Source organism: Reyranella sp. (genome assembly GCF_030651995.1).
GTDB lineage: Bacteria > Pseudomonadota > Alphaproteobacteria > Reyranellales > Reyranellaceae > Reyranella.
Map to the genome: position 1 here is coordinate 1 of NZ_JAUSBN010000026.1, position 114,483 is coordinate 114,483.

At 66.6% G+C, this 114,483-nt stretch carries 99 protein-coding genes and 2 pseudogenes; 35 read left to right on the top strand and 66 right to left on the bottom strand.

Annotated elements, in window-relative coordinates; all coding sequences use genetic code 11:
* Nucleotides 1–240 (top strand): annotated as a pseudogene (locus Q7V45_RS07105) (fructose-bisphosphate aldolase); the annotation flags it as partial.
* Nucleotides 241–300: 60 nt separating this feature from the next.
* Here the strand turns inward: Q7V45_RS07105 and Q7V45_RS07110 are convergent.
* Nucleotides 301–2,727, bottom strand: coding sequence for a hypothetical protein (locus Q7V45_RS07110; RefSeq protein WP_304849220.1), 2,427 nt, complete (start codon nt 2,725–2,727; stop codon nt 301–303).
* A 566-nt stretch (nt 2,728–3,293) separates the two neighbouring features.
* Between Q7V45_RS07110 and Q7V45_RS07115 the strand changes: the two genes are divergently transcribed.
* On the top strand, nt 3,294–3,701 hold the full coding sequence (locus Q7V45_RS07115; RefSeq protein ID WP_304849223.1) for an ester cyclase: 408 nt from the start codon (nt 3,294–3,296) through the stop codon (nt 3,699–3,701).
* A 21-nt stretch (nt 3,702–3,722) separates the two neighbouring features.
* Here the strand turns inward: Q7V45_RS07115 and Q7V45_RS07120 are convergent, their stop codons facing one another.
* Complete coding sequence (locus Q7V45_RS07120) at nt 3,723–4,757, bottom strand: hypothetical protein (protein WP_304849226.1); 1,035 nt, start codon at nt 4,755–4,757, stop codon at nt 3,723–3,725.
* A gap of 128 nt (nt 4,758–4,885) precedes the next feature.
* On the opposite strand from Q7V45_RS07120, the gene thiE reads away from it, so the two are divergent.
* Nucleotides 4,886–5,530: a thiamine phosphate synthase gene (gene thiE, locus Q7V45_RS07125; protein WP_304849229.1), complete on the top strand. Its 645-nt coding sequence runs from the start codon at nt 4,886–4,888 to the stop codon at nt 5,528–5,530.
* On the opposite strand, the gene epmA is transcribed toward thiE, so the two are convergent.
* On the bottom strand, nt 5,510–6,505 hold the full coding sequence (gene epmA, locus Q7V45_RS07130) for an EF-P lysine aminoacylase EpmA (RefSeq protein WP_304849233.1): 996 nt from the start codon (nt 6,503–6,505) through the stop codon (nt 5,510–5,512). The genes thiE and epmA overlap by 21 nt on opposite strands.
* 44 nt (nt 6,506–6,549) lie before the next feature.
* Between epmA and Q7V45_RS07135 the strand changes: the two genes are divergently transcribed.
* The 6 genes from Q7V45_RS07135 to Q7V45_RS07160 all read left to right on the top strand — a co-directional run bounded on the left by Q7V45_RS07135 (nt 6,550) and on the right by Q7V45_RS07160 (nt 12,242).
* Nucleotides 6,550–6,906, top strand: coding sequence for an MmcQ/YjbR family DNA-binding protein (locus tag Q7V45_RS07135; RefSeq protein ID WP_304849236.1), 357 nt, complete (start codon nt 6,550–6,552; stop codon nt 6,904–6,906).
* A 138-nt stretch (nt 6,907–7,044) separates the two neighbouring features.
* A complete protein-coding gene (gene efp / locus Q7V45_RS07140; RefSeq protein ID WP_304849239.1) occupies nt 7,045–7,614 on the top strand; it encodes an elongation factor P in 570 nt (189 codons plus the stop codon).
* A 72-nt stretch (nt 7,615–7,686) separates the two neighbouring features.
* A complete protein-coding gene (locus Q7V45_RS07145) occupies nt 7,687–8,535 on the top strand; it encodes an inositol monophosphatase family protein (RefSeq protein ID WP_304849511.1) in 849 nt (282 codons plus the stop codon).
* Between the two features lie 150 nt (nt 8,536–8,685).
* A complete protein-coding gene (locus Q7V45_RS07150) occupies nt 8,686–9,720 on the top strand; it encodes an OmpA family protein (RefSeq protein ID WP_304849242.1) in 1,035 nt (344 codons plus the stop codon).
* A 33-nt stretch (nt 9,721–9,753) separates the two neighbouring features.
* The gene (locus Q7V45_RS07155) at nt 9,754–10,902 is read left to right on the top strand and encodes a flagellar motor protein MotA (protein ID WP_304849245.1); all 1,149 of its coding nucleotides are present in this window, start codon (nt 9,754–9,756) and stop codon (nt 10,900–10,902) included.
* A 5-nt stretch (nt 10,903–10,907) separates the two neighbouring features.
* Nucleotides 10,908–12,242 (top strand): peptidoglycan -binding protein, encoded by a 1,335-nt coding sequence (locus Q7V45_RS07160; RefSeq protein WP_304849248.1) that lies wholly within the window; start codon nt 10,908–10,910, stop codon nt 12,240–12,242.
* A gap of 14 nt (nt 12,243–12,256) precedes the next feature.
* Here the strand turns inward: Q7V45_RS07160 and Q7V45_RS07165 are convergent, their stop codons facing one another.
* The gene (locus tag Q7V45_RS07165) at nt 12,257–12,685 is read right to left on the bottom strand and encodes a DUF1489 family protein (protein ID WP_304849251.1); all 429 of its coding nucleotides are present in this window, start codon (nt 12,683–12,685) and stop codon (nt 12,257–12,259) included.
* A gap of 160 nt (nt 12,686–12,845) precedes the next feature.
* On the opposite strand from Q7V45_RS07165, the gene Q7V45_RS07170 reads away from it, so the two are divergent.
* Nucleotides 12,846–17,816: an alpha-2-macroglobulin gene (locus Q7V45_RS07170; RefSeq protein WP_304849253.1), complete on the top strand. Its 4,971-nt coding sequence runs from the start codon at nt 12,846–12,848 to the stop codon at nt 17,814–17,816.
* A gap of 5 nt (nt 17,817–17,821) precedes the next feature.
* The gene (pbpC, locus tag Q7V45_RS07175; protein WP_304849256.1) at nt 17,822–19,858 is read left to right on the top strand and encodes a penicillin-binding protein 1C; all 2,037 of its coding nucleotides are present in this window, start codon (nt 17,822–17,824) and stop codon (nt 19,856–19,858) included.
* A 258-nt stretch (nt 19,859–20,116) separates the two neighbouring features.
* Here pbpC and Q7V45_RS07180 read toward each other — a convergent pair whose 3' ends face one another.
* The 3 genes from Q7V45_RS07180 to Q7V45_RS07190 form a co-directional block, all read right to left on the bottom strand.
* A complete protein-coding gene (locus Q7V45_RS07180; RefSeq protein ID WP_304849259.1) occupies nt 20,117–21,022 on the bottom strand; it encodes a hydroxymethylglutaryl-CoA lyase in 906 nt (301 codons plus the stop codon).
* A gap of 67 nt (nt 21,023–21,089) precedes the next feature.
* Complete coding sequence (locus Q7V45_RS07185) at nt 21,090–22,094, bottom strand: cupin domain-containing protein (RefSeq protein WP_304849262.1); 1,005 nt, start codon at nt 22,092–22,094, stop codon at nt 21,090–21,092.
* Nucleotides 22,095–22,167: 73 nt separating this feature from the next.
* Nucleotides 22,168–23,478: an aspartate aminotransferase family protein gene (locus Q7V45_RS07190; protein ID WP_304849265.1), complete on the bottom strand. Its 1,311-nt coding sequence runs from the start codon at nt 23,476–23,478 to the stop codon at nt 22,168–22,170.
* Between the two features lie 154 nt (nt 23,479–23,632).
* Here Q7V45_RS07190 and Q7V45_RS07195 point away from each other — a divergent pair, with 154 nt between their 5' ends.
* The 4 genes from Q7V45_RS07195 (at nt 23,633) to Q7V45_RS07210 (ending at nt 27,647) form a co-directional block, all read left to right on the top strand.
* Nucleotides 23,633–24,391 (top strand): GntR family transcriptional regulator, encoded by a 759-nt coding sequence (locus tag Q7V45_RS07195; RefSeq protein WP_304849268.1) that lies wholly within the window; start codon nt 23,633–23,635, stop codon nt 24,389–24,391.
* 16 nt (nt 24,392–24,407) lie between these two features.
* On the top strand, nt 24,408–25,337 hold the full coding sequence (locus tag Q7V45_RS07200) for an aminotransferase class IV (protein WP_304849270.1): 930 nt from the start codon (nt 24,408–24,410) through the stop codon (nt 25,335–25,337).
* Between the two features lie 141 nt (nt 25,338–25,478).
* Nucleotides 25,479–26,354, top strand: coding sequence for a DUF2189 domain-containing protein (locus Q7V45_RS07205; RefSeq protein WP_304849272.1), 876 nt, complete (start codon nt 25,479–25,481; stop codon nt 26,352–26,354).
* A gap of 18 nt (nt 26,355–26,372) precedes the next feature.
* Nucleotides 26,373–27,647 carry a solute carrier family 23 protein gene (locus Q7V45_RS07210; RefSeq protein ID WP_304849275.1) on the top strand — a complete coding sequence of 425 codons (1,275 nt, stop codon included), beginning with the start codon at nt 26,373–26,375 and terminating at the stop codon, nt 27,645–27,647.
* A gap of 160 nt (nt 27,648–27,807) precedes the next feature.
* Here Q7V45_RS07210 and Q7V45_RS07215 read toward each other — a convergent pair whose 3' ends face one another.
* The 9 genes from Q7V45_RS07215 to dapA form a co-directional block, all read right to left on the bottom strand.
* On the bottom strand, nt 27,808–28,167 hold the full coding sequence (locus Q7V45_RS07215; protein WP_304849278.1) for a lipocalin-like domain-containing protein: 360 nt from the start codon (nt 28,165–28,167) through the stop codon (nt 27,808–27,810).
* The gene (locus Q7V45_RS07220; protein WP_304849281.1) at nt 28,164–30,170 is read right to left on the bottom strand and encodes an acetyl/propionyl/methylcrotonyl-CoA carboxylase subunit alpha; all 2,007 of its coding nucleotides are present in this window, start codon (nt 30,168–30,170) and stop codon (nt 28,164–28,166) included. The genes Q7V45_RS07215 and Q7V45_RS07220 overlap by 4 nt, the downstream gene beginning before the upstream one ends.
* Complete coding sequence (locus Q7V45_RS07225; RefSeq protein ID WP_304849284.1) at nt 30,170–30,952, bottom strand: enoyl-CoA hydratase/isomerase family protein; 783 nt, start codon at nt 30,950–30,952, stop codon at nt 30,170–30,172. The genes Q7V45_RS07220 and Q7V45_RS07225 overlap by 1 nt, the downstream gene beginning before the upstream one ends.
* Before the next feature lie 7 nt (nt 30,953–30,959).
* The gene (locus Q7V45_RS07230; protein ID WP_370692561.1) at nt 30,960–32,567 is read right to left on the bottom strand and encodes a carboxyl transferase domain-containing protein; all 1,608 of its coding nucleotides are present in this window, start codon (nt 32,565–32,567) and stop codon (nt 30,960–30,962) included.
* A gap of 46 nt (nt 32,568–32,613) precedes the next feature.
* Nucleotides 32,614–33,696 carry a TRAP transporter substrate-binding protein gene (locus tag Q7V45_RS07235; protein WP_304849287.1) on the bottom strand — a complete coding sequence of 361 codons (1,083 nt, stop codon included), beginning with the start codon at nt 33,694–33,696 and terminating at the stop codon, nt 32,614–32,616.
* Nucleotides 33,697–33,805: 109 nt separating this feature from the next.
* Nucleotides 33,806–34,942, bottom strand: a complete 1,137-nt coding sequence (locus Q7V45_RS07240) for an acyl-CoA dehydrogenase family protein (RefSeq protein WP_304849290.1) — start codon at nt 34,940–34,942, stop codon at nt 33,806–33,808.
* Between the two features lie 2 nt (nt 34,943–34,944).
* Entirely contained in the window at nt 34,945–35,616 is a 672-nt protein-coding gene (locus Q7V45_RS07245) for an SDR family oxidoreductase (protein WP_304849293.1), read from the bottom strand.
* Between the two features lie 31 nt (nt 35,617–35,647).
* On the bottom strand, nt 35,648–36,121 hold the full coding sequence (gene smpB / locus Q7V45_RS07250; RefSeq protein WP_304849296.1) for an SsrA-binding protein SmpB: 474 nt from the start codon (nt 36,119–36,121) through the stop codon (nt 35,648–35,650).
* Between the two features lie 31 nt (nt 36,122–36,152).
* Nucleotides 36,153–37,031: a 4-hydroxy-tetrahydrodipicolinate synthase gene (gene dapA / locus Q7V45_RS07255; RefSeq protein ID WP_304849299.1), complete on the bottom strand. Its 879-nt coding sequence runs from the start codon at nt 37,029–37,031 to the stop codon at nt 36,153–36,155.
* A 111-nt stretch (nt 37,032–37,142) separates the two neighbouring features.
* On the opposite strand from dapA, the gene Q7V45_RS07260 reads away from it, so the two are divergent.
* Nucleotides 37,143–39,236: a lytic transglycosylase domain-containing protein gene (locus tag Q7V45_RS07260; RefSeq protein ID WP_304849302.1), complete on the top strand. Its 2,094-nt coding sequence runs from the start codon at nt 37,143–37,145 to the stop codon at nt 39,234–39,236.
* Nucleotides 39,237–39,314: 78 nt separating this feature from the next.
* Nucleotides 39,315–39,761, top strand: a complete 447-nt coding sequence (trxC, locus tag Q7V45_RS07265) for a thioredoxin TrxC (protein WP_304849305.1) — start codon at nt 39,315–39,317, stop codon at nt 39,759–39,761.
* Between the two features lie 2 nt (nt 39,762–39,763).
* Here trxC and Q7V45_RS07270 read toward each other — a convergent pair whose 3' ends face one another.
* The 7 genes from Q7V45_RS07270 to Q7V45_RS07300 all read right to left on the bottom strand — a co-directional run bounded on the left by Q7V45_RS07270 (nt 39,764) and on the right by Q7V45_RS07300 (nt 44,972).
* Nucleotides 39,764–40,348, bottom strand: a complete 585-nt coding sequence (locus Q7V45_RS07270) for a hypothetical protein (protein WP_304849308.1) — start codon at nt 40,346–40,348, stop codon at nt 39,764–39,766.
* Between the two features lie 4 nt (nt 40,349–40,352).
* On the bottom strand, nt 40,353–42,032 hold the full coding sequence (locus tag Q7V45_RS07275; RefSeq protein WP_304849310.1) for an SWIM zinc finger domain-containing protein: 1,680 nt from the start codon (nt 42,030–42,032) through the stop codon (nt 40,353–40,355).
* Nucleotides 42,029–42,418, bottom strand: coding sequence for a hypothetical protein (locus Q7V45_RS07280; RefSeq protein ID WP_304849314.1), 390 nt, complete (start codon nt 42,416–42,418; stop codon nt 42,029–42,031). The genes Q7V45_RS07275 and Q7V45_RS07280 overlap by 4 nt, the downstream gene beginning before the upstream one ends.
* A gap of 89 nt (nt 42,419–42,507) precedes the next feature.
* The gene (locus Q7V45_RS07285; RefSeq protein WP_304849317.1) at nt 42,508–42,894 is read right to left on the bottom strand and encodes a DUF302 domain-containing protein; all 387 of its coding nucleotides are present in this window, start codon (nt 42,892–42,894) and stop codon (nt 42,508–42,510) included.
* A 13-nt stretch (nt 42,895–42,907) separates the two neighbouring features.
* Nucleotides 42,908–44,230 (bottom strand): NAD(P)/FAD-dependent oxidoreductase, encoded by a 1,323-nt coding sequence (locus tag Q7V45_RS07290; RefSeq protein WP_304849320.1) that lies wholly within the window; start codon nt 44,228–44,230, stop codon nt 42,908–42,910.
* Nucleotides 44,231–44,381: 151 nt separating this feature from the next.
* Entirely contained in the window at nt 44,382–44,585 is a 204-nt protein-coding gene (locus Q7V45_RS07295; RefSeq protein ID WP_304849323.1) for a DUF2892 domain-containing protein, read from the bottom strand.
* 18 nt (nt 44,586–44,603) lie between these two features.
* Nucleotides 44,604–44,972: an ArsR/SmtB family transcription factor gene (locus tag Q7V45_RS07300; RefSeq protein WP_370692562.1), complete on the bottom strand. Its 369-nt coding sequence runs from the start codon at nt 44,970–44,972 to the stop codon at nt 44,604–44,606.
* A 13-nt stretch (nt 44,973–44,985) separates the two neighbouring features.
* On the opposite strand from Q7V45_RS07300, the gene Q7V45_RS07305 reads away from it, so the two are divergent.
* The gene (locus tag Q7V45_RS07305) at nt 44,986–45,954 is read left to right on the top strand and encodes an efflux RND transporter periplasmic adaptor subunit (RefSeq protein WP_304849325.1); all 969 of its coding nucleotides are present in this window, start codon (nt 44,986–44,988) and stop codon (nt 45,952–45,954) included.
* Nucleotides 45,951–49,181, top strand: a complete 3,231-nt coding sequence (locus Q7V45_RS07310; protein WP_304849328.1) for an efflux RND transporter permease subunit — start codon at nt 45,951–45,953, stop codon at nt 49,179–49,181. Before Q7V45_RS07305 ends, Q7V45_RS07310 begins: the two co-directional genes overlap by 4 nt.
* 30 nt (nt 49,182–49,211) lie before the next feature.
* Here Q7V45_RS07310 and Q7V45_RS07315 read toward each other — a convergent pair whose 3' ends face one another.
* Nucleotides 49,212–50,174, bottom strand: a complete 963-nt coding sequence (locus tag Q7V45_RS07315) for an aldo/keto reductase (protein ID WP_304849330.1) — start codon at nt 50,172–50,174, stop codon at nt 49,212–49,214.
* A 47-nt stretch (nt 50,175–50,221) separates the two neighbouring features.
* Nucleotides 50,222–50,509 (bottom strand): monooxygenase, encoded by a 288-nt coding sequence (locus Q7V45_RS07320; protein WP_304849331.1) that lies wholly within the window; start codon nt 50,507–50,509, stop codon nt 50,222–50,224.
* 67 nt (nt 50,510–50,576) lie between these two features.
* On the opposite strand from Q7V45_RS07320, the gene Q7V45_RS07325 reads away from it, so the two are divergent.
* Genes Q7V45_RS07325 through Q7V45_RS07335 form a run of 3 tightly spaced genes read left to right on the top strand, consistent with a single transcriptional unit; the run spans nt 50,577 to nt 53,322 of the window.
* Nucleotides 50,577–51,266, top strand: coding sequence for a haloacid dehalogenase type II (locus tag Q7V45_RS07325; protein WP_304849334.1), 690 nt, complete (start codon nt 50,577–50,579; stop codon nt 51,264–51,266).
* Nucleotides 51,263–52,273, top strand: a complete 1,011-nt coding sequence (locus Q7V45_RS07330; RefSeq protein WP_304849337.1) for a threonine/serine dehydratase — start codon at nt 51,263–51,265, stop codon at nt 52,271–52,273. The genes Q7V45_RS07325 and Q7V45_RS07330 overlap by 4 nt, the downstream gene beginning before the upstream one ends.
* Entirely contained in the window at nt 52,270–53,322 is a 1,053-nt protein-coding gene (locus Q7V45_RS07335; RefSeq protein WP_304849340.1) for an adenylate/guanylate cyclase domain-containing protein, read from the top strand. The genes Q7V45_RS07330 and Q7V45_RS07335 overlap by 4 nt, the downstream gene beginning before the upstream one ends.
* Before the next feature lie 51 nt (nt 53,323–53,373).
* Here Q7V45_RS07335 and Q7V45_RS07340 read toward each other — a convergent pair whose 3' ends face one another.
* The 8 genes from Q7V45_RS07340 to Q7V45_RS07375 all read right to left on the bottom strand — a co-directional run bounded on the left by Q7V45_RS07340 (nt 53,374) and on the right by Q7V45_RS07375 (nt 62,367).
* Nucleotides 53,374–54,345 (bottom strand): branched-chain amino acid ABC transporter permease, encoded by a 972-nt coding sequence (locus tag Q7V45_RS07340; protein WP_304849344.1) that lies wholly within the window; start codon nt 54,343–54,345, stop codon nt 53,374–53,376.
* Nucleotides 54,342–55,214 carry a branched-chain amino acid ABC transporter permease gene (locus Q7V45_RS07345; protein WP_304849348.1) on the bottom strand — a complete coding sequence of 291 codons (873 nt, stop codon included), beginning with the start codon at nt 55,212–55,214 and terminating at the stop codon, nt 54,342–54,344. The genes Q7V45_RS07340 and Q7V45_RS07345 overlap by 4 nt, the downstream gene beginning before the upstream one ends.
* A gap of 8 nt (nt 55,215–55,222) precedes the next feature.
* Nucleotides 55,223–55,927: an ABC transporter ATP-binding protein gene (locus tag Q7V45_RS07350; RefSeq protein WP_304849352.1), complete on the bottom strand. Its 705-nt coding sequence runs from the start codon at nt 55,925–55,927 to the stop codon at nt 55,223–55,225.
* 14 nt (nt 55,928–55,941) lie between these two features.
* Nucleotides 55,942–56,715: an ABC transporter ATP-binding protein gene (locus Q7V45_RS07355; RefSeq protein ID WP_304849355.1), complete on the bottom strand. Its 774-nt coding sequence runs from the start codon at nt 56,713–56,715 to the stop codon at nt 55,942–55,944.
* A gap of 29 nt (nt 56,716–56,744) precedes the next feature.
* Nucleotides 56,745–58,058, bottom strand: a complete 1,314-nt coding sequence (locus tag Q7V45_RS07360) for an ABC transporter substrate-binding protein (RefSeq protein WP_304849357.1) — start codon at nt 58,056–58,058, stop codon at nt 56,745–56,747.
* A gap of 86 nt (nt 58,059–58,144) precedes the next feature.
* A complete protein-coding gene (locus tag Q7V45_RS07365; protein WP_304849360.1) occupies nt 58,145–60,097 on the bottom strand; it encodes an alkyl/aryl-sulfatase in 1,953 nt (650 codons plus the stop codon).
* A gap of 5 nt (nt 60,098–60,102) precedes the next feature.
* On the bottom strand, nt 60,103–61,080 hold the full coding sequence (locus tag Q7V45_RS07370) for a tripartite tricarboxylate transporter substrate binding protein (RefSeq protein WP_304849363.1): 978 nt from the start codon (nt 61,078–61,080) through the stop codon (nt 60,103–60,105).
* Between the two features lie 93 nt (nt 61,081–61,173).
* Nucleotides 61,174–62,367, bottom strand: a complete 1,194-nt coding sequence (locus Q7V45_RS07375; protein WP_304849367.1) for an MFS transporter — start codon at nt 62,365–62,367, stop codon at nt 61,174–61,176.
* Between the two features lie 149 nt (nt 62,368–62,516).
* Between Q7V45_RS07375 and Q7V45_RS07380 the strand changes: the two genes are divergently transcribed.
* The 7 genes from Q7V45_RS07380 (at nt 62,517) to Q7V45_RS07410 (ending at nt 70,259) form a co-directional block, all read left to right on the top strand.
* On the top strand, nt 62,517–63,245 hold the full coding sequence (locus Q7V45_RS07380; RefSeq protein WP_304849370.1) for a helix-turn-helix domain-containing protein: 729 nt from the start codon (nt 62,517–62,519) through the stop codon (nt 63,243–63,245).
* 182 nt (nt 63,246–63,427) lie between these two features.
* Nucleotides 63,428–63,679, top strand: coding sequence for a helix-turn-helix domain-containing protein (locus Q7V45_RS07385; RefSeq protein WP_304849373.1), 252 nt, complete (start codon nt 63,428–63,430; stop codon nt 63,677–63,679).
* A complete protein-coding gene (locus Q7V45_RS07390) occupies nt 63,679–65,019 on the top strand; it encodes a type II toxin-antitoxin system HipA family toxin (RefSeq protein ID WP_304849376.1) in 1,341 nt (446 codons plus the stop codon). The genes Q7V45_RS07385 and Q7V45_RS07390 overlap by 1 nt, the downstream gene beginning before the upstream one ends.
* Nucleotides 65,020–65,333: 314 nt before the next feature.
* Nucleotides 65,334–67,148, top strand: coding sequence for an FAD-dependent oxidoreductase (locus Q7V45_RS07395; protein ID WP_370692564.1), 1,815 nt, complete (start codon nt 65,334–65,336; stop codon nt 67,146–67,148).
* Nucleotides 67,133–68,977: a 2-oxoacid:acceptor oxidoreductase subunit alpha gene (locus tag Q7V45_RS07400; RefSeq protein ID WP_304849382.1), complete on the top strand. Its 1,845-nt coding sequence runs from the start codon at nt 67,133–67,135 to the stop codon at nt 68,975–68,977. The genes Q7V45_RS07395 and Q7V45_RS07400 overlap by 16 nt, the downstream gene beginning before the upstream one ends.
* The gene (locus Q7V45_RS07405; RefSeq protein ID WP_304849385.1) at nt 68,974–70,029 is read left to right on the top strand and encodes a 2-oxoacid:ferredoxin oxidoreductase subunit beta; all 1,056 of its coding nucleotides are present in this window, start codon (nt 68,974–68,976) and stop codon (nt 70,027–70,029) included. The genes Q7V45_RS07400 and Q7V45_RS07405 overlap by 4 nt, the downstream gene beginning before the upstream one ends.
* A gap of 20 nt (nt 70,030–70,049) precedes the next feature.
* A complete protein-coding gene (locus Q7V45_RS07410) occupies nt 70,050–70,259 on the top strand; it encodes a hypothetical protein (protein WP_304849389.1) in 210 nt (69 codons plus the stop codon).
* Here Q7V45_RS07410 and Q7V45_RS07415 read toward each other — a convergent pair.
* Nucleotides 70,256–70,741: a cupin domain-containing protein gene (locus tag Q7V45_RS07415; RefSeq protein ID WP_304849392.1), complete on the bottom strand. Its 486-nt coding sequence runs from the start codon at nt 70,739–70,741 to the stop codon at nt 70,256–70,258. The two genes, Q7V45_RS07410 and Q7V45_RS07415, sit on opposite strands and share 4 nt — an antisense overlap.
* Nucleotides 70,738–71,403, bottom strand: a complete 666-nt coding sequence (locus tag Q7V45_RS07420; RefSeq protein ID WP_304849395.1) for a helix-turn-helix domain-containing protein — start codon at nt 71,401–71,403, stop codon at nt 70,738–70,740. Before Q7V45_RS07420 ends, Q7V45_RS07415 begins: the two co-directional genes overlap by 4 nt.
* 83 nt (nt 71,404–71,486) lie before the next feature.
* Here Q7V45_RS07420 and Q7V45_RS07425 point away from each other — a divergent pair, with 83 nt between their 5' ends.
* The gene (locus Q7V45_RS07425) at nt 71,487–72,416 is read left to right on the top strand and encodes a hypothetical protein (RefSeq protein WP_304849398.1); all 930 of its coding nucleotides are present in this window, start codon (nt 71,487–71,489) and stop codon (nt 72,414–72,416) included.
* Here the strand turns inward: Q7V45_RS07425 and Q7V45_RS07430 are convergent.
* Nucleotides 72,399–74,114, bottom strand: coding sequence for an ABC transporter ATP-binding protein/permease (locus tag Q7V45_RS07430; RefSeq protein WP_304849402.1), 1,716 nt, complete (start codon nt 74,112–74,114; stop codon nt 72,399–72,401). The two genes, Q7V45_RS07425 and Q7V45_RS07430, sit on opposite strands and share 18 nt — an antisense overlap.
* A gap of 81 nt (nt 74,115–74,195) precedes the next feature.
* On the opposite strand from Q7V45_RS07430, the gene Q7V45_RS07435 reads away from it, so the two are divergent.
* Nucleotides 74,196–75,488, top strand: a complete 1,293-nt coding sequence (locus Q7V45_RS07435) for an RsmB/NOP family class I SAM-dependent RNA methyltransferase (protein ID WP_304849405.1) — start codon at nt 74,196–74,198, stop codon at nt 75,486–75,488.
* Between the two features lie 317 nt (nt 75,489–75,805).
* Here Q7V45_RS07435 and Q7V45_RS07440 read toward each other — a convergent pair whose 3' ends face one another.
* The 15 genes from Q7V45_RS07440 to Q7V45_RS07510 form a co-directional block, all read right to left on the bottom strand.
* Nucleotides 75,806–77,347, bottom strand: coding sequence for an amidohydrolase family protein (locus Q7V45_RS07440; RefSeq protein ID WP_304849408.1), 1,542 nt, complete (start codon nt 77,345–77,347; stop codon nt 75,806–75,808).
* A 30-nt stretch (nt 77,348–77,377) separates the two neighbouring features.
* Nucleotides 77,378–78,205, bottom strand: coding sequence for an ABC transporter ATP-binding protein (locus Q7V45_RS07445; protein ID WP_304849411.1), 828 nt, complete (start codon nt 78,203–78,205; stop codon nt 77,378–77,380).
* The gene (locus tag Q7V45_RS07450; RefSeq protein ID WP_304849414.1) at nt 78,195–79,127 is read right to left on the bottom strand and encodes an ABC transporter permease; all 933 of its coding nucleotides are present in this window, start codon (nt 79,125–79,127) and stop codon (nt 78,195–78,197) included. The genes Q7V45_RS07445 and Q7V45_RS07450 overlap by 11 nt, the downstream gene beginning before the upstream one ends.
* Entirely contained in the window at nt 79,127–80,209 is a 1,083-nt protein-coding gene (locus Q7V45_RS07455; protein ID WP_304849417.1) for an ABC transporter substrate-binding protein, read from the bottom strand. Before Q7V45_RS07455 ends, Q7V45_RS07450 begins: the two co-directional genes overlap by 1 nt.
* 260 nt (nt 80,210–80,469) lie before the next feature.
* Nucleotides 80,470–81,369, bottom strand: a complete 900-nt coding sequence (locus Q7V45_RS07460) for a DMT family transporter (protein ID WP_304849420.1) — start codon at nt 81,367–81,369, stop codon at nt 80,470–80,472.
* A gap of 107 nt (nt 81,370–81,476) precedes the next feature.
* Nucleotides 81,477–82,628 (bottom strand): FUSC family protein, encoded by a 1,152-nt coding sequence (locus Q7V45_RS07465; protein ID WP_304849423.1) that lies wholly within the window; start codon nt 82,626–82,628, stop codon nt 81,477–81,479.
* Nucleotides 82,625–83,734, bottom strand: coding sequence for an HlyD family secretion protein (locus Q7V45_RS07470; protein WP_304849426.1), 1,110 nt, complete (start codon nt 83,732–83,734; stop codon nt 82,625–82,627). The genes Q7V45_RS07465 and Q7V45_RS07470 overlap by 4 nt, the downstream gene beginning before the upstream one ends.
* Before the next feature lie 28 nt (nt 83,735–83,762).
* Nucleotides 83,763–85,937, bottom strand: coding sequence for a hybrid sensor histidine kinase/response regulator (locus Q7V45_RS07475; RefSeq protein ID WP_304849429.1), 2,175 nt, complete (start codon nt 85,935–85,937; stop codon nt 83,763–83,765).
* Between the two features lie 6 nt (nt 85,938–85,943).
* The gene (locus Q7V45_RS07480; RefSeq protein ID WP_304849432.1) at nt 85,944–86,303 is read right to left on the bottom strand and encodes a response regulator; all 360 of its coding nucleotides are present in this window, start codon (nt 86,301–86,303) and stop codon (nt 85,944–85,946) included.
* A 9-nt stretch (nt 86,304–86,312) separates the two neighbouring features.
* Nucleotides 86,313–87,449 (bottom strand): NADH:flavin oxidoreductase/NADH oxidase, encoded by a 1,137-nt coding sequence (locus Q7V45_RS07485; protein WP_304849435.1) that lies wholly within the window; start codon nt 87,447–87,449, stop codon nt 86,313–86,315.
* A gap of 16 nt (nt 87,450–87,465) precedes the next feature.
* The gene (gene nudC / locus Q7V45_RS07490; RefSeq protein WP_304849439.1) at nt 87,466–88,395 is read right to left on the bottom strand and encodes an NAD(+) diphosphatase; all 930 of its coding nucleotides are present in this window, start codon (nt 88,393–88,395) and stop codon (nt 87,466–87,468) included.
* A gap of 43 nt (nt 88,396–88,438) precedes the next feature.
* Nucleotides 88,439–91,366: an FAD-binding and (Fe-S)-binding domain-containing protein gene (locus Q7V45_RS07495; protein WP_304849442.1), complete on the bottom strand. Its 2,928-nt coding sequence runs from the start codon at nt 91,364–91,366 to the stop codon at nt 88,439–88,441.
* Nucleotides 91,367–91,460: 94 nt separating this feature from the next.
* Nucleotides 91,461–91,802: an endonuclease domain-containing protein gene (locus Q7V45_RS07500; protein ID WP_304849445.1), complete on the bottom strand. Its 342-nt coding sequence runs from the start codon at nt 91,800–91,802 to the stop codon at nt 91,461–91,463.
* Nucleotides 91,803–91,915: 113 nt separating this feature from the next.
* Nucleotides 91,916–92,926, bottom strand: a complete 1,011-nt coding sequence (locus Q7V45_RS07505) for a tripartite tricarboxylate transporter substrate binding protein (protein WP_304849448.1) — start codon at nt 92,924–92,926, stop codon at nt 91,916–91,918.
* Nucleotides 92,923–93,621 (bottom strand): GntR family transcriptional regulator, encoded by a 699-nt coding sequence (locus Q7V45_RS07510; protein WP_304849451.1) that lies wholly within the window; start codon nt 93,619–93,621, stop codon nt 92,923–92,925. Before Q7V45_RS07510 ends, Q7V45_RS07505 begins: the two co-directional genes overlap by 4 nt.
* Before the next feature lie 61 nt (nt 93,622–93,682).
* On the opposite strand from Q7V45_RS07510, the gene Q7V45_RS07515 reads away from it, so the two are divergent.
* Nucleotides 93,683–94,879 (top strand): alanine--glyoxylate aminotransferase family protein, encoded by a 1,197-nt coding sequence (locus Q7V45_RS07515; RefSeq protein WP_304849454.1) that lies wholly within the window; start codon nt 93,683–93,685, stop codon nt 94,877–94,879.
* A gap of 61 nt (nt 94,880–94,940) precedes the next feature.
* On the opposite strand, the gene Q7V45_RS07520 is transcribed toward Q7V45_RS07515, so the two are convergent.
* The 5 genes from Q7V45_RS07520 to Q7V45_RS07540 are packed head-to-tail and all read right to left on the bottom strand — an operon-like array spanning nt 94,941 to nt 101,317.
* The gene (locus tag Q7V45_RS07520; RefSeq protein WP_304849457.1) at nt 94,941–96,443 is read right to left on the bottom strand and encodes an acyl-CoA carboxylase subunit beta; all 1,503 of its coding nucleotides are present in this window, start codon (nt 96,441–96,443) and stop codon (nt 94,941–94,943) included.
* A gap of 23 nt (nt 96,444–96,466) precedes the next feature.
* Entirely contained in the window at nt 96,467–97,456 is a 990-nt protein-coding gene (locus Q7V45_RS07525; RefSeq protein ID WP_304849461.1) for a tripartite tricarboxylate transporter substrate binding protein, read from the bottom strand.
* Between the two features lie 53 nt (nt 97,457–97,509).
* Nucleotides 97,510–99,093, bottom strand: a complete 1,584-nt coding sequence (locus Q7V45_RS07530) for an acyl-CoA carboxylase subunit beta (protein ID WP_304849464.1) — start codon at nt 99,091–99,093, stop codon at nt 97,510–97,512.
* An 8-nt stretch (nt 99,094–99,101) separates the two neighbouring features.
* The gene (locus Q7V45_RS07535; protein ID WP_304849467.1) at nt 99,102–100,688 is read right to left on the bottom strand and encodes an AMP-binding protein; all 1,587 of its coding nucleotides are present in this window, start codon (nt 100,686–100,688) and stop codon (nt 99,102–99,104) included.
* Entirely contained in the window at nt 100,685–101,317 is a 633-nt protein-coding gene (locus Q7V45_RS07540; RefSeq protein ID WP_304849470.1) for a TetR/AcrR family transcriptional regulator, read from the bottom strand. Before Q7V45_RS07540 ends, Q7V45_RS07535 begins: the two co-directional genes overlap by 4 nt.
* A 73-nt stretch (nt 101,318–101,390) precedes the next feature.
* Here Q7V45_RS07540 and Q7V45_RS07545 point away from each other — a divergent pair, with 73 nt between their 5' ends.
* A complete protein-coding gene (locus Q7V45_RS07545) occupies nt 101,391–102,389 on the top strand; it encodes a tripartite tricarboxylate transporter substrate binding protein (protein WP_304849474.1) in 999 nt (332 codons plus the stop codon).
* A gap of 7 nt (nt 102,390–102,396) precedes the next feature.
* A complete protein-coding gene (locus Q7V45_RS07550) occupies nt 102,397–102,621 on the top strand; it encodes an acetyl-CoA carboxylase biotin carboxyl carrier protein subunit (RefSeq protein ID WP_304849477.1) in 225 nt (74 codons plus the stop codon).
* A gap of 12 nt (nt 102,622–102,633) precedes the next feature.
* Here Q7V45_RS07550 and Q7V45_RS07555 read toward each other — a convergent pair whose 3' ends face one another.
* The 7 genes from Q7V45_RS07555 to Q7V45_RS07585 form a co-directional block, all read right to left on the bottom strand.
* Entirely contained in the window at nt 102,634–103,641 is a 1,008-nt protein-coding gene (locus tag Q7V45_RS07555; RefSeq protein ID WP_304849480.1) for an ABC transporter ATP-binding protein, read from the bottom strand.
* Entirely contained in the window at nt 103,638–104,651 is a 1,014-nt protein-coding gene (locus tag Q7V45_RS07560) for an ABC transporter ATP-binding protein (RefSeq protein WP_304849484.1), read from the bottom strand. The genes Q7V45_RS07555 and Q7V45_RS07560 overlap by 4 nt, the downstream gene beginning before the upstream one ends.
* Nucleotides 104,648–105,523 carry an ABC transporter permease gene (locus Q7V45_RS07565; RefSeq protein ID WP_370692563.1) on the bottom strand — a complete coding sequence of 292 codons (876 nt, stop codon included), beginning with the start codon at nt 105,521–105,523 and terminating at the stop codon, nt 104,648–104,650. The genes Q7V45_RS07560 and Q7V45_RS07565 overlap by 4 nt, the downstream gene beginning before the upstream one ends.
* Nucleotide 105,524: 1 nt before the next feature.
* On the bottom strand, nt 105,525–106,466 hold the full coding sequence (locus Q7V45_RS07570) for an ABC transporter permease (RefSeq protein ID WP_304849487.1): 942 nt from the start codon (nt 106,464–106,466) through the stop codon (nt 105,525–105,527).
* 67 nt (nt 106,467–106,533) lie between these two features.
* Nucleotides 106,534–108,114: an ABC transporter substrate-binding protein gene (locus Q7V45_RS07575; protein WP_304849490.1), complete on the bottom strand. Its 1,581-nt coding sequence runs from the start codon at nt 108,112–108,114 to the stop codon at nt 106,534–106,536.
* A gap of 67 nt (nt 108,115–108,181) precedes the next feature.
* Nucleotides 108,182–109,654 carry a M81 family metallopeptidase gene (locus Q7V45_RS07580; RefSeq protein ID WP_304849493.1) on the bottom strand — a complete coding sequence of 491 codons (1,473 nt, stop codon included), beginning with the start codon at nt 109,652–109,654 and terminating at the stop codon, nt 108,182–108,184.
* 7 nt (nt 109,655–109,661) lie between these two features.
* Entirely contained in the window at nt 109,662–110,555 is an 894-nt protein-coding gene (locus Q7V45_RS07585; protein ID WP_304849496.1) for a polysaccharide deacetylase family protein, read from the bottom strand.
* A gap of 100 nt (nt 110,556–110,655) precedes the next feature.
* On the opposite strand from Q7V45_RS07585, the gene Q7V45_RS07590 reads away from it, so the two are divergent.
* Nucleotides 110,656–110,880, top strand: coding sequence for a hypothetical protein (locus Q7V45_RS07590; RefSeq protein WP_304849499.1), 225 nt, complete (start codon nt 110,656–110,658; stop codon nt 110,878–110,880).
* A 17-nt stretch (nt 110,881–110,897) separates the two neighbouring features.
* Here Q7V45_RS07590 and Q7V45_RS27020 read toward each other — a convergent pair.
* From Q7V45_RS27020 to Q7V45_RS07605, 3 genes and pseudogenes are all read right to left on the bottom strand, one after another.
* Nucleotides 110,898–111,248, bottom strand: a pseudogene (locus tag Q7V45_RS27020) (NAD(P)-dependent oxidoreductase); the annotation flags it as partial.
* Between the two features lie 152 nt (nt 111,249–111,400).
* Entirely contained in the window at nt 111,401–113,455 is a 2,055-nt protein-coding gene (locus tag Q7V45_RS07600; RefSeq protein WP_304849505.1) for a TRAP transporter permease, read from the bottom strand.
* 154 nt (nt 113,456–113,609) lie between these two features.
* Entirely contained in the window at nt 113,610–114,323 is a 714-nt protein-coding gene (locus Q7V45_RS07605; RefSeq protein WP_304849508.1) for a TAXI family TRAP transporter solute-binding subunit, read from the bottom strand.
* Nucleotides 114,324–114,483 lie beyond the last annotated feature (160 nt).

A 114,483-nucleotide genomic window follows, 5' to 3' on the forward strand; every position in this document is an offset into this window, starting at 1 on the left:
GTCTCGACCATGGCGGCCCGCATCAAGCACGTCATGCAGGCGACCTTCAACGGCCGCCGCATCGTCGTCTTCTCGGGCGGCGAGGCGAAGGACCTCGAGGGCCTGTACACCGAAATCCGCAGCCTGCGCGACGGCGGCGCCGCCGGCTCGATCATCGGCCGCAACACCTTCCAGCGCCCGCGCGCCGACGCACTCGACATGCTCGACAAGATCATCGCGATCTATCAGGGCAAAATGTAAGAGCGGTTCACGAGCCGATCTTCAAAGGGCGCTGGGCAACCAGCGCCCCGTTCTATGGGACTACTCCGCGCGAGCCGGCGAATCTTGCCGCCCAGGCAGGCGCAGCAGGAGCAGCGCCGCGACCAGGAGCAGCGCGTAACAGACGCCGCCGACCCGGATCGTGACGTCGATCGAGAAGCCGATGCTGCACGCCACCGCAAGGCCGGCCGCCAGGACGCCCGCCGCACCGTTCACGCCCCACAGCCAGGCTGTCGGCCGGGCATCTATCCGCGTCACCAGGCGCATGCCCGCCGGGAAGCCGATTCCCATCAGCAGGCCGGCCGGCAAGATCACGGCCACGCAGGCAAGGGCGCGCACCGCCAGTGAGCTGGCGCCCACTGACGAGTGAATAAGAGCCGGCAGCCACGTCGGGAGCAGCAGCAGGTAGGCCGCCAGCAGGCCGAGCCAGATCATGAAGTGCCGGTCTCGGGTGAGCGCCAACCGGTCCGACAGCAGACTGCCCAGGCCGCTCGAGAGGATGATGCTGAACAGGCCGATGCTCAGAGCGTAGACCGGGTGGCCGAGCAGGACGGAAAGTCGCTGGATGAGGCCGATTTCGGCGAACATGAAGCCAAGGCCGATCAGCAGGAAATAGAGGCTGCCGATCGTGGCAAGCCGCCGGTCGACACGGTGAACCGACGAACGGGCCGGCAGCAGCACGACGAAGACGACGACGATTGCCGACAGGATGATGACCAGGAAGAGCGTGCCGACGGCGATCAGGTTACCGCTCCAGCCCGAGCCCGTAACGACCTTGCCGGTCCGCCATTCCTTCAAGATCTGAAAGATGTCGCTTGGGTGCGTGAACCGCAGCTGGTTGAAGAAGAATGGCCGTGCGTCCGTTGGCGGCGACACGTCGAGGAAGTGACGTTCGGAGCGCCGGTTGAGATCTGCAATATCCCGTGCCGCCATGATATCGGCGATCACCGGATCGGTCGGCGGCTGTTGAGGTCTCGCGATGACCGTGAAGCGCAGCGTCTCGACGGCGGCGTCGAGGGCCTGCAGATCGGCCGCCGAGAAAGGCACCCGCGAAATGATCGTCGTGGCGAGATTGCCGACGCCGGCGATGTAGATATGGTCGGTGGGCCGCGCAGCGTTCAGCTCCATCAGAGAGGCCACCGCCAGGCTCGTCACACGTCCCAGCTCGACGGTGGCGTTTGCCGAATGCCAGCGCGAGACCGTGAACAGACCATCGGGATTCAGCGCCGACAGAAAGGCTTTCCAGCCTTCGACGGTATACAGCCCGTTCTCCGAGAGCGAGAACGCGCCTGCGCCCGTCGCTGCCCAGGTGTCGATCATGCTCATCTCGATCAGGTCGAACTTCTCAGTGGTGCGCATGAACCAGCTGCGGCCATCGTCGACCACGAAGCGAATCCCAGGAAGGTCGGCGAGGCCCGCGTAGGCACGCAGCTTCGCCGGATCGGTCAGCAGGTCGATGAAGATCGGATTGAGTTCGATGCCGGTTATGTCTCGGAAGCCGAACGTGTACGCCGACAGCAGGTCCCGCCCGCCGCCGACGCCGACGATGGCGGCCCGGCCCTTGTGACGGGCATAGTAGGCCAGGTTGGTGATGTCGTACTTCAGGAATTCGCCGCCGCCCGCAGTGGGCGAGAACCGGGGCATGGTCGTGCCTGCCATTCCGTCGATCAGGAGAGCGCGCTGAGCGAGCTTTTCGCCCGCCGGCATGATCGGCGATGGCCCCCAAAGGCCGGGCTCAGACTCGGATGAATGCTTGACGGTGATGCGCGAGAACGAATTCCACTTGGAATAGTAGTTGCTGTTCAGCAGGTCGAGCTGGGCGAACTTGACGGCAATGGGCTGGAAGCCGAGGTCCACAGCGGCGTTTGCGCCGGCCAGGACCGCAAGGCACACGGCCACCGTTCCGGGCTTGCGGAAGAGGCGCCACTGAAAGGGCGAACCGGGCGCGACGCCAGCCGATCTCGCACGGCCGAAGCTCCAGCCCGCCGCAGCGACGAGCGCCGCGACTGCGAACATGGCCGATGGAGTGTCGATCCAGGTGAGCAGGGCGAGTACCGCGAGGCAGCCGGTCGCCGCCCCCAGCAGATCCACGCCGTAGGTGAGGCCGATCGCATAGCCTCCGCGCGTCAAGGCGAGCGACACCGCGATGCCACCCAGGGTGAAGGGCGCAGCCAGCAGGAGGATCGCCTTCAGCCATACGATTATTGCCGTAGCCCACAGCACCGTGGGCAGTGGAGAGGCGAGCTGCACGACGAAGCACAGCGCGATCGAGAGAGCGAAGGCCGTGCAGGTCCGCGAGAGATAGGCGCCGGCATTGTCCGGGGTGACGTGGCCGAACCTGAAGTAGACGATCAGCGCCCCGGCGGTGAGACCCAGCATGGCCATGCTGATCGAGAAGAAGGCCATGTAGTAAAGAGAAACGACCGAAAGGATGCGGGTCTGGATGATCTGGATCATCAGGACCGACATGCAAAGAAGAAAAACCCCAAACAGGAATGCCACGCCGTTCGACGACCGACCTATGTTCAAGTCTTCTCTCCCACCACCCCAAGCAACCTTCCGTTAAGTTAATTGTCATATCCACTGCAACAAAATAAACTGCAAATGCCGTCGCGTACCCCGAGCTGGCAGAGCGGCCGCGGCCATACCTGAATGCTCGCGAGGACCGGCAGCATTTGCTGGAGCCGGTGCGAGGCGTCGTTGAGCCTTCATGACCCGGCCTGATCGATCCCGCACAGGACCGCGTCGAAACGGTCCTCGACCGCCGTGTGTGCAGCTACGGGCCTTCTCCAGCAACGCCTTGGCGTCAATCGCCTTGAAGACTCCGCGTCGTGTCTCGATGACCCGTGGCCGATGCGGGTTGGAAGACCTGCTGACCTGGGGTTGGTCAGCGGACGACCCAACGACTTGCACGGTGGCCTCTTCTTTGGTGGGGTAAGCCAGACGTCGCAGGAGTTTGGCGGATGCATCCCGAGTTGCCCCAGGAAGTCGTAGTCGATCTGACACCCGCTCGCTTGAGTGCGCAGAAGAATGTCGTGCGCGTGTTCTATAAGGACCTGTGGGACAAGTCAGACCTGACGCTCGTTCCGCAGATATTCCACCCCGACTTCACCTTTCGCGGCTCGCTCGGTCCCGTGCTGGTGGGCCACCGTCAATTCAGCGACTATGTGAGCTGGCTGACGAACACGCTCGAGGACTACACCTCCGACATCCTCGAACTGATCGAAGAAGGACAACGGGTCTCCGGCAAGCTGCGCTTCCACGGCGTCCACCGCCGGACGCTGTTCGGCGAATCGCCGACGAACAGGCGGGTCTGGTGGTACGGCGCGCCCATCTTCACCTTCGATGGCCCGCTCGTGCGCGACCTGTGGGTGCTCGGCGACATCCATGGCCTGCGCTCGCGCCTCGGTCCGGCGGGGTCGGAGCGGCTGAGCTTCGACTAGCGACCGGCGCCAGCCCGAAACCTAGAGCAGGCCGTTGTCTCGGACATATTTTGCGACCTCGCGCGCGATCAGTTCGTTGGCGGCCTGGTTCGGATGCCCGTCGCCCACGATGTAGAGGTTGGTGCCCTTGTCGCGCTCGCGCTGGAAGGCCTCGGTGAGGTCGAGCAGCCTTGTGTCGCCGATGACGCGCTGCAGCCCCGGGGGTGCCGAGTAGTAGTTCGTCGGCAGATAGACCACCAACAGCTTGGCCCCGAACGCGGATGCCGACCGTTCCATCTCACGCAGGAGGAAGGCCAGCGCCTCCTCCTTCTTCTCCTCGCTCGGCAGGCTGTAGGTCGCCCGGGCGTATTCGATCCGTCCGCGGATCACGTCGATGCCATGGTCCAGCCAGCCGATCGGATCGATGAAGTCACCCGCCAGGTGCCGCTGGAACCGGCGCACGCCGTTGCTCTCCGGACGTCCGATGCGCGGCTCCCCCGCCTCGTTCCAGCTGACGTGCGAGGCGTTGAAGCAGAACGGGTAATAGGATGGGAGACACGGCATGAGGTTGCGCTCGAAGTGGTGCGCAATGATCCCGTACACGACGAGCTTCGGTGCGAGATCGCGGTTGCGCCGCAGGGTCTGCAGCGACTGGGTGGTGCCGTAGGCCGCCATCGCGAAGTTGGAGACGCCGGCCTCGAGCTCGCGCGAGAGCCGGCGGGCCCAGGTCTCCTCGTTGGCCAGCGCGTAGCCCCAGGTGAAGGAATCGCCGAGCACCATGACGTCGATCTTCTCGGGGCTGCGCTGCCCCGGCCCATCGACCCGCGCACCGCGATCGTCGGTATAGATGTCGAAGGCGAAGGTCTTCCGGTCGGCCACCGCAGGATAGATGCGCCGCGCGTGGGAGCTGGGATTGGCCCGTGCGCCGATCTCGGGATCGAAGACCAGGAGCAGGTCGCCTTCCGCCAGCAGCGGGATACGCGGAACGGTCAGGTAGCTGGCGATGGCGATCCCGGCGAGGAGGCTGACGGCGGTCGACACCAGTACGAGGGCGACAGTTTTCCCGATTTTGCTCATGAGTCCTGGCGAGAAGGCTTCGGCCAGTTAGCCCCGGCCGCCCCCCGAAGACAATGGCGGCATTTTCGCCATCAGGCCTCGACGGGGGCCCGGCTTCCGCATACACCACGGGCAAAATCAGGCAGCCCGTGACCCGTCTTTATCTGATCTCCCCGGCCCGCATCGAGCATCCCTCGATCTTCGCCGATGAACTGCGCGCCGCTCTGGACGGCGGCGACGTCGCGGCCTTCCAGCTGCGGCTTAAGGATGTCCCAGACAAGGCGATTGCGCAGGCCGCCGACACGCTGCGGCCGATCTGCCAGCAGCGCGGCGTCGCCTTCATCCTGAACGACCGCCCCGACCTCGCCGTGAAGCTCGACTGCGACGGCGTCCATGTCGGCCAGGACGACATGCCCTGCGCCGAGGCGCGCCGGATCGTCGGGCCCGACCGCCAGATCGGCGTCACCTGCAAGGCCTCGCGCCATCTCGCGATGGAAGCGGCCGAGGCCGGCGCCGACTACGTGGCCTTCGGCGCGTTCTTTTCCTCGACGACCAAGCAGATCACGACACCGGCCGAGGTCGAGATCGTCGAATGGTGGAGCAGCCTGATGGAAGTGCCCTGCGTGGCGATCGGCGGCATCACCGTCGAGAACTGCAGGCCCCTGATCGAGGCGGGTGCCGATTTCCTGGCCGTGGCCGGAGGCGTTTGGGACTACAAGGAGGGCGCCGAAGCGGCGGTCCGCGCCTTCAACGAACTCTTCGCGGCGCACGGTTCAGCGGACGGGCAGCCATAGCACTTCCTCGATGTGCGAGGCGCCGCTCGCCAGCATGACCAGCCGATCGAAGCCGAGCGCGATGCCGGAGCAGTCCGGCAGGCCGTGGTCGAGTGCCGCCAGGAAATCGTCGTCGACCGGCCAGCGTACGCCGTAAAGTTCCTCCTTCAGGTCCATGTCCGCCACCAGGCGCTCGCGCTGGATGTCTGGATCGATCAGCTCGCCGAAGGCGTTGGCAAGCTCGACGCCGCAGACATAGAGCTCGAAACGCTCGGCCACTCTGGGATCGCCGGGCTTGGCGCGGGCGAGTGCCGCCATCGAGATCGGATATTCGCAGAGGATGGTCGGCCGGCCCATCCCGAGCCGCGGCTCGATCTTGTCGAACATGATGCGGAAGAACACGTCCTCCCAGCTGTCGCCGGCATGCATGGCAATGCCCGAGGCGCCCGACAGCGCCTCGGCATTGCCGAGGGTCGCGAACAGATCGACGCCGGCATGCCGAACGAAGGCCTCCGCCACGGTGAGTCGCTCCGGTTCGGCCGTGGGATCGCATACTTGATCGGCCCAGCGCAGCACTTCGACCCCGGTCGAGGCGAGCAGCGCCTTGCAGTCGGCCATGATCGTCTCGTATCCCGCGCCGGCACGATACCACTCCAGCATCGTGAACTCGGGGTGATGAAGGGCCGAGCCCTCGGCGTTGCGGAACACGCGCGCGAACTGGAAGATCTTCGGCATGCCGCCGGCCAGCAGCTTCTTCATCGCGAACTCTGGCGAGCTGTGAAGCCAACGCTCCTGGCTTTCGCCGTCGGGCAGCTCCCACTCCGTCGCGAAGCCCGTGAGATGAACCTCGGCGCCGGGGGCGGCCTGCAGGATCGGCGTCTCGACCTCGACGAAGCCTTCGGAGGCGAACCACTGCCTCATCGCCGCCTGTATCCGGGCTCGCAACTGGAGGTGCGGCAGGCGCCGCGAAAGCCTGTCGGGACGCCACTCGTTCATGCCCTACCATCGCATGCGAACGGTGCGACGTGTAGGGTGTCGTCATGACGCCCAAGCAGATCGACGCCTTCTGCCGCAAGCTGCCGGCCGCGACGCGGACCGTGCAGTGGGAGGGAGTCACCGTCTTCAAGGTCGGCGGCAAGATGTTCTGCCTGATCGGGCCGCCCGGCCATTCCGTCGCCCGCCTCTGCTTCAAGTGCCCGCCCGAGCATTTCGAGGCCCTCTCGCATGCTGAGGGGTTCCGGCCCGCTCCCTATCTCGCCCGTGCGAAATGGGTGGCCCTCGAGGATCCCGGGATGCTGACGGCCGCCGAGACGCGAGCCTATCTCAGGCAGGCACATGCCGTGATCGCCGCCGCGCTGCCGAAGAAAAAGCGGCAGGAACTCGGTCTCGGGGCCTGACGCCGGGGCTCCCCGCCGGGGCTGGCCCGGTTGCGACCCCGGGCTGCCTTTGATAGAAGGCCGCGCCGGCCTCGAACCGCTGCCGCGGGCGAGGCCGAATTCCATTCATCCGAGACAGCGGTAGGGCCGGGTAACTCCATGAAAGTCCAAGTAAACTCCATCCGAGCCGGCAACGTCCTCGAATATAACGGCAAGCTCTGGGTCGCCTCCAAGGTGCAGCATATCAGCCCCGGCAAGGGCGGCGCGTTCGTCGCCATCGAGGCCAAGGCGCTGCGCGAGGGCAACAAGCTGCAGGAGCGCTTCCGCTCGGGCGAGACCATTGAGCGCGTTCATATCGACGAGCGCGAGTGCACCTACCTGTTCAAGGACGAGAACGGCTTTACGTTCATGGACAAGGAGACCTTCGAGCAGCTCGTGGTCGGTGCCGACGTCCTCGACGAGGACCAGTCGCGCTGGCTGCAGGACGGCATGGAAGTGACCGTGTCGCTCTACGAGGGCACCCCGGTCGGCGCCGAGCTGCCGAAGACCGTCACCCTCGCCGTCGTCGAAGCGGACGCCGTCGTGAAGGGCCAGACCGCCTCCTCTTCCTACAAGCCGGCGATCGTCGAGGGCGGCATCCGCGTGATGGTGCCGCCGCACATCGGCGTGGGCACCCGGCTGGTGATCAATACCGAAGAGGGCACCTACATGGAACGTGCCAAGGACTAGGCGCGCACCGTGGCCCTCCCCACCAGTCGTCCCCCACGAGAGACCCCCATCGCCCGCGTCGGCCGCGCCCCGATGGGCGAAGGGCGCGAGCGTTCTGGCCCGCCCGAGCGCAAGTCGCTGGCGCAGCGTTCGGCCACGATCACCGTCATGATCCGCGCCGCCTTTGCCGCCGCGAAGAATCTCAAGCGCGACTTCGGCGAGGTCGAGCATCTGCAGATCTCCGAGAAGGGCCCCGGCGACTTCGTCAGTCATGCCGACATCAAGGCCGAGCGTACCCTGCGCACCGAGCTGTCGCGTGTCCGTCCCGACTACGGCTTCCTCGGCGAGGAAGGCGGCGAAACCAAGGGCGACGGTCGCAACCGATGGATCGTCGATCCGCTCGACGGCACGACCAACTTCCTGCACGGCGTGCCCCACTTCGCCATCTCGATCGCGCTGGAGCGCGAGAAGGAGATCATCGCGGGCGTCATCTACCAGCCGATCTCCGACGAACTGTTCTGGGCCGAGAAGGGCAACGGCGCCTATATCGACACGCCGAACGCCCGCTCGCGGCGTCTGCGCGTTTCCGGCCGCAAGGATCCGGCACGCGCGCTTGTCGGCACCGGTATCCCGCATATCGGCAAGGGTAATCACGCCGCCTATCATGCCAAGCTGGCGGCGGTTACCGAGCGTACGGCCGGCGTCCGCCGCTGGGGCGCCGCAGCGCTCGACCTCGCCTTCGTGGCGGCCGGCCGCTACGACGCCTTCTTCGAGTTCGGCCTGGCGCCGTGGGACGTCGCGGCAGGCATCCTGATGGTGCGCGAGGCCGGCGGTCTCGTCGGCGACATCGCGGGCCAGCCCTACGAACTCGGCGGCCCGTCCCTGCTGGCCAGCAACTTCGGCCTGCGCGATCCAATGGTCGAGATCCTGTCAGAGGCCTGATCCCCATCGCCGCCGCTGGGCGAGCGTCGCGACCACGGTCAGGCCTGTACGGCGTCCGTTCGTCCTCTACTGCACTGCCGCGAGCGGTTGAGCGCGGAGCGACCATTCGTTATGGTCGAGCCGCCAAATCCCTTGGAAAGGCAATCGGTTATGCCCCCCTCTTCGGTCGCTGCGCGCAGCCTTGCCCTCGCCGTGATCGGCGTCGGCGCGGCGTCGTTCGCAGCCCACGGGCAGAACGTCACCGCCTTCAACCCCTATTCGGGCGCCGGCCTGACGGGCGGACCGCTCCCGCAATACACATCGCCGCCCGCTGCCCCGGCCGTTGATGCCGCTGGCCCCGGTCCGGTCGTCGGACCGGCTTTCAATCCCTGGTCGGCTCAAAACCCGGCGTCGGCGTCGCGCCCGGCTCCTCCACCGCAGACCTCTGCTCCGGCTCGGCGGACCAAGGCAGCCGCCTTGCCGCCGCCTCCGCCGGGACCGATCAGGAGCCGCGTCGTCGCCGTGCCCGAACTGACGACGACTCGCAGCAAGTCGCGCGATGTCGAGAAGGCCAGCGCCGCCTATGCCGAACCGGCCGGCAAGTCCGCCTCCACGCCATCCGCCCCGACGGCCGCCGCGCCGACTCCCGTGCCAGCGGTACCTGCCCCTGCAGCGGCAGCGCCGCCGGCACCCACGGCAACGCCCGCCGTACCGCCGCCGGTCGCCGCCGTGCCCGCACCGCCCCCTGTTCGGCCCACGCCTGCGCCTGCGCCGACCACCGCACCGGCGGCCCCGAGCCTGGCTGCCCCGACACCCGCTCCGGCGCCCCCCGTGGCAGCGCCTCCGCCGCAACCTCCCGCGGTCCCGCAGCGCCAGATGGCGGCCATCGCTCCCGCGCCTTCGGCGCCGGCGCGCAGCAGCGTGGCTGTCACTCTGGTCTTCGCTGCCCGGTCGACCGAACTTTCCGATGCGTCCAAGGTCGCGCTCGATCGCCTCGCCAAGGACATAACCGACCGTACGCTGCGACAGGTCGAGTTGCGCAGCGTCTCCGAAAACAGCGATCCGGACAGCCGCAAGTTCTCGCTGGCCCGAGCGCTGATCGTTCGGAATTACCTGATCGACAAAGGCGTCCGATCCAGGATCGAAGTCGCGTCCATCGTGGGCGGCGGCGGGGAGCGGGTGGAGATCCTGGTGCCCAGCACATGATCCCGCGAGCGTCCGCAGGCATCGGGAGACTGTATGAGTAATCCGCTTCCGTATCTCGTTCGCATGCTGCTCTTCCTCGCGGTCGTGGCCGGCATCGGCTACCTCCTCCACCACGACTTGCTGCGGGTGTTCCTGAACACGCCGATCCTCAACAGCGTCATCCTGGGCGTGCTCGCAATCGGCATCTTCTTCGTGATGCGCCAGGTCCTGTCCCTGTGGCCCGAAGTGCGCTGGCTGCGGCGCTTCCAGCATCGCGAGCCCGGCGCCCCGCCGCTCGAGACCGAGTCCATCGACCTCATGGCGCCGATGGCCGCCATGATGGGCGACCGTCAGGACAATTTCCGCCTCTCGCCCACGGCGACGCGAGCCATGCTCGACGGCATCGCCAGCCGACTCGACGAGCGGCGCGAACTCAGCCGCTACATGATCGGCCTGCTGATCTTCCTGGGCCTGCTCGGCACCTTTTGGGGCCTGCTCGAGACGATCGGCGCGGTCGCCGACGCCATCGTCGGCATGCAGGTCACCGGCGGCGATGCGGTGCAGATCTTCACCAAGCTGAAGGCGGGCATCGAGGGACCGCTCAAGGGCATGTCCACCGCCTTCGGCGCCTCGCTCTTCGGCCTCTCCGGCTCGCTCGTGCTGGGCTTCCTCGAACTGCAGGCAAGCCAGGCCCAGGGCCGCTTCCACACCGAGCTCGAAGAATGGCTGGCGGGCGCCACACGGCTCTCGAGCGGCATCTTCCAGACCGAAGGGGAACAGGGCGGCGTCTCGGCCTATGTCGAGGCCCTGCTGGAGCGGACCGCCGACGGTCTCGACGATCTCACGCGCACGCTCCGCCGCAGCGAGGAGGGCCGCGAGCAGGCGGTCGCCGCCAACGCCGCGCTGGTCGAACGCCTGTCGGCACTGACCGAGAGCATGCGCTCGCAGCAGGCGCTGCTGGCACGTCTCGCCGAGCAGTCGATCGAACTGCGCGGCGCCGTCGGACGCCTGACCGAGCGCAAACCGGAGGCAGACAGCGACGCCTTGCTGGCCCATCAGCGCAACCTCGAAGTCGGCCTTGCCCGATTGATCGATGAAAGCGTGCGCAGCCGCACCGCGCTGGCCGACGAGTTGCGCGGCGAGTTCCGCCTGCTCGCCCGCACCATCGCCTCGACACGCAACGCGACGCCGGGCGACGACTGACCGCCATGGCAGCCGTATCCCGCCGTCGAGGAGGAGGCAGCGCCGACTACACCTGGCCGGGCTACGTCGACGCGTTGACGACCCTGCTGATGGTGCTGATCTTCCTGCTGTCGCTGTTCAGCGTCGCGCAGTTCACCCTGACCGACACGCTCAGTTCCCGCGACAGTGCGATCGACGCCCTGAACAAGCAGCTCGGCAGCCTGGCGAGCGTGCTGTCGCTGGAGAAAGCGGCGAGCGAGACCCTGAAGCAGGATCTGGAGAAGCTAACCCTGCAGCTTCGCGACAACCAGGCCGAGCGCGACCGCCTGGGTGCCGATCTGGCGGCCCAGCGGAGTGCCGCCGATGCCCTGAAAAGCGAACGCGACCGCCTGGGCGCCGATCTGGCGGCCCAGCGGAGCGCCGCCGATGCCCTGAAAAGCGAGCGCGATCGTCTCACCGCCGATCTCTCCAGCCAGCGCAGCTCGTCGGATGCGCTGAAGATCGAGCGCGACCAGCTCACCGAGCGCCTGACCTCGATGATGGCGGAGCGCGACCGGCTCGCGGCCTCGCTGGAAAGCGCCAACAAGGAGGCCACGTCCAGCGCCTCCAGGTCGACTGATCTCCAGAAGGAGATCGAGCGCCAGCGTCTGGAACTCACGCGGCTCGCGGCCTCGCTGGCGGCCGCCAACCAGGACAAGGGCAAGCTGTTCGGCGACCTCACGGAAGAGCAGAAGCTCAGCGCCGAGCAGAAGGCCGCCGTCGTGCGGCTCACCGCCGAGCTGGCGGCTCTCAAGGGCGAACTGGCCCGCCTCAGCACCGTCCTCGACGCCGCCGATGCCAAGGCGAAGGAACAGCAGGCGCAGATCGTCGATCTCGGCCAGAAGCTCAACCGCGCTCTGGCCAGCAAGGTCGAAGAGCTGTCGCGCTACCGCTCGGAGTTCTTCGGCAAGCTGCGCGAGGCCCTGCGCGGCCAGCGCGACGTGCAGATCGTCGGCGACCGCTTCGTGTTCCAGTCGGAAGTGCTCTTCCCCTCCGGCTCGGCCAAGCTCCAGGAGGGTGGCGAGAAGCAGCTCGCCAACGTCGCCAAGCGTCTCGTCGAGATCGCCGCCACCATTCCGAAGGACGTCAACTGGGTTCTGCAGGTGGACGGCCATACCGACAACAAGGCGATCGCCAGCGCGCAGTATCCGTCGAACTGGGAGCTGTCCGCCGCCCGCGCGATTGCGGTGGTTAAATTCCTGCACAGCGAAGGCATTCCGAACGATCGCCTGGTGGCCGCGGGCTACGGCGAATACCAGCCGCTCTCGTCCACCGACACCGCCCGCAACCGCCGCATCGAGCTGAAGCTCACCAACCGCTAAGTTCATGCCGAAGCCTAAAGAAGCCCGAGTCTCTTGAGCTCCGCGGCCATTTCGGCCGGCATGTCGGCGGTGTCGCCGCTCGACAAGTCAGGTGGCGCACGGTCGGGTTCGAGGTAGCGCCAACCCTGGAAGGGCTTGCAGGCGCGCGGCGCGGTCTCGATCAAGCGGCGCTTGAGCTTGATGCGGCAGAACTTCTTGCCGCTCTCCTCGTCGAAATCATCCTCGAAGCCGACCAGCTCCTGGCGGCAGCGGATGACGCCGCGCACCACCCAGTAGAGCGATCCGCCCTGGAGATCCTCAGCCCGTCGCGGCGAGTTGCGCGTATAGACCCAGTGCGGCGAGCGTGCCGACTGCCCACGCTCCCGGCGACGCCCCGCCTGGACCGTCTTCATGTGGGCGAGATCGTCGACGCCGACCGCGAGCTTGATGAGATGCAACGCCATCGCCTGCGCATAGTACGTGATCGGTCACCTGCTCAAGCCCGCCTATCCACAGCGTGACCTTCCCGCCACAGGCTGCGAGAATTGCCAGCCGGACTTCCGACTCCACATTGTCTGCACAATCCACGCTCTATTGTCCGGTCGCTGTTTGCGGGGAATTCTCATGAATAAGTCGACGCTGGCCGCCTTGGTTGTGGCCCTCATGCTGGGCTCCGGCATTGCGGGTTACCTGATCGGGAGGCCGGGCGATTCCGTCGACCGTCCCGTGGCGACGACCACGACGCCTCCAGCCACAGCTCCCGCCACCCCGCCCCCGGCGTCGAACCCGCCGGCGCCCCAGACCGCCCAATCGGCCGCACCCGCGCCGCTCGCCCAGCCGCCGGCATTGCCATCCGATCCCTTCTCCTTCCGTCGCGTCGGTGTCGATTCCAGCCGCAGCGAAGCGGAAGCCTGCCTCGCCTTCAACAAGCCGCTCGCCACCGGCGACGTGAAGTACGGCGACTTCATTCGCATCGAGCCTGAAGCGAAGACAGCACTCCGCGCCGTTGACGACCGGCTGTGCATCGCCGGCCTCACCTACGGCCAGGATTATACCGTGAAGCTGCTGGCGGGCTTTCCGGGACGCGACGGCGAGAAGCTGCGCGACGAGCAGAGCGTGAGCGTGGCCTTGGGCGCCCGCCCCGCCGTTGTGAACCTGCCGGGCAAGGGCTTCATCCTGCCGCGCGGCAGCGCCGCCGGCCTGCCCGTCACGACCATCAACGTCTCCAAGGTCGGCATCTCGGTCTATCGCGTGAACGAGCGCGGCCTCGATCGCTTCTCCGCCGACCGCTACTACGACGTGGCCTTCCCCGGCTCCGAGCCCATCACCGAGCCGTGGTCACTGCGCAGCTGGCTGAACGGCAGCAACGGCAGCGAGCAGTGGAGCGGCACGATGGACGTGCGCAACGTGCCCAACCAGGCCGTCGTTACCGCCTTCCCGATCCGCGAGACCATCCAGGACTGGAAGCCCGGCGCCTATTTCGTCGTGGTGTGGAATGCCGCCAAGCCACCGTCCCGCGACTATGACGACGACGAGTCGACGGCGGGCGGCGCGGCCGGTCTGTGGGTGATCGACACCGACATCGGCCTCACCTCCTTCAGCGGCGACGACGGGCTGAACGTCTTCGCGCGCTCGCTGCAGACCGCCCAACCGCTGGCCGGCATCGAGGTCACCATGCTGTCCCGTGGGAACGAGCCGATCGGCAAGGTGGTCACCGGCGCCGACGGCCGCGCCTCGTTCGCGGCCGGCCTGCTCAAGGGCACCGGCGCGGCCGAAGCCGTCGCCGTCATGGCGCAGGATCCGGCGAAGAAGGAATTCTCGCGCCTCGAACTCACCAAGTCGGCCTTCGACCTGTCCGACCGCGGCGTCGACGGCCGGCCGCAGCCCGGTCCGGTCGATGCCTTCCTCTACACCGAGCGCGGCATCTATCGCCCCGGCGAGACCGTGCAGCTCATGGCGCTGATGCGCGACGATGCAGCCAATGCGCTCTCCAACCTGCCCGTCACGCTGATCGTCAAGCGCCCGGACGGCAGCGAGTTCACCCGCTTCACCCATGGCCTGCAGGGCCCGGGCGCGATCGCCCAGGCGATCGACCTGCCGAAGTCCTCGCGGCGCGGCCGCTGGTCGGTCGCCGCCTACATCAATCCCAAGGGTGCGCCGGTCGGCCGTGTCGAATTCTCGGTCGAGGATTTCGTGCCCGAAAAGCTCAAGGTCGAGCTCACGCCCGACGAGCCGATCATCCGGCCGGGCAGCGTGAACCGTTTCGTCCTCTCGGCCGACTTCCTCTATGGCGCCCCGGCGTCCGATCTCGCCGTCGAGGGCGACATGCGCATCACCGTCGACGATGCGCCGTTCCCGGCCTTCGCCAAGTACCGGTTCGGACCGGAGGACGATCGCGAGAAGTTCGAACCGCCCTTCATCGAGCTGAAGGGCGAGAACACCGACCCGGCCGGCAAGTCGAGCCTCGAATGGGCCGGCGACCTCGCCAAGGAGACGGTCCTGCCGCTGCGCGCCCAGATCCAGGCCCGCGTCTTCGAACCGGGCGGTGGCCGCGCCACCAAGACCGAAAAGGCCATGCCGGTGCGCACCCGCGACACCTATATCGGTGTCCGCCCGACCTTCGAGGGTCGCTATTCCCGCGAGGGCGTCGACACCGAGTTCGATGTCGTTGCGGTCGACGCGGCCGGCACACAGGTCGCACGCCCCTCGGTCGAATACCGGATCGAACGCATCACCAACGCCTATCAATGGTTCCAGGTCGATGGTCGTTGGCGCTGGCAGTCGATCACCAACACGCGGCTGATCACCGCCGACAAGGTGACGCTGAAGGCCGACACGCCGACCCGTCTCTCGCAACGGCTGGACTGGGGCCAGCACAAGCTCACGGTCATCGACAACGACAAGAACACCTCGACCAGCCTCACCTTCTACGTGGGCTGGTATGGCGGCACGGGCACCGAGGAGGCGCCCGATACGCTGCGTGTCGCCAGCGACAAGCAGAACTACGCGCCGGGCGACACCGCCCGCCTGCGCATCGAGGCACCGTTCGCCGGCGAGGCGCTGATCGCCATCGCGACCGACCGCATCGTGTCCACCCAGTCGGTCCAGGTGCCGGCCGGCGGCACGACGGTCGACATTCCGGTGAAGGGTGAGTGGGGCGCCGGCGCGTATGCTCTCGTCACGGCCTGGCGGCCTCTGGCGGCCCCGGCCGAGCGCACACCTACGCGCGCGATCGGCGCGACGTGGATCGGCCTCACCCCGGCCCTGCGCACGCTCGGCATCCAGATCGGCACGCCCGAGAAGATCACACCGCGGCAGCGCATCGAGGTGCCGGTGAAGGTGTCCAACCTGCAGGCCGGCCAGGAAGCCTTCGTCACCCTGGCCGCGGTCGACGAGGGCATCCTGCAGCTCACCCGCTACAAGACGCCCAATCCCGCCGACCACTATTTCGGCAAGCGTCGCCTCGGCGTGTCGATGCGTGACGACTACGGCCGCCTGCTCGACACGCGCGCCGACGAGCTCGGCCGCATCCGGGCCGGCGGCGACGCGGGCGAAATCGGCGGCCTCGACATCGTGCCGACGCGCACCGTTTCGCTGTTCAGCGGTCCGGTGAAGCTCGACGACAAGGGCGAAGCCAGGATCGCCTTCGACATCCCCGACTTCATCGGCCAGCTCCGCTTGATGGCGGTGGCCTACGACAAGACTCGCGTCGGCTCGGGCGAGCAGCGACTGTTCGTGCGCGATGCCGTCACCGCCGACGTGGTGCTGCCGCGCTTCCTCGCGCCGAAGGATCTCGGCCGGGTGGCGCTGTCGCTGCACAATGTCGATGGCCAGGCGGGCGATTACCGCGTCACGCTGACGGCCTCGGGGTCGGTCTCGCTCGAGCGTCCCGTCACCGAGACCAAGCGTCTCGCCGCCAACCAGCGCGAGCTGCTGACCTGGCCGCTGCGAGCGGGCGACGCGGGCTTCGGCAAGGTCACGGTCGCCGTCCAGGGGCCGGGCAACTTCGCGGTCCAGCGTGAGTGGGACATCCAGGTGCGGCCGGCGCAGACTCCCAGCGCCGTCGACACGGTGGCGCGCCTGGCGCCCGGCAACGAGGCCACGGTCGACCGCAACGTGATCGCGGCCTTTGCGCCCGGGACCGCTCAGGTCAGCGCGTCGCTGACCCGCATTCCCGGAATCGACGTCGCGGGCCTGCTGCGCGCGCTCGACAAGTATCCGTTCGGCTGCATCGAGCAGACCACCAGCCGCGCCATGCCGCTGCTCTACTACAACGATGTCGCGCTGCTGGGATACGGCCCCACCGATCCACGGATCAACGAGCGTGTGCAGGACGCAGTCTATCGTGTCGTCGACATGCAGTTGCCCGACGGCTCGTTCGGCATGTGGGGGCCCTTCTCCACGCCGGCGGCGGAGTGGCTGCAGACCTACGTGCTCGACTTCCTCGTGCGGGCGAACCAGCAGCAGATGGCGGTGCCTTCCGCATCGCTGCAGCGGGCGCTCGGCTGGCTCAACAGGACCGCCGACAAGCTCTCGCCCAACGCCCAGGCCTATGCCTGGTACGTGCTGGCGAAGTCGGGCTACGCCGATCCCGGCCGCGTCCGCTACTTCCAGGACACGAAGGCCGCCGAGATGAAGGGCGGCATCGCCTGGGCGATGCTGGCCGCGGCGCTGAACCAGGTGGGCGAGCCGGGGCGCGGTCGCCTGGCCTTCGCCACAGCCCGCCAGCGCATCGACGAGCGCGATCCGTCCGACTATTACGGATCGCCGCTGCGCAATCGCGCCGCCCTCGTCACGCTCGCCGTCGAAGCGGGTGGACGTGAGGCCCTGACGGAGGTGACGAGCCTGGTGGGCGAACGGCTGGCGGCCTCGATCGGCCTGACCACGACGCAGGAGCAGGCATGGCTGGTGATGGCCGCCCGAGCGATGAGCGGCAGCGCCCAGCTCTCCTATTCCGTGGACGGCCAACCGCGTCAGGCGGCGGCCGAGCCGGTGACCTTCACCCCGGACGCGGCCGCCCTGGCCCGCGGCCTCAAGCTGCGCAACGACACCGACCGTCCGATCTGGATGCAGGTGACGGCGCGTGGCGTGCCTCTCGATCCGCAGCCTGCGGCCACGGCCGGAATCAGCGTCGAGCGCGAGTTCCTGAAGTTCGACGGCGAGCCCAGCTCGCTGGGACATGTCGTGCAGAACGAGCGCTTCATCGTCTCGATCTCCGGGCGCAACCTGGAGGGCGGCTACCACGAGGTGGCGCTGCTCGACCTGCTGCCGGCCGGCTTCGAGATCGAAGCGGTGCTGAATGACGAGACGGCGAAGTCCTTCCCGTTCCTGTCCGACCTCACCGAAACCCGCATTGCCGAGGCGCGCGACGACCGCTTCTTCGCGTCCTTCAACATGGGAACCCGGCCGTACCAGACATGGTGGGACTCCTCGGCGAAGAACCCGAACTCCTATCACGTTGCCTACATCGTTCGCGCCGTGACGCCCGGCACCTATGCCGTCCCGGCGACGAACGTTTCCGACATGTACGCACCGCGGGTCTATGGCCGGACGGCGATGCGTACGCTCACCATCGTTCCGGCGGGCACGAAGTAGGCACCATGCGCCTCAGGCCTCTGCTGGCCGGTCTCGCCGTCGCCGCCACGACCCTGGTGGCGACGGCGCTGACGCTCGACCGAGTCTTTCCGCCCGACCTGTCGCGCTATCACGACCGGTCGACCGAGGTGGTCGACGCCAACGGCCGGCTGTTGCGCGCCTTCACGACGGCCGACGGCAAGTGGCGTCTCAAGACGTCGGTCGACGACGTCGATCCGCTCTATCTCGGCCTGCTCAAGGCCTACGAGGATCGCCGGTTCGACTCTCACTGGGGTGTCGATCCGCTGGCGGCGCTACGCGCGGCCGGCCAGCTCGCCGAGCGCGGGCGCATCGTCTCGGGCGCCTCGACGCTGTCGATGCAGGCCGCCCGCCTGCTCGATCCCCGGCCGCGCAACTTCACGACCAAGGCCCTCCAGTCGGCCCGCGCGCTCCAGCTCGAGTGGCGTTACTCGAAGCGCGAGGTGCTGGCGATCTATCTGACGCTCGCTCCGATGGGCGGCAACCTCGAAGGCGTGCGCGCCGCCTCGCTTGCCTATTTCGGCAAGGAGCCACGCCAGCTCAGCGCCGCCGAGGCCGCGCTGCTGGTCGCCATCCCGCAATCGCCCGAACGGCGCCGCCCCGACCGCGCCTCTGCCGTGGCGCAGGCGGCGCGCGACCGGGTGCTGGCGCGCGGGGTCGAGCATGGCGTGATCGATGCGCCTCTCCTCGAGATGGCGCGCAGCCGTCCCGCCCCCGATCGCCGGCTCGCCCTGCCGATGCAGGCGCCGCATCTCGCGGCCTGGTTGGCCGGCCAGTCGCCCGGCACCACCGTGCCGACCACGGTGCGCTACGAATTACAGCAGACGCTGGCCCAGCTGGTGCACGAGGAGCGACGCCAACAGGGCGATGGCGCCGAGATCGCCATGGTCGTTCTCGACAACCGCACGGGCGGCGTCGTGGCCTGGCTGGGCGGCGACAATTTCTTCGGCCGCACCGGTCAGGTGGATCTCGTGCGCGCCCGCCGCTCGCCGGGCTCGGCGCTGAAGCCGCTGATCTACGCCATGGCCTTCGACGACCGCACCCTGCATCCCGAGACCCTGGTCGAGGATGTGCCGGTGCGCTTCCGCGACTGGCTCCCGCGCAACTTCGATCGCGACCACCAGGGGGCGGTGACGGTGCGCCGCGCCCTCCAGCAATCCCTGAACGTGCCGGCCGTGCTGGCGCTGGAGAAGGTCGGCCCGCAGCGCTTCCTGTCGACCCTGCGCACCGCGGGTGTGTCGCCCGGCCTGCCGCCGGGCGACAACGGCAATTCGCTGGGGGTGGCACTCGGAAGCGCCACGGTCTCGCCGCTCGAGATGGCGGGCCTCTATGCCGGCCTGGCCAATGGCGGCAGCTTCGCGCCGCCCCAGGTCCGGCGCGATCGGCCGAAGCCCCAGCCGCTCCGCCTCATCGGACCGACCGCCACCTGGTACGTCTCGGACGTGCTGGCCGAGGCGCCGCTTCCCGAGGGCTTCGCCTCGCTGCCCGTGGCACTTCGCGAGCGCCGCATCGCCTTCAAGACCGGCACGTCAGCGGGCTTTCGCGACGCCTGGGCGGCCGGCTACAGCACCAACTGGACGGTCGTGGTGTGGGTCGGCCATGCCGACGGCACGCCGCGCCCCGGCCAGCTCGGCCGGCTCTCAGCGCTGCCCATCCTCTTCAAGGCGTACGGCCGGCTCCCGGCTGAGGACAATCGCACGCTCCGGCCGCCCGCCGACGTCCTCAAGGTCGCGTCGCATCGCGAGCTGCCGCCGCGCATGCGCACGCTCGCGCCCTACAGCGAGACGAGCGGCGGCCCGCGCATCGCCTATCCGCCGGCCGACGCCCGCATCGAGCTGGCCGCGCGCGAGGCCGTCCCCTTGAACGCCATGGGCGGCCAGGGTCGCCTGCGCTGGCTGGTCGACGGCCGCCCCCTGGAGGGCTCGCAGTGGGTCCCCGACGGGGCAGGCACCGCCCGCCTCGCCGTGGTCGACGAAGCGGGTCGTTCCACCTCGGTCACCGTCCGGATCGTAGAGCGGCGATAGCGGTCGTCAGACCACAAAGGCCAGCGCCACCCGCTCCCCGCCTTCGGCGCTCCTGGCAGGCTGTTGAAACAGGTTTTCACAAGTACCGGCGAGCAACATTGACCCGCCAACGGTCACCACGGCACATGATTCCGGAGCCGCCCGTTTCCCAATCATTTATTTCGTCTATTTCGTTTGTTTCGTTTATTCGGCGAGACTCCGACTTTTCAACGGCCTGTTGGAGCCATCAAATGGCCAGAATTGCGCATTGGAGACGCTCTAAGCCGCCTTCGCCTTGAGCGCCTGGGCCACCTTGGAAGCGGGCTCGCGGCCCAGCGCCGTGCAGATCGCGCGGCCGGCCGCGGCCACCGCGTCGAGGTCGACGCCATGCTCGATGCCGAGGCCGTTCATCAGGTAGATCACGTCCTCAGTGCCGACATTGCCCGACGCGCCCTTGGCGTAGGGACAGCCGCCGAGGCCCGCGACGGCGGTGTCGAAAACGGCGATGCCGCGTTCCATGACCGCCAGGATATTGGCCAGCGACTGGCCGTAGGTGTCGTGAAAGTGGGCGGCGATCTTCTCGCGCGGCATCTTCTCGGCGACGGCATCGATCATGGCGACGCAGTCGCCGGGCGTGCCGACGCCGATCGTGTCGCCGAGCGAGACCTCGTAGCAGCCCATCCGGAACAGCCGCTCCGACACCTCGGCGACCTTGGCGGGCGAGACCTTGCCGTCATAGGGGCAGGCGATCACGGTCGAGACGTAGCCCCGCACCTTCATGCCATGCTTCTGCGCGGCTTCCATCACCGGCGCGAACCGTTCGAAGCTCTCGTCGATCGAGCAGTTGGTGTTCTTGCGGCAGAAGGCCTCCGAGGCCGCGGTGAAGATCGCGATCTCCCCGACCCCGGCCTCGACCGCGCCGTTCATGCCCTGCTTGTTGGGCACCAGGACGGGATAGCTCACGCCCTCCTTGCGCTTGATGCGCGCCATCACCTGGTCGGTGTTGGCCATCTGCGGCACCCACTTGGGCGACACGAAGCTGCCGGCCTCGACGGCCGAGTGGCCGGCGGCCGACAGCGCGTCGATCAGCGCCACCTTGGCCTCGACCGATACCGGCTTCGCCTCGTTCTGCAGCCCGTCGCGCGGCCCCACTTCGACGAGCCGCACGCGCTTGGGATGATTCATCGTTGCCTCCCGATCCTGGCGCCACATACTGCACCAGCGGGAAGGCCGCCAGACAGGATTTTCGCCCCTACGGCGTCTGCGAAATATGCGCGGTGCGATCGTGCCCGGGATGGCTGAACATGATCTCCAGCGTCCTCAGATAGGTGTGCAGCCCGGCATCCTGGATCGGCAGGACATGGGCGTCCTCCCCCGATTCGTTGTGGTGCGAATGCCAGTAGCCGGGCGGCGTGATGAAGCTGGCGCCCGGCGCCCAGTCCTCGCGCCGGCCGTTCTTGATCATCCCGGATTCGTCGAGTTCCGTGCCGATCATCGTGTAGCAGCCGGGCTTGCAGTCGATGACGAAATCCACCGCTACCGATTCGTGGCGGTGCGGGTACTGGACTGCATCCTTCGGCAGGAGGCCGAACATCGTCCACATCGTGTGGGTGATGGTGCGGGTGCTGGGGAAATTCCGGTTGGCGAGAAGGACGCTGACGCGATTGGCGTTCGCGGTCCTGGGATCGGTGGCGATCTCCGTGAGCTTCTGCTGCGCCTTGGTGTGCTGATAGAATGTCGGCTTGAAGCGCGCGACCGTCGGCGCCGCGCCGAGATAGCGCAGCAGCGGCGCGTCGTGCACCCAGTAGAGCCCCGCCTCGCCGTCCGAATGATGAAGGGCTTGGCCGTGCGCCGGCAGCACCATGTAATCGCCCTGCGACCAGTGGATGGTCTCACCGCACGCGTCGGTCCGCCCCTTCCCCCGGAACACGAAGAAGACCTGGCTGGTCGCCTCGGCAGAGGTCATGACCGAGCCGCGGACGATACGGATGAAGTTGGCGCAGAGCGCCGGGCTCGTCGCGGGACCGACGATCCCCAGCTCTTCGCTGACATCGAGTGGCTGCACGCGCGTCGGTCCCTCATCGAAGAAGGCCGGCGAGAAGGTCCGGTAGGGCACCGGCGGAATGATGCCCTGCTGGATCGGGTTTGCAGCCGAGCTGTAGTCGAAGTACTGCGCGTCGCTCGTCAGCAGATCGCCGTTGGGGAAACTCTCGATACCCGCCACATAAACCTCCTCGTCTTGGATCACGTAGGACACGGCCCGCTCAACAGGGACAGTTTGTAGCCTCGCCGGATTTCAAGTCCACGACGGAAATCGGATCTCCGACATCCTAGGCCCGGGCCACCTTGGCCATGGCCCGATCGGCAGCGGCGAGCGTTTCCTCGATGACCGGCTTGTCGTGGGCCGTGGAGAGAAACCACTTTCCGGCCTGCTGGGCCCGGACACCCTCTTCCTGCAGGGCCGCATGGAAGGCCAGCATGGCATCGCGATCGCAGGCCGCCGACTCGCGATAGTTCCGCGGCGCCGGACCGGAGGTGAAGAAGGTCTGGAAGATCGCCGGCATGCCCTGCACCAGGATCGGCAGCCTGTGCTTCCTGGCCAGTGAAGCGATGCCCTGCATGAGCTCCGTGCCGCGCGCTTCGAGATCGCGATAGACCGCGCCGCCATCAGCTTCGAGCACATCCAGGGCCGCCAGCGCCGCCGCCATGCTCTGGACGTTTCCATTGTAGGTGCCGCCATGCATCACGCCCTTGTCGAGCAAGGTATCCATGATGTCGCGCCGGCCGGCGACCATGGCCAGCGGAAACCCCGCCGCCACGGCCTTGGCATAGATGCTGAGATCGGCGGTGACGCCGAACTTGCCCTGGGCGCCGCGCAGGCCGACCCGGAAGCCGGTGATGACCTCGTCGCAGATGAACAGGGCACCGTGTTTGTCGCACAGGGCGCGGACGCCCTCGAGATAGCCCGGCGCGGGCGAGACCGCGCCGCCATTCACCATGACCGGTTCCATGATCACGCCGGCGATCTCGCCGCGATGGCGCTCCAGCGCCTGCTCCAGCAGGTCGAGATCGTTCCAGGTGCAGACCGCGACGTCGCCCAGCACGCTGGACGGCATACCGGGAGAGCCCGCCACCGGAACCGGCGAGTCCGCAGGCCCCGCCTCGTTCAGCGGCGGCCGGGCGCTGATATAGGCCTGGTCGCTCCAGCCGTGATAGTGACCTTCGAACTTCAGGATCTTCTCGCGGCCGGTGAAGGCGCGCGCCAGTCGGAAGGCCATCAGCACGGCTTCCGTCCCAGAGGTCGCGAAGCGCACGACTTCGGCGCCCGGCAGCAGGCCGCACAGCCGTTCGGCCAGTTCGGTCTCACGCGGATTCTGTGCGGCGAAGAGCTGACCCTCGCCCAGCGATGCCGCCACGGCCTCGATCACCGTCTTCGGTGCATGCCCCAGAATGGCCGGGCCGTTGCCCAGCACGTAATCGATGTGCACATTACCATCGACATCGTGGAGCCGTGCCCCCTCGCCCCGGGCGAAGAACAGGGGCACCGGCACGCTGGCGTAGCGCACGTTGCTGCTGACGCCGCCAGCCAAGTGCTTTCGGGCTTTTTCATAGAGTGCGATCGATTTCGCGTAGGAGCGCATGTCCCTCACCCCGCAAGAAACCATGCCCACGAAACAGCGTGCGGCAAAAAGTAATGTGATCACAAACCGTAAAGAGCCTAGCCGCGGCCCTCACCTCCAGCAATGCATTTTTGTGATCACAAATCCCACGAGCCTGGGCTAAGCTTCGCGACCGATGCCCCGTACCGCGACCACTCTGGACGCCGCCGACACCTCGCTCCGCCAACAGGTGTACGCCTCGCTGCGCGAGGCGCTGACGTCGGGACGCTTCGCGCCGGGCCAGAAGGTCACCTTCCGCTACGTCGCGGGCGTCCTCGGTGTCAGCCTGACGCCGGTGCGCGAGGCGATGCGCCGCCTGGTCGCCGAAGGCGCCTTCGAAATGAACCCCAACCGGTCGGTCCGCGTCCCGTTGATGACCCGCGACAAGGTCCTCGAGCTGCGCGACATCCGCATGGAACTGGAAGGTCTCGCGGCTGCCAAGGCGGCCCTCGCGGCGACCCGCAGCCAGATCGCTGGGATCCGCCACGCCGCCCGGGAGATCATCGTCGCGCGCAACCGCGGCGACGGCGCCACCGACCGGCAGAAGGTGCGGGAGTTCCATTTCGCCGTCTATGCGGCTGCGGGTCAGCCGACCCTGTTGCGCCTGATCGAGGGTCTCTGGCTGCAGACCGGCCCCTACATGAACCTCCTCTATCCCGACTTCATCTCCTCGTCCCGCGGTCCGGCCGGGCGGCAACGTCTCATCGAGGCGCTGCAGGCCGGCGATGCGGCGACCGCCCGCCGGGAGATGGAGAACGACATCCGCCGCGCTCTTTCCTATGTCGCCGGCCTCGCCGACGAGAATGGCAACATCGCGCCGGCCATCCCGGTGACCGCCGGGAAGCGACGCCGTCCATCGGCCAGCGCCGCCGTCTTCGAACTTCAAGTCAACTGATCAGGAGGACACATCAATGGCCCAGCAGCTCAGCAATCAACGCATCGCCTGGTTCAACGGCAAGTTCGTGCCGGAGAACGAAGTCATGATCCCGTTCCGTGACCGCAGCTGGAAGTACGGCGACGGCGCCTTCGACATGACCCGCACCTTCAACGGCGTACCGTTCCGTCTGAAGGAGCATATCGACCGCTTCTACCGCTCGCTGCGCTACCTGCAGATCGACCCGGGCCTGTCGCCCAAGGAGATGGTCGCGCACAGCGAGGAGGTCGTTGCCCGCAACGAGCATCTGCGGGCCGAAGTCGGCGACTGGTGGCTGGGCCAGCGGGTCAGCCGCGGCGTCGACGCGGTGGGCGACGAGGGCTGGGACCATACCGGCCCCAACGTCGTGATCGAGATGCTGCCGCTGCCGCTCGCCAAGCGCGGCAAGCTCTATCGGGAGGGTGCCGAGGCGATGACCACGACGGCGCGCCGCATCGCGCCCTCGATGCTCTCGCCGCGCGCCAAGACCCACAACTATCTCAACATGATCATGGCCGAGAAGCCCATCAAGGCGCTCAATCCCGACGCCTGGCCGATCCTGCTCGACGAGAACGGCAACCTCGCCGAGGGCCTGGGCAGCAACATCTTCATCGTGCGCGAGGGCGCCCTGTTCACGCCGTCGGAGCGCTATGTGCTGCCGGGGGTCAGCCGCCAGATGACCATGGACATGGCCAAGCAGCTCGGTATCGAGTGCACGCCGGGCGACGTCGACCTGTTCGATGCCGCCAATGCCGAGGAGATGTTCCTGACCTCGACCAGCCTCTGCATCCTGCCAGTCCGCAGCTTCAACGGCGCGCCGGTCGGCGACGGCAAGGCGCCGGGCCCGATCACGAAGAAGCTGATCGACGCGTACTCCAAGAGCGTCGGCTGCGATTTCGTGGCCCAGTACCTCAAGTTCTCGCAGTAGCAAACGGCGCCCGTCGCCGTACACGGAGAGGGGGAGACTTCTCCCTCTGCCGGGCGTAGACTCTTGCCTTGTGGTGGATCGCGCTCTGTCGTGATCACGACGGACCGCGACCTTCGGACTTTCGTTCGCAAGGAGGCAGTCATGGCCATGCAACCCCACGTGCGTAATCCCCTCGAATGGGGATGGGACCATCTCAAGCAGACCAGCCAGGCCGTCGGGTCGACGGCCGACTCGATGGACGGGGCCTGGGAGGACCGCGCGACCGCGCCGCCCACGGTCCGTCGCATCACCGCCGCCGATGTCGGCGACGCGCTCGCCAGGGGAGTCCGTGATTTCGGCGCCGCCCGTACCGACGTCGTGATGCTCTGCCTGCTCTATCCCCTCGCAGGCCTCGCGATCTCCCGCATGGCCTTCGACTACGGGATGCTGGCGCTGGTCTTCCCGATGATCGCCGGCTTTGCGCTGATCGCGCCGATGTTCGGGCTCGGCCTCTACGAGATCAGCCGTCGGCGAGAGCGCGGCCTCGAAACACGCTGGACGGATGCTTTTGCCGTCGCGCGCTCGCCCAATATCGGCTCGATCATCGTCATGGGCCTGCTGCTGCTGGCGATCTTCTGCCTGTGGCTGTTTGCGGCGAACCTGCTCTACACCGTCACCCTCGGGCCAGACGCGCCCGTATCGGCCCAGGCCTTCGTGCGCGATGCGCTGAACACGCCTCAGGGCCTGACGATGACCCTCGTCGGCATCGGCGTGGGCTTCCTGTTCGCGCTGGTCGTCCTGGTGATCGGCGTCGTGTCGCTGCCGATGCTTCTCGACCGCACTGTCGGCGTCGGCACCGCCATCGCGACTTCGGTCCGCGCCGTGCGGATGAATCCGGGCCCCATGGCGATGTGGGGCTTTATCGTGGCGGCGAGCCTCTTCGTGGGAGCGCTTCCCCTCCTGATCGGGCTCGCCATCGTGCTGCCGGTACTGGGCCACGCGACGTGGCACCTCTATAGAAAGGTCGTCGCGACCTAAGAAGACAAGAGGGGGAGAATGCTCGACTGGACGGTGAAACAGCCGGCCGACGGCATGGTCGTCGCGCCGGACGAGCGGTTGCCGTGGCCGCAAACCGTGGCGCTGGGCATCCAGCATGTGGTGGCGATGTTCGGCGCCACCGTGCTGGGGCCCCTGCTGATGGGCTTCGATCCCAACGTCGCCATCCTGATGAGCGGTGTCGGCACGCTGATCTTCTTCGTGGCCGTGGGCGGCAGGGTCCCGAGCTATGTCGGGTCGTCCTTCGCCTTCATCTCCGTGGTCGTGGCGGCCACCGGCTACGCCGGTCAGGGCGCCAACGCCAACATCGCGCTGGCGCTGGGCGGCATCGTGATCTGCGGCGCCCTCTATGCGCTGATCGGCCTGGTCGTGATGGCGAGCGGAACCGGCTGGATCGAGCGGCTGATGCCGCCGGTGGTGACCGGCGCCGTGGTCGCGGTGATCGGCCTCAACCTCGCGGCCGTGCCCATCAAGAACATGGCGACGACCTCCTTTGACGCCTGGATGCAGGCCGTGACCTTCGTGAGCATCGCGCTGGTCGCGGTCTTCACACGTGGCATGACGCGGCGCCTGCTGGTGCTGGTCGGCCTCGTCGTCGCCACCCTTCTCTATGCGCTCCTGACCAACGGGCTCGGCTGGGGCAAGCCGGTGAGCAGCGCGCTGCTCGAGCAAGCCGCCTGGTTCGGGATGCCCGCCTTTACCGCGCCCATCTTCGACACGAGGGCGATCGTGTTGATCGCGCCCGTCGCCCTGATCCTGGTCGCCGAGAATCTCGGCCATCTGCGCGCCGTCAGCGCCATGACGGGCCGCAATATGGACCCTTACGTCGGCCGCGCCTTCCTGGGCGACGGCGTCGCGACCATGGTGGCGGGCGGCGTCGGCGGCACTGGCGTCACCACCTATGCCGAGAATATCGGCGTGATGGCCGCGACGCGCATCTACTCGACCGCCCTGTTCGTCGTCGCCGGCCTGTTCGCCATCCTGTTGGGCTTCTCGCCCAAGTTCGGCGCGCTGATCCACACCATCCCGCTGCCGGTGATGGGCGGTGTCAGCATCGTCGTGTTCGGTCTGATCGCCGTGGCCGGCGCCAAGATCTGGGTCGACAACAAGGTCGACTTCACCCAGAGCCGCAACCTCATGGTGGCCGGCATCACCCTCGTGCTGGGCACCGGCGACTTCACCCTGAAGTTCGGCGAGTTCGCCCTGGGCGGCATTGGAACGGCGACCTTCGGGGCGATCCTGCTGAACGCCGTGCTGGGCGCCGCGCGACGCTAAACAACAGCCCGTCGTCTCGACCGGAGCCGAGCGCAGCTCGGCGTAGTGGAGAGACCTATTTTCGTCCGTTGGATGTCTATTGGTGGAAAAGAGGTCTCTCCGCTACGCGCTGCGCGCTCCGGTCGAGACGACGGGCTTATTGTTGGGTCTGCCTTGTCGTCTAAATCCGCCGCCAGACGATCTGCTGGGTGCGAGCGGTGCCGGCGGCAAAATCCGGACCGGACAACGTAAGGCGGTCGCCGTCGAGCTTGATGTGCCGGGTCGAGCGAAGACCGACCAGCGCCTGGTTGGTCGAGACTTCGATATTGTGGAAGACCGCGCCGTCCGCAATTTCGTAGCGGCCGGCATAGGCAAAGCACTCGCTGCCATTGGCGCGCATGATGGTGGCGCTGACATGGCCCTGCGGCGTGTAGAGGATGTAGCCCCGGGCGTCGGCGCCCATCGGGAACTCGGGCGACCGGCCATCCTCGTAAAGGTACGACCAGCTCTCGAGGCGCCAGGCGCCGAGCAGGACGCTCATTCGAACTCGACCAGTTCGGCGCCCTCCGGCACCTGCTCGCCCACGGCGTAACGCAGGCTCTTCACCGTGCCGTCGGCCGGCGCGGCCAGCGTATGCTCCATCTTCATGGCTTCGAGGACCAGCAGCGCCTGGCCCTTGCTCACCGTGTCGCCGGCCTTGACCCTGAGGTCGATGATCTTGCCGGGCAGTGGCGCACGGACCATGGCATCGGCCGAGGCCGTCGCCTCGTACTGCGTGACGTCGAGCGGATCGACCAGCCGCAGACGGCTACTGCCCCCGTCCATGAACAGCGTGTAGTCGATGCCGCCGTCGAGGGCGGTGCGCCGCACGACCGTGGCCAGGAACGAGTCCTCGCCCAATCCGATCGAAAGGGTTCCGTCCTCGCGCCGCTCCACCCGCGCCTCGCGCGCGCCCTCGGGCAGTTCCAGCCGCACGCCGCCGCTGCGCAGGCGCCGCGCGACCACGGCGACCTCGCGCTCGCCGTCCTTCCAGCGCACTTCCTCGTGGCCTTCGTCGAGCAGGCGGAAGCCGTTCTGCTGGTTCCACGGCGACCACGGATCGCCCGCCGCCGGCTGGGCCGCGTCCTGCCATTCGAGCAGGCGGGCCAGGGTGGCCACGGCGAAGGCACGGTCACCGGCCGGCGCCGGCTTGGCAAACAGGGTCGCCCGATGGCGCTCGATGAAGCCGGTATCGACCTCGCCGCCCACGAAGGCAGGATGCGAGCAGAGTGCCTTGAGCAGCACCGAGTTGGTCGTGACGCCCACCACCTCGGTCTCGCCCATCAGGGCCGCCATGCGCCGCAGGGCCGACGTGCGATCGCGGTCATGCACGATCACCTTGGCGATCATGGGATCGTAGAACGGCGTCACCGTATCGCCCTGGCGCACGCCGGTATCGACGCGGACATGCGCGCCCTCTTCCGGCAGCTTCAGGTGCATCAGCGTACCCGTCGAGGGCAGGAAGTTCCGCGCCGGATCCTCGGCATAGAGGCGAACCTCGACGGCATGCCCGTCGATGCGCAGTTCGTCCTGCGTCAGCGGCATCTTTCCGCCCGCCGCGACCACGAGCTGCCATTCGACCAGATCCTGGCCGGTAATGGCCTCGGTCACCGGATGCTCGACCTGCAGGCGGGTGTTCATCTCCATGAAGAAGAAGGTGCCGTCCTGGTCGGCGATGAACTCGACCGTGCCGGCGCCCTGGTAGCCAATGGCCCGCGCCGCCGCGACGGCCGCCTCGCCCATCTGCTTGCGCCGCGCCGGGTCCATGTTCGGCGCCGGCGCCTCCTCGATCACCTTCTGGTGGCGACGCTGGATCGAGCAGTCGCGCTCGAACAGGTAGAGGCAGTCGCCCTGCCCGTCGGCGAAGACCTGGATCTCGATGTGACGCGGCCGCGTCAGGTACTTCTCGACCAGCACATGGTCGTCGGCGAAGGAGGCCTTGGCCTCGCGCTTGGCCCCGGCCAGCGCGTCGGCGAATTTCTCGGCGCTCTCGACCACGCGCATGCCCTTGCCGCCGCCGCCGGCCGAGGCCTTGATCAGCACCGGGAAGCCGATCTTCGCGGCCTCACTGGCCAACAGCTCCGGCGACTGGTCGTCGCCGTGATAGCCCGGCACCAGCGGCACCCTGGCCTTCTCCATGATCTTCTTGGCTTCGCTCTTCGAGCCCATGGCCCGGATCGAGGCCGCCGGGGGTCCGATGAACACGATGCCCGCCGCGGCGCAGGCGTCCGCGAAGCCGGCATTCTCCGACAGGAACCCGTACCCCGGATGCACCGCCTGCGCGCCCGTCCGCTTGGCCGCGTCGATGATCCGGGCCGCCACGAGATAGCTCTCGCGCGCCGCCGAGGGGCCGATATGGACGGCCTCGTCGGCCATCGCGACGTGGCGCGCGTTGCGGTCGGCGTCGGAATAGACCGCCACCGTCTTGATGCCGAGCCGCTTCGCCGTCTTGATGACCCGGCAGGCAATCTCGCCGCGATTGGCGATCAGGATCTTGGAGAACATCAGACGGCCCACTTCGGTTTGCGCTTGTTCAGGAAGGCGCTCATGCCCTCGATCGCGTCTTCGGTCGTGCACTGGACGGCGACGTGTTCGCCGATCAGGTCGGCGACCGCGAGATCGTGCGGCATGGAGTCGATCTCGGTGACCAGCTTCTTGATCAATGTCTGGACGGAGGGCGCGCCGCGGCGCAGTTCCTCGGCGAGGGCCGTGACCGTGGCGTCGAGCGCATCTTCCTCGACCACCTGGTCAACCAGGCCGATGCGCAGCGCCGTCGCCGAATCGAACATGCCGCCGTGCATCAGCAGCTGCCGCGCCATGCGCGGCCCGACCGCCTGGATCAGCACCGGGATGGCGATGCCCGCGAGCAGCCCGTTGCGGGCCGAGGTGAGGCCGAAGCGCGCCGAGGAGACGGTGACTGCGAAGTCGCAGGCCAGCATCAGCCCGACGCCGCCACCCACCGCCGCGCCCTGCACGCGCGCGATCGAAGGCTTGGGGAAGTCGTAGACCGCCTGGATCGCGGCCATCAGGGAATCGGCGCCGACCTTGCGGGTGATAGCGTCGAGCTCGGGCCAGCTCAGCACCCAGTTGAAGTCGCCGCCGGCGCAGAAGACCGGCCCTCCGCTCGCCACCACGAGGGTGCGCACGGCCTCGTCGGCGGCGAAGGCTTCCACGGCATCGATGATGGCGCGCGCCGTGTCGCCGTCGAAGGAATTCATCGCCTTGGGCCGGTTGAGCGTGAGCGTGGCCACGCCGCCCTCGACCTTCGTCAGGATCGTGTCGGTCATGTCCGGATCACATCCGGAAGACGCCGAACTTGGTCGGACCGATCGGCTGGTTCATCGAGGCGGAAAGCGCAAGGCCCAGGGTCATGCGCGTATCGACCGGGTCGAGGATGCCGTCGTCCCACAGCCGCGCCGTCGCATAATAGGGATGGCCTTCGCGTTCATAGGCCTCGCGGATCGGCTGCTTGAACTTCTCCTCCTCGTCCTTGGGCCAGGTGCCGCCCTTGGCCTCGATATTGTCGCGCCGCACGGTGGCCAGCACACTGGCCGCCTGCTCGCCGCCCATCACCGAGATTCGCGCCGACGGCCACATCCACAGGAAGCGCGGGCTGTAGGCGCGGCCGCACATGCCGTAATTGCCGGCGCCGTAGCTGCCGCCGACGATCACGGTGAACTTCGGCACGTTCACGGTCGAGACCGCGGTCACCATCTTGGCGCCGTCGCGCGCGATGCCGCCCGCTTCGTATTTCCGGCCGACCATGAAGCCGGTGATGTTCTGCAGGAACAGCAGCGGGATGCCGCGCTGGCCACACAGTTCGATGAAGTGCGCCGCCTTCAGCGCCGATTCGTTGAACAGGATGCCGTTGTTGGCGACGATGCCGATCGGGTAACCCCAGATGCGCGCGAAGCCGGTGACGATGGTCGTGCCGTAGAGGTGCTTGAACTCGTCGAGCTCGCTCCCGTCGACCAGACGCGCGATGATCTCGCGGATGTCGTAGGGCGTGCGGGTGTCCATCGGCACCACGCCGTACAGTTCCTCGGCGGCGTAGTTCGGATCGCGCGGCGGCAGCAGCGACGCCGACGGAGATTTCTTCCAGTTGAGGTTGGCCACGATGCGCCGCGCGATGCCCAGCGCATGGCTGTCGTTCTGCGCATAGTGGTCGGCGACGCCCGAGGTGCGGGCATGGACGTCGGCGCCGCCCAGATCCTCGGCGCTCACCACCTCGCCGATCGCGGCCTTCACCAGCGGCGGGCCGGCGAGGAAGATCGTTCCTTGCTTGCGGACGATCACCGTCTCGTCGCTCATCGCCGGCACGTAGGCGCCGCCCGCCGTGCACGAGCCCATCACCACCGCGACCTGCGGGATGCCCTGCGCCGACATGTTGGCCTGGTTGTAGAAGATGCGGCCGAAATGGTGCTTGTCGGGGAACACCTCGGGCCATTGCGGCAGGTTGGCGCCGCCGGAATCCACGAGGTAGACGCAGGGAAGCCGGTTCTCCATCGCCACTTCCTGGGCACGGAGATGCTTCTTCACCGTCATCGGATAATAGGTGCCGCCCTTAACGGTGGCGTCGTTGCAGACGATCACGCATTCGACGCCGCTGACGCGGCCGATGCCGGTGATCACGCCGGAGCCCGGCGCCTCGTTGTCGTACATGTCGAGCGCGGCCAGCGGCGACAGTTCGAGGAAGGGCGAACCCGGATCGAGCAGCGCCCGCACCCGCTCGCGCGGCAGCAGTTTGCCTCGGGAGACGTGGCGCTTGCGCGAGTCCTCTCCGCCGCCCAGGCGGACCGTGTCGGTGCGGCGGCGCAAATCCTCGACCTGCGCCCGCATGGCTTCGGCGTTGCGCTTGAAGGTGTCGGAGCGGGTGTCGATCTGGGAGGAAAGTACGGTCATGTCAGGGCGAAACTGCCCGGACCGGGGACCGCGTGCAAGCCGCCGGTTACGGCAGGCGGGAAAGGGCGCGCCAATGCGCTCCCTGCGCGATGAAGGCTTTCTGATTGGCCAGCGCAGCCGCGAAGTCGGCATCCCGCTCGGCCAGATCCTTGACCACGATCTCGCTGTTCTTGCGAAAGGCGGCCAGAACGTCGGACGACCATTCGCGGATCTCGACGCCCGACGCCTTCAGCTTCTCCAGCGCCATGCCCTGGACATTGGGCGAGCGGCTGAGCATCCAGGCGATATTCGCCTGGCAGGCGGTCTGGATCTGCGCCCGCAGCGAGGCCGGCAGGGCCGCCCACTTGTCCTTGCGCATCAGGAAGTCGAGCACGGCCGATGGCTGCTGCCAGCCCGGCAGATAGTAGGGAAGCCCGAGTTTATCGAAGCCCAGGGCCGCATCCATGGCCGGCGTCGACATCTCGCCGCCATCCAGGTTGCCCTGCTGCAGCTTGTAGAAGAACTCGCCCGGCGGCAGCGGCACGACGACAGCGCCAAGGCGGGAGATCACCTCCGCCGCCAGCTTGCCGTAGCGCAGCCGCAACCCCTTGAAGTCCGCCACCGAGTTGACCTCGCCGCGGAACCAGCCGCCCCCCTTGGGACCCTGGATGCCACAGGGGATGCCGGTCACGCCCAGTTTGTCGTAAGCGTCGCGATGGATGCGGGAACCGTCACCCTCCAGCATCCACGAGGCCATCTCCTCCGGCCCCAGCCCGAAGGGTACCGTGGCGAAGATGTTGAAAACCGGCGTCTTGCTGGCGGCATAGCCAGACCAGGTGAACGCGGCCTCGAGGTCGCCGGCGATGATGGCGTCCAGCATTTCGGCTGTCGGCGCCACGCGGCCCGGCTCCAGGATCTTGATGGCGACGGCACCGGCCGACATGTGCTTCACGGACCGGGTGAAGACGCGCACGCCTTCGCCAGACCCCGGCAGGACCGGACTGAAGGCCGTCTGCATCTGGATGACCCGAGTGGCGGACGGCGCCGCCACGTTCTTGGGTGCCGCCCTGGTATCCTGGGCAGCAGCCGTTCCGGCCACCGACAGCAGCGCTGCGGCGAGTGCAATCAGCTTCATAAAGTCACGGCGCACGACCGACCATCCGTCGCCCGGCTCCCCCAAGCTCCCCGGACCGCTTTTGCGGCCTTCACACTGCATGATGTTCGCACGCGGCGGAACCGGGAACAAGCGAAAGGCGGGCCTACAAGGCTGCCAGCCCACGGCCGATCAGGATACGCTGCACGTCGCTGGTGCCCTCGTAGATCTGGCAGACGCGGACGTCCCGCCAGATCTTCTCCACCAGATAGTCGGAAACGTACCCGTAACCGCCATGGATCTGAATTGCGGCCGAGCAGACTTCCTCGGCCATTTCGGAGGCATATAGCTTCGCCATTGCGGCCTCGGTGAGGCATGGGCGACCAGCGTCGCGCAAGGTTGCCGCATGCAGCACCATCTGCCGGGCGACCGTCACCTTGGTCGCCATGTCGGCGAGGCGGAACAGCACCGCCTGATGGTTCGCGATCTTGGTGCCGAACGCCTCCCGCTCCTGGGCGTAGCTGCGCGCCGCCTCGAAGGCGGCCCGCGCCATGCCCACCGACTGGGCGGCAATGCCGATTCGCCCGACCGACAGGTTGGCCAGCGCCACGCGGTAGCCCTCGCCCTCGGCTCCGAGCATGGCGTCGGCGCCGACGGTGCAGTCCTCGAAGGCGATCTGGCAGGTATCGGACGATTTCTGGCCGAGCTTCTTCTCGACCGAGGCGACCCGGTAACCCGGCGTGTCGGTCGGCACGATGAAGCAGGAGATTCCGCGTTTGGGCGACGAAGGATCCGTGACCGCGAAGACCAGCGCCATGTCGGCGCTGCGGCCCGAGGTGATGAACTGCTTCACGCCGTTCAGCACCCAGCCGTTGCCGCGCCGTTCGGCCCGCGTCTTGAGGTTGGAGGCGTCGGAGCCGGCGTGCGGCTCGGTGAGGCAGAAAGCGCCCAGGATCTCGCCGCGGGCGAGCGGCTTCAGCCACTTCTCCTTCTGCTCGTCCGACCCATAGGCCAGCAGCGCGGCGCAGTCGGGCGAATTGTTGACGCTCATCACCGTCGACAGGCCGCCGTCGGCCGCCGCGATCTCCTCCAGCGCCAGAACGTAGGACACCATGTCGGCGCCGGCGCCGCCCCATTCGGGAGGAACCGTCATGCCCATGAAGCCGAGACGTCCCATCTCGGTCAGCAGCGATCGGGGAATCTCGCCGGCGGCTTCCCAGGCCCGTACATGCGGCAACACCTGCTCCTGCGCGAAGGCGCGGGCGGTGTCGCGGATGAGCGTCTGTTCCTCGCTGAGCAGCATGGCTACCAGGGCAGCTCGGTGCCGTCGTAGTTCAGAAAGCGGCCATTGTCGGCGGGCTTCAGCCCGTCGATCACCTTCACCATCGAAGGCACGCTCTGCGCGATGGTGAGCGTCGCCGCCTTGCCGCCCATGTCGGTCTGCACCCAACCGGGATGCAGCACGACGCAGATCAGGCCCTTGGCGGCCGTGTCCTTCGACAGGCTCTGCCATTCCATATTGAGCGCCGTCTTGCTGGCGCGATAGGCGTAACGTGCGCCGTCATTGTGCGTGATGCTGCCCAGGCGGCTGGAGATCGCGATCAGCTTGCGATCCTTCGAGGCCGCCACCTGCTCGACGAAGGCCTCGGCCATCATCAGCGGCGCGAGCGCATTCACTTCGAACGTGTTGCGCCAGACCTTGGGATCGATGCGGCCGAGGTCTCCCGCCTCGCTGCCCGAGACACCGGCGTTGCAGACCAGCACGTCGATCGCCTCGCCCTTCAGCTCCGACGCCAGCGCCTTGACGGCCCCGTAGTCGGTGACTTCGAGCTTGTGGAGATGGATGTTGCCCGTCACCTCCTTCAACGACTCGGGCGAGCGGGCGCAGGCGTGAACCTTCCAGCCCCGGGCGGCGTACTGCTTCACGAATTCGAGGCCGAGGCCGCGCGCGGCGCCGGTGATCAGGACGGTGCTCATCGGGTACTCCTTCGAGACATGCGGCGGTGCCTCAACGACGGGAAGACATCATGCGAGAGCGCTGGCGCTGCCAGTCGCGATCCTTGATCGACTGGCGCTTGTCGTGGGCCTGCTTGCCGGTGGCCAGCGCGATCTCGATCTTGGCGCGACCGCGCGGATTGAAATAGACCTGCAGCGGCACGACCGTGCGGCCCTCGCGCTGGATGGCGCCGATCAGCTTGTTGATCTGGCCGCGATGCAGCAGCAGCTTGCGCGCCCGGCGCGGCTCGTGGTTGTTGCGATTTCCCGACGCGTAGATCGGGATGTTGGCATTGACCAGCCAGGCCTCGCCGCCCTCTTCCGTCACGTAGGATTCGGCGATCGTGCTGCGCCCGCCGCGCAGCGACTTGACCTCGGTGCCGGTCAGCGCAAGCCCGGCCTCGAAGGTCTCCTCGATGAAGTAATTGTGCCGCGCCTTGCGGTTCTGGGCCACAACGGTGCGGTCCAGTTCCGGTTTATTGGCCACAGGACACTCGTGAGTTGGAAGAACCCGGTTTCTAGTTGATCAGGCCGGCGTGGACCATCGCCTCGTGCACGGCCTTCCTGCTGCTCTCGGCGATCGGCACCATCGGCAGGCGCATCTCGGCGCTGCACTGGCCGATCAGCTCGGCGGCGTACTTCACCGGGCCGGGGCTGGTCTCGCAGAACATCGCCTTGTGCAGGGGCATCAACCGGTCCTGCAGCTCGAACGCCTTGTCGAGGTCGCGCTTCTTCCACGCATCGTGCATGTCGCCGCACAGGCGGGGCGCCACGTTGGCGGTCACCGAGATGCAGCCGTCGCCGCCCTGCGCCAGGAAGCCGAGCGCGCTGGCATCCTCGCCCGAGAGCTGGACGAAGCCCTTCTTCGCCTTGAGGCGGGTCAGGGTCGGGCGCGCCATGTCGTAGCTCGCATCCTTGATGCCGACGATGTTCCTGACCTGGGACAGCCGGATCACCGTCTCGACCTGCATGTCGCCGCCGGTGCGCGGCGGCACGTTGTAGAGCAGGATGGGGATGTCGACGGCTTCGGCCACCGCCTTGAAATGCTGGAACAGGCCTTCCTGGGTCGGCTTGTTGTAGTAGGGCACGACCAGCATGGCGGCGTCGGCGCCGGCCTTCTTGGCGTGCTGCGTCAGTTCGATCGCCTCGGCGGTCGAATTGGAGCCGGTACCGGCGATCACCGGCACACCCGAGCCCTTGGCCGCGCTGATGCAGATGTCGATGACCCGCTTGTGCTCTTCCATCGAGAGAGTGGGCGATTCGCCGGTGGTGCCGCACGGGACCAGCCCGTCGGTGCCTTCCTTGATCTGCCAGGCCACGAACTTCTCGAATCCCTTCTCGTCCACCGATCCGTTCTTGAACGGCGTAATCAGCGCAACGAGCGATCCGGTGAACATGGCTTTCCTCCGATTTTCCCTTAAGGACCCACTCTAGGCTCCGGGGTTTGCCCCTGCAAGGCGAGCAACTTGCCATTGTGATGCCGCAAGTCCCTGCCTACGATTCCTGGCGTGAAACACAGAAAATCCCCCCTCATCTTGCTGGCCGCCCTGCTGGCGGCGGCCCCTGCCCTGGCCCAGTCGGCCGCGCCGACCGCCGGCGTGCGGCGCCTGCCCGGCGACGTCGAGAAGCCGAGCCCTCCCCCCTCTTCGACGCCGCCCTCCGCCTCGTCCATGCAGGGAAGTACACCGTCACCGGCGTCGTCTCCGTCCCCGCAGGCCGTGGCCGCCAGTCCGCTCACTGCCGCCGAGATTGCGGCCTTCACGGCCGCCCTCAAGGCGATCGACGACAGTCGCTGGGCGGACGCTCGAGCGGCCGTCGCCAACTTCCGCAACACGCTGCTCGACCGCTACGTCGCCTGGAGCATCCTGCGGGCCGCGCCCAGGACCGAGGCGAGCTTCGCCGCGACCTGGCGCTTCCTGCGCGAGCAGCCCGACTGGCCCGAGCCCGAGGTGCTGCGCCGCCAGGCCGAGGACCGTATCGGCCCCGAGACGCCGGCCGCCGAAGCCGTCCGCTACTTCACGGCCTTTCCCCCCCTCACCAGCACCGGCCACATGCGCCGGCTCGAGGCCGCCAGCTCGGCGGCGCCCAACGACGTCGCCCGCTTCGCCCGCGACACCTGGCAGAACGCCACGCTGCGCAATTCCGACGAGAACGACTTCCTCAATCGCTACGCCCAGCTCCTGACCGGCCCCGACCAGGTCGCCCGCTTCGACCGCATCCTGCGCGAAGGCCGCCATCAGGTGGCGCGCGATCTCGTGCCGAAGCTGCCGCCCGACTACCAGCCCGTCGCCAATGCCCGCCTCGCCATGGCGACCCGCGCGGCCGACGCGGCCACGCTCCTGCGCGCCCTTCCGCCGGCGCGGCTCAACGATCCCACGCTGCGCTTCGAGCGCATGCAGTGGATCCGCCGGACCGGCACGCTCGACGAGGCGAAGGCGGCGCTGGCCGGCCCGATTCCCAACCAGAACGATGCCTGGTGGAACGAGCGCAATCTGGTGGTGCGGGCGCTGCTGGATGCCGATCGTCCGGCCGACGCCTACGCCGTCGCGACCGGGCACGGACTCACCAAGGGCGTTTCCTTTGCCGAGGGGGAGTTCCTCGCCGGGTGGATCGCGCTGCGCCAGTTGAAAAAGCCGGCCGCCGCGCTGAAGCATTTCTCAACACTGTACGACGGCGTCTCGACCGACATCTCGAAGAGCCGCGGCGCCTATTGGTTGGCCCGCACCTACGAGGCCGCCAAGCAGACCAAGGACGCCAGTGACTGGTATGCGCGCGCCGCCGGCTACGGCCAGACCTTCTATGGCCAGCTCGCGGCCAGGAAGCTTCAGGGCGTGAGCCCGAAGTTCCCGGTCGATCCGGTGCCCACCGCCGCCGACAAGCAGGCGCTGGCCGGCCGCGAACTCGCGGCGATGGCGCGGTATCTCGGCCAGGTCGAGGAATATGACCGGGCCCGCCCGTTCCTGTTGCGCCTCGCGCGCTCGGTCACGTCGCCGGGAGAGGTGGCGCTGCTGGCGCAACTCTCCCTCGACCTGAAGCGTCCCGATGTCGGCCTCACGGTGGCGCGCCGCGGGGCGGAGAATGGCGTGGTGCTGTTCGACGCGGCCTTCCCCATCGTCGATCTCGGCGCCACCGGCTCGATCGAGCGCGCCCTGGCGCTGGCGCTCGCCAAGCAGGAGAGCTCGTTCAACGCCGGCGCGGTCTCGACCTCCAATGCACTCGGCCTGATGCAGCTCCTGCCGACGACGGCGCGCGACGTGGCGGGGCGGTTGAAAGTACCCTTCATCGAGAGCAAGCTGACCCGCGATCCCGCCTACAACGTCCAGCTCGGCAGCCAGTATCTCGCCGAGATGCTGCAGCGTTTTGGCGGCTCCTACGAGCTGGCGTTGGCGGCCTACAATGCCGGACCCAATCGCGTCGCACGATGGATCGAGGCGGGCGGCGACCCGCGCACCGCGAAGATCGACATGGTCGACTGGATCGAGATGATGCCTTTCCGCGAGACGCGCAACTACGTCCAGCGCATCATGGAAGCCGTCACCGTCTACCGCAGCCGCCTCGCCGGCCCGTTCCAGACCGTGCCGCCCGCCGTGGGCCGGTCGTAGCGCGGCACGGCGTTGATCCGCATCAAGGCCGCGCAACCCGTGCGGCCACATCGTGGATGAAATGCTCCGAGGTATGCCATGACCGATGCCCTGATCCTCGCCTGTCCCCGCTGCAGCACCCTGAACCGCTTTCCGCGGGAGAGACTGGCCGCTGGCAACAAGGGCAAGTGCGGCCAGTGCGGCTCACCGCTGTTCGACGGCCATCCCGTCGCCCTCGATGCCAGCAGCTTCGAAGCCCATGCCGCCAAGAGCGACCTGCCGGTGCTGGTCGACTTCTGGGCACCCTGGTGCGGGCCCTGCAAGGCCATGGCGCCGCAGTTCGAGCGCGCGGCGGCCCGATTGGAACCGGCCGTGCGGCTGGCCAAGATCAACACCGACGAGGAGCAGGAACTCGCGCAGCGGTTCGGAATCCAGGGGATTCCGACGATGATCCTGTTCCATCACGGCAAACCGATCGCCCGCCAGTCCGGCGCCATGGACGCGGGCGCCATCGAGCGCTGGACGCGGGACGCGCTGGCGCGGTGAAGTCAGTCATCGACTGACGGCAGGTCGAGGGCCGAGCGTATCCGTCCCCTGCCGCGCTCGTAGAGCATCGTGTCCGCGACCGACTCGACGATATCGGCGTAGGGCCTGAAGCCGTCGACGACTTTGTTGAACGGGATCGTCCCGCAGCCGGGAACGTGACAGTCGAGCTTGCCTTTCGGGCATTGGTTGTAGTGGCAAAGCCGCCCGAGGTAGCGATCGCTGTCCGGCTCGAACAGGAACACGTCGACCTGATGAGCGGTTACGCTCGTCTCCATGCCCGCCTTGAACGCATCGTTCAATGCCATTGCCAGCAACCGGCGCATCGCTCCGAGGCTTTCCTGGGAGTCGAGCCACACAGCCAGATCGAGGTCCGCGCACTCGTGCCAAACCTCGATGCGCGCGCGGCGGAACGCCGAAAAGCGCGGCACCTCCTTCCACAGCTTCTGGGCAACGGAGCCGATGACCGCCACGGCGCGAACTTCCGGGAAGGCCATGAGGGCATCCGTCACCACGTTCGCGGCCATGCGGAACTGGCGCTGCTGACTCAGGAGGAGCCGATTCTGCTCCTCTATCTCGGACCTCCGCATCGCTTCATCCCAGAAGTTTAATGAAGTTGCGCTTGAGCCGGTGACGCTCCTTGAGCGACGCGACATATTGAGCCTGGGCAGCCGGCTCGCGCAATCGCGCCATGCGGGCGATCAGCCGGCAAGCCTCTTTATCCCCCGTGCTGCCGCCGTTCTTGATGTGGAATTCGACATTCCGGGCATGGGCCGCGAGCGCCTCCTGGGGATGAGTCTCCTCGCTCGCCTCGGCCAGCGGCCCCGTGAGATACGGTCCCATCCCAGGGTGACTGCGCAAGGCCGTCCACGCGGCGTCGTACATCTTCTCTTCCATGAGGACTAGAATGAAGGTGCTGACCGACATATCCCCGGTCATGGGCCGGCTGGCCGCTGCCTTCGCCTCAAGATACGTCAAGGCACGGTCGCGGGCAGTCTTTCCGCCCAGCTTTCGGATCTGCCGATAGAGATCCAGGCTTGGAGCCTTTTCGAAGGCGTTCCACAAACGCGTGACGGCGTCTTCCTTCCGGCCGGCCCTTGCGAGGAGGTCGCCGACGAACAGCACCAGCCCTTCATCCGGTCGCCCGTCCTCGAACATCCACAGTCCCTCCTCCGCGTGCCGCAACGCCTCCTCCTTGCGGCTCTCGGCGAGGCAGAACTTCGCCAATGTCAGATAGTCGGACGACGTCGACAGGCTCCGGGACCGCAGCGCGATTCTCGTCCCGACGTCACCGTCGCGCTCGGCGAAGAAGTCGAGGATGTCGACGAGGACGGAAGGATCCTTTTCGTTCTTCTCGGGCTTTCGCGCGGGCGGCGGCAGTTTTTCCCAGGCTTCGAGGGCAAGGCGTCGATATTCGGCGAGCCCCGCTTCGCCCAACGCCTCGTCGTACCGCACCACGGCCCGATAGAAAGTATCGTACTGGCCATGGAGTTGGCGCGGGAAGAGATCGCGCGCGAGGGCGACCGGGTCTGGCTTCGCCGCCAGGCAAGCGGCGAGATGGATGTCGCCGGCCTGTTCGAGCAGGCCGCTGCCATGTCCACCGGATTCGTCGATCTCGTCGATCGCGGCTTCGATGCGGTCGATGGCGTGCAGGGCAAGCTTCATGGCCAGGGCGACATGCGGCCCCTCGACAAGCTGGGCGATGGCACCGAGAGCGGCGCCGACATTGTCGGCCCAGTCATCAGCTTCGTCATAGTCGACGAAGCCTTCTGTGCGTGTAGCCCCGTCGATTGCCCGACGCAGCTGCCTTTCGAGACGCTTGACGTCGCCGGCGGACGACGTTGTGGCAGCAATATCGAGCTTGCGGAACAAGGCCGTGTCGCGCTCGGCGAGTTCGACGACCATCTCGACCAAGGCGTCGACGCCCTTCTGCTTCAGATGGGCCCGGATACGGTCGAGGACCGATGGCCCTTCCTCCCGGCCGTCATCAGCGACATCGTTTGCCGCGAGGCCGGTCGCCACCATATGCTTGCATAAGCCCCAATCGCGGAAGGCCGGGCACGAGCATTCGCCACTGATCTTCTTTCCCCGCCCCCTCAGCACGGTGCGATAGTCCTCCGAGCCGAGGACCCGGGCAAGCACCCGGTCCCGCTCGACCGACAGGAGGTCGACCTGCCCGTCGCGATGATAGTCTTCGCCCCGCGCGAACACCTTGGCGCCGGCCTGAGCGCGCAAGGCAGCGACGTCGAAACGGGGTTTGCGGGGCGCTTTCATACAGGCGGGATCATCCGCTCGACTTCCGCCAGGGCCTCGTCGAGTGTCAGGGCAGCATGTTGGCGCCACCATTGCCCGGTATGGCGCTGCCACATCACGTCGAACAGCAGGTCCTGGATGGACTCTTCGACGTGGTCGAGTCGGGCATACCCGGCATCGAACTCCTCGCCGAGATTGTCCGGCCAGCCCGACCGGAATCGCACGATGAAGCTGTACTTGCTGCCCCGCCACCGGCCGAGCATGTCGACCGGGTAGTTGAATTCGGTCGGTCGGACCTCGGGGAGATAAAGCGGCTTCAGCTTGTCGGCGATAAGCTGCTGGCAGCGCGCGCCCATGACGGCCTTTTCGTCAGCCGTCAGGACCTTTACCCAGACACGCTTCGTCACGCGCTTCGCCATTCGCGATCCCTTCGGCGGTCATTCTAGACGCCGGTCGCCGTGGATCGGAAGTAGCTACTCGTCGGCCACGAGGCGCTTCAGAGGCGCGACACCACTCTCTTCAGCTTATCGCGGACCTGCTCGGCTGCCTGCTTGAGGCGGGGATTCTCGACCGCCATCATCGACGCCACGGGATCGATCGCCGCGACCTCGACCTTCCCGTCCGGCGTTTCCTGGACCACGACATTGCACGGCAGCATGGTGCCGATGTGGCCTTCGATCTGCAGCGCCTCGTGGGCAAGCTTGGGATTGCAGGCGCCCAGGATCCGGTAGCGGCGGAAATCGACGCCGATCTTCTTCTTCAGCGTATCGGCAACGTCGATCTCGGTGAGGACGCCGAAGCCCTCTTCCTTGAGTGCCTCCGTCGTGCGGCGCACCGCTTCGTCGAAACCCGGGCCGAGCGTCGCGCTGATGTAATAGGACATGTCGTGTCTCCTTTCAGGCCGCGCGATCGGGCGGCCGGGGTTCACCCTGTTCCGGGCGCAGACGGTCGATGCCCAGGACCTTCATCATCAATCGCTCGTATGCCGGCTCGCCAGCACCACTGCGCACCTTGTGCAGGAAGTATTTCTCGAAGCCGACTTTGGCCACATGCACCCAGTAACCGCGGCCCGCCCAGTTGACGTTTCGCGGCGGAATCTGAGGCAGCGCGACGAAGGCGACGCCGTCGTTGCCGAAGTCTGCCAGGCAGACGGCATTCCAGGTGGGTTCGCTCGACGGCGTGCGGCCGGCGATCAGGGCCGCGATGTTCTGCGCCACCGCCGCGACCATCGATTCGATCATGTAACCGGTCTTGGGAACGCCGACCGGCACCGCGGTCTGCTCGTAGGGCGGGATGGCGATACAGACACCGACAGCGAAGACGTTCCCGTAAGCTGGGTTGCGCTGGTGCTTGTCGACCAACACGAAGCCGCGCGGATTGGCGAGGCCCGGCACCCCCTTGCCGTCCTCTCCCATCAGGCAGGAGACGCCGCGGAACGCCGGGATCAGCATCGCGAGCTTGGCCGGAAAGCGATGCTGCGGGCCGGGCTTGCCGTCCGCCACCATCTCGGTGCATTCGACCGCATCCGCCTCGACCCGGTCGATCCGGGCGCTGGTCACCCACTTGATGTCGTGATCGCGCAACACCGATTCCAGCAGGCCCTTTGTGTCGCCGACCCCGCCCAGCCCGAGATGGCCGATATAGGGCTCGGCGGTGACGAATGTGATCGGCACGCGGTTGCGAATCTTGCGCCGGCGCAGGTCGGTGCTCAGCATCAGGGCGAATTCGTAGGCAGGACCGAAGCAGGAAGCGCCCTGCACGGCGCCGACGACAATCGGACCGGGGTCGGCGCAGAACTGGTCCCACCGGTCCGCCGCCGCTTCTGCATGATCGACGTGACAGACCGAGAGGCTGTGTGCGTCCGGACCCAGGCCGGGAACCTCATCGAAGGCAAGTGCCGGGCCGGTCGCAATCACCAGATAGTCGTAGGAGATGCGGCGGCCGTCGTTCAGCTCGATGGCGTTCTCGGCGGGATGCAGGCGCTTCGCACCGCTGGCATCGAAGCCGATACCGAGCCTCTCCAGCACCCCGGGGAGATGGACCTTGATGTCTTCGGGCTTGCGCCACCCCAGGGCGACCCAGGGATTGGACGGCACGAAGTGGAACCACTCGGAATCGGACACGACGGTGATGTCCGCTGCGCGGCCGACCACGGTCCGCAGTTCGTACGCCATCGAAATTCCGCCGATTCCAGCCCCGACGACGACGATCTTCGGCATGGCATCCTCCGATCTTCAGACCAACAGCGTTTCACATCCAGTGGTAGCGGTCTTTGCGATGAATCAAGGAACCCCGGCGCCCAGCGTCCATGCTGCATCGATGAAGCACAGCCGCCCCATCGAGCGCAGCGAGGTCATATGGCTGCGGGCGTCAGGAGAAGGCGGTACCGGCCTTGAATCCGAGGCGCTTGAAGATCATCGCCGCGGGACAGAATCCACTGAACGCGGCCTGCACGAGGTTGAGCCCGACGAAGGCGGTGAACAGCAGCCAGTAGGGGCTGTGGAAATGGCTCAGCACGAGGCTGACCAGGATCATCATTCCGGCAAAGGCCATCACGGCACGGTCGATCGACATGGTTGTCTCCTCCTCACGTTACCGGCGATGCGCCGGTCGACAATAGACACCTTGCAGAGCACCGATCACCTCGCCGACGCTGCTGTCGGCCAGCGAATAGTGGATCGTCTGCGACTCCCGGCGCGCCTTCACCAATCCGGCGTCGCGCAGCCTGGCGAGATGCTGCGACAGCGCCGACTGGCTGAGCCCGACGATGGGTTCAAGTTCACCCACGGTGCGTTCGCCGTTCACGAGCTCACACAGGATGATCAGACGCCGTTCGTTCGCGATCGACTTCAGGAAGGAAGCCGCCTCGACGGTGCGGGAACGAAGCTCCTCTATATTCATAGTTGCTAATTTAGTTTTTGCTAATATATATGTCAAGCCCGCCGCAAGGAGGGCCGTCACTTAGGAACGCAACATGATCCGTATGACCGCCGCCGCCACGCTTCTGCTGGCGGGCTTCCTCTCACCCGCCGCCGCCCAGCAGACCGTCACCCGGCAGCAGGTCGACGACCGGAAGGCCGTCATCGCGACGGTGGAACCCATCCGGGAGCTGGTTGCCCGCGCGCGCATCGGCGGCACGATCGTCGCGCTCTCCGGGCGCGAGGGCGATCAGGTGGCCGCCGGAGACCGCATTGCCCTCGTCGTCGATCCCAAACTCGCCCTGCAGATCCAGGCGCTCGAATCGCGCATCCAGGCGCAAAGCGCGGCCCGCGAGCAGGCCCAGATCGACCTGAACCGCATCGAACAATTGCGGACGTCGGGCACCGTCTCCCAGGCCCAGCTCGATCAGGCACGCACGCGGCTCAACATGGCCGAACGGACTTATCTGGCGCTGCGTTCGGATCGCGAGGTCGTCGAGCAGCAATCGACCGAGGGCGCCGTTCTGGCGCCGGCCTCGGGCCGCGTGCTCAAGGTTCCCGTCTCCGTCGGCAGTGTCGTGCTCCCGGGCGAGACGATCGCTACCCTGGCCACCGACAACTACATCCTGCGCCTGCAGCTTCCCGAACGGCACGCCCGGTTCATGAAGGCAGGCGACGAGATCCTCGTCGGATCACGCGGCCTCCAGCAGCAGGACCAGGAGACGCTGCGCCCGGGCCGCGTGCGGCTGGTCTATCCGCAGATCGACCAGGGCCGGGTGATTGCGGATGCCGAAGTCGACGGACTCGGGGACTTCTTCGTCGGCGAACGCACGCGGGTCTACGTCACCACCGGCAAGCGCGACGCGCTGGTGGTGCCGGCCGAACTCGTCTACCGCCGCTACGGCGTCAGCTACGTAAAGCTGAAGAAGGGCACCGAGGTCGTGGTCCAGCCCGGACTGCCGGTCGACGGCGGAATCGAGATACTGTCGGGGCTCAACGAGGGCGACGTGGTGGTCCTGCCATGAAGCTCGGCATTTCCGGCGCGCTGACCCGCGCCTCCATCTCCTCGCCCCTGACCCCTCTCTTCCTCGTGGCCGCAGTGCTTGTCGGGGCCCTGGCCTTGCTGTCGCTGCCGCGCGAGGAGGAGCCGCAGATCAGCGTCCCGATGGTCGACATCCAGGTGGCGGCCAACGGATACAAGGCCAGCGACGCCATCGAACTGATCACCAAGCCGCTCGAGGATATCGTCAAGGCGATCAACGGCGTCGAACACGTCTATTCGTTCACCCAGGACGACGCCGTGCTGGTGACGGCGCGCTTCCTCGTGGGCACGTCGGAAGATACCGCCCTGCTGCGCATCCACGAGAAGATCCGGGCCAACATCGTCGATCTGCCGAAGGGCATTCCCGAGCCGCTGATCGTCGGCCGCGGCATCAATGACGTGGCGATCATTGCCCTGACGCTCGAACCGAAGCCTGGCGCGGCGGCGCGCTGGAACGACAACGGCCTGTTCCAGATCGCCGACGAACTGCGCCACGAACTCGTCAAGACCGACGATGTCGGGCTCAGCTATATCGTCGGCGGCAGCCCCAACCAGATCCGCGTCGAACCCGACCCGGAACGCCTGGCGCTCTACGGCATCACGCTCAACCAGCTCGTCGACAAGCTGGCCAATGCCAACCGGTCCTTCGTGGCCGGCGCGTTCCGCCAGCTCAACCGCACCGTGCCCGTTGTGGTCGGACAGACCCTGCAGGGCGTACCCGACGTCGGCCTGCTCCTGCTGACGTCGCGCGATGGCCGTCCCGTGTACGTCAAGGACGTCGCCAGCATCGTGGTCGGCGCCGCCGAACCCGGCCACCGGACCTGGACACTGACCCGCGGCGCTTCGGGAGAACTCGAGACCCGGCCCATGGTGACGCTCGCCTTCGCAAAGCGCAGCGGCGCCAACGCGGTCATCGTCGCCGACCAGATCCTGGAGCGGCTGAAGTCGGTGCAGGGCGCCCTGGTGCCCGACGACGTCGCCGTCACGGTCAGCCGGAACTATGGCGAGACGGCAACCGAAAAGGCCGACGAACTCCTGTTCCATCTGGCCCTCGCGACCGTTTCGATCGTCCTGCTGATCGCGATCACCGTCGGCTGGCGAGAAGGCATCGTCGTCCTGGTGGTCATCCCGACCACGATCCTGCTCACCCTCTTCGCTTCGTGGCTGATGGGTTACACCATCAACCGCGTCAGCCTGTTCGCCCTGATCTTCTCGATCGGCATCCTGGTCGACGATGCGATCGTCGTGGTCGAGAACATCGTGCGGCACTGGCAGGCGCGCGGAGGCGCCGATCTCAAGACCACCGCGATCGAGGCGGTTTCGGAGGTCGGCAATCCGACGATCGTCGCCACGCTCACCATCATCGTGGCTCTCCTGCCCATGATGTTCGTGAGCGGCCTGATGGGCCCCTACATGAGCCCGATCCCGGCCAACGCCTCGATGGCCATGATCTTTTCGTTCTTCGTCGCCGTCGTCATCACGCCATGGCTGCTGTACCGCGTCGCCGGACGCCATTTCGCGAAGGCATCGCCGGCCGCGGGGGCAGCCCACGGCCATGGCGAGGGAGGCGTGCTCGGCCGGCTCTTCCTCAGGATCGCGCGACCGCTGCTACGGGGACGCCGACGCTCGGGATTGTTCCTGCTGATTGTCGGCCTCGCCACGGCCGCGGTCTGCGTGCTGTTCTTCACCCGCGACGTCGCGGTCAAGCTGCTGCCCTTCGACAACAAGTCCGAGCTGCAGGTCGTGGTGGACCTGCCTCAGGGCACGACTCTCGAAGAGACCGACCGTTTCCTGATGGCGGCGGCAAATCGCCTGAAGGACCTGCCGGAGATGACCTCCATCCAGGTCCATGCCGGGACCGCAGCGCCGTTCAATTTCAACGGCCTGGTGCGACACTCCTATCTCCGGGGATCGCCGCAGCAGGGCGACCTCCAGATCAATCTCCTGCCCAAGGACAAGCGCGCCCGCGCCAGCCACGCGATCGCCCTCGACGTGCGCAAGCGACTGGACGGCCTGGACCGGCCCGTGGGCAGCGTGGTCAAGGTCGTCGAGGTCCCGCCCGGCCCACCGGTCCTCGCCACCCTGCTGGCCGAGATCTACGGCCCCGACGAGAAGACGCGCCGCGAAACCGCAATGAAGGTCCGCGAGGCCTTTCAGAAAGTGCCGTTCGTCGTCGATCTCGACGATACGTTCCGCCCCCCCGGCGAACGCCTGCGCTTCTCGATCAACCAGGAGAATCTCGAATTCTACGGCGTCGAGGAGCAGGCGGTGTACGACACCATCGCCGCCATCATCGGCGGGGTGAAGGTCGGCTACTCGCAGCGCAGCCACAATGCGAAGCCCATCGAGATCGTGGTCAAGCTGCCGCGCAGCGCCGAATCGCTGAGCGAACGCATCCTGTCGACGCCGCTGCCCGCCGGCGGCACCCGCCGCCAGGGGGCGAACGTCGAGCTGGGCGACGTCGTGACGGTCAAGCGCGAGCCCGCTTCCTACACGCTGTTCCGTCGGAACGGTCGCTTCGCCGAGATGGTGCAGGCCGAGGTGGCCGGCCGTTTCGAAGCCCCGATCTACGGCATGCTGGCCGTCGAGGACGAGATCGCCAGGCTCGACTGGGGCAAGGCCGGGCCACCCCGGATCTTCTATCACGGCCAGCCGACCGACGAGTCCCGTCCCGCTCTGCTCTGGGACGGTGAATGGGAGGTGACCTATGTCACCTTCCGCGACATGGGCGCCGCCTTCGGCGTGGCCATCCTCGGCATCTACCTGCTGGTCGTGGCGCAGTTCGGCTCCTACCGCCTGCCGCTGGTGATCCTGACTCCGGTGCCGCTCACCCTCATCGGCATCGTGCTGGGTCACTGGATGTTCGGCGCGCCGTTCACCGCGACCTCGATGATCGGCTTCATCGCCCTCGCCGGCATCATCGTGCGCAACTCGATCCTGCTGGTCGATTTCATCCAGCATCGTCGGGCCGAGGGTGCCGCCCTGCGCGACGCCCTGCTCGAAGCCGGCGCGATCCGCTTCAAGCCGATCTTCCTGACGGCCGCCGCCGCCATGATCGGCGCCGCCTTCATCCTCACCGACCCGATCTTTCAGGGGCTGGCAATCTCGATGGTGTTCGGGCTCGCGTCCTCCACGGCCCTCACGGTGCTGGTGATCCCCGCCATCTACGTCTGGCTGCGCGACGACGGGAAGGATGCGAGCGCGCCTTGAGCACCCGGAACGAAGGACCCTTCCCTTCGTTCACCCGATCCGCCTGAGGACGGGGTCCGGCAGCGGCCCCTTGTTCACGGCGGCGATCGCTTCCTCGAGGTGCTGCAGCGTCGAGTAGCCGACCAGCATCGTCGAAACGCCCGGATGCGAGATCACGAATCGCTCGGCGAGCTCGGTCAGGCTGCCCGCCACGCCTTCCTTGACCAGCGGCTCCAGCTCACGCGCGCGCGCCACGTCGCCCGCGAAGTCCGGAGCCGAACCGATCGGCGGGACCTGTTGCTGGGCGAGCGGGTGGCGATCCATCGTGCCGGCCAGCGCGCCGCCGGCCAAAGCCCGGATGACGATCGTGCCCATGCCGGCGGCCTGCGCCCGGTCGAGCAGGCGGCCATAGTCGAGGCCGGGCGCGCCCTTGGGCATCGGCCCGCCGGCACTGGGGTTGAGGGCGTTGTAGACGACCTGCACCGTGTCGAAGAGCTTCGAGTCGACCGCCTTCAGGAGTGCCGCGGGCTCTCCCACGCCGCTGAACCCGATGAAGCGGGTCTTGCCCTGCTTCCTGAGCTTCTCCAGCGCCGGCACCACTTCGTTCAGGGCGATCTCGACATCCAGCTTGTCCCCGCCGTCCCCGGCCGTCAGCGGATTGTGGAGCTGCAGCAGATCGACATGGTCGCGGCCCATGCGTTTCAGGCTCTCCTCGGTCGAGCGGGTGACCAGGCCCGCGACGTCGGCGCGGTCCGCCGCGGTCAGCCGGAACTTGGTGCCGACCACGACGTCGGCCTTCAGCGCCTTCAGGACACGCCCGAGATTGCGCTCGGACTCGCCGTCGCCGTAGCGGGCGGCCGTGTCGAAGTAATTGATGCCGGCCTCGATCGCCCGCGCCACGGCACGCTCCTGGTCCGGCCCGGCGCCCTTGGTGAACAGTCCGCCCACCGCACCCGCGCCGTATCCGAGCACCGAAACCTCAAGGCCCGTCCGGCCGAGCTTGCGCCTCTGCATTGTTTCCTCCCGTGCTGTGATGAAACCGCGCAACCGCGGTTGCGCGGTCAGGCGTTGTCGATGCGGACCTGGCCCGCCTCGTTGTCCACCACGACGTGGTTGTCGTAGTAGGTGACGATCGGCCTGGCACCGAAGGCCGCTTCCATGCGCTTTTCCCATTCCGGCGTGTACCAGGCACGGGCGGCCGCCTCCGATGCCCAGAGATAGACACCGCCCCCGCCCGCCTCGCCGTTGAGATAGTACTTCTTCAGGAGGCCCTTCGCGCCGAGCGCCGTATAAGTCGGCGCCGATTTGGCAGCGGCCTCGACGGCGGCGTCCCGTGGACGCTTGGGCATGGGGATTTGAACGATGGCGATGAACATGCTTGTTAGCTTACGGTCTGGGCCGCTCTGGAGCAATTGAATGACCGTCATCCTGCCAGGCGTCGAGATGTGCGTCTTCGACGCCTATGGTACGCTGTTCGACTTCAATTCGGCGGTCGCGCGCCATCGCCGGACGGTCGGCCCGTCCGCGGAGGCCCTTTCGGAGCTCTGGCGAACCAAGCAGATCCAGTACACTTGGCTGCGCAACGCCATGGCCACCTATGCGCCGTTCTGGCAGGTGACCGGAGAGGCGCTCGACCATTGCCTGGCCGCCCATCGCATCACCGATCCAGCCGCGCGCGAGCGGCTGATGGGGGCTTACCTGGCCCTCGATCCCTTCCCCGAGGCGCCGGGCATGCTGGCCTGCCTCTCGCGCGCCGGCATGCGGACCGCGATCCTGTCCAACGGCAATCCCGGCATGCTCGACCCGATGGTTGCAGCGTCGGGTCTCGCCGACCACTTCGAGGCGGTGCTGAGCGTCGAAGAGGCGGGCGTCTTCAAGCCCGATCCGCGCGTCTATCGCCTCGTCGAGGCGCGCTGTGGCGTGACGCCCGACAAGGTTTGTTTCCTGTCGTCGAACTGCTGGGACGCGCATGGCGCCGCGCAGTTCGGTTTCCGTACGGTCTGGGTGAACCGAACCGGCGCACCCGACGACAACCTGCCCGGCACGCTCTCCGCCCGAATCCGCGATCTGTCCGACCTGCCCGACCTGATTGGTGTTCCACGATGAGTTCGCTTCCGACTTTTGCCACTCCCACATTCGCCGACGTCCAGGCCGCCGCCCGCCGTCTCGAGGGCATCACGATCCGCACGCCGCTGCTCGAGAACGAGCGCGTCAACCGCACGCTGGGCGGCCGCCTGTTCCTCAAGGCGGAGTGCCTGCAGCGCACCGGCTCGTTCAAGCTGCGCGGCGCCTACAATTTCCTCGCCTCCATGAGCGAGGCCGACCGCGCCAGGGGCGTGGCCGGCTGGTCCTCGGGCAATCATGCGCAGGGGCTCGCCGAGGCGGCCCGCCTGCTCGGCACCAAGGCCACCATCGTGATGCCGGCCGATGCGCCGGCCCTCAAGGTCGCCAACACGCGCGCCAGCGGCGCGGAGGTGGTGCTCTACGATCGCGTGAAGGACAGCCGCGAGGAGATCGGTCAGGGCATCGCGGCAAAGACCGGCGCCACCATCGTGCCGCCCTACGATCATCCCTGGATCCTGACGGGCCAGGGCACGGCCGGCCTCGAGATCGCCGAGCAGGCGAAGGCGCTGGGCGTGACGCTCGATGCAGTGGCCGCCCCCTGCTCCGGCGGCGGCCTGGCGACCGGCGTGGCTCTGGGCGTCAAGGGCGTCAGCCCGACGACCACGGTGCACGCCGGCGAGCCTGCCGGCTTCGACGATCTCGCCCGCTCGCTCGCCGCCGGAACCAAGCAGAAGAACGAGAAGCTCTCCGGCTCGATCTGCGACGCGCTGCTGGCGCCGACTCCAGGCGACGTCACCTTCCCGCTGGCGCAGCGGCTCCTCGGTCCGGGGCTCGTCGTCACGGACGAGGAAGTGCTGGAAGCCATGGAGCTGGCCTTCCGCGAATTCAAGCTGGTGGTCGAGCCGGGGGGCGCCGTCGCACTGGCGGCGGCCCTCACCGGAAAGCTGCCTGTGAAGGGCCGCGCCGTGGCCGTCGTCTGTTCGGGCGGCAATGTGGATCACGCCACGTTCAAGCGGGCGCTCGACCGGATGCCCAACGTCCCCGCATGACGATATCGAGGCGCAACCGGCGCGAATGGCGGATCATCCTGTGGATCAGCCTGGCCAGCGCCGTGATCAGCGCCTATTTCGGCCAGGCCGTGGCTCCCGCCGACGCGCCACCCTGGAGCGGCGTCGTGCATGGCATCCTCACGTCCCTGCTGATCACCACGCCGATCACCTTCTTCGAGGTACGGCGCGCGCGCATCAACTCGCTTGGCTGGATGCGTCGCCTGCCGCTGCTAGGCTATTTCCTCGTCAAGGTGGCGTTCTATTGCGTCGCCATCGTCGCAGGGCTGATCCTTTCGCGCCTGTTGATGTCGATCGGAACCCGGCAATTCGTCATTTTCGATTCGATCTTCCAGAACTCCGTATTCTTCGCCATCGGCATGTCGGTCGTCGCCAACCTCATCGTCGAGACCGGCCGCCTGCTGGGGTTCGGTACCCTGAAGAACCTGCTGCTCGGGCGCTATGCCCGGCCCCGAAGCGAGCAAAGGGCGTTCCTGCTGATCGACATGAAGGATTCGACCGGGCTCGCGGAGAAGCTCGGCGCGATCCGGTTCCATGAGCTGCTCAATGCCTTCTTCCGCGACATCGCCGACGCCGCCCTGGAATGCGACGCCGAAATCCACAAGTACGTCGGAGACGAGGCGATCCTGACCTGGCCGGAAGGTCTTCCGCTCAGCGCCGGCGACTGCCTCGACTGCCCGTTTCTCGCCCGCCAGAACATCGCAGGCAACGCAGCGCGCTACCGCGACCGGTTCGGTGCCGTCCCCGAGTTTCGCGCGGCCCTGCATTACGGTGAGATCGTCGCCGGTGAAATCGGCGACGTGCGCCGCGAGATCACCTATGTCGGAGACACGCTGAACGTGGCGGCGCGCCTGCTCGACGCCTCCAAGGGGCTCGGCCGCGACGTCCTGGCGTCCGGCGAATTGCTCGCCCGGGTCCGCCTGCCGGCAGGCCTTCAGGCCGAACCGTTGCCGACCCTGACGATCCGCGGCCGCGATGCGCCGCTCGAGATCGCCGCGCTATCGATGCGCGGCGGCCAGGATCAGCACTGAGGCCTTTCGCCGGTCTTCAGGCGGACAACAGGCCGGCCGTGCCTCGCCAACTCATCGATTTTTCCGCTTGCCCGACGACTTCAGCAAGTCGAGCAAGCTGCCCAGGATACCCTTGGGGAGGAAGATGATGAACACGACCAGCAGGACGCCGTAGACGAGGTTGTCCCAGCCGACGGCCTTGGTGCCGAAGCCGATGCGCAGGACCTCGGCCAGCATGATGGTGATGATGGCACCAATCGTCGGCCCCAGGGCGACGTATATGCCGCCCACGACGGCGGCGAACACCATCTGCAGGGAGACCGCGATGCCGCTCACCGTGTCGGGGGCGATGAACATCTGGTACTGGCCGTAGAGGGCGCCCGCCATCGCCGTCATAACGGCACTGATCACGGTGATGCGCAGCTTCTCGGCCGTCACGTTGACGCCCGCCGCCGCCGCCGCGTCCTCGTCCTCCGAGATCGCCTCCATCGCGTAACGGCTCATGCTGCGGTCGATCCAGTACCAGACAGCCAGGCCGCCGGCCCAGACGCCGAGCGCGATCAGGTACCAGACGACCTTGTCGTCGAACTGCAACGCGAGGATGTGGCTGCCCTTGGTCCGCTCCGGCGTGTAGCCCAGCGAACCGCCGGTATAGTCGCGGGTCGCGATGATGATCTGCAGGACGATGCCCGACAGCGCGAGTGTCACCAGCGCGAAATAGTGGCCGGTAATGCGGAAGCGGAAGCACGGATAGGCCACCACCAGCGCCAGCGCCCCGGCGCATAGCATGGCCGCCGGGATGCCGATCCACGGCGAGACGCCGAGATGGTTCCACAGCAGCGCCGTCACGTAGGCGCCGACGCCCATGAAGCCGCCATGGCCCAGCGACACCAGCCCGAACCGCCCCATCATCGACCACGACGTGTAGGCGAACGACCAGATGAGGATCAGCACCAGGATGTGCAGGTGATAGGGGTCGCGATAGACGAAGGGCAGCGCGACCAGCGCCACCAAGCCGACACCCCAGGCGAGCTGCTTGTTCATGAGCGCTTCGCCAGCAGGCCGGCGGGCCGGATGAACATCATGACGATGAAGAAGGCGAAGGCCAGCACGTAGCCCCATTCGAGGTCGGAGAAGAGCCCGCCGAGCGAGATGATCTCGGCGAACAGGAAGGCGGCCACGAAGCCGCCGACGAAGTTGCCGAGACCGCCCAGCACGCAGATCAGGAAGGTGATCGGCCCGAAGGACAGGCCGACGAAGGGATGGACGTCGTACTGAAGCACCAGCAGGCAGGCCGCCAACCCGGCCAGTCCGCCGCCGAGCGCCGACGTGACCAAGTAGATCTTCTTCGTGTCCACACCCATCAGCGCCATGATCTGGCGGTCCTGGGCGATCGCGCGGATGGCCGTGCCGGTGTAGGTGCGCGTCATGAAGAGATAGACCGCGACCATGCCAATCAGCGCCGCGCCGAAGGCCAGCAGGCGCGCGTAGCTGAAATGCATCTCGCCCAGCGCCAGAACCGGCAGGCGGATGCCGAGATTGCGGAAGTCGATGCCGAAGGCCACCGTTGCGAAGCTCTGCAGCACGAACAGAACGCCGCCGGTGGCGAGCAGCTGGTTGATCGGCGGCGCCCCCAGCAGCGGCGAGATCACCAGGAAGTGGAGGGCCGCCCCCAGAGCCGCAACCAGCAGGATGCAGAGCGGCGCCGCGACCCAGTACGGCAGGTGATAGACCGAGAACAGGTAATACATGCCGTACATGCCGATCATCACCAGCTCGGCATAGCAGATCCACGTCACGTCGATGACGCCGAAGATCAGGTTGAGGCCGAGTGCGAGCAGCGCCAGCACCCCGCCCAGCAGGATGCCGTTGACCAGCGCCTCGAGCAGGTAGATGTCAAAAATTTCCATCATCGCCTCACCTAGACGCCGAGATACGCTTGCCGGATCGAATCGTCGGCCAGCAGATCGGCCGATGCGCCGGAGGCACGAATGGAGCCGGCCTCGAGGAGATAGGCGCGGTCCACGACCTTCAGGACCTGCTGCACGTTCTGCTCGACGATGAGCACCGTGAGGCCACCGCCCCGGATACGCTTCACCAGTTCGAACACCTGCTGCACCACGACCGGCGCGAGGCCGGCCGAGGGCTCGTCGAGCAGCAGCAGCTTGGGATCGCTCATCAGCGCGCGCCCGATGGCGCACATCTGCTGCTCGCCGCCGGACATCGTCCCGGCGAGCTGGTTGCGACGCTCCTTCATGCGCGGAAACAGGTCGAAGACGAAGTCCATGCGCTCGCGATAGCGCGCCCGGGCTTCCGGCATGAAGGCGCCCATGCGCAGATTGTCCTCGACGCTGAGCCGTGGGAACAGCCGCCGGTTCTCCGGCACGTGCGCGATGCCGAGGCTGACGATCCGATGCGCCGCGGTCGCCAGCACGTCGGTGCCCTGCATGCTGATCGAGCCCCGGGTCGGACGGATCAGCCCGGAGATCACGCGCATCAGCGTGGTCTTGCCGGCGCCGTTGGGGCCGATGACGCCCACCGCCTCGCCGGCCTTGACGTCGAGATCGACGCCGAACAGCGCCTGGAACCTGCCATAGCCGGCGTCGATCGATCTGAGTTCGAGCATTGGTGCGAGCCCCGTCAGCGCGTGGCCGGACTGCCGCCCGCGGCGGCGGCGGCCGTGGCCTGGGTGGCGAGCGCGTCGGTGCCCAGATAGACCTCGATCACCCGGGGGTCGTGCGACACCGCGCTCGGCAGGCCCTCGGAGATCTTCTCGCCGTGGTCCAGCACCATGACGCGATCCACGACCTTCATCAGGACGCCCATGATGTGCTCGACCCAGATGATGGTGATGCCGAGTTCGCTGCGGATCTTGCGCAGCATGTCGGCGGCCTGTTCCATCTCCGTCTCATCGAGGCCGCCCAGGCTCTCGTCGGCCAGCAGCAGCTTCGGCCCCGTCGCGATCGCCTTGGCCAGTTCCAGCTTCTTGAGGCCGGCCGCTCCCAGCCCGTCGACGCTGGCGCTGCGATCGGTCGGCAGGCCAACCATGGCGAGCGCACGCTCGGCCGCCTCCTCCGCCTTTATCAGGCTGTGGCTGCCCTGACCGTAATAGCCCGCCAGGACCACGTTCTCGAAGATGGTCAGGCGGCGAAAGGGCCGCGGGATCTGGAAGGTCCGGCCGATCCCGCTGTTGATGATGCGGTGCGGCGGCAGGCCGGCGATCTCGGTGCCAGCGAACCTGATCGATCCCGCGCTGGGCGGGAACGTTCCCGACAGCATGTTGAAGATCGTGCTCTTGCCCGAGCCGTTGGGGCCGATCAGGCCGAGAATCTCGCCCTGATCGACCTTGAACGACACGTTGTTTACGGCCGTGAACCCGCCGAAACGCTTTACCAATCCCTCGACGACCAGCACGGCACGCCCTCGTTCGTTGCGGCCACGGCCTACTGGTTGCTAAAGCCCGAGGTCTTGGGCAGCGGCAGCACCGGCTCGCGCTGCTGCTGGCTCTTCGGCCACACCACGTACGACTTGTCGTCGACATACTGGATGATGACCGGGAACGACCGCTCGTTCTGGCCGGCGATCGGCGAGCCCTCGCCCGCGAACTTCACGCCGAAGCCCAGCATCGTGCCGCCTTCCGGCAGGTCGACCTCGAGGGCGGCCTTGCGCAGCGCGTCCGAGCTGATCCCGCCGTGCTTCTTGATCGCGCGCGGCAGGACCTCGGTGAAGAACACGTACGAATTGGAAGCGGCCATGCCGACATGGGCCGAACGGATGGCGACGCCCGGCTTGATCTTGTCGAATTCCTCGCCGACCATCTTGATTACCGGCGGCAGCTTCGGATCGAGCGCCGCCTGGTTGGCCAGCCAGATGGAGATCGGATCGATGTTGAACACGTAGTTCACATCGTTGCCCATGCCCTCCTTCAGCTTCTCGTAGACGCCGTAGCCCGCGCCATGACCGACCAGCGCGCCGAACTTGAGGCCCTGTTCGCGCGCCTGGCGGGCGAACAGCGTGATATCGGGGTTGTACCCGGTGTGGAAAATCACGTCGGGACGGGCCCGCTTCAGCTTCGTCACCAGCGACGACAGGTCGGGTGCAGTCGCCGAATAGCCTTCCTTCATGACGATGTTGAAGCCGGCCTTCTTGGAGCCCGCTTCGTTGCCCTTGGCGACGTCGACGCCGTACGAGCCGTCTTCATGGATGATCGCCACGCGCATGTCCTTCGGCTCCTTGCCGAACTTCGCCTTGGCGTTCTTTTCGATCATGTCGGCGGCCATGAGGCCGAACTGCTGGCCGCTCGCCTGGGGCCGGAAGACGTACTTCAGGTTCTTGTTCTCGACGACGCTCGTCGAAATGCAGGTGGTGATCCACATGAAGTTCTTGAGCTGCTCGACACGCGCCGCCACGGGCACGCATTGCGCCGAGGAAAAGAACCCCAAGAGGAGGTTGACCTTCTCCTGCTCGATCAGGCGCACCGCCTCGTTGATGGCGACGTCCGGCTTGCTCTGAGCGTCGGCGTAGACCGCCTCGATCTTATAGCCCTCGACCCCACCCTGCTTGATGAAGTTGTCGATCATGATCTTGGCGCCGACGTACTGCAGTTCCGACCCACCGCCGGCCAGCGGGCCCGTCAGATCATAAATCACGCCGATCTTGATCTTCTTCTCTTGCGCGGTAGCACTGCCCGCGAAGCCGAAAGCAGCCGACGCGGCGACCACGCCAGCCAAGAGGCGGCGCCCAATACCCTTGGTCATGATCTCTCCTCCCAGTGACTGCACGCTGCACGCGTTTTCTTGAACGCATCACAGGCTCCGCGGGAGGTTCTGTCAAGGGTTTCGCGCTACCGGCCCTCTCCTGGCGTGAGAATCTCGAACATCATGCCAGCCGGCGGATCCATCATCGCGAACAGCGCAGCGAGCTTCGGGATCTCGCCTTCGAGCTTCAACGCACCGCTCGCCAGTGCGTCGGGAATGGTGAGCTTGCGCATGACGATCTGGTCCATCGTGGCGCGCGTCGTCGTCACCGACACATCGGCGTTCGCCGCTGTCTCGCCCATGCGATGCGTGAGCGTGCAGTGCTTCAGCGTCAGCACCAGCGTCTCGTTGCGGTCGGTGAAGCGCCAGTTGACGACCAGCGACTGTCCGGCCGCCTTCTTCGCATCGAGGCGAATGGCCATCAGGTCGAAGAAGACGTCACTGGTGAGACCGGCCAGCGTGTCGGCGCCCATGCCGGGCCGCACCGGCATCTGGAAGACGCCATGGCGCAGTTCCTGCGCGCCATAGAGGAAGGCGTTGCGCCAGGTGGCCGACTCCGCCTGGTAGCCCATCTGCTCCAGCGCATCGGCGCAGAGCGCGCGGGCCTCCTTGTTCTCCGGCTCGGCGTAGACGACTTCCTTCATGACCTGCGCCACCCAACGGAACTCGCCCTTGGCGAAGTCGGCGCGCGCGCGCTCGATGACCGCGGCGGCACCGCCCATGTACTCGACGAACTTCCGCGCCGCCGGCGCCGGCGGCAGCGGGTGCAGGTTGCAGGGATTGGCGTCGTACCAGGACAGATAGCGTTGATAGACCGCCTTCACATTGTGGCTCACCGACCCGTAGTAGCCGCGCACGGCCCAGCGTTCGGCGAGACCCGGCGGCAGGTCGATCGCCTCGGCGATCTCGGCCGGGCGCCAGCCGCGATTCATGTAGCGCAGCGTCTGGTCGTGGATGTGCTTGTAGAGGTCGCGCTGCGCCTCGAGATAGTCGATGATCTTGGCGTTGTCCCAGGTCGGCCAGTGATGCTGGCCGATCAGCACCTTCGTCTTCGGCCCGTACATCGCGATGGCGTCGCCGATATACTTGGCCCAGATGCGCGGATCGCGCGCCACGGCGCCGCGCAGGGGAATGAAGTTGTGCAGGAGCGGACAGGCGTTCTCCGCCATGTTGAGCACGCCGAGCTGCGGATAGAACATGTGCATCTCGGCCGGCGCCTCGGTCTCCGGCGCCAGCTGGAAGACGATCTCGATGCCGTCGATCACATGCGTCTCGACCGGCTTCGCCATCGACTGCGTCGGCGCGATCAGGCCCGGCGTGCCGCGCGCGACACTCTTGCCGAGGCCGGCATCGACCTGCCCGCGCGCGCCGCGCGGCAGCATCGTACCGAACTGGAACTGGGCGCGCCGCGACATCGGCGCCCCCGCCAGCACGTTCTCACCCGAGATGGCTTCCATGAATCCGGCCGGCGCGATCACCTTCACCTTGCCAGCCTTCACATCGACCTCGTCGACGATGCCGCGCACGCCGCCATAGTGATCGATATGGCTGTGGGTGTAGATCACCGCGACCACGGGCTTTCGCGGCCGGTGCGCGTAGTAGAGGTCGAGGGCGGCGCGCGAGACCTCGGCGGTGGTCAGCGGATCGATCAGGATCAGCCCGCTGTCGCCCTCGATCACCGTCATGTTGGCGATGTCGAAGCCGCGCAGCTGGTAGAGCCGGTCGGTGACCTTGAAGAGCCCGTTGGCGAGGTTGAGGCGCGCCATACGCCACAGGCTGGGATTGACCGTATCGGGCGCCAGCTCGCCGTCGATGAAGGCATACTCGCCCAGGTTCCACAGGACCGTGCCACCGCCGGTGCGCACGATCCCGTCGGGCACGGTCGCAACCAGACCGCGCTTCGCGGCCTCGAAGTCGGCCGTGTCGGCGAAAGGCAGATGCGCCGCCATCGCCGCATTGGCGGCTTTCGTTGCAGGTTCGGCGTCGCGCGCGGCGTCGAGATGGGAGGAAGGAACGGGAACGGCCGAAGCGGACGCCATGATTGCTAGCCCTCGACCTTGATGTTGTTTTCCTTGACGACCTTGGTCCAGCGTTCGGTCTCGAACTTGACCCGGTCGACATAGGCCTGCGGCGTGCTGCCCGTCGTGAAGAAGCCGAGTTCGGCGAACCGCTTCTTCACCGTCGGGTCCTTGAGCGTCTCGAGGCAGAGCGCGTTCAGCCTCTCGACGATCGGCGCCGGCAGGCCGGCCGGACCCACGAGACCGAAGAAGGCCGCGCTCTCGAGGTCCTTCATGCCGAGTTCGGCAACGGTCGGAACGTCGGGGCAGACCGTCGAGCGCTCGGGCGACGCGACGGCGATCCCGGTCAGGCGGCCGGCCGCCACGTGCGTGCCGGTCGGCAGCACGACGTCGATCATGATCGGCAGGTGGCCGCCCATCACGTCGCGCAGCGCATCGGCCGCGCCCTTGTAGCTGACGCTCTCGAGATTGAGCTTGTTGCGGGTGCGGAACAGCTCTCCCCAGAGGTGCGGCTGGTTGCCCATGCCCGAGGTGGCATAGCGCACGCGCTGGGGCTGCTTGTTCACGAATTCGGCGAACTCCGCGTAGTTCTTCGCCGGCAACGCCTTGCCGTCGATCGCCAGGAGGTCGGGGATGTCGACCAGGGTCGAGATCATCTGGAAATCCTTGAGCGGATCGAACGGCTGCTTGAGGCCGAGTGCGACGTTGGTCGCCATCGTCGCCGCACCCAGGAGCAGCGTGTTGCCGTCGGGTTTGGCCTTGGCCACCACGTCCATCCCGATGATGGTGTTGCCGCCGCCCTTGTTCTCGACGATCACCTGCTGGCCGAGCTTGCCCGACAGTTTCTCGGCAACGATCCGGGCAGCCGTGTCGGTCGAACCGCCGGCACCATAAGGGACGACCAGCCTGATCGGCTGACTGGGCCAAGCCTGCGCCCGCACAGAGGAGGCTCCGACGATCGTCAAGCCTGCCGCACCCGCCAGCACACCGCGTCTCTTGATCATGATCCTGCCCTGACTGTTTCGTTTGGAGGCAGGATCGCAAACGCGCGACGGCGGCGCAATGCGGGCGCGACCGTCGTTCTGCAGGGAAAGGTGCTATTCGGCCGGCTTCGGCGCCGCGGAAGCGGCATGCACGTCGCGTTCGCTGGGCAGCATCGACAGAGCGAGGAACGAACAGAAGGCCACGCCCGCCAGCACCGACAGCAACACCGGAAAGCCCGCATCCTTCACCGCCGGGCCGATCAGCGCCACAACGAAGGAGCTGACGCCGAAGCCGATCGCCAGTCGGACACCGGTGACGCGGCTGCGCATGCGGTCGTCAATGTAGCGGACGATCATGGCGTCGGTGAACGGTATGGCGCCGAACACCAGCAGCATGAAGGCGATCGCCGTGAAGAACAGCGCCCAGCCCTCGACCTGCGAGGCGAGCAGGAACAGCGGCACCTGCAGGAAAACGATCGGCAGGTAGATGTTCTTCAGTGGATAGCGATCGATCATCTTGCCGACCACGAGCTGGGCGAGCGAGGCCAGCGCGAAGATGACGAACAGCATCGTGGCCAGCATAGCCGGATCCTGCGCGATGGCCTTGGCGCGATTGGCCAGCAGCTCGCCGTTTCCGTTGGTCGTGAAGTTGAAGATGATGCTGCCGGTCACCGCCGTGAAGGTCATGATGGCGAACACGCGCGCCATGACCGACGGCGGCAGGTCGAGCATCTTGGCCTTGCGCTTCGCCGGCGCCTCTTCCTCGCGCGGCACAAGGACTACGAACGCGACGGCGCAGATCAGGCAGATGACGCCGGGAATGATGAAGGCCGCCTGCCAGCCGAAGCGCTGAGCGATGTAGACCGAGAGACCGGCGGCGATGGCGATGCCCATGTTGCCGGCCAGGCCATTTACGCCGATCGTGAAGCCTGGGTTCCTGGCCTTCTGGACAAGCATCGGGATGCCGACCGGGTGATAGATCGACGCGAAGGCGCCCATCAGGGTCAGCGCGGCGCCGATCTGCCACTTGTTGCTGCAGAGCGCGATGATCAGCGCCGAGACGCCCATGCCGACGAAGAAGATCACCATCATGATCCAGCGGCCCCAATGGTCGCCGAGGCGGCCGCTGACGATCGAGCCCGCGCCGAACATGAAGAGCGCGCCGTAGTTGAACGGCGTCAGCTCGGTCCACTCGACGCCCCAGACGCCGGCGATCACTCCCCAGGAATAGGCGAAGACCACGAGGATCCAGTGATCCATGGCGTGGCCGATGTTGAGCAGGATCGAGGTGGGACTGCCGTGGCTCATCTTGTCGTTCCTCCAGGGTGGTCGAGACTAGGCTTGGTCGGCCTGTCTGGCTTGCGCTATGTTGCCAACAAATGTCGTCAAACGGCCAAGCCCTGATTCGGTCGACCAACCCCGAGGACTATCAACAAGTCCCCCGGGCGGTTGCGGCCATGCCCAAGGACTTCGCCGACGGTTTCGAGATCGCGCCGCACCGTCATCGCCGCGCCCAGCTCATCTACGCGACCGCGGGTACGATGCGCATATTCACGGACCAGGCCGTCTGGGTGGTGCCGCCCCAGCGCGCCCTTTGGGTGCCGCCCGGCATCCACCATTCGATCGTGATGTCCGGCGATGTGACGATGCGCACGCTCTATCTGCGCCAGGATGCAGCGGCGGGAATGCCGGATGTGTGCCGCGTTTTGCATATATCTTCCCTGCTGCGCGAACTGATCGTGCGCGCGACCGAAATGCCGGTGGACTATGACGAGCGCGGCGCGGCCGGCCATGTCGTGGCGCTGATCCTCGACGAACTGCACCGCGAACCATCGCTGCCGCTGCACCTGCCGATGCCACGCGACAAGCGCCTGCATCGCCTCTGTTCGGCCCTGCTTGCCCATCCGGGCGACCAGCGCACCCTGGAAGAATGGGCGGGTTGGGCGAATGCGAGCGCCCGAACGCTGGCGCGCCTGTTCGTGACGGAGACGGGTCTCACCTTCGGCGCCTGGCGCCAGCAGGCACGCGTGCTCGACGCGATGGGCCGACTGGGCGGCGGCCAGGCCGTCACCGAGGTCGCCCTCGAACTCGGCTACGAAAGCGTGAGCGCCTTCAGCGCCATGTTCCGGCGCGCTTCGGGTGCTTCACCCAGTGCCTACCGGCCAAGCCGCGTGGGGAACCTCTGAACGAGCTTCGTTGCCCGGTCTGGATAACCCTGAAGCTTGAGTAATTTCCCGTAGATTGAGGCTTATGCTTGATTCGGCATATTCATGTTTTATATCAATTTTCGCATAATATGGATTATTACAAAAATAGCATATTTCCATTTTATGCGATTTTGAACATATTGAGCGACGGGAGATCAATCATGCCGTTTATCGCTCGCTCACCCAAGCAGTTGGGGAATGTCATTCAACGCACCCGCAAGCAGCTTGGCTTTACGCAGACCCAACTCGCCAATATTGCCGGTTTGCGTCAGGAAAAAGTGTCCATAATCGAAAACGGTCAAGATGGCGCGAAGCTCTCGACGATCTTCGCGCTACTCGCCGCACTCAACCTCGAAATTACTGTTGGGGAAAGGTCCGGCAAGCTCGCCAAAGGCATCGAGGACATATTCTGATGAGCCGGCGCAAAACACATACGCCACTCAATGTGCTGATAAATAATCGCCTCGTGGGTTGCCTGCGGAAAGAGGCTAGTGGGGCGATCCTGTTCCAATACGACCAAAGCTGGCTCGATTGGGAGCCCAGCTTTGCTATCTCGCTTTCGCTCCCCATGCGGGAGACGGCCTATACTGGCGCGCTGGTGATAGCGGTGTTCGACAATCTGCTCCCCGACAACCCGAACGTCCGCAAGCGCATCGCCGAGCGCATCGGCGCTCAAGGAACCGATTACTACAGCCTGCTCGAAAGCATCGGACGCGATTGCGTCGGTGCGATGCAATTCTTGCCCGATGGCGAGCCGTTCGACACTAAGCCTCGTGTGACGGGTGAGCCCGTGGCCGACAATGAAATAGAGCGCATTCTCGCCAACCTTGCACAGGCTCCGCTCGGCATCGAACCCGATCAGGAATTCCGGATTTCCGTGGCAGGGGCACAGGAAAAGACCGCGCTGCTGTTCCACGAGGACCAATGGATGCGTCCCTTTGGTGGGACGCCGACCACCCATATTCTAAAGCCTCAGCTCGGTCAGATTCCCACCGCCTTTGGCATGATCGACATGGAGGCTAGCGTCGACAACGAGCATTACTGCCTGGAGTTGATGCACGCGCTCGGCCTTGATGTAGCGAAAACAGCAATCGTCACGTTCGGGAAACGCCGCGTGTTGGTGGTCGAGCGTTTCGACCGGCTCCGGCGCAGCCGGGGGCAACTGTTGCGCCTTCCGCAGGAGGATTTCTGTCAGGCCATAGGCATCCCTTCGGCCCAGAAATATCAGAACATGGGTGGTCCCAGCATCGTTGACGGCCTCAAACTGCTGCAAAGCGCTGACGAGCCGCTGAAAGATCAAGCCGCCTTCTTCAAGGCCCAGATCATCAACTGGCTGATTGGCGCAATGGACGGGCATGGAAAGAATTTCAGCATCTTCCTCCGACCCGAGGGCAGGTACGGGCTCACCCCCTTCTATGACGTGCTATCGGCGCAGCCAGCCTTGGATCGGAAGCAGATACCACGGAACAAATTCAAGCTGGCCATGTCGGTTGGCAAGAGCCGAAAATATGAAATCCTCAATATCGTCGGAAGACATTTCATTGAGACTGGCAAAAAGGCTGGCCTTGGCAAGACGATCATGGGGCAGGTCGTGAGCGAGCTTCTGGAGCAGGCTGACAAGGCATCCGAAGAGACCGTTGCAAAAATGCCCGCGGACTTCGCCGGTGAAATCCACGAAAGCATATCCGCCGCAATGACAGAGAGATTGCACGTGCTGGAGGCGACTTTCGAGAAGGCGTTGGCGTCCGCGTAAGCCCGCTGCAACGACAAGCCTGCGGCTCCCGATGGATTCCGCTCATGACGGAGAGAGCAAACTTCAAATCCAGCCCTCGTCCCCGGCTTCGATGACATCACCATAGCGGCCACGGCTTGAGCGAGGGCACCAGCCGGCCCACCAAAACCCCTTTCTGCTGTGAGGAAATTTCGCACACGATTGCAAATGGTTAGCAAAGAAGAATGCTTGACGCTGGACGGTAATAATCCCCCAATGCGCCCCCCGTTTAGGGTAATCTAAACCGTCGTTTACCAATTTTGAGTCGCCGCTCCCGCCGCCGCCTGGAGTTTATGTTGAAGCCGACTGACATCGCCAATCCCGACTACTTTCATAAAGTCGTCGATTGCCAATGGGCCTGTCCTGCCCATACCCCCGTTCCCGAGTACATCAGGCTGATCGCGCACGGACGCTATTCTGATGCGTACATGATCAACTGGAAGTCCAACGTCTTCCCGGGAATCCTGGGTCGGACCTGCGACCGTCCCTGCGAGCCGGCCTGCCGGCGCAGCCGCGTCGAGGACGAGACACTGGTGAAGGGCAAGAAGGAGCCGGTCGCGATCTGCCGCCTGAAGCGCGTCGCCGCCGACTACAAGGACGACGACGACATCAATTCCAAGATGCCCAAGGCGCCGGAGAAGAACGGCAGGCGCGTGGCCTGCATCGGCGGCGGCCCCTCCTCGCTCACCGTGGCCCGCGACCTCGCGGTGCTGGGCTACGAGATCGTCATCTACGATCAGGATCCCAAGCTGGGCGGCTTCATCCGCACGCAGATCCCGCACTTCCGTCTCCCTGAGTCGGTGATCGACGAGGAAGTCGGCTACATCACCGGCATCGGCAACGTCGAATTCCGCCACCAGAGGGTGGACTCGCTGAAGGCCGTGCTGGCCGAAGGCTATGACGCGGTGTTCGTCGGCTCAGGCGCGCCGCGCGGCCGCGACCTCGACGTGCCGGGCCGCAAGGAAGCCGCAGCCAACATCCATATCGGCCTCGACTGGCTGTCGTCGGTCTCGTTCGGCCACATCGACAAGGTCGGCAAGCGCGTGATCGTGCTGGGCGGCGGCAACACGGCGATGGACTGCTGCCGTACCGCGCGCCGCCTCGGCGGCGAGGACGTGAAGGTCATCGTCCGCTCCGGCTTCGACGAGATGAAGGCGTCGCCCTGGGAGAAGGAAGACGCGATCGGCGAGGACATTCCCATCCTCAACATGCTCGTCCCCAAGGAAGTCCGTCACGAGGGCGGCAAGATCAAGGGCGTGCTGTTCGAGAAGGTGGTCGCCAAGTACGACGACAAGGGCCGCCGCTCGCTGGTGCCGTCGGGCGAGCCCGACGAGTTCCACGAGTGCGACGACGTCCTGGTCGCGATCGGCCAGGAGAACGCCTTCCCGTGGATCGAGATGGATGCCGGCGTCGAGTTCGACAAGTGGGGCCTGCCCCAGCTCAACGAGAAGACCTTCGCCAGCACGCATCCGAAGGTGTTCTTCGGCGGCGACGCGGCGTTCGGCCCGAAGAACATCATCTGGGCGGCTGCGCACGGCCACGAGGCGGCGACCTCCATCCACAAGATGCTGATCGGCGAGAACCCCGAGGAGCGGCCGGCGCCCGGCGTCAACGTCGCCAGTCAGAAGATGGGCATCCACGAGTGGAGCTACGACAACGCCCCCACCATCGACCATCGCCTCAAGGTCCCGCATCGCCCCAAGCATGAGGCGCTGAAGGACATCATGGCCGAGGTCGAGCTGGGCTTCGATCCGCAGCTCGCCTTCAAGGAGGCGCAGCGTTGCCTCAACTGCGACGTCCAGACGGTATTCACCGGCCAGCTCTGCATCGAATGCGATGCCTGCGTCGACATCTGCCCGATGGACTGCATCACCTTCACCGAGAACGGTGAGGAGAAAGAACTTCGCACGCGCCTGATGGCGCCGGCGATGAACCCGACGCAGGACCTCTATGTCGGCGACGGCCTCAAGACCCAGCGGGTCATGGTCAAGGACGAGGATGTCTGCCTGCACTGCGGGCTGTGCGCCGAACGCTGCCCCACCGGCGCATGGGACATGCGCAAGTATTACATCGAAATGACACACGCGGAGCACGCATGCCGCAAGCAATAGCCGCCGTTAACGATTTCGTCGTCAAGTTCGCGAACGTCAACGGATCCGGATCGGCCTCGGCCAACGAACTCTTCGCCCGGTCGATCCTGCGCATGGGCGTGCCCGTCAGCCCGCGCAACATCTTCCCCTCGAACATCCAGGGCCTGCCGACCTGGTATGAGGTGCGCGTCACCGAGAAGGGTTATCTCGGGCGGCGCGGCGGCGTCGACATGATGGTCGCGATGAACCCGCAGACCTGGGCCGAGGACGTGAAGGAGATCACGCCCGGCGGCTACCTGTTCTACGATTCGACCAAGCCCATGCCCTCGTCGATGTTCCGTGAGGACATCAACGTGATCGGCGTGCCGCTGACGGCGATCACCAACGCCACCTACTCCGACGCCCGCCAGCGCCAGCTCTTCAAGAACATCATCTATGTCGGCGCGCTCTCGGTGCTGCTCGACATCGACGAGAAGGAGATCCAGCGGCTGTTCGGCGAGCAGTTCAAGGGCAAGGAAAAGCTCATCGACTCCAACGTGAAGGCGATGAATCTCGGCCGGGACTGGGTGAAGCAGCATGTCGACCCCGACCTGGTGAAACTCAAGGTGCGCCATGCCGACAATGTCGGCGACCGCATCTTCGTCGAGGGCAACAGCGCGGCCGCGCTCGGCGCCGTCTATGGCGGCGCCACGGTCTGCGCCTGGTATCCGATCACGCCCTCCTCGTCGCTCGCCGAGGCGTTCCAGAGCCATTGCAAGAAGTTCCGGCACGACAAGGAAACCGGCAAGGCCAAGTACGCCATCGTGCAGGCCGAGGACGAGCTCGCCTCGATCGGCATGGTGATCGGCGCCGCCTGGAACGGCGCGCGCTCCTTCACCGCCACGTCCGGCCCCGGCATCTCGCTGATGACCGAGTTCATCGGCCTCGCCTACTTCGCCGAGGTCCCGGCGGTGCTGGTGAACGTGCAGCGCGGCGGGCCCTCGACCGGCATGCCGACGCGCACGCAGCAGTCGGACCTGCTGGGCTGCGCCTACGCCTCCAACGGCGACACCAAACACGTGCTGCTGTTCCCCGAGGACCCGCGCGAGTGCTTCGAGTTCACCGCCGACGCGCTCGACCTCGCCGACCGGCTGCAGACCCCGGTGTTCGTCATGACCGATCTCGACATCGGCATGAACCACCGCCTGTGCAAGCCGTTCGCCTGGGACGAGAACCGCGTCCTCGACCGCGGCAAGGTGATGACCGCCGAGGACCTGGAGGCCGGCAAGACCTTCGGCCGCTATCTCGACGTCGACGGCGACGGCATCCCGTTCCGCACCTATCCGGGCACGCACCCGACCAAGGGCTCCTACTTCACGCGCGGCACCACCAAGGACGAGTTCGCGCGCTACTCCGAGGAAGGCCCGGTCTATGTGCGCAACATGGAGCGGCTGCAGAAGAAGTGGGAGACCGCGAAGAAGATCGCGCCGCAGCCGCTGCGCTATTCCTCGCCCAAGCCGACCCGCTTCGGCGTGATCTACTTCGGCTCGACTAGCCCGGCGATGGACGAGGCGCTCGACCATCTCGAGGCCGAGGGCCATCACGTCAACGCGCTGCGCGTGCGCTCCTTCCCCTTTGCGCAAAGTGTCGAGGATTTCATCCACGAGCACGACCGCGTCTTCATCGTCGAGCAGAACCGCGACGCGCAGCTGCGCACCATGCTGCTCAGCGAATACACGCTCGACGCGCGCAAGATCGTGCCCGTCCTGCACTATGACGGCACGCCGATCACCGCGCGCTTCATCGCGACCGACATCGCCACCAAGCTCGGTCAGTTCAAGGTTGTCTCGTTCGACAAGGCCGCGTCATGACCTACATCGCCAAGCCCCGTCTCCATCACCCCTCGCTGGTCAAGAACAAGGCGGGCTTCACCCGCCGCGACTACGAGGGCGCCGTCTCGACGCTCTGCGCCGGCTGCGGCCACGACTCGATCAGCGCCGCGATCATCCAGGCCTGCTACGAGCTCGACATCCTGCCGCACCAGGTCGCCAAGCTCTCGGGCATCGGCTGTTCGTCCAAGGCGCCGACCTACTTCGTGGGCGCGAGCCACGGCTTCAACACCGTACACGGCCGCATGCCCTCGGTGATGACCGGCGCCAACCTCGCCAACCGGGACCTGATCTACATGGGCGTGTCGGGCGACGGCGATTCCGCCTCGATCGGGCTCGGCCAGTTCGCCCACGTGATGCGGCGCGGCGTCAACATGACCTACATCGTCATGAACAACGGCGTGTACGGCCTGACCAAGGGCCAGTTCTCCGCCACCGCCGACAAGGGTTCGATCAGCAAGAAGGGCGTCGCCAACTCCGACTCCTCGATCGACATGGTGTCGCTCGCCATCCTGATGGGCGCCACCTTCGTCGGCCGCTCCTTCTCGGGCGACAAGCACCAGCTCGTGCCGCTGATCAAGGCGGCGATGGACCACAAGGGCGCAGCCTTCCTCGACGTCATCAGCCCGTGCGTCGCCTTCAACAACCATGCCGGCTCGACCAAGAGCTACGACTATGTGCGCGAGCACAACGAGGCGCTGAACCGCATCGACTTCATCGAGACCCGCGAGGAGATCACCACCTCCTACGATCCCGGGACCACGAAGATCGTGCAGCAGCATGACGGCTCTATCCTGCGCCTGCGCAAGCTGGGCGAGGACTACGATCCGTCCGACAAGGTCTCGGCGATGAAGCGCATCCAGGAAGGCATGCATGCCGGCGAGGTGGTGACCGGCCTGCTCTACGTCGATCCGACGCCGAGCGACCTGCACGCCAACCTCAACACGGTCGACGCGCCGCTCAACACGCTGAACGCCCCGGACCTCTGCCCGGGCACCTCGGCGCTCGACAAGATCAACGCGAGCCTGCGCTGATTCGCTGGCTGGCCGCCCTGATGGCGGCCCTCGCCGGCGCCTGTATCGGCGCCGGCGTGATGGCCATGGGGCTCGGCCTTCTCTTCATCGCAATCGGCGGCTCGTTCGAGGGCTCGGCCGCGATGGGCGGTGTCGCTGTCGGCCTGCCGCTGGGTGGCGTGCTGGGCTTCGGCCTCGGCGGTTGGCTGCTCCTTCGCTTCTGGAAGCCTGCACCGCGCACTGTCCCTTAAAGGTCGACGCGTTCCTCGGCGACCGTCTTGCGCTTTTCCATGTTGAAGCGGCCGGCATAGATCGGCCGTTCGCCGGTGGTCGGGCCGGGATACTGCACGATCAGGATCTCGCCGCCGGTCTCGGTCCTGAACTCGCCCTCGAAATGCGGGTCGGGATGATAGAGCATGGTGCCCGGCGGGCAGGTGCGCCCATCGATGAAGAAGTCGCCCTTCAGGATCAGCCAGACCTGCGCAAAGCCGTGATAGTGCTCGGGGTGATGAGCACCCGGTTCCAGCCGCAGGATCCCGGCATTCGGCTGCGTCGGATCTTCGGGTCGTGGATGGAACAGCATCTTGCCGGTCTCGCCGGGCCAGCGGATCGTCTCCCACTCGATCTCGTCGAGATGGCGCACCTGGTAGGGCTTGTGATCGCGGCGCGACGCCTCGCGCGTGGTGGCCAGGGCTGCGTTGGCCGCCGCCGTGTCGGGAACATGCTTGCTCATGGCTGGCTCTCCTCCTTCGGCTTTTCTTCCTTGAGTTTCGGCGACGAGAGCCGCCACCAGTCCGGCACCTCGGCCGCATCGGCGGGCTTTGCCACCGACATCAGCACCTGCGCCTGGCCACGTCCGGCATTCTCGGCGCGATGCGGCTGCTGCGAATCGATCAGGATGCCGTCACCCGCCTTCAGCCGGTACGTCGCGTCGCCGACATGGAACAGCACCTCGCCCGACAGCACGTAGCAATGCTCCTGGCCGGGATGGGAGACGGTCGCCTCCATGCCTTTGGCGCGCGGGAAGACCAGATGGAAGACCTCCATCCGATCGAGCGGTGCGCCGCCGCCGAGATGGCGCCAGCGGTAACCCGTCGCCGCCACCTCCTGCAGCCCGCCCTCGCCGCCCCGGTGCACGGCGACCATCGTCTTGGCGGGCGCCGCTTCGCTGGGGAAGAGTTCGTGCAACCCAAGCCCCAGCGCGTCGGCGAGCTGGATGAGGTTGGCGATCGAGGCCGCTGCCTGGCCACGCTCAAGCTTCGACAGGAAGCCCTCGGAAACCCCCGCCCGGCCGGCCACGTGCGACAGGGTAAGGCTCGCCCCGGTCCGCGCGGCCCGCAGGCGGCGGCCGATGTCGCGGGTGGTCTCGGCGATGCGCTCGGATGATCGGGTCATGGTCTTGTGATGAACCGGACTTTCACAGAAGGCAAGTTCTCTTTCTCTACTGGCACGCACAGGAATGGCGTAGGCTCTCTTCCATGGACGACACCGCGACAGGCTTCCGCCTTGGCGAGGCCGGTTTCTTCCCGTGGGGCACGCGCTTCGATGCCGTGGTCCGGGACTTCGAGGGAACGGGCTATGCAAGCCGGACCCTGTCCTGCGCCGAGGCCTATGGCTTCGCCACCTGCTCGGCGGAACCCTCCTCGCCGCGGCCCGATCGGCCGGTCCTGAGCGTGACCTACGAGTTGGCCGCCCCCGCCAGTCCCGCCAGGGACCTGTTCGCCCCGCTGGTCATGCGCCTCGGAGCCCCGCAGACGATCCAGCGCGACGAGCTTTCACCCCATGCAAGCTCGCCTGATCATGTAGTCCTCTACGCCAACTGGAAGACGGCCGAGGGCATCCCCATCGCCCTCTCGCTCTACGGCGCGCCGCGAGCCACCCGGTTCGGCGACAGCGCCGCCTCGCTCTACTTGAGCTGGGGCGATCTCGAAGCGGCCGCCGCGCCGTGGAGGGACCAGTGGCATGCCGCCAACGACGAGGTCGCGCGCGCAGCCCAGTCGCCCGGCAGGATCGAGCGGTTCAGCGTCGGGTACGACGTGCGGGCAAGCGACGCCCATGACCCGCTTCGTATCGCCAACCGCTGCCTGAGCGCGCCGGAGCTGCTCGATACGCCGCGGCCGATCGCGGGCGATCTGGGTGACAGGGGCTTCGCATTGTGGAGCGACGCGGCCGGCCGGCGCTGGCACCTCTCGACCTCCGCCTGCACGATCGTGCTGGGCGGACGGGAAACCTCCCTGGTCAGGGTCGCCAGTGTCGAACCGGCACGCGGCGGAGGCTTCTCCTCCATCGACATCGCCGGCTGGTGGGCGCGCGACGTCTGGGAGTCGCGCGCGATCGAGGAGGCCGTCCGCGCCCTCGAAGGCGTGCCCGGCCTCACGATCGAGCGCTCGTCAGGTTACGACGTTTAGAGTCCCGGTCTCGCCCGGCGCCCGCTTCAGGTCGAGACGAGTCTCGTGCCACTGGCGCAGCGACGGCCGGTGACCGATCGAGACGACCGTCGCCTGCGGCAGTCGCTCCTTCAGCACGCTATAGACCGCCGCCTCGTTGGCCTCGTCGAGCGAGGCCGTGGCCTCGTCGAGGAACAGCCAGTCGGGCTTGAAGACCAGCGCCCGCGCGATGGCCAGCCGCTGCTGCTCGCCGCCGGACAGGATGTTGCTCCAGTGCGCCTCCTCGTCGAGGCGCCCCGCGAGGTGGCCGAGCCGGGCCGCCTCCAGCGCCTGGACGACCTCGGCATCGTTCGCCGTGGAGTATTCGTCCGGGTACTTCACGGCGTCGCGCAAGGTGGCGATCGGGATGTAGGGTTTCTGCGGCAGGAACAGCACGCGCGCCCCGGCCGGGATCAGTACCCGCCCGTGCCCGAACGGCCAGATACCGGCCAGCGCGCGGAACAGCGTGCTCTTGCCCGAGCCGCTCGAACCGGAGATCAGCGTCCAGGCGCCCTTCGGCAGGGTGAGGTCCAGGTCCTTGAGCAGGGTCTGGCCGGTGGGCAAAGCGAGATCGAGCCCGCTCGTCCCGACGTCGGTGCGCCCGGCCTCGGCGCCGACCGTGATATTCTCGGGCGGCTTGTCCTCGATGGCGATCTGCAGTCCCTTCAGGCGATCCATCACGGCGCGCAGCTCGGCCACGTTGGTGTAGTTGTCGATGAAGAACGACAATGCCGACTGCACCTGCCCGAAGGCCTGCGCGGTCTGCATGACGACGCCCAGCGTGATCGCCCCGGCGAAGAAGCGCGGCGCGGTCACGATGTAGGGGAAGATGATCGCGAGCTGTCCGTAGCCGATCTGGTAGAAGACGAGCTGCATCTCGGTCACCAGCACGCGCCAGGCATTGTTGAAGACGTCCGTGAACTTTTCCTCGAGCACGGCGTTCTCGCGCGGCTCGCCGCGATAGAGCGCGATGCCCTCCGCATTCTCGCGTACCCGCATCAGGCCGAAGCGGAAGTTGGCCTCGTAGCGCTGCTGCAGGAAGTTGAGCGGGATCAGCCGGCGGCCGACCAGGTTGGCCAGCCAGGTGCCGAGGAAGGCATAAATCAGCGCGGCCCACACCATGTAGCCGGGGATCACCACGTCGAGGCCGATGAAGGCGAGCGACATCGGCCCCGAGAGCTGCCACAGGATGAACAGGAAGGACACCAGGGTCGCCACCGCGCTGATCAGGCCGAGCAGCAGGGTCATCGTGTAGAAGCCCAGCAGCCGCAGGTCCTCGGAAATGCGCTGGTCGGCGTTGTCGACCTTGCGCTCCAGCTCGATCCGGTAGTAGCCGCGCCCGTCGAGCCAGTGGGAGAGATAGTGACCCGTCAGCCACCGCCGCCACCGGAGGCGCAGATAGGGGCTGACCAACCCGCGCGCCACGCCGAAGGCGATGGCAAGCGCCGCGATCCAGCCGAAATTCACCATCTCGGTCCAGAACGCCGCCTCGTCCTTGTTCTGCAGGCTGTCATAGAAGCGCCGGTTCCATTCGCTGAAGGCGACGTTGACCGTCACGCTCGCCAGGGTGAGCCCGATCGCGCCCACCAGCAGGACGATGGCGATCCAGCGCTCCTCCGAGCGGAAATAGGGAACGACCAGCCGCCACCAGTCACCCAGGTAGGAACGCACGCTCTTCATGCAGGAAATCCTTTCGGGCGGCACACTGCCCAGACAGGGCGACGATGACAACGGCGTCTGCGGCAGCTATAGCGCCGCACGATGGATGCCACCCCTCTCGCTTCCCGCCGTGCCGCAGTCGATGTGCTGATGGCCTGTCTCGACAAGGGCCAGCCGCTCGACGACGCGCTGGCCGGCCATCGCGGCTTCACCGCCCTCGACCCGCGCGACCGCGCCTTCGTGCGGCTGCTGCTGGCCACGACCGTGCGCCACCTGGGCGAGATCGAGGGCGTGCTGTCGGGCCTGATCACCAAGCCCCTGGACGGTGCGAACGCGGTCGGCCGCCAGGTGCTGCGGCTGGGCGCCGCCCAGCTGATGTTCCTGGGCACGCCGCCGCACGCCGCCGTCGACACCTCGGTGCGCCTGGTCGAGGATGCCGGCCTGCATCACCTGAAGGGCCTGATCAACGCCGTGCTTCGCCGGATTTCGCGCGACGGCGACGCCCTGCTGGTGGATCGCGACCCCGCCCGCCTCAATACGCCGCGCTGGCTGTGGGAGAGCTGGATCCACGCCTATGGCGAGGACACGACGCGCGCCATCGCGTCGGCGCACCTGCAGGAGGCGCCGCTCGACCTCACCGTCCGCCGGGATGCCGATTTCTGGGCCGGCCAGCTCGAGGCCGAGAAGCTTCCGACCGGCACGCTGCGGCGGAAGGGCGGTGGCCATATCGCCGAGCTGCCGGGCTTTGCCGAAGGCATCTGGTGGGTGCAGGACGCCGCCGCCGCCCTGCCCGTGAGGCTGCTGGGCGACGTCACCGACAAGCGGGTCGCCGATCTCTGCGCCGCGCCGGGCGGCAAGACGATGCAGCTCTGCGCCGCGGGCGCCCAGGTGACGGCGGTCGACATCTCCGCCCGCCGCATGACGCGCCTCGGCGAGAATCTCGCGCGTGCCGGCCTGTCGGCCAATCTCGTGACGGCCGATGCGAGCAAGTGGACGCCCGAGGAAAAGTTCGACGCCATCCTGCTCGACGCCCCCTGCTCCGGCACCGGCACCCTGCGCCGCCACCCCGACATCGCCTGGCTGAAGGTCGAGGAGGACATCGCGCGGCTGACGGTCACGCAGGACCGGCTGCTGGTGCGCGCCCTCGACATGCTGAAGCCCGGCGGAACGCTGGTCTATGCGGTCTGCTCGCTGCAGGAGGACGAAGGAATCGAGCGCATCAACGCCCAGCTCGTGCGGAATCCGCAGCTGAAGCGCGTGCGTGTCACGCCGGCCGAACTTCCGGGCCTCGAGGACGCCATCACCCCACGCGGCGACGTCCGCACCCTGCCCTTCATGTGGGCCGAACGGGGTGGCATCGACGGGTTCTATATAGCTAGACTGACTACTTTCTAGGATGGTCAAAGCGATCGGTTAGATGCCCGCTCCACACTCGCGGACACCACTCTCTACGCCTCCTTCAGCGAAGGAGGATTTGACAGGTCGCCGCGTCCTATCGGGCGTCGTCGGTGGCCTGCTCATAGTGGCTGGCATCATCGTCGCCCTCGCTATCTCCCTATTCTTAGCGCTGCTGGGGAATGCTTCAGGGGGAATGCACGTCGCCTTGGTCGTTTCGTCTCCGTTTTTGATTCTAGGCATTCTGATCGGGACGGGAGCATTCATATCCCGTCGATCCAGATTTGATCAGCGTCATCGAGACAAATGACAGAGCCTTACACCCTTGAGCTCGGGCTGTAGAACGGCTGGTGCTTCGAGGGGTCCATGTAGTTCTCGTAGAACTTGCGGGCGTGCGGCAGCAGCGCGACCGAGAGCTTGCGGCGCTCGACCTCGTCGTCAGCCAGGGCCTTGCTGAGATCGTCGTGCAGCGCCTTCAGGGCGGCGGTCTTGTCGACCTTGGTGAACAGCCCGTCCTTGTAGATCACCTCGCCGTCGCACATCGTCATGGTGACGGCCTGCTGCTTGGCGCGCTGCACCACGGCGTCGAGCGTCGGCGTCATCTCATCGAGATAGGGATAGGCCACACTGTCCCAGTCGATCAGCACCATGTCGGCCGCCTTGCCGACCTCCAAAGTGCCGATGCTGTCGCCAAACGGCGTCGTCTTCGCGCCGCCGACGGTGGCCATGCGCAGCACCTGCGCCATGGTCGGCACGTCGGCCTCGACCATGCCGGGTACGCGGTGGGCCCGCAGCACCAGCTTGAGCTCCTGCAGCATGTCGCGGTCGTCGTTGATGCCGGCCTCGTCGAGACCGATCGCGGTGTTGATGCCCTTCTTCTCGAAGTGATTGAGCGCAGCGACGCCGGAGCGCAGGCGGAAGTTGGACGAGCAATTGTGGCAGACACAGCCCTTGGCCTCGGCCAGGCGGTCGATGTCCTTCTCGTTCAGCCACACGCCGTGGCCGAGCGTCAGCCGTTCGTTCACCATGCCGAAGCGGTCGATATACTCCAGCGCCGTGCAGTTGCCCCGCCGCCAGGCATATTCCTTCTGGTAGGCGGTCTCGAGCAGGTGCATGTGCATCGGGACGTTGTACTTGGCCGACGCGTCGCTGAGCTTGGTGAGCGCCGGGTCCGAGCACCAGTGCAGGTTGGCCGGCGCCAGCTGAATCTTCACACGGCGCTTGTTGTGGTGCTGCGAATGGAACGATTTGAACATGTCCATCGCATCGTCGAGGCTCATCTTGAAGCGGTCGAACCAGCGCTGCATCGGCCCCCGCAGCTCCGGCGGCAGGCTGCGCACGAACTCCTCGTCGGCCTGGTAAACGAGCCGGTTCTGGTCGCGCACCGCGTAGCAGTAGCTCACGCGCATGCCGACATCTTCATAGGCCTTGATGGTCTCGGTCGCGCGCTTCTCGACATCGGGCAGGGTGCCGGGCATCCAGCCCTGGATATGCTGCACCGTGGTGATGCCCGAGCCGATCATCTCGAAGGCCGAGTAGAGCGTGTCGAGATAGAGGTCGACGTTGCGGATCACCATGCGGGTGATGAACCACAGCTCCAGCGGCATGTCGGGCGAGCCAAGCTGCACCGGCGTCAACCCGACATGATGATGACCGTTGACGAAGCCCGGGAGCAGGATTTCCTTGCCCGTGCCGATCACCGGCACGGTCGGATGCTTGGCGTGCAGGTCGTCATAGGTGCCGACCTCGACGATGACGCCGTCTTCCTGCAGGACGGCACCGTCCTTGATCTCGTTCCAGGTAAAACGGTCCTTGGTGCCCGTTATGGCGGCGCGGCTACGGATCAGGCTGGTGGCCATGTCGGCTTCTCCTTTGTCTGGGCTTTTGAATCAGGCGGTGGCGGTGAGCGCTTCCTGCTCGGCGAAGGCACGGTCGACTTCGTCGCGCAGCAGGTCGGTGAGCTGGATGCGGAGAGTCTCCGCCTCGCGGGAGAAGAGATTGCGCGGCCGCGGCATGTCGATCGGGACGATCGTCTTGATGCGGCCCGGCCGCGACGTGAAGACAACGACCCGGTCGGCCAGCGCCACCGCCTCGTCGATATGGTGGGTGACGAACAGCACCGAGGCGCCCGAATCGCGCCACACGTCGAGCAGGAAATCCTGCATGCGCGCGCGCGTCTGAACGTCCAGGGCCGCGAAGGGCTCGTCCATCAGCAGGACCTTCGGCCGCATGGCGAGCGCGCGGGCCACGGCGACCCGCTGGCGCATGCCGCCCGACAACTCGTCCGGCCGCTTGTCCATCGCGGCTTTCAGGCCGACCCGCTGAAGGGCTTCCGCTGCAACGGTGCGGCGTTCCTCCTTGCTCGCACCGCGGATCGACAGGCCGAAGCTCACATTCTCCCACACCGTCAGCCACGGAAAGAGCGAGGTCTCCTGGAAGATCAGGCTGCGTTGCGGCGAGGGCGTCTCCACCAGGTCGCCGAACGACCAGAGCTGGCCCTCGGTCGCATCCTCGAGGCCTGCGATCAGGTAGAGCAACGTGCTCTTGCCGCAGCCCGAGGGGCCGAGAAAGACCACGAACTCGCCCGGTGCGACATCGAGGTCGATGTCCGTCAAGGCATTGTGGGCGCGCTTCGTGCCCGCCGCCCAGGTCTTGCCGACGCCGCGGCACACGACGGCGTCTCGCGAGGAAAAGTGAGGGGCGCCTTCAGAGGACACGCAATCTCTCCGCGGTATCGGGCAACCAGTAGAGGATACGACGCTGCGCCAGACGCAGCAGCCAGTCGAAGGTGAAGCCCAGCACGCCGATCACGGCAATGGTGAAGAACACCAGCGACGGGTTGAAGGTATTGCGCGCCAGCATGATGACCTGGCCCATGCCGTAGCCGACGCCTGTCGACTCGGCGACCAGCACCACCATCCAGGCGCCGAACAGGTTCATGCGCAGCACCTGGAGCATCCCGGGCAGAATGGCGGGAACGATGACACGCGCATAGATCTGCGCCTTGGACGCGCCCATGGTGCGCGCCACGTTGATCAGGTTGGTGTTGACGGTGTCGATCTGGTTGATGGTCGCCAGCACCATGTGGAAGAACAGCGCCACCACCACCATGAAGATGGCGGGCGCATTGCCGATCCCGAACAGGAAGATCGCGACCGGCAGCCAGGCGATCGGCGACACCGGCGACAGCAGCGTGATGGTGGGCAGCACCAGGCGGTCGAAGAAGCGGTAGTAGCGGACCAGCACGCCGACCCCGATCGCCAGCACCGAGGCCAAGATCAGCCCCACGAATACCCGCGCCGTGGTGGCGGCCCCGGTGATCAGCACCGATTCGAAGGCCGACGGCCCCTCGGTCATCGATTGGCCGACCTGCCAGCGCGTGGCGGTGTTGAAGTACCTGCCCTGCTCGGCGATGTTGGAGAGGAAGATGTGCGGCGGCGGCAGCAGCTTCTCGTCTGCCCAACCCAGCGCCCAGCACAATTCCCACAGACCGGCGAACAGGCTGATCGAGAGGCAGGTCCACCAGATCTTGGCCAGCCAGTCGAGCCCCGCCATCGAGGCCATTAGCCGCGATGCCGCCGCCGGGCGGGATGCTCCGGCGGCGGCGCCCGGTTCGCTGTCGCGTGCGACGACAGCCATCAGGCGGACTTGTACTTGAGCTTGCCGTAGAGGTCGGGATTCTCCTTGATCACCGCCTCGAGCATCGTCCAGTCGATCGCGTCCCGGCCGGGCTTCTTCTTGATGTAGCCCATCTCCATGACGGTGTCGGTGCGCTGCAGGATGAAGTCGGTCTGGCTGCGCGCGTCGACCACCGCTGGCTGCTTTCCCTGGGCGATCTTCGCGTTGTCCATCGATGTCTTGTAGTACTTGCCGACCAGCTCCTTCAGCACCGCTTCAGTCTGGGTCTCGGCGTCGTACTGGGCCTGCATCATGCTCTTGATGATCGCCTTCAGCCCTTCGGGGTTGTCCTTGATCAGGCTCGACCGCGCCGCGAGCACGCAATCGGTGTAGCCCTTGCCGTAGAGATCGACGCCGTCGGTCAGCATGACCGCACCCTTGACGTCGGCCACGAGCGCGGAGGCGTAGGGTTCGATCGTGCAGATCCAGTCGATGGCGCCGGCCTTGAAGGCCTCGACCGCCTCGGGCGTGTTGCCCATGTAGCGGACCTTCACGTCCTTGAAGGCGATCTTGTGCTTCTTCAGGTAGTCGTAGGACATGACCTCCAGCGTATCCATCTGGAAGGTGCCGAGCGTCTTGCCCTTGAGCTTTTCCGGCGTGTCGAGGCCGGGCCTTGCCACGATGGCGCAGCCTTCGACACCGCCGCCGGCCACGATCTTCACCGGTGCGCCCTTGTCATGGAGCGCCATGAAGCTGGTGTAGGGCATCAGGCCGATATCGACCTGGCCCATGCCGAGGAACGTCACCATCTCGGCCGAGGTCGGCGTGTTGATGAAGATCAGCTCGGTGCCCGCCGCCTTGGCGTACTGCCGTGAATGGGCGAGGAAAAGGTTCAGGTTGCAGAAGCCGCTGCCGTGGGTCGATTTGATTGCAGCCGCAGCATGGGCCGGGCCGCCCATGAACATGCCCGGACCGGCCGCCATGGTGATGGTACTAAGGGCGGCTGCGCCCTTCAGGAAGCCGCGACGCGACGGCGGGACGACGCCGGTGAAGTTCATCTTGGAAAAAGTCGGGAAATGCGTACAGCCGATGCGTTCACACATGGAGAGCCTCCTCGGGCAGCGGAGAATTATTGGATAGGGACTGCTGGCTTGGGCGAGTCTGCGACTGACAACTCCTTGTCGGTCGCGACTCGGTGCGACCGTGCTCAAAGGTGCCGGCACGCCAACCGAGAAGAATCGCGCTAGCGCGATTCTGCGCTGCTTGTTTTCAAGCAAGGGCTGTGCCACCGCGAAAAAGCAACAACGCGGCGTGCGTTCGCCGTATGGCGGCGTGGCCTCAGCTCAATTCCTGATCAGGCGCGCTATTTCTTGACCAATGCCTGGTGTCGCTGGCGCTCGATGTGCCCGAGATAGAGTCCCGAGCAGATGATCACGCCGGCACCGACCCAGGTCCAGAAGTCGGGGAAGTCGCCGAACACGAGATAGCCCAGCAACGCGGCTCCCAACAGCTGCACGTAGTTGAAGGGTGCCACGACGGCGGCCGGCGCCTGGCTGTAGGCGATGGTCAGGAAATAGTGGCCGACGCCGGCCATGATGCCCATGCCGACGAACAGCACCCAGTGCCAGCCGAAGGTCGGCGTCACCCATTCGAACGGCAGCATTGGCAGGGCCACGGCGGTGCCGACGATCGTGGCCATGGTGGCCGACGCATCCGGGCGCTCGGCCTGCCCGTAGCGCCTCGAGAAGAGCTGGTAGAGCGAGCTCGAGATCGTGCTGCCGACGATCCACAGCGAATGCCATTCGAAGTGCGCGGAGCCCGGTCGCACCACGATGAGAGCGCCGACGAAGCCGACCATGACGGCCGCCCAGCGCTTCGGGCCGACCGGCTCTCCCAGAAAACTCGACGACAGCGCGGTGACGATCAGCGGGCTGGTGAGCGAGATCGAGGCAGCCGAAGCCAGCGGCATGTCGACGATGCCGTGGAAATACAGGAACGACGAGAAGAACAGCAGCAGGCCGCGCACGATCTGGCTCGGCACGTTGTGCCAGCGGAACAGCGCCATACCGGCGCGCGGCAGGAAGATCGCGACCATGAAGACGAAGGCGAAGACGTAGCGGCCCCAGATCACCTCAATGACCGGATAGGTCTGGCTCAGCGTCTTGGACATGGCGTTCAGGACGGAGAAGCACAGGACCGAGAAGATGATCGAGAGAATGGCCCGCAGGATCCGGTCGGTTGGCGGGGGCGCGCTTGCACTCATTGGCGGCAACTTAACCTTCTGGCGCTGCCCAGCAAGTGCAGGCGCGGACTAAGCGGTCGCCTGCAGCGCATGGGTCGCACCGGACGATGGCATGGCCGCGCCGCACGTCAGGTGCGCAATTCCTTCGCGAGTTCCTGGTCGGACGGCCAAAGCAGCAGCGACACGACCATCAGAATGCCGAGGCCGCCGGTGATCCCGGCAAAACGGTCGACCCCCGGCATGATGCTGTCGGGCGGCGCCAGGCCCTGCACCATCGTGACCACGAAGACGAAGGCGAACTGGGTGCCGACATAGGGAATACCGTGCCGACCCATCTGGATGTGCATTCCCACCCAGACGACGCCACCGATCATGGCGAGCCACCAGAAGAACGATTCGACCTGCAGTGCGAGGCAGGCCAACGCGACGAGGCCGCCCAGCAGGCATCCCATGAAGCGGTGAAACGACTTCTCGGCGACCAGATGGCGCGTCGTGGTGCCGCCGTCGGCGATCAGCGGCGCGGCCATCACGACGGCGATCGTGACCGCCATCTCGCCCACGTCCGGCAGGTCGGCCATTACCCAGACGATCATCACCGTCACCACGGAGATCGCAGCGCGAAACCCGTGCAGTACGGACGGCCATTGCGCGCCCAGCAGGTGCCGCCAGCCCGGCGCCGTGGCCGGCGGCTCGGCGTGCCAGTCCTGCAGCAGCTTGGCCGTCACCATCGCGCACGACACCCCGACCGCCACGTCGAGCGTGCGGTAACAGGCGATCTCGAACGCCTGGGTGGGGTCATTGAGGCTCATCAGCAGCACGAGGCTGGAGGTGATCGACATGAAGAGCCAGGCGAGCCCATGAGGGCTCACCTGCACGGCGATGACTCCGGCCATGGTCGCGCAGCCCAGGAACAGGCACAGCGCCACCTGATCGTAAGGCAGCCAGCGGGCCATTATGAAACCGAGCACGGCTCCGGCGATCGTGCCGCTCAGCCTCAGCAAGCCGCGTCGCACCGAGGCCGCACCGGTCGACATCAGGGACATGTAGCCGCTGATCGCCGCCCACCACGGCGCATCGAGCTGCATCGCCAGGGCCACCGTGGTCGTGAGAATCACCGAGACGGCCGCGACGGTGCCCATGCGCGACTGCGCCGGCCGGCGGCCGATGTCTGCCAGTTCGCGCCAGAACCCGGTGAGCGTCCGGTCCAGAAGCCGAGCGCCTTCACGGAAATCCTCGACGACGGCCCGGCCGTAGCGCCCGATTGCCGGACCACCTCTCACGGGAAGATCACGGTGCGCGCATCGGCGCCCATGTAGAGCTTGTAACCGGGCGGCAGGTCCTCCAGCACGATCGTCACCGGGATACGGCGCTGCAGGCGAATCCAGTCCGTGGTCGGCGCCACGTAGGGCAGGAGCTTGTCGATGCCGGGGTTGCGGCTGAAGCCACGTGCGATGCCGGTGATCCGGGCCTTGTGGAAATGCCACGGCGCGCTGTCGAGCCAGACCCAGGCCGTGTCGCCGACCTTGAAGTCGCGAATGTAGTACTGCTTGTAGTTGGCCATGATGCGCCAGGCATCCGAATCGACGATGCCGACGTTCGGTACGCCGATCGTGGCCATGTCGCCCTTGCGGAGCGTGAGGTTGGTGATCGCCCCGTTGTTCGGCGCGTGCACGACGGTGCGGTCGAGGTTCCATTGCGCCGACGCCAGTTGCGCCTTGGCGAGTTCCAGCGCCGCCTGATGGGCGCCGATGTCTGTTTCCGCCTTTGCGATGGCCACCGTCGAGATCGTCATCTCGGCCTGGGACCGGCGCAGTTCGTCGTTGGCGCGGTCGAGTTCCGCGATGGGGGCGAACTGACGTTTGGCGAGATCGGAGAACCGGCTCTGTTCCTGCACGGCGTAGGTGTGGCTCGACGTGGAGACCTGCAGGGCCGCCTGGGCCAATGCCAGTTCCTCCCGTGCGACCTTGAGTTGGGCCGCAGCACGATCGATCTGCGCCTTCCACTGGTTGACCACGAGCTGGAACGGCTCCGGATCGATCGTGAACAACTTGTCACCGATCTTGATGTCCTGGTTGTCGACGACGTGGACTTCGATGATCTGCCCGCTCACCTGCGGCGCCACGGCCACCAGGTCGGAGCGGACATAGGCATCGTCGGTATAGGCAACGAAATAGGTGATGACCTCGTACAGGATGAACAGCGCCAAGATCGTGCCGCCGACCGTGAGCAGCCGATGCAGCCGGCTCGTCTCCACCGGCCTGGCGTGCGGTGCCGGTTCGGCTGCCGCGGTCGGGGTCGGGGCGGCAGACGGCGGAGGCGTCGCTTCCGGTGCGGCCGGCACAATCTCGGCGGAAGTCTTTCCGGGAGGGGTCACGTCGGGCGGCATTTGCGGCCGCAAGGTAACGCGCCCGGCGCTAGAAGCCCATGCCCTTGATCTTCGCCGCGAGCGCCGCAACGGAGAAAGGCTTGCCCAGGAAGTTCACGCCGGCATCAATGACACCATGGTGAACGATCGCATTGGCCGTGTAGCCCGTCATGTAGAGAACCTTGAGGTCGGGCCGACGCGCCACGGCCGCCTCGGCCAGCTGACGGCCGTTCATCCCGCCAGGAAGGCCGACATCGGTGAACAGGAGAGCGATGTTGCCGTGCTTCTCCAGGAGGCGCAGCGCCTGCTCGCCATCGCCGGCTTCGTGCACCGTGCAGCCGCATTCCCGGCAGGCCGCCACGGCGAACTCGCGCACGACCGGATCGTCCTCTACGACCAGCACGATCGGTCCCGCCCCTGCCGCGACGCTGACCGCCGTCGCGAGTTCTGGTCCGGCATCCGACTCGGCCTGGGTGCGCGGCAGATAGACCTTCACCGTCGAGCCGTGTCCGATTTCGCTGTAGATCTTGAGATGGCCGCCGATCTGCTTGATGTAGCCGTAAGTCATGCTGAGGCCGAGCCCCGTGCCCTGGCCGCGCTCCTTCGTGGTGAAGAACGGCTCGAAGGCCCGGGCGATCGTCTGCTGGTCCATGCCCGTGCCGGTGTCTGAGACGGCGATCATCACGAACTGGCCGGGCGTGACCTCGACATTGGCCGCGGCATAGGCGTCGTCGAGATGGGCGTTGGCCGTCTCGATCGTCAGCGTCCCGCCGCCAGGCATCGCATCGCGCGCGTTGATCGCCAGGTTGAGCACCGCCGCTTCGAGCTGGGCCGGATCGGCGGTCGCACGCCACAGCCCGCCGCTCAAGACCGTCTCGATCTGAACTGTCTCGCCGAGGGTTCGCCGCAGCAGCTCCGACATGCCGGTGACCAGCCGGTTCGCATCGACCGCCTCGATCTGCAGCGGCTGCTGGCGCGCGAAAGCCAGCATCCTCTGGGTGAGCGTCGCGGCCCGCGATACGCCGGTGCGGGCGAGATCGAGGAAGCGCTCGACCTCGGGCGTCGGTTGCGGCACGCGACGGCCGATCATCTCGATCGCGCCACCGATGCCGGTGAGCAGATTGTTGAAATCGTGGGCGATGCCGGCCGTGAGCTGGCCGACCGCGGTCATCTTCTGCGACTGGCGCAGGCTCTCCTCCACGGACGCCCGTCGGATCTGCTCCTCGCGCAGCCGGTCGAGCGTCTCGGCCTGGCTCGCGGCCCGGCGCGAGGCGAGCAACGCCAGAGCGAACAGCGCGAAGGTGGCCGGCAGGCCGAACAACAGATGCGCTGCCATTCGATGCATCCAGGCCTCGCGCACGGAGTCGCTGGCGACACCGACCGCCACATAGATGGGAAGGTCTGGCAGCTTGCGGTACACGACCGTCCGGGCAACGCCATCGAAGCTGCCCTTGGACTTGTAGGATCCGGCCTCCGGTTGCGCCGCGATCGCCTGCATGAAACTGGATCCGTGATCGAGCCGTGTGGTCGTACCGGGTAACGCTGGATATCGGGCCAGCAGCTCGCCATCGGCGCGCACGAGCGAGGTCGTATAGTTGTCCGACCCCGCCGCCTGTTCGAACAGCTTGTTGAAATAGGACGGCGGTATGGCCACAAGGACGACGCCGTCGAAGGCACCGTCAGGCGCTTGCCGTCGCTCGCTGTACTGGAAGATGTCGGTGCTCTTGATCCGGCTGCGGAATGTCTCGCTGACGTAGCGCTCTTGCCGGTCGTCACGGTGCGCCATGAAATAGGGCCTGTCCGCCGCCGTGACGTTGGCCGGTATGGGAAAGACGTTGGCGGCGACCAGCGGGCGGCCTTCGCCGTCGAGAATGAATACGTCCTCGACTTGCGGCAGCTTGTGAATGAGGTGCTTGAGCCGTTCATGCAGCTTGGGCTCGCCCTGCTGAATCTCGGAGTTGCTCAAGTCGTCGATGACGTTGAGCACGTTGCTCACGACGAGCTGCTGAGTCTCGAAGGTGGCGCGGGCGCCGACATAGAGAAGATCGAGTGTGCGGCCAAGCCGCTCCTCGTACTGCCGCTGGGTCTCCCCATACGCCAGCCAGCTCGCCCCGATGAACAGCATGGCCGGCACGATGATGGTGGCGGCCAGAAGGACGAACGACGCGTCTGCAGCCGTCGTGCCGCGAAGCGTCCAAGTCTGCAGTTTCAGGAGCCGCCGCACGTGCGTCTAGGGAGCTTTGCGGATGAGGGAGGCCACGAAGTTCGAAAGCTCCGACGCACTGTAGGGTTTGGGAAACGAGTGCATCTTGATGTTGGGCGACAGCGCGCTCGGTGCCGACGCACCCGAGCAACGGATGATCGGAACGTCCGGCCGGTGCTGCGCGGCAGCCTCGATCACCTTCTCACCCGACATGTCGGGCAGGCCGATATCGACGATGACGGCGCCGAGCGGCCTGTCGCTCTGCAGGACGTCGATGGCCTCGCGACCGGTCGCTGCCTCGATGCATTCGACGCCGACGTCGCCCAGGGCGTCGACCAGGACAGCGCGGATCAGGAACTCGTCTTCAGCCAGCAACACACTCGACATGCGGGAGTCCTATTCGGCTGCCCTCGCCACATCGGACTTGGGCTTGAACGGGAGGATGGTTGTGGCTCGCGCCGCAGGCAACGGCAAGGGCGGGGTTTCCACGCCCAGCGTCCGCGCCGCATTCCACGCCCAGCGCGGATCGAGCAGGAACGGGCGCGCATGTGCCGTGCAGTCGGCCTCGCCCGCCGCGATGATGCGCTCGGCCTGCTGCGGTTCGGTGATGAGGCCGACGGCCCAGGTCTTGATGCCCGCCTCCTTGCGAATGCGGGCCGAGAACGGCACTTGGTAAGCGGGTCCGACCGAGAGCTTCTGCCCCGGCGCGTTGCCGCCCGAGCTGACGTCGACGAAATCGCAACCGAGGTCCTTGAGCTGGCGCGAGGTCTCGATCGACTCCTCGAGGGTGATGCCGCCCTCCACCCATTCGACGGCCGACAGGCGCATGCCCAGCGCCTTCTCCGACGGCCACACTTTCCGTACGGCTTCGAACACTTCCAGCGGAAAGCGACGGCGCTTCTCGGCCGTGCCGCCATATTCGTCGGTGCGGTGATTGCTGATCGGCGACAGGAACTGGTTGAGGCAGTAGCCGTGGGCGCCGTGCAGTTCGACCACGTCGAACCCCAGCCGCAGGCTGCGCTCGGCGGCGACGACGAAGGCCTGCTTCACGCGCTTCAGGCCGACGGCATCGAGCGCCACCGGCGTATGCCAGTGCTTCTCCGGATCATAGGCCAGCGCGGAGGGACCATAGGTCGTCCACGGCAGATCGGGCGCATCGGCCTGCGTCAGTGGCCCGCCGCCTTTCCAGGGACGCTGCGCCGAGGCCTTGCGCCCGGCATGGGCAAGCTGCACGCCGAGCTTCACCCCCGGCATCCAACCGCGGACCCAGTCGACGACCGGCTTCAGCGCCGTCTCGTTCTCGTCGCTGTAGAGGCCGAGGCAACCTTGGGTGATGCGGCCCTCGCGTTCGACATGGGTGGCCTCGAGGCAGAGCAGCCCAGCGCCCGACATGGCGAGCATGCCGTAGTGGACCTGGTGCCAGGGCTGGGCGCTGCCATCGACGGCCGAATACTGGCACATCGGCGAAACGACGATGCGGTTCGGAAGCGTTACGCCGCCGAGCTCGACGGGGGTGAAGAGTTGGGCGGTCATGAATATCCTCGGAGGGTCAGCCGTTGATCGAAGGTCCGGCCTCGTGGCCCAGCCACTCCTCGATCAGGCGACGGGCGATCGAATCGCGGCGCGGCATGAAGAAGGAACCGTCCTTCGGAAGATTCTCGGTACGCAACTCCTCGCGGCTCATCCAGCGGGCGCTTTCGAGCTCGGATTCGTTGACGCTGAAGTCCATCGACTCGGCCTCGGCATGGAAGCCGATCATCACCGACGCCGGAAACGGCCAGGGCTGGGACGAGCGATAGATCACGTCCTTCACCTTGACCTTCACTTCCTCGTAGACCTCGCGGGCGACCGCATCCTCGAAGCTCTCGCCGGGCTCGACGAAGCCCGCCAGGGTCGAGTGCATGCCGCGCGGGAAATGCTTGCCGCGGCCCAGCAGGCACTTGTCGCCGTGATGGACCAGCATGATCACCGCGGGATCGGTCCGCGGGAAAGTCTCGGTCTTGCAGTTCTCGTTGGTGCACATGCGCACATGTCCGCCGCGAGTCACCTTGGTGGTGGCGCCGCAGACGCCGCAATAGCGATGGCGGCGGTGCCAGTAGGTCATGCCGCGCGCATAGGCGAGGATCGAGCCCTCGCGCGCGAACAGCAGCGGGCCCACCTGGCGCAGGTCGACGAACTCGCCCAGATCCTTCAGCGGGACGTCCTTGCCGGTGACGTCGACGGCGAAGTACGGAGTGCCCTCGACATAACCCAGGAAGATCTGGACGTCGCTCGAGTTGGCGATCGCACGGCCCATCATGCCCTGGAGGAAGATGGCTTCAGGATTGCCGCCGGTCTTCACCAGATTCTTCTCGGTGTCGATCGGCACGAAGCGGGCGGCCCCCGAGGAGGCCAGCTCGATCATCCGTTCATCGTTCTCGCGCTCGTGGCTGGCACGGTCGATTTCGGCGCTGGAATAGGGATTTCTTGGATTTCTCATAGGCCGCGGACCGTGCCACACGGCCGCCCGCCCCGCAATTGGATCAGACAGCCAGGGCGCGCTCCAGCACCTGCGCCACGTGTATCGCCTGACGGTCGGACCCGTCGGAGATCTGGTGCCGGCACGAGGTGCCGTCGGCGACGACCAGCGTGTCCGCATCGGCCTTGCGCACCGCCGGCAGCAGCGACAGCTCGGCCATGGCGATCGAGGTCTCGTAGTGCTCGGCCTCGTAGCCGAAGCTGCCGGCCATGCCGCAGCAGCTCGACTCGATCGGCGTCACCGCGAGATCGGGCACGAGCGAGAGCACTTCCTGCACCGCGCTCATCGCGCCAAAGGCCTTCTGGTGGCAGTGGCCGTGGAGCAGCGCCCTCTTCTCCGACAGCGGCTGGAGCGCCAGGTCGAGGCGCCCCGCCTTCTTCTCGCGCGCCAGGAACTCCTCGAACAGCATGGCGTGGCCGGCGACCAGCTCGGCATCCTCGCCAAGGCCCAGGGCCAGGAATTCGTCGCGGAGGGTGAACAGGCAGGACGGTTCGAGGCCGATGATCGGCACGCCCTTCTGCGCGAAGGGCCGGAGCGCGTTCAGCGTGCGCAGCGCCTCGCCCCTCGCCCGCTCCACCTGGCCGGTCGCCAGATAGGTGCGCCCGCAGCACAAGGCCGGCGCGCCGAGGGTCGGCCAGGCGACCGCCACGCGATGGCCCGCCGCGGTCAGCACCCGCCGGGCGGCGTGCAGGATCTCAGGCTCGAAATTGTTCGAGAAGGTGTCGGCGAAGATCGCCACCGTGGCGTCGCGATCGTCGACCTCGGTGGTCGACAGGAACGTGTCGCCGCGCCACTGCGGCAGGCGGCGCTGTTTGGCGAAGCCGAGATAGGACTGCACGAACCAGGCCGCGTTGAACAGCCAGGGCATGCGGCGGGCATATGGCGCCATCGACGGCGTGGCGCCAACCAGCCGGTCGCGCCAGCTCAGGCCCTTGGCCATGCGGCGCGCCGACTTCACCTCGATCTTCATGCGCGCCATGTCGACGCCGGTCGGACAGTCCCGCTTGCAGCCCTTGCAACTCACGCAGAGATCCATCGCCGCCGCCACCGCGTCGGAGCGCAACCCTTCGGATCCAAGCTGGCCGGAGAGCGCCAGGCGCAGCGTGTTGGCACGGCCGCGCGTCAGATGCTTCTCGTCGCGCGTCACGCGGAAGGACGGGCACATGGTGCCGGCGTCGAACTTCCGGCAATGGCCGTTGTTGTTGCACATCTCCGCGGCCTTCGCGAAGCCGCCGGCCAGGTCGCCGCCGGTGCCGGGCGCGGTCGAGATCTCGGTGACCGGGTCGGTCTGGACGTTCCAGGCCGACCAGTCGAGCACCGGCTCGTACTTGATCGCCTCGTAACCCGGCTTGAAGCGGAACAGCGAACGGTCGTCCATGCGCGAAGGCCGCACGATCTTGCCCGGGTTCAGCCTGTTCTCGGGATCGAACAGATCCTTGACCGTCTCGAACGCCCGCGTGAGCCGCGGTCCGAACTGCCACGCCACCCATTCCGAGCGCACCAGCCCGTCACCGTGCTCGCCCGAGAAGGCGCCCTTGTACTCGCGCACCAGAGCCGAGGCCTCTTCGGCGATCGCGCGCATCTTCTCGGCGCCGTCGCGGCGCATGTCGAGGATCGGCCGCACGTGCAGGGTGCCGACCGAGGCATGCGCATACCAGGTACCTCTCGTCCCGTGCTTGCCGAACACGTCGGTCAGGCGCTGCGTGTAGTCGGCGAGGTGTTCGAGCGGGACGGCGCAATCCTCGATGAAGGAGACCGGCTTACCGTCGCCCTTCATCGACATCATGATGTTGAGGCCGGCCTTGCGGACCTCCCACAGTTCCGACTGCGGCTTCGGCTCCGGCATCTCGACGACGCTGCCCGGCATGCCGAGATCGGCCATCAGCTCGACGAGGCGCGCGAGGTCGCGCAGCTGGTCCGCGCGCTCCTCGCCTGCGAACTCGACCAGCAGGATCGCCTCAGGCTGGCCGATCAGCGCCCGCTCGATCACCGGCCGAAAGGCGGGATTGGCGCGCGCCAGCTCGATCATCGTGCGATCGACCAGTTCCACGGCGGCCGGCTTCAGCTTCACGATGTGCTGGGCGCTGTCCATCGCCTTGTAGAAGCTCGCGAAGTTCACGACACCCAGCGTCTTGTGCTTCGGCAGCGGCGCCAAATTGAGCGTGAGGCGCTCCGTCACCGCGAGCGTGCCCTCGCTGCCCACCAGGAGATGCGCGAGGTTGACCGAATTGTCGGTCGTGTAGGGCCGCTCCGACTGCGGGAAGAAGATGTCGAGATTGTAGCCGCCCACCCGACGCAGCACGTGCGGATACATGCGCTCGATCTCGGCGCGCTCGGCGAAGGCCAGCTCGGCGACCTTGTCGGCGATGGCGCGCACGCTGGCGGGCATGTCCTCCGGTCGCGTCGAACCGAAGCGCGCCCGCTCCCCGTTGGCCAGCAGCGCATCGATCGAGGCCACGTTGTGGACCATGTTGCCGTAGCGGATCGAGCGCGAGCCGCAGGAATTGTTGCCGGCCATGCCGCCCAGCGTGCATTGCGCCGAGGTCGAGACGTCGACCGGATACCAGAGCCCGTGCGGCTTCAGCCAGGCGTTGAGATGGTCGAGCACGATGCCGGGCTGGACCGTGACCTGCCGCTTGGCCTTGTCGAAGCCGACCACATCGCGCAGGTACTTCGAACAGTCGATGACCAGCGCCTCGCCCACCGTCTGGCCGCACTGCGAGGTGCCGGCGCCGCGCGGCAGGATCGCCGCCTTGGCATCGCGCGCCACGTCGACGGCGAGCGCTAGGTCCGCCTCGTCGCGCGGCACGACGACGCCCACCGGCTCGACCTGGTAGATCGAGGCGTCGGTCGAATACCGCCCGCGCGAGGCCCGGTCGAACAGGACCTCGCCCTTGAGGCTGCGACGCAGATTTTGTTCGAGCTGGGACATGACTAGGATTACCCGGAATTGCCCTCTCCGCCCGCGTCATACGCGGGGGGAGAGGGAGGGGACCCACGCTTAGGCGTGGGGAGGGAGAGGTGGGTCACAGCGTCCGCAGATGTCCCTCGATCTCGATCCAGATGCCTTCTGGATTGGCGACCATCTCGTTCGCCCAAAACCGCACAACCCGCCAGCCTAGCTGTTCCATCGCCGCGGTCCGTCGCGCGTCGGCTTCGGCTTGAAAAGCGTGATGCTCGCCGTCGATCTCGATGACTAATTTCTTCGCCACACAGGCGAAATCCGCGAAGTAAGGCCCTATCGGATGCTGGCGTCTGAACCTCACGCCACCCATTCGCTTGGCGCGCAGCAGCTCCCAGCACACTTGCTCCGCCCGACTCCTGTCTCGCCGGAGTTCTCGCGATCTCGTCGTGCGGTGCTCCGGCATCCGACCCACCTCTCCCTCCCCGCGCGTCGCGCGGGTCCCCTCCCTCTCCCCCCGCGTATGACGCGGGCGGAGAGGGCATGGTCACGGATGGAGAAAGCGGCGGCATCTCCATCTCAGTCGAGCTTGATTCCGGCCGTCGCGACGACCTTCTGCCACTTCTCGATCTCCGCGCGGATGCGCTTGGCGAATTCGGCGGGCGACTCGCCGCCGGCCTGGGCGAGCTGGTCCTTCCAGATGCCCTGCAGCTTGGGCGCCGCGAGTGCCTTGACGATCTCGGCATACATGCGCTCGACGATCGGCTTCGGCGTGCCCTTGATCGCCCACACGCCGTACCAGGTCGAGACGATCCACGCCGGAATGCCGATCTCGGCCGCGGTCGGCATGTCGGGGAACTCCGGCTGGCGCTGGGTGGTCGCCACGGCGAGGCCGCGCAGCTTGCCCGCCTTGATCTGCTGCGCCGAGGTGCCCATCCCGTCGAACATCATGTCGGCATTGCCGGCCAGCAGGTCCTGCATCGCCGGACCCGCGCCGCGATAGGGCACGTGGACGATCTCGGTCTTGGTCTCGAGCTTGAACAGCTCACCCGCCAGGTGGTGGGCGGTACCCGTGCCGGGCGACGCGTAGTTCACCTTGTTCGGGTTGGCCTTCACGTAGGCGATGAATTCCTGCGCGGTCTTGGCCGGGATCTTGTTCGGGTTGATCGAGATGACCTGGGGCACCAGCGCGATCATGGTGATCGGCTCGAAGTTCTTCTCGAGATCGTAGTCGAGGTTCTTGTAGACCGACGGCGCGATGGTGTGATGGATCGCGCCCACGAAGAAGACCGAGCCGTCGGGCTTCATCTTGGCGGCCTGCGAGGCGCCGACGGTGCCGCCGGCGCCGACGGTGCCGCCGGCGCCGCCCTTGTTGTCGACGATGATCTGGCAGCCGAGCTGCTCGCCGACCTGGGCGGCAAGCGGGCGGGCGAAAACGTCGGTGCCGCCACCGGCCGGGAACGGATTGACCCAGGTGATCGTCTGTGGCGGCCAGCCCTGCTGGGCGCGGGCCACGGCCGGAGCGGCCAGGGTGGCGGCGAGCCCGAGCTGGAGGGCGCGGCGGCGCGAAGTCTTGGAAATCGTCGTCATGGCACTTTTCCTCCCTGAAGGTTCTTGTCGTCCTTGTTTTTCATGGAATCGAGCACGGCCTGCTGCTTGGCACGCAGGTGACCCACGAGCAGGTCACGTAGCGCAGCGCCATCCCGCGCGGCAAGCGCCTCGATCATCGCGCGATGTTCGGCGACCGCCTGGTCCCACTTGGCGGGGTTGAGGTTGGACCGGAACCTGAGGGCATGCAGCCGTGCGTTGAGCGTGCGGTAGGTCTGCTGGAGCACCGCATTGTCCGCGAGCGCATTCAGCCGGTCGTGGATCAGGCGGTTGATCCGGTAGTAAGCCGGCAGGTCCCGACCGGCATGGGCGGCCTCCATTTCCGCCTGCAGCGCCTTCAGATCGCCAATGTCGGCGTCCGTAACCCGAGCCACCGCCAGCTCGCCAGCCAGCCCCTCCAGCGCGCCCATTACCTCGAAGGCGCCGCGCACGTCAGCAGCCGACAGGGCCACCACCTGGGCGCCCCGGTTGGGCAGCTGTACCAGCAGGCCGTCGGCCGCCAGCATTCGGAAGGCTTCGCGCAACGGCGTCCGCGACACGCCCAGCCGTTCGCTGAGTTCGCGTTCGTTCAGCTTGGCGCCGGGCGGCAGGTCGCCCTCGATGATGAGCGCGCGTAGCCGTTCGGCCGCCGCTTCGGGCAGCGTCGAACGGGCAATCGGAAAAACTGAACCATCCATCTCTGGACTCATTCTGGCATATTGTATACAAAATGCAAGTCGAAGCCGAAAGGAAACCCAGATGCGCCTGAACTCCCACCCCGCCGGACGCCACTTCCTGCAAATCCCGGGTCCTACCAACGTGCCCGATCGCGTTCTTCGCGCGATGGATTATCCGACGATCGATCACCGCGGCCCCGAGTTCAACGCGCTCGCCAAGAAGGTTCTTCGCTCCGTTCGCCAGGTTTTCCAGACCAAACAACCGGTTATCGTCTTTCCCGCATCCGGGACCGGAGCCTGGGAGGCGGCCCTCGTGAACACCCTGTCGCCCGGCGACCTGGTGCTGATGTGGGAGACCGGCCACTTCGCTTCACTTTGGAAGAAGATGGCGGATAAACTTGGAATCAAATCGGAATTCATGGGTGGAGACTGGCGCAAGCCAGCCGATCCCGCAGCGATCGAGAAGCGCCTGAAGGAAGACACGGCCCACGCCATCAAGGCGGTCTGCATCGTCCACAACGAGACCTCGACCGGCGTGGTGAGCGACATTTCGGCGGTCCGGCAAGCCATCGACGCGGCCAGGCATCCGGCCCTGCTGCTGGTCGACACGATCTCGTCGCTGGGCTCGATCGACTATCGCCACGACGCCTGGGGCGTCGATGTGACGGTCGCCGGCTCGCAGAAGGGCCTGATGCTGCCACCCGGCCTCTCCTTCAACGCGGTGAGTGAAAAGGCGATCGAGGCGTCGAAGGCCTCGAAGATGGTGAAGGCGTTCTGGGCCTGGGACGAGATGCTGGCGGCCAACGCCAACGGCTGGTTCCCCTACACGCCCGCCACCAACCTGCTCTATGGCCTCAACGAGGCCTGCGACATGCTGCTGGAGGAAGGGCTCGACGCGGTGTTCGCGCGCCACGCCCGCCACGCCGAGGCGACGCGCACCGCGGTCACCGCCTGGGGCCTGGAGATCCTATGCAGCGACCCCAAGGCCTATTCGGGTTCGCTGACGGCGATCGTCATGCCGGAGGGTCACGATGCCGACGCCTTCCGCAAGGTCGCGCTCGAGAACTTCAACATGTCGCTGGGCCAGGGTCTCACCAAGGTCGCGGGCAAGGTGTTCCGCATCGGCCATCTCGGCGACTTCAACGACCTGATGCTGATGGGTACGCTGTCCGGGGTCGAGATGGCGCTGGGCCTCGCCAAGGTGCCGCACAAGGCGGGTGGAGCACAGGCCGCCCTCACCCATCTGCGCGACACCGCACCGGGCGCCCGCAACGGCTGAGCGGAAGCTGGCTCCCCGAAGAAGGCGGCAGCGGTAAGAGTGTCGTCAGGGTCCGCCGCGATCAATACGGCTCGATCGTTCTCTTGCGCTCGCTCCGCGGCGGTGGCGGGGGCAGCGTCGCCAGCGTGTTCAGGAGGATGGGCCGCGTATCGGCCGGATCTACCACGTCGTCGTAGCCGAAGCGGCCGGCCACCTCGAGGGCGGTGTTGTAGCGCTTGAGTTCGTCGGTGCGTTCGCGATGCCGGGCCGCGCGGCCCTCGGCGTCCTCGATCCCTTCGAGTTCGCGGCGGTAAATGATGCTCGCAGCACCTTCCAGGCCCATGCCACCGAACTCGGCGGTCGGCCAAGCGAGGAGGATCGCGGGATCGAGCGGGCGTGAGCCCATGATGTAGTAGCCCAGCCCATAGGCCTTGCGGAGAACAACCGTCATGATCGGCATGGTGGAATTGGCCAGCGCCGCGAGCAGCCGGGCGCTGCGCCGGACGAGGCCCGTCTTCTCTATGTCCGGTCCCACCATCAGGCCGGGCGTGTCGCACAGAACGAGCAACGGCAGGTCGAAGGCGTCGCAGAGTTGGACGAAGCGCGCGGCCTTCTCGCAGGCCGGCCCGTCCATCGCGCCGGCGAGGATCATCGGCTGGTTGGCGATCACCCCGACCGGCCTGCCGCCCAGCCGGGCCAGGGCCGTCACCATCGCGCGACCGTATCCTCCGCGCAGTTCCATCACGCTGTCGATATCGGCGATGCCGCGGATGACCCTGCGCACGTCGTAGGCCCGGCGTGGATTGTCCGGCACGAGGGTGCGCAAGGCCGCCGGATCGGGCGCCTTGCCCGGCGGCAGCGGCGGACCGAAATAAGAGAGGTATCGTTTGGCAGCCTCGACCGCCTCCGCCTCATCGTCGACCAGCACGTCGACCGCGCCTGCAGCGTAATGGACCTCCGGCGGGCCGATCTCCTCCGGCTTCAGCTTGAGGCCGAGTGCTGCCTCGACGAGCGGCGGTCCCGCCATGCCCATGGCGCTGTCGCGGGTCGCGATCAGCAGGTCCGACATGCCGGCCAGGTTGGCATGCCCCGCAAACGCGCGGCCGGGCACGATCGCGATCGTCGGCACGAGCCCGGAGAGGCGCGCGAACAGCACGAAGGTGTGCGACGCCCCTCGGCCTTCGACCTTCATGTCGTGCGGCCTCGCTCCACCGCCGTCCAGCCAGCAGATCACCGGCAACCGGTTCTGCAGGGCGTGCCCGAACATCCGGCTGATCTTGGCGTGGTTGTTGGCGCTCTGCGTACCGGCATAGACGCTGTAGTCGTAGAACACGATGTCGACCGCGCGGCCCTCGACCCGTGCCGTGCCCATCACCAGCCCGTCGGCAGCCCCTTGCATGTCGGCGAGGGCGGGTCGTACCAGGCCACCGTACTCGACGAACGAGCCGGCATCGGTGAGCGCCGCGATGCCCTCGCGCGCGGTCCACCTCCCGCGCTTTTTCTGCCGCGCGACGGCATCCGGCCGCGCGGCGTCCTCGAGCGCCGCGCGCGCCTGCCGCACCTGCTCGACGCTGACGCGCGGCATGTCCGGCTTTTCCTCGCCGGTCATCACTCTGCCTTGATGTTCGCCGCGCGGATGACCTCGCGATAGTTGCGTCGGTTCTCCTCCATGGTCTTCTTCAGCGCCGCCGAATCGGCGAAGGCCGGCACCATGCCGTTGTCGAGCAGCTTCTGGCTGACCGTCGGATCGTCGACGGCGGCCTTGATGGCCTTCTCCCAGCGCTTGACGACCGCGTCCGGCATGCCCGTGGGACCGCACAGGCCGAACCAAGCATAGGTCTCGAAGCCGGGCACCACATCGGCAATCATTGGCGCATCGGGAAAGAAGCGCTTGCCCAGCGGATCGCCGAGCGCCAGCAGGCGCAGCGAACCGGACCGGATGTGGCTGATCACATCGCCCAGATTCGTGATGGAGAAGCTCGTCCGGTTGGCGAGCAGATCCTGCAGGGCCGCCTGCGAGCCCCTGTACGGCACGTGCACCATCTGGGCCCCGATCTTCTGACCCAGGAGTTCGGTGGACAGGTGCTGAACCGATCCCACGCCGGGCGTGGCATAGCTCACCTTGCCGGGATTGGCGCGGGCATCGGCGACCAGTTCCTGGACCGAGCGGTAGGGGCTGTCCTTGCTGACGACGAGCCCGAACGTCGACCGCAGGAGCTGCCCGATGCCGATCAGGTCGGTTGCCGGATTGATCGGAAGCTGCGCCCCGGGCAACTCGGTCACGATGGTCATGTTGCCGGTGGTGCAGAAGAGCACGTTGCTGCCGTCCGTCGGACCGCGCGCTGCGCCCTCCGCCGCGATCAAGCCGTTGGCGCCGGTGCGATTCTCGACCACCACGCGCTGCCCCAGCTCCTTCGACGCAACGTCGGCCAACAGCCGCGCCGCCAGGTCGCCGGAGCCGCCGGCGGCAAAGCCATAGAGCATGCGGATCGGACGATCCGAGAGGGCCGGCTGTTGCGCCGTGGCCGTGTTGAGCGTGAGGGCGATGAGCGCCACCCCGAACGTTGGCAGTGCCAAACTGAGCATTCTTCTACGCATGGGCTTCCTCCGTTGTTGTTTCTTCGGTGCTGCACAAGGCAGGTCGTCTGTCGTCAGATCGGCGCGATCGAGCGGAATTTGGGCGGATGGTCGGCAGGCCGGCGCGGTTGCGCGGAGTCGAATATCTCGACGACCCGGCGGCGCGTGTCGCGCGGATCGATGATGTCGTCGATGCCGAATCCCTCGGCAGCGCGCAGCGCGCCGATGCGCGCCCGCGTCTGGTCGATCATCTCGGCTCGCCGCGCAGCCGGGTCCGGCGCCGCCTCGTAGTCCTTGCGGAAAGCCACGTCGATCGCACCCTCGATCGACATGGCGCAGATCTCCGCCGAGGGCCAGGCGAGCGCGGCATCCGAGGAGAAGCTGCGGCCGCCGCACATCGCGAAGTAGCCAAGGCCGTAGCCCTTGCGCAGCACGATGGAGACACGCGGCACGGTGGCGTGTCCCCATTCAAACACCAGCTTGGCGCTGCGCCGGCCGAGGCTGGTGCGCTCGGCACTCGAACCGATCGAGAATCCCGGCACGTCGATGAAGGAAACGATCGGCAGACCGAACGCATCGCACAGCGCGATGAAATGGGCCGCCTTATCGCAGGCATCGCTGTTGATCATGCCGCCCAGCCGCAACGGCTGGTTGGCGAGGAAGCCAACAGCACGTCCCCCCAGCCTCGCGAAGGCCGTCACCATGTTTCCCGCGAATGTCGGCTTCAGCTCGAACAGCGTGCCGGGATCGGCGATCTCGCGCAGCACCTTGCGGACGTCGTAGGCCTTCCGGGTCGAGACCGGCACCAGGTCGAGGATCGAATCGGGCATGCGGCCGAGCGGGCGTGGTTCGGCGATGGTCTGTTGCGGCGCGCGCGCATTGCTCGGCAGGAACGAGAGGAAACGCTTCGCCGCTGCGATGGCTTCGTCTTCGTTGTCCACGCCGAGGTCGGCGATGCCCTGGCGATCGACCTGCACGTCGGCACCGCCCAGCTCCATCGCGTCGATGTCCTCACCGGTCGCCGCCTTGACCAGGGCCGGGCCCGCGATGCCCATCGTCGAGAGACCGCGCACCATGACCACACAATCGGCCATGCCGGCATAGTTGGTGGGGCCGGCGAAGCCCGCTCCCAGCATCAGCGCCACCATGGGCACCCACCCCGACGCACGCGCGAAGTTGTGGAAGGTCCCGTTGGCGTTGGCGAAGTGGCGCGCATCCTGCCCGTCCTGGATGCGGTGCCCGCCGCCATCGAGGATCATCACCAGCGGCAGGCCACGCGTGATGGAGACCTGCAGTGCACGCTGGACCTTGGCGCTGCCCAGCTTGCCGATGCTGCCACCATGGACGGAGAAATCCTGCGAGAAGACGACGACGGGCCGGCCGTCGACCTGTGCGGTGCCGGCCACCACGCCGTCCGCGGGAGACTCCGTGCGCACCGGAAACCTGTCGGCACCGATCCCGTCCTCCTCGGCCGCAACAAACCCACCCATCTCGCTGAATGATCCGGCGTCGACCAGCCGCGCGATGCGCTCGCGCGCGCTCAATCGCCCGCGCCGGGCGAGCTTCTCCATCGCGGGCTGGCGGGCCGGATCGTCGATGGAGGCCCGGACCGCCTCCACACGGTCGAGCAGGTCGCGCATCGTGGGATCGCCTGACATGGTCGCTCCTAGGAAGACATCTTGGTGAGGCGCTCGCGGCGCACGCGAATGCCCACCGCTTCGCGATCCCAGGTATCGGGCGTGACGCCGTCGGCGCGCAGCAGGTTCTTCTGCACCTTCTGCGTCGGTGTCTTGGGCAGCTCCGGCAGCACGCGCACGTAGCGCGGCACCATGAAGTGCGCCATCCGCGGCAGCAGGAATTCAAGGACCTCGGCAGGATCGATCGCCTTGCCGGCGACAGGTGCGAGCACGGCAAGAACCTCGTCCTCGCCAAGCTCCGACGGCACGGCGACGGCGGCGGCCTCGCGCACTGCGGGGTGGGCCATCAGCTCGGCTTCGACCTCGAAGGAGGAGATGTTCTCGCCGCGGCGGCGGATCGCGTCCTTCAGCCGGTCGACGAAGAAGAAGTTGCCATCGGCGTCACGTCGGAACACGTCCCCCGTGTGGAACCAGCCATTACGCCAGGCGCGCGCCGTGGCCTCGGGATTGTTGTGATAGCCGTGGTTCATGGTCCACGGCGTATCGCTGCGCAGCATCAGTTCGCCGGTCACGCCCGGCGCGACCTCGCAGTCATGCTCGTCGACGATGCGCGCCTCGATGCCGGGGCGTGGGCGACCACAGGTCCCGCGGACCGAGGGATTGCGCTCCGACACCAGCGGCCAGGAAGTCTCGGTCATGTTGAAGGTCGTGTAGACATCGACGCCGAAGCGGTCGGCGAAGGCTTCCGAGGCGTCGCTGAGCGGCACGAGCACGACCTTCTTGAGCGTGTGGTCGCGATCCCGCGGGCTCGGCGGCAGCTTGAGCAGGAACGGCACCATGGCGCCAAGAAGCGTCAGGCAGGTCGTGCGGGTGGCCCGCACGGTGTCCCAGAACGAGTTGGTGTCGAACGCCTCCACCAGCGCGATCGAGCCGCCCTTCACCAGCATCCGATAGATGGCACCCGTCCCTCCGGCATGGAACAGGGGCAGGTTCACCATGTTGCGGTCGTCGGCCGTCGCCGCGTAGAAGGCATTGGCCGCCGATGCCGCATGCAGGTAGGAACACAGCACCCCCTTCGAGGGGCCGGTCGTCCCGGAAGTGTAGATCACCGACTGCGTGTCCCACGGCATGATAGCCCGCGCGGGAGCCTCCGGCGCACCGCCCGGTTGCCGCAACGACTGCGCGCTTTCGATCGGTACACGACGCTGGATGGCCGCCGCATCGATCGCGTCGAGGCGTGGCAGCAGGTCGGGATGGCCAACGATCAGGCGCGCCGCCGAGCTGCGCACCGCATGTTCAAGTATCTGGCCGCGATAGGCGAGGTTCAGCGGGATATAGATCGCGCCGAGATAGTTGATCGCGAACCAGATTCGCAGCGCCTCGGGCCCGTTGGGCAACCACGTCAGGACCGGCTCGTCCTGCTGCACGCCCAGCGCCTGCAGCGCCGCCGCGGTTTCAAGAACCTGGTCGCGCAGCTCGCGATACGTCCAGGTGGCACCGCCGTCAGCGAACTGCACGAACACCTTGTCCGGCGTCTCGCAGGCACGGCGGTCGAGCAGCGGCCGCAGCACGCACTCCTCGGGTGCCAGGATGCGCTTATCGCGCCAGGAGGTCATTGCAGTCGCACCAGGTGGGAGAGAAGGATCTTCTTGGACCGCGCAAAGTCCGCATCGGAGCGATCGAGCAGGTACTGGATGACGAGGCCACGCATCGCCCCAAGCAGGAAACGCGCCTCGCCTCGGCAATCGACGCGCCTGTCGATTTCACCGGCGCGCCGGGCCTCTCGAAGGTTGTCAGCGAGTCCATCGCACCAGCGGCCAGTGACGAGCGCGACATGCGACTGAAGCTCGGGCATGACGAAAAGCGATTCGGTGTAAATCGAATAGAGCGCCGCCGTGGACGTCGCGTCGCGCTCGACGCTGGCCAGATGCGCCTCCATGCGCAGCCCAACCGCCTGCATACCCCTCGCCCCGACCAGCACCTTCGAGATATGCGCCTGGAACCACGCGTCCATCGCGTCGAGTAGAGCCATGATCAGCCCCAGCTTGGTGCCGAAGCGCTCTACCGGCAGGCCGCGGCTGTAGCCGGCCGCCACCCCGACATCGGCCAGGCTCGTTCCTGACACGCCGCGCTCAGCAAACAACCGGGCCGCAGCACGCAACATGCGGCGGTCCGATTCCTTGCGGCGCGTCGCCTGGGTGCGACGCGGCCTCGTGACCGAAGCCTCTTCTGTCGAGGAAAGCATAACATCCACTGATTACTTGCTTGTCGATCAGCAAGTATCATATGATATCTCGACAAGAACCAGTAGAAAGAACATGACGATCCACGGAAGGATCAGGCGCCGCCGCTTCATGGCTGTCGGCGCGGCGGCGAGCTCATTGATGCCTGCGGGCGCCTTTGGCCAGGCACCGGACTGGCCGAGCAGGCCGGTGCGGTTTGTCTGCGGCTATGCGCCCGGCGGATTGACCGATCTGTTCGCCCGCCTGGGCGCGGAGCATTTCGCGACCAGGTATGGCAAGCCCTTCATCGTCGAAAATCGCACGGGTGCAGGCTCCATGATCGCCGGCGACATCGTCGCCAAGTCACCACCCGACGGTTACACGCTGCTGTTCACGAACTCGACGGCGATGTTCCAGAACCAGGTGGTCTTCAAGAGCGTCCCCTATGACGCGGCGAAGGACTTCACGCCCGTCTCCATGCTCTCGGCCGACAAGGTGCCGCTCTGCGTCCACTCTTCGGTGCCGGGCAACAGCGATCTCGCCGCCCTCGTCGCCTATGCGAGGAAGAACAAGACCAGCTTCGGTACCACTGGCATCGGCTCGCTTGCCCACATCTTCTGCATGAAGCTGAACGACATCTTCGGCATCCAGATGGAGCCGGTCCACTATCGCGGGGAAGCGCCGATGTGGGCCGATCTCTCGGCAGGCGTCACACAGGCCGCCTGCTCGACCTTGCAGGGTGCCTGGCCGGCGATCCAGGCCGGAAGCGCCAGGCCTGTCGCCGTGCCGACCAGGACGCGCTCGCGCCGACTGCCCGACGTGGCGACCTTCCACGAGCAGGGAGCCACTCATCCGTATCTGCTGCTCGAAAGCATGGTCTGCTGTGTCGCACCGACCGGCACACCCGTACCGGTCATCGAGGCGCTGTCGGCCGGAATGGTCGAGATGAACGCGCAGCCGCGCATGCGGGAATTCGTCGACAAGTTCGGCCTCGATGAGGGCGCGCAAGACCGCGCCAGCTTCGCGACCTTCATCCGCGAGATGGGCCCGCTGCTCACGCAGGCCGTCCGCGAACTCAACATCGAGCCGCAGTGAGGCGTACATGAAAGCCGTTCCGCTCAAGTCGGAAATCTCGGGCACCGTCTGGAAGATCGAGGGAGCCGTCGGCGCCGAGGTCGAGACCGACGACGTTCTGCTCATCCTCGAATCGATGAAGATGGAGATCCCGGTCCTGGCGCCCAGGAAGGGCCGGATCGTGGAATTTCGGGTCGGCGAAGGCGATTCGGTCGCCGAGGATCAGGTCGTCCTGCTGTTCGAGCCGTCCTGACGCGACACAGCCCTACGGTGCGGTGAGCGGTCCCGGATCGCCGCCCACCGGCCGGCGCAGGCAGGCGACGTGATGGCCGGGCGCCACCTCGAGCAACGGCGGGTCGGTCACGCGGCATTCGGCGGTCGCATAGAGACAGCGCGTGTGGAAATGGCAGCCGGGCGGAGGCTTTGCCGGGCTCGGCACGTCGCCCTGCACGATCTTCTTCCTCTGCCCGCGGCGCTTCGGGTCTGGCGCGGTCGCAGCCGACAGCAGCGCCTCGGTATAGGGATGCAGCGGCTGCGTGAAGAGCGTGCGCTTGTCGGTCAGCTCGACGATGCGGCCAAGATACATCACGGCGATGCGGTGGCTGATGTGCCGCATGACCGCCAGGTCGTGGCTGATGAAGAGATAGGCGAGCCCGTATTCCTCCTGCAGGTCGATCAGCAGGTTCAGCACCTGCGCCTGCACCGACACGTCGAGCGCCGAGACCGGCTCGTCGGCCACGATCACATCGGGATTTACCGACAGAGCCTTGGCGATGCCCAGCCGCTGGCGCTGGCCGCCGGAGAATTCGTGGGCGTATTTGCGCGCCGCCTCGGGCCGCAGGCCGACGCGGCGGAACAGCTGCGCCACCCGCTGGTCGCGATCCGCGCCCCTGGCGATCCCGAAATTCTCCAGCGGCTCGCCCACGATGGTGCCCGAGGGCAGACGCGGGTTCATCGAGGAGTACGGGTCCTGGAAGATCGTCTGGATGCGCCGGCGATGGGTCCACATGGCGCCGGGCTTGAGCGCGGTCACGTCCTCGCCCGCCAGCACGATCTTGCCGGCGGTGGGCTCGATCAGCTTCAGCACGACCTTGCCGATCGTCGACTTGCCGCAGCCCGATTCGCCCACCAGGCCGAGCGTCTCGCCGCGGCGGATCGAGAAGGTGACGCCGTCGACGGCCCTCACCGCGCCGACCTGGCGCTGCAGCAGGCCCCCATGGATCGGGAAGTGCTTCACGAGCCCTTCGACCTGCAGGACGGGCGCGTCGCTCATGCCGCCCTCCGCACGCGGTCGATTTCCCAGCAGGCCACCAGATGGCCCGCCCCGGCATCGACCAGCGGCGGCCTCTCGCTTCGGCAGCGGTCGGTCGCGAAGCCGCAGCGCGGCGCGAAGGCGCAGCCCACGATCGGCTGGGTCAGGATCGGTACGAGGCCGGGGATCTCCTGGAGGCGGGGCCGCGTGCCAGCGGCATCGGCCTCGACGTCGAGCCGCGGGATCGCCCCCATCAGGCCGCGCGTATAGGGATGCAGCGGCTCCTCGAACAGGGCCTCGACCGGCGCCTGCTCGACCTTGCGGCCGGCATACATGACGACCACGCGCTCGGTTGTCTCGGCCACGACGCCGAGATCGTGCGTGATCAGCACGATGGCGGTGCCGGTCTTCTCCTTGAGCTCGATCATCAGGTCGAGGATCTGAGCCTGGATGGTGACGTCGAGCGCCGTCGTCGGCTCGTCGGCGATCAACACCTGTGGATCGCAGGACAGCGCCATCGCGATCATGACCCTCTGGCGCATGCCGCCCGAAAGCTGGTGGGGATACTCGTCGAGCCGGCGCCGCGCATCGGCAATGCGCACCAGGTCGAGCATCTCGAAGGCCCGCTCGCGGCCCGCCTTCCACGACACGCCGAGATGACGCACGACGTTCTCGGCGATCTGGGTACCGACGGTGAGAACCGGGTTGAGGCTGGTCATCGGCTCCTGAAAGATCATCGAGATGCGATGGCCGCGCAGCCGCTTCATCTCCTCCTCGGAGAGGGTCGTCAGCTCCTCGCCCTCGAACTTGATCGAGCCCGAGGCGATGCGGCCGGTCTCCGGCGGGATCAGCCGCAGGATCGACATCGCGGTCACCGACTTGCCGCAGCCCGATTCGCCCACGATGCCCAGGGTCTCGCCGCGGGCCACGTCGAACGACACGCCGTCGACGGCGCGCACGACGCCGTCCAGGGTGCTGAACTGCGTGTGCAGGTCGCGGACTTCGAGGATCGCGCCCGGGGTGCCGGTCACAGGCGCCTCGCCAGGCGCGGATCGAGCCGGTCGCGCAGGCCGTCGCCCAGCAGGTTCACCGCCAGCACCGTCACCGCGAGGAACGTACCCGGGATCATGATCGTCCAGGGCGCGATCTGGAAGAAGGTACGGCCCTGGGCGATGATGTTGCCCCAGCTCGGCACCTCCGGCGGTACGCCGGCGCCCAGGAAGCTGAGGCCCGCCTCGGTCAGCATCGCCGAGGCACAGACATAGGTCGACTGCACGATCAGCGGCGCCAGCGTGTTGGGCAGGATGTGGCGCGTCAGCAGCTTCCAGTTCCGGGTGCCGCCCGCGATGGCGCTTTCGACATAGGGCTGGGCACGGATGGAGAGCACGACGGCGCGCACCACGCGCACGATGCGTGGCACTTCCGGGATCACGATGGCCACGATCACAATGCCGAGGCCCGGCCGCGACAGGGTGATCAGCGCTATCGCCAGCAGGATCGACGGGATGGCCATCAACCCGTCCATGATGCGCATGACGATCGAATCGACCCGCCGGAAGTAGCCGCAGGCGAGACCGAGGGCCAGACCCAGGATGCTGGAGATCGCCGCCACCGACAGGCCGACGATCAGCGACACACGAGCGCCGTAGACCGTGCGCGAGAAGACGTCTCGGCCGAACTGGTCGGTGCCGAACCACCAGCGCTCCGAGGGCGGCCGCAGCCGATTCACGGGCGCGATCTTGAACGGGTCGTTGGTGGCGATGAGGGGCGCGAACACGGCCATCACGACCAGGACTGCGAGCAGGACGCCACCCAGGGCGACGGTCGGATTGCGGCGGATCGCCCGCCACATCGAGAAGCGGCGGGCCGGTGGCAGGGCGAGGTCGTCCGCAATGATGGCCATGTCAGTACCGGATCCGCGGATCGAGGAACGCGTAGGAGATGTCGATGACCAGGTTCACCAGCACCTTGGCGCCGGCGAACACCAGGATCAGCCCCTGCACCACCGGATAGTCGCGCTTCAGCACGGCATCGACGGTCAGGCGGCCGAGGCCCGGGATGTTGAACACCGTTTCCGTGATGACCACGCCCGAGATCAAAAGCGCGATGCCGATACCGATCACCGTGATGATCGGCACGGCGGCGTTCTTCAGTGCATGCAGCAGCAGCACGCGGCCGGTCGCCAGGCCCTTGGAGTTGGCGGTGCGGATATAGTCCTGCGACAACACCTCGAGCATCGACGCGCGGGTCGTTCGCGCGATCAGCGCCATGTAGGTGATGCCCAGGGCCAAGGACGGCAGGATCAGGCTCTCGACGAAGGGCCAGAGCCCTTCCTTGATGGGCTGGTAACCCTGGACCGGAAGCATCTGCCATTGCACGGCGAAGAAATAGATCAGGATATAGGCCAGCACGAACACAGGCATGGCGAAGCCCAGGACGGCAAACCCCATGACCACGCGGTCCACCCATTTGCGCACCTTCCACGCCGCCAGCACGCCGATGGGAATCGCCATCGCGACCGCCACGAAGAGCGTGGAGAGCGTGAGGGCCACCGTCGGCTCGAGACGCTGCGAGATCAACCGCGTCACAGGAAGGTTCGAGAAGATCGAAACTCCCAAGTCGCCGCGCAAGAGCTGCGTCACCCAGACGAAGAATTGCTCGACCATCGGCCTGTCGAGGCCAAGCTTGGCGCGAACGGCCTCGATGGCTTCGGTCGTGGCATCCTCGCCGGCGATGATCGCCGCCGGATCGCCCGGTGCGAAGCGCAGCAGGAAGAAGACGAACAGCGCCACCACCGCCATGACGGGCAGCGTGGCGAAGAGACGACGGACGATGTAGGCGGTCACGGCGAGGCCTTGCCCGAATCAGGCAAGGCCTCCTTGCGCGCGACGGCTACGCATACTCGATACGACATTATTTCTTCGTGATTCCCCAGAGCACGGCGAGACCCGTGTTGGGCACGACACCATCGATCTTGTCGGCGCGAAAGGCGAGCGGCGTGTCCCACTGGCCGAACGGAACGTAGACCACCTGCTCCATCGCGCGGGCCTGCAGCTCGTTGGCGATCTTCTTCCGCTCCTCCTCGGTCTGCGCCATGCCGAAGGCGTTGCGCAGCTCCTCGATCTTGGCGTCGCAGGGCCAGCCGAACAGGCCCTTGTCGCAGGCCGCGCCGATCCAGGTGTGCAGCACCGGATTGGCCGACCCGACGCCGCCCGACGTCGTGACGAAGATGTTCCAGCCACCTTGGGCCGGTGGATCCTTCTTGGCTCGCCGGGTAACCACCGAACCCCAGTCCATCGACTGCGCATCGACGTTGATGCCGGCCTCGCGCATCGCCTGGATCAGGACCTGCGTCGCCGGCGTGATCGTCGCATGGTCGGTCGCCGACAGGACGGTGATCGGTTCGCCCTTGTAGCCCGCTTCCTTGAGGAGCTGCAGGGCCTTCTTGGGATTATACTCCTTCATCCACTCGCGGCCGCCGGCGCTCTCGTACGGCCCGCCGCAGGTCAGCAGCGCCGGGCAGACCTTGTAGTATTTCGGGTTGCCCACGATGGCGCGCAGGAAGTCTTCCTGGTTGATCAGGTAGTACATCGCCTGCCGTGCCTTCACGTTGTCGAACGGCGGCTGGAGATGGTTGAGGCGGATGAAGCCCTGCGTGCTGTCGATCTTCCCGGTCTTCAGCAGCTTGACGCCGCGGGCCTTCTCGAGCATCGGCAGAAAGTCGTTGGGCGGGTTCTCGTAGAAGTCGATCTCGCCGTTGACCAGGGCCGACATCGCCGTTTGCGGATCGGAGATCCAGACCAGCTCGATGCGGTCGACGCCCGGAATCTTGGCGCCGGCGAAGGACGACGGAGCCTCGGTACGCGGCTGGTAGTCCTTGTTCTTGAGATAGACCGCCTTGCTGCCCGGTACCCACTGGTCTTTGGCAAACATATAGGGACCGGAGCCGACCGCTTCCTTGATCTGCTGCTGCGGATCGGTCAGCGCATCCTTCTCGCGCATGATGGCGGGGATCGAGCTGCTGGTCTTGCCCAGCGATTCGAGCACCATGCCATAAGGCGCTTTCAGCACCATGGTGAAGGTCTTGTCGTCGACCGGCTCCATCTTCGTCACGAAGCCCATCAGGCGCTGGCCGACGCCGTCCTTGGCACCCCACCGCTTCAGCGAGGCGATGACGTCCTTGGTCGTGACGGGGGAGCCGTCGTGGAACTTGAGCCCGTCGCGCAGGGTGAAGGTGTAGGTGAGCTTGTCGGGGCTGACTTCGTACTTGCCGACCATCTGGGGATGCGGCTTCTGATCGGCGTCGTTGCCGAACAGCGTGTCGTAGATCAGCGCCCCGTGAATGTTGGCGATCGTCTGCGTCGTCCAGACCGGATCGATGACACGCACGTCGGCATGCATCACGGCCTTGAGGACTTTCTCCTGCGCCATCGCCTGGCCCGCGGCGAAGGGAACGGCCAGCGCGAACGCGCCCGCCAAGATGCGTTTGAACATGTCTTGAACTCCCTTACTCCCCGAAGCGAGTATGCAAAGCAGCGCTCCGCTTTGTCCAGCTTCCCGGTTAGTAGATCAGGCCCCGCGGCGCGGCATGTTCGTCGAGCGGCCAGATCGGACGCTCGGCCTTCGTGTAAGGGACCTTGCGGTGGTCGCGCGGGAGCGGGCCGCTCGATTCGACGTAGATCACCTTTTTGGCGATCGGCCCGTAGGCCGCCATGAAGTGGTTGGTCGACTTCACGACCACGATCTTCCGCCGGGTCGGGTCGATCCCGACATTGGTGAAAAGCTCGAGCCCGGTCGCCTGCGTACGCTTGGCGTTCAGGACGACCTCGACCCCGCCGATGCGCACCGCCGCGCAGTCGCCCACCGGCACCTGCGTCGGCCCGAATTTCTGCCAGGCATCGCGCTTCAGGCCCACGATCTCGACCTCGGCATCGACCGGCTGGCCGGAACTCGGTGCGATCTTGCCGCCGAACCGCAGGCCGATCCGCGCCCCGAGTCCTGCGTCGAAGCAGATGCGGACGGCGATCGGGTCCCAGATCGGACCGAGGCAGGCACTTTCGACGTTCTTCTCGATCAGGTGCCGCAGGATATCGGTATTGTCCGACGGCGCGCCGCCGCCGGCATTGTCCGACGGATCGGCGATCACGACCGGCAGGTCGTTGAAGGCCACGCCCTCGCTGACGCCCGCAGCGATGCCAAGGGACTGCGGTGCCGTCTTGCCGCGCAGCCCCACGAGTTCCTCGCCCAGCTGCGTCGCCAGCGCATCGGCCTTCTTCTTGTCGCCGTCGGCGATCACCAGCACGCGCGTGCCGATCTCGGGCACGTCGCCGTAGGGGAAGCAGTGCGCGATCGACACGGACAGGATCCCGTCCTTGCCTTCCATCGCCATGAGGCGGTCGACGAGGCCGCGCATCGGCTGGATCGTCGTCGGATAGCTCTGGATCTGGCGGCAATCATAGACCGACATCACGGGCTTCACCTTGCCGCGCAGGGTGGCCAGAACGAGGTCGAGCACGTCCTCGGCCCGCGCGACGACGTCGGTGTGGGGAAACTCCTTGTAGAGGACGATGATGTCGGCGTTGGAGACGCGCTTCATCGTCAGATGGCAGTGCGGGTCGAGCTCGACGCCGATCACGCATTTGGGCCCCACGAGGGCCCGGCACCGCTCGATGATGTCGCCTTCGACGTCGTCGTAGCCATGCGCGACCATCGCGCCATGGAGACCCAGCAGGAGCCCGTCGACCGGCAGCGCAGCCTCGAGCTGGCCCAGGATCTCGTCGCGCATGGTCTCGTAGTCGGCACGGTTGGTCGTGCCGGCGGGGCTGGCGGCAAAGCAGCTTCCCTCAATCAGTTCGAAGCCCTCTTCCCTCGCCCGGGCGCGCGCCACGAACAGCGGCGCGGTGCACATGCGCGGCGCATCGGCCGGATGCTCGCCGGCCCGGAAGAACACCGACTCGCGATAATTTTCCAGGCTGGTCGGGAGGGGAGAAAAGGTGTTGGTCTCGGTCGCCAACGTGGCCGTGAACAGACGCATGGGACTCCTAGGGAACGATACCGTGGGGAAGAGACAGGCAATGCCGGGCGATGGCGCCCGGCGTCGTGAGCCAGATGCGGTCGCGATGTTTCGCGATGTGACGCAGCGCACGCTTGAGGTGCCGCAGACGGTGCGGCTGGCCCACGATATAGGCGTGCAGTGCGATCCCCATGACGAGCGGCCGCGCCTTCGACAGCTCCATCATCTCGTCGAACTGGTCGATCAGGATTTCGGCGAACTGGGCGGCCCCGTCCTTACGGCCGACGATCGAGGGGATGTCGTTGGCTTCCTGCGGATAGGGCACAGAGAGGATACGCTTCTCACCACGGCAGCGAAACCAGACAGGCTGGTCGTCCATACACCAGTCCAGCATGTAGCCGTAGCCCGCCTCCGCCAGAAGGTCGGGCGTCACATGGCTGTGCGAAATCCACGGGCCGAGCCAACCCTCTGGCGGACGGCCCTCTTCCGCCGCGATCCGGTCGGTCGCCTCCTTTATGAGCAGCTTTTCAGCCGGTTCGTCGAGGATACCCTGGCGTTCGGCATTCGTGCGGCCATGTCCCACGATCTCATCGCCGCGGGTACGGCAAGCTGCCACGAGTTGCGGGGCATAGTCATACATCGCACTGTTCACGAGGGCCGCCAGCGGCAGACGAAGCTCGTCGAAGACATCGAGCATGTACCAGACGCCGACGCGATTTCCGTAGTCGCGCCAGGCATAGTTGAGGATGTCGGGTTGCGGTCCGCCGGGCGCCAGCTCCGCTCCCAGCCCCTCGCCGAACGAGAAGTGCTCGAGGTTCAGTGCGAAATAAACGGCCAGCCTGCGATGGCTGGGCCACGAATAATCAGGTCGGCCTCGCAAAGGGACGTAGTCATAACGACCGTGGGACTGTAGCTTCATCATCGAAACGTAGCGTCTGAAACGCGGAAGGGCTACGGGCGCAGACTTGGATGAAGGGCGGACGCCCCTCTTTCCGGGCTACCGGCGGCAGCTCGACAGCTAAGTGGCCGACATCAAGAACGTCTCTTCAGGGGCGTTCGGCGGCGCCATCACCGCCGCGCTCTATCTCAAGGAGCTCGTGCCCAACGACGTGCCGTGGGCGCATTTCGACATGATGGTCTGGAACAATGCCAGCCGGCCGGGCGAGCCCGAAGACGGCGAGGCGGCGCACGGATTGGTGGCGCCCGCAATGTGCGGCGTGACCTGCGCCCCGGGGGGCGTCCAGTAGCGATGGTCCGGCGGCAGCGGCTCGATGTTGAACACGTCGAGCGCCGTACCGGCGAGATGGCCTGAGTCGAGTGCGGCCAGCAGCGCCTCGTCGACCATGTGGCCGCCGCGCGCCATGTTGAACAGATTAGGCGCCCTTCGGCTGCTTCGCCAAGGCGCCGGCGTTCAGCACTCCGTTCGTGTCGCGGGTGAGCGGCAGCACGTTGACCAGGTGTTCGCTCTCGCCAGCAGCCGATCCAGCCCGTCGGGGCCGTGGAAGGTCTTGACGCACTGTACCGCCTTGGGCGTGCGGCTCCAGCCCATCGTCGGGAAGCCCAGCAGGGCGAACTTCCTGGTGGTGTCCTGCCCGATCGTGCCGAGGCCCAGCACGCCGACGCGGCGGCTTCCAAGCCAGCGCGACCTCGATGTCGTCCTTGTTGCCGAGCTTGTCGAGGGTACGGAAATCGATCGGGCCGAGACCCGCTTCGAGGACCTTGTTCCAGAGAACGCCGTCGGTGTCGCGGCTGATGTAGGCGATGGCGTCAGGCGTGGCGTGTCCGGAAGACATAGTGCTGCAGGGCCCAGGCGGTCGCCGCCAGGAGAATGCCGGCGACGTCGGTGACCGTGCCCGGGATGATCAGGCAGATCGCGGCCGTGGCCAGGATCGCGCGTGGCATTGGCGACAGCGCCTCGGTCAGCCATCCCTCGGTGGCGCAGGCGAGCAGCCAGACGCCGGCCGCGGCGGTGACGAAGACATGGGCGATCTCCCAGAAGCTGCCCTGGCCCAGCAGCGCCGGGCTGTAGAAGAACATGAACGGCACCAGGAAGGTTGCCAGCCCCATCTTCACGGCGATCCACGACGTCTTCCACGGATCGCCCTTGGACATGCCGGCGGCGGCGAACGAGGCCACCGCGACCGGCGGCGTGATCGCCGACAATACGGCGAAGTAGAAGATGAACATGTGGGCCACGAGCTTGGGCACGCCGATCTGTTGCAGGCCCGGCGCCACCACCGCCGCACCGATCGCGTATGCCGCGGTGGTGGGCATGCCCATGCCGAGGATGGTGATGATCACCATGGTGAAGATCATGGCGAGAAGCTGGTTCTGGCCGGCGATCGCCTGCATGATCTGGGCGAAGCGGCCACCGACGCCGGTGAGTGCGATGACGCCGACGATGATGCCGGCGGCGGCACACACCGCCACGAGCTGGATGCAGTCCTTGGCGCCTGCCTCCAGCGCCTCGACGATGGCGCGTCCGCCCATCACGTCATCGCCGCGCCGCCATCGCAGCCCTCCGTCTTCACGGCGAAAGCCGTTCAGCCAGCTCACGGCGACGCACAGCGCCATGCCGAGGCCAGCCGCGAGGAAAGCCGAGTAGCCGGTGACGAATGCCCAGATCAGCACCGCTATGGGCGCCAGCATGTAGAGTTTGATCAGCAGCGGTCCGAGCCGCGGCAGCTCGGCACGCGGCAGGCCGCGCAGGCCGTGCTTGGCGGCGTGCAGGTCGCAGTGGGCGTAGCAGGCGATGTAGAACAGCAGGCAGGGGATGATCGCGGCCGCGGCAATCTCGGCATACTTGATGCCGGTCGCCTCGGCCATGATGAAGGCGGCGGCGCCCAGCACCGGCGGCGTGATCTGTCCGCCCGTCGACGACGTCGCCTCGATGGCGCCGGCGGTGTTCCGGTCGTAGCCGACGCGCCGCATCATGGGGATCGTGACCGCTCCCGAGGCGACGACATTGGCTACCGACGAGCCGCTCACCGAGCCGAACATGACGCCCGACAGCACGGCGACCTTGGCCGGCCCGCCGCGCGCCCAGCCGACCAGCGCCACCGCCAGATTGTTGAAGTACTCGCCCGCCTTGGAGCGTCCGAGGAAAGCGGCGAACACCGTGAACATAATGATGAAGGTCGACGATACTTCGAGCGTCGGGCCGAAGATGCCGAGGTTGCTGTAGATGTAGGGGAAGGTGAACCAGAGATCCCTGAGCGACTTGTTGTGATAGAGCGGCGAGCCCTCGGGAAAGACGTGGCCGAACATGGCGTACAGGATGAATGCGCCCGCGATGATGGTCAGGGCGTTACCGGCGGTCCGGCGCGTGAACTCGAACACCACGACCAGGCCGACCAGGCTGTAAACCAGGTCGGGCGTGCTGTAGAGCGCACCTTGGTTCATCTGCAGCTCGTCGAGGTTGCGCCACATGTAGACGGCGCAGCCCAGAGCGCCCAGCATGAACAGCCAGTCGTACCAGGGTATGCCCCGCGTGCCTCGGCCCTTGGCGATGCTGTAGAAGCCGAAACCCAGGGTGGCGCCCCAGGCAAGGTGGATGGCCCGGAACAACTCCTGGTCGATATTGGCGGCGACCGCGCGAAAGAAGACCTGTCCCAGCCCGAAGGCGGTATCGATCTCCCTGACGATGACGGGCCCCACCAACACCCACAGGTGAAAGCCGGAAAACGCGGCGCACAGCCAGAAGAACAGCTTCTGCTCCCAGGGCCGCTGCTCGCGGCGGCCGCCCGCGTATTCGAGGTCGTCGACATCGACTTGCCCGACATCGCTTGCGTCGGCCGTTGCCTGAATCTTGGTCCCCGCCATCCTGCCTCCCCGTGGCCGCCGCGGACTATCGCCGCGGTCGCCCATGCCCCTGTCGCTTGCTTCTTAGCAAAACGCCCGCTCCGAAGGGAGCGGGCGTTCTGTCGTGGGGCCTGCGATCCGGTCTTTTAGGCCGGACCGAAGCGCCAGGGTCGGGTCACTTCGGCATCGTGGCTGCCGGGAGCTGGATGCCCTTCTCCTTGTAGTAGCGCACCGCCCCGGGGTGGAACGGCAGGAAGGTGTTGGCCTTGGCGTTGGCCGCAATCGTCTCGGACGCGGCCGCATGGCCCTGCATCATGGCGGCGTTGTTCTCGAGGATCGTCTTGGTGACGAGGTAGGCCACATCGTCCGACATGCTCTTGTTGGCGATGGCAAAGTTGTAGAGGCCGATCGTCTTCTGGTCGGCGGCCATCGATTTGTAGGTGCCCTTGGGGATCACCGTGTCCGAGAACTCCGGCATCTTCTTGCGGATTGCATCGCGCTCCGCGTCGGTCCAAGTGAAGAACACGACCTCCTTCTCCGCGTCGAGCTGGGAGAAGATCGGGATCGGCAGGCCGGCCCCGAAGCAGAAGGCATCGAGGATGCCGTCACCGAGCTGGCTGCCCATGTCGGCGCCCTGGCCGTTGCGGATCGTGGCCTTCATGCCGAGGGCATCGAAGATGAGCGGGAGATAGGTGCCAGGCGTACCGGCCTTGGGGCCCACACCGACAGTCTTTCCGTCGAGCTGCTTGAAGCTGGTGATTCCTGACTTCTTGAGAGCCACACACTGCAGCGGCGTGTCGTACATCGGGAACAAGGCGCGGATGGCCTCGTACTTCTTGCCCTTGGTCCAATCACCGGTGCCGGTCCATGCCTGGAGAGCGATGCCCATGTAGTCCGACATTCCCCGAATGAAGCTGCGGAACGGGGTAAGTCCTATCATTCCGCCGAGTTTCGGGGAATCTATGGTCGGCCGGCACCTTTCTCCCGGCGCTCCTGCCGTGTTCACCGCCCAAAGCGACGTCTGACCCGTCGATTCGGCTCATTTTTCT

Excerpts from the sequence above, each read along its gene's own strand:
- Q7V45_RS07110 (WP_304849220.1), bottom strand. The coding sequence starts at position 2,727 with ATGTCGGTCCTGATGATCCAGATCATCCAGACCCGCATCCTTTCGGTC.
- Q7V45_RS07120 (WP_304849226.1), bottom strand. The coding sequence starts at position 4,757 with ATGAGCAAAATCGGGAAAACTGTCGCCCTCGTACTGGTGTCGACCGCC.
- epmA (WP_304849233.1), bottom strand. The coding sequence starts at position 6,505 with ATGAACGAGTGGCGTCCCGACAGGCTTTCGCGGCGCCTGCCGCACCTC.
- Q7V45_RS07135 (WP_304849236.1), top strand. The coding sequence starts at position 6,550 with ATGACGCCCAAGCAGATCGACGCCTTCTGCCGCAAGCTGCCGGCCGCG.
- efp (WP_304849239.1), top strand. The coding sequence starts at position 7,045 with ATGAAAGTCCAAGTAAACTCCATCCGAGCCGGCAACGTCCTCGAATAT.
- Q7V45_RS07145 (WP_304849511.1), top strand. The coding sequence starts at position 7,687 with ATGGGCGAAGGGCGCGAGCGTTCTGGCCCGCCCGAGCGCAAGTCGCTG.
- Q7V45_RS07150 (WP_304849242.1), top strand. The coding sequence starts at position 8,686 with ATGCCCCCCTCTTCGGTCGCTGCGCGCAGCCTTGCCCTCGCCGTGATC.
- Q7V45_RS07155 (WP_304849245.1), top strand. The coding sequence starts at position 9,754 with ATGAGTAATCCGCTTCCGTATCTCGTTCGCATGCTGCTCTTCCTCGCG.
- Q7V45_RS07160 (WP_304849248.1), top strand. The coding sequence starts at position 10,908 with ATGGCAGCCGTATCCCGCCGTCGAGGAGGAGGCAGCGCCGACTACACC.
- Q7V45_RS07165 (WP_304849251.1), bottom strand. The coding sequence starts at position 12,685 with ATGGCGTTGCATCTCATCAAGCTCGCGGTCGGCGTCGACGATCTCGCC.
- Q7V45_RS07170 (WP_304849253.1), top strand. The coding sequence starts at position 12,846 with ATGAATAAGTCGACGCTGGCCGCCTTGGTTGTGGCCCTCATGCTGGGC.
- pbpC (WP_304849256.1), top strand. The coding sequence starts at position 17,822 with ATGCGCCTCAGGCCTCTGCTGGCCGGTCTCGCCGTCGCCGCCACGACC.
- Q7V45_RS07180 (WP_304849259.1), bottom strand. The coding sequence starts at position 21,022 with ATGAATCATCCCAAGCGCGTGCGGCTCGTCGAAGTGGGGCCGCGCGAC.
- Q7V45_RS07190 (WP_304849265.1), bottom strand. The coding sequence starts at position 23,478 with ATGCGCTCCTACGCGAAATCGATCGCACTCTATGAAAAAGCCCGAAAG.
- Q7V45_RS07195 (WP_304849268.1), top strand. The coding sequence starts at position 23,633 with ATGCCCCGTACCGCGACCACTCTGGACGCCGCCGACACCTCGCTCCGC.
- Q7V45_RS07200 (WP_304849270.1), top strand. The coding sequence starts at position 24,408 with ATGGCCCAGCAGCTCAGCAATCAACGCATCGCCTGGTTCAACGGCAAG.
- Q7V45_RS07205 (WP_304849272.1), top strand. The coding sequence starts at position 25,479 with ATGGCCATGCAACCCCACGTGCGTAATCCCCTCGAATGGGGATGGGAC.
- Q7V45_RS07210 (WP_304849275.1), top strand. The coding sequence starts at position 26,373 with ATGCTCGACTGGACGGTGAAACAGCCGGCCGACGGCATGGTCGTCGCG.
- Q7V45_RS07215 (WP_304849278.1), bottom strand. The coding sequence starts at position 28,167 with ATGAGCGTCCTGCTCGGCGCCTGGCGCCTCGAGAGCTGGTCGTACCTT.
- Q7V45_RS07220 (WP_304849281.1), bottom strand. The coding sequence starts at position 30,170 with ATGTTCTCCAAGATCCTGATCGCCAATCGCGGCGAGATTGCCTGCCGG.
- Q7V45_RS07225 (WP_304849284.1), bottom strand. The coding sequence starts at position 30,952 with ATGACCGACACGATCCTGACGAAGGTCGAGGGCGGCGTGGCCACGCTC.
- Q7V45_RS07230 (WP_370692561.1), bottom strand. The coding sequence starts at position 32,567 with ATGACCGTACTTTCCTCCCAGATCGACACCCGCTCCGACACCTTCAAG.
- Q7V45_RS07240 (WP_304849290.1), bottom strand. The coding sequence starts at position 34,942 with ATGCTGCTCAGCGAGGAACAGACGCTCATCCGCGACACCGCCCGCGCC.
- Q7V45_RS07245 (WP_304849293.1), bottom strand. The coding sequence starts at position 35,616 with ATGAGCACCGTCCTGATCACCGGCGCCGCGCGCGGCCTCGGCCTCGAA.
- dapA (WP_304849299.1), bottom strand. The coding sequence starts at position 37,031 with ATGTTCACCGGATCGCTCGTTGCGCTGATTACGCCGTTCAAGAACGGA.
- trxC (WP_304849305.1), top strand. The coding sequence starts at position 39,315 with ATGACCGATGCCCTGATCCTCGCCTGTCCCCGCTGCAGCACCCTGAAC.
- Q7V45_RS07270 (WP_304849308.1), bottom strand. The coding sequence starts at position 40,348 with ATGCGGAGGTCCGAGATAGAGGAGCAGAATCGGCTCCTCCTGAGTCAG.
- Q7V45_RS07275 (WP_304849310.1), bottom strand. The coding sequence starts at position 42,032 with ATGAAAGCGCCCCGCAAACCCCGTTTCGACGTCGCTGCCTTGCGCGCT.
- Q7V45_RS07285 (WP_304849317.1), bottom strand. The coding sequence starts at position 42,894 with ATGTCCTATTACATCAGCGCGACGCTCGGCCCGGGTTTCGACGAAGCG.
- Q7V45_RS07290 (WP_304849320.1), bottom strand. The coding sequence starts at position 44,230 with ATGCCGAAGATCGTCGTCGTCGGGGCTGGAATCGGCGGAATTTCGATG.
- Q7V45_RS07295 (WP_304849323.1), bottom strand. The coding sequence starts at position 44,585 with ATGTCGATCGACCGTGCCGTGATGGCCTTTGCCGGAATGATGATCCTG.
- Q7V45_RS07305 (WP_304849325.1), top strand. The coding sequence starts at position 44,986 with ATGATCCGTATGACCGCCGCCGCCACGCTTCTGCTGGCGGGCTTCCTC.
- Q7V45_RS07310 (WP_304849328.1), top strand. The coding sequence starts at position 45,951 with ATGAAGCTCGGCATTTCCGGCGCGCTGACCCGCGCCTCCATCTCCTCG.
- Q7V45_RS07315 (WP_304849330.1), bottom strand. The coding sequence starts at position 50,174 with ATGCAGAGGCGCAAGCTCGGCCGGACGGGCCTTGAGGTTTCGGTGCTC.
- Q7V45_RS07320 (WP_304849331.1), bottom strand. The coding sequence starts at position 50,509 with ATGCCCAAGCGTCCACGGGACGCCGCCGTCGAGGCCGCTGCCAAATCG.
- Q7V45_RS07325 (WP_304849334.1), top strand. The coding sequence starts at position 50,577 with ATGACCGTCATCCTGCCAGGCGTCGAGATGTGCGTCTTCGACGCCTAT.
- Q7V45_RS07330 (WP_304849337.1), top strand. The coding sequence starts at position 51,263 with ATGAGTTCGCTTCCGACTTTTGCCACTCCCACATTCGCCGACGTCCAG.
- Q7V45_RS07335 (WP_304849340.1), top strand. The coding sequence starts at position 52,270 with ATGACGATATCGAGGCGCAACCGGCGCGAATGGCGGATCATCCTGTGG.
- Q7V45_RS07340 (WP_304849344.1), bottom strand. The coding sequence starts at position 54,345 with ATGAACAAGCAGCTCGCCTGGGGTGTCGGCTTGGTGGCGCTGGTCGCG.
- Q7V45_RS07345 (WP_304849348.1), bottom strand. The coding sequence starts at position 55,214 with ATGATGGAAATTTTTGACATCTACCTGCTCGAGGCGCTGGTCAACGGC.
- Q7V45_RS07350 (WP_304849352.1), bottom strand. The coding sequence starts at position 55,927 with ATGCTCGAACTCAGATCGATCGACGCCGGCTATGGCAGGTTCCAGGCG.
- Q7V45_RS07360 (WP_304849357.1), bottom strand. The coding sequence starts at position 58,058 with ATGACCAAGGGTATTGGGCGCCGCCTCTTGGCTGGCGTGGTCGCCGCG.
- Q7V45_RS07365 (WP_304849360.1), bottom strand. The coding sequence starts at position 60,097 with ATGGCGTCCGCTTCGGCCGTTCCCGTTCCTTCCTCCCATCTCGACGCC.
- Q7V45_RS07370 (WP_304849363.1), bottom strand. The coding sequence starts at position 61,080 with ATGATCAAGAGACGCGGTGTGCTGGCGGGTGCGGCAGGCTTGACGATC.
- Q7V45_RS07375 (WP_304849367.1), bottom strand. The coding sequence starts at position 62,367 with ATGAGCCACGGCAGTCCCACCTCGATCCTGCTCAACATCGGCCACGCC.
- Q7V45_RS07380 (WP_304849370.1), top strand. The coding sequence starts at position 62,517 with ATGCCCAAGGACTTCGCCGACGGTTTCGAGATCGCGCCGCACCGTCAT.
- Q7V45_RS07385 (WP_304849373.1), top strand. The coding sequence starts at position 63,428 with ATGCCGTTTATCGCTCGCTCACCCAAGCAGTTGGGGAATGTCATTCAA.
- Q7V45_RS07390 (WP_304849376.1), top strand. The coding sequence starts at position 63,679 with ATGAGCCGGCGCAAAACACATACGCCACTCAATGTGCTGATAAATAAT.
- Q7V45_RS07400 (WP_304849382.1), top strand. The coding sequence starts at position 67,133 with ATGCCGCAAGCAATAGCCGCCGTTAACGATTTCGTCGTCAAGTTCGCG.
- Q7V45_RS07405 (WP_304849385.1), top strand. The coding sequence starts at position 68,974 with ATGACCTACATCGCCAAGCCCCGTCTCCATCACCCCTCGCTGGTCAAG.
- Q7V45_RS07410 (WP_304849389.1), top strand. The coding sequence starts at position 70,050 with ATGGCGGCCCTCGCCGGCGCCTGTATCGGCGCCGGCGTGATGGCCATG.
- Q7V45_RS07415 (WP_304849392.1), bottom strand. The coding sequence starts at position 70,741 with ATGAGCAAGCATGTTCCCGACACGGCGGCGGCCAACGCAGCCCTGGCC.
- Q7V45_RS07420 (WP_304849395.1), bottom strand. The coding sequence starts at position 71,403 with ATGACCCGATCATCCGAGCGCATCGCCGAGACCACCCGCGACATCGGC.
- Q7V45_RS07425 (WP_304849398.1), top strand. The coding sequence starts at position 71,487 with ATGGACGACACCGCGACAGGCTTCCGCCTTGGCGAGGCCGGTTTCTTC.
- Q7V45_RS07430 (WP_304849402.1), bottom strand. The coding sequence starts at position 74,114 with ATGAAGAGCGTGCGTTCCTACCTGGGTGACTGGTGGCGGCTGGTCGTT.
- Q7V45_RS07435 (WP_304849405.1), top strand. The coding sequence starts at position 74,196 with ATGGATGCCACCCCTCTCGCTTCCCGCCGTGCCGCAGTCGATGTGCTG.
- Q7V45_RS07440 (WP_304849408.1), bottom strand. The coding sequence starts at position 77,347 with ATGGCCACCAGCCTGATCCGTAGCCGCGCCGCCATAACGGGCACCAAG.
- Q7V45_RS07450 (WP_304849414.1), bottom strand. The coding sequence starts at position 79,127 with ATGGCTGTCGTCGCACGCGACAGCGAACCGGGCGCCGCCGCCGGAGCA.
- Q7V45_RS07455 (WP_304849417.1), bottom strand. The coding sequence starts at position 80,209 with ATGTGTGAACGCATCGGCTGTACGCATTTCCCGACTTTTTCCAAGATG.
- Q7V45_RS07460 (WP_304849420.1), bottom strand. The coding sequence starts at position 81,369 with ATGAGTGCAAGCGCGCCCCCGCCAACCGACCGGATCCTGCGGGCCATT.
- Q7V45_RS07470 (WP_304849426.1), bottom strand. The coding sequence starts at position 83,734 with ATGCCGCCCGACGTGACCCCTCCCGGAAAGACTTCCGCCGAGATTGTG.
- Q7V45_RS07480 (WP_304849432.1), bottom strand. The coding sequence starts at position 86,303 with ATGTCGAGTGTGTTGCTGGCTGAAGACGAGTTCCTGATCCGCGCTGTC.
- Q7V45_RS07485 (WP_304849435.1), bottom strand. The coding sequence starts at position 87,449 with ATGACCGCCCAACTCTTCACCCCCGTCGAGCTCGGCGGCGTAACGCTT.
- nudC (WP_304849439.1), bottom strand. The coding sequence starts at position 88,395 with ATGAGAAATCCAAGAAATCCCTATTCCAGCGCCGAAATCGACCGTGCC.
- Q7V45_RS07495 (WP_304849442.1), bottom strand. The coding sequence starts at position 91,366 with ATGTCCCAGCTCGAACAAAATCTGCGTCGCAGCCTCAAGGGCGAGGTC.
- Q7V45_RS07500 (WP_304849445.1), bottom strand. The coding sequence starts at position 91,802 with ATGCCGGAGCACCGCACGACGAGATCGCGAGAACTCCGGCGAGACAGG.
- Q7V45_RS07505 (WP_304849448.1), bottom strand. The coding sequence starts at position 92,926 with ATGACGACGATTTCCAAGACTTCGCGCCGCCGCGCCCTCCAGCTCGGG.
- Q7V45_RS07510 (WP_304849451.1), bottom strand. The coding sequence starts at position 93,621 with ATGGATGGTTCAGTTTTTCCGATTGCCCGTTCGACGCTGCCCGAAGCG.
- Q7V45_RS07515 (WP_304849454.1), top strand. The coding sequence starts at position 93,683 with ATGCGCCTGAACTCCCACCCCGCCGGACGCCACTTCCTGCAAATCCCG.
- Q7V45_RS07520 (WP_304849457.1), bottom strand. The coding sequence starts at position 96,443 with ATGCCGCGCGTCAGCGTCGAGCAGGTGCGGCAGGCGCGCGCGGCGCTC.
- Q7V45_RS07525 (WP_304849461.1), bottom strand. The coding sequence starts at position 97,456 with ATGCGTAGAAGAATGCTCAGTTTGGCACTGCCAACGTTCGGGGTGGCG.
- Q7V45_RS07530 (WP_304849464.1), bottom strand. The coding sequence starts at position 99,093 with ATGTCAGGCGATCCCACGATGCGCGACCTGCTCGACCGTGTGGAGGCG.
- Q7V45_RS07535 (WP_304849467.1), bottom strand. The coding sequence starts at position 100,688 with ATGACCTCCTGGCGCGATAAGCGCATCCTGGCACCCGAGGAGTGCGTG.
- Q7V45_RS07540 (WP_304849470.1), bottom strand. The coding sequence starts at position 101,317 with ATGCTTTCCTCGACAGAAGAGGCTTCGGTCACGAGGCCGCGTCGCACC.
- Q7V45_RS07545 (WP_304849474.1), top strand. The coding sequence starts at position 101,391 with ATGACGATCCACGGAAGGATCAGGCGCCGCCGCTTCATGGCTGTCGGC.
- Q7V45_RS07550 (WP_304849477.1), top strand. The coding sequence starts at position 102,397 with ATGAAAGCCGTTCCGCTCAAGTCGGAAATCTCGGGCACCGTCTGGAAG.
- Q7V45_RS07555 (WP_304849480.1), bottom strand. The coding sequence starts at position 103,641 with ATGAGCGACGCGCCCGTCCTGCAGGTCGAAGGGCTCGTGAAGCACTTC.
- Q7V45_RS07565 (WP_370692563.1), bottom strand. The coding sequence starts at position 105,523 with ATGGCCATCATTGCGGACGACCTCGCCCTGCCACCGGCCCGCCGCTTC.
- Q7V45_RS07575 (WP_304849490.1), bottom strand. The coding sequence starts at position 108,114 with ATGTTCAAACGCATCTTGGCGGGCGCGTTCGCGCTGGCCGTTCCCTTC.
- Q7V45_RS07580 (WP_304849493.1), bottom strand. The coding sequence starts at position 109,654 with ATGCGTCTGTTCACGGCCACGTTGGCGACCGAGACCAACACCTTTTCT.
- Q7V45_RS07585 (WP_304849496.1), bottom strand. The coding sequence starts at position 110,555 with ATGATGAAGCTACAGTCCCACGGTCGTTATGACTACGTCCCTTTGCGA.
- Q7V45_RS07600 (WP_304849505.1), bottom strand. The coding sequence starts at position 113,455 with ATGGCGGGGACCAAGATTCAGGCAACGGCCGACGCAAGCGATGTCGGG.
- Q7V45_RS07605 (WP_304849508.1), bottom strand. The coding sequence starts at position 114,323 with ATGGGCATCGCTCTCCAGGCATGGACCGGCACCGGTGATTGGACCAAG.